Source organism: Paenibacillus ferrarius (assembly GCF_002027705.1).
GTDB lineage: Bacteria > Bacillota > Bacilli > Paenibacillales > NBRC-103111 > Paenibacillus_E > Paenibacillus_E ferrarius.
This window is the reverse complement of sequence record NZ_MBTG01000072.1, coordinates 173014-275798: the sequence shown is the minus strand read 5'-3', so window position 1 is coordinate 275798 and position 102785 is coordinate 173014. Positions and strand designations below refer to the sequence as shown.

The 102785-nt window shown below is 44.8% G+C and carries 81 protein-coding genes (1 of these 81 running past the window's edge); 50 read left to right on the top strand and 31 right to left on the bottom strand.

All coding sequences use genetic code 11. From position 1 onward, the window contains the following. The first annotated feature begins 175 nt into the window (after positions 1 to 175). The 7 genes from BC351_RS40225 to BC351_RS43745 all read left to right on the top strand — a co-directional run bounded on the left by BC351_RS40225 (position 176) and on the right by BC351_RS43745 (position 5587). A complete protein-coding gene (locus tag BC351_RS40225; RefSeq protein ID WP_079409177.1) occupies positions 176 to 505 on the top strand; it encodes a DUF3139 domain-containing protein in 330 nt (109 codons plus the stop codon). Between the two features lie 168 nt (positions 506 to 673). Further along, positions 674 to 955, top strand: coding sequence for a hypothetical protein (locus BC351_RS40220; RefSeq protein WP_079421291.1), 282 nt, complete (start codon positions 674 to 676; stop codon positions 953 to 955). Between the two features lie 513 nt (positions 956 to 1468). Continuing rightward, positions 1469 to 2797 carry an IS3 family transposase gene (locus tag BC351_RS40215; RefSeq protein ID WP_079421290.1) on the top strand — a complete coding sequence of 443 codons (1329 nt, stop codon included), beginning with the start codon at positions 1469 to 1471 and terminating at the stop codon, positions 2795 to 2797. Between the two features lie 463 nt (positions 2798 to 3260). Then, positions 3261 to 4100, top strand: coding sequence for an alpha/beta fold hydrolase (locus BC351_RS40210; RefSeq protein ID WP_079421289.1), 840 nt, complete (start codon positions 3261 to 3263; stop codon positions 4098 to 4100). Between the two features lie 187 nt (positions 4101 to 4287). Next, entirely contained in the window at positions 4288 to 4617 is a 330-nt protein-coding gene (locus tag BC351_RS40205) for a low molecular weight protein tyrosine phosphatase family protein (RefSeq protein WP_208629926.1), read from the top strand. Positions 4618 to 4885: 268 nt separating this feature from the next. Continuing rightward, the gene (locus BC351_RS40200) at positions 4886 to 5287 is read left to right on the top strand and encodes a CDI toxin immunity protein (RefSeq protein WP_079421287.1); all 402 of its coding nucleotides are present in this window, start codon (positions 4886 to 4888) and stop codon (positions 5285 to 5287) included. 84 nt (positions 5288 to 5371) lie between these two features. Beyond that, a complete protein-coding gene (locus BC351_RS43745) occupies positions 5372 to 5587 on the top strand; it encodes an integrase (protein WP_244209344.1) in 216 nt (71 codons plus the stop codon). 763 nt (positions 5588 to 6350) lie between these two features. Here BC351_RS43745 and BC351_RS40185 read toward each other — a convergent pair. Next, positions 6351 to 6677, bottom strand: coding sequence for a hypothetical protein (locus BC351_RS40185; protein WP_079421285.1), 327 nt, complete (start codon positions 6675 to 6677; stop codon positions 6351 to 6353). 121 nt (positions 6678 to 6798) lie between these two features. Next, positions 6799 to 6999, bottom strand: coding sequence for a ribbon-helix-helix protein, CopG family (locus BC351_RS40180; RefSeq protein ID WP_079421284.1), 201 nt, complete (start codon positions 6997 to 6999; stop codon positions 6799 to 6801). A 150-nt stretch (positions 7000 to 7149) separates the two neighbouring features. On the opposite strand from BC351_RS40180, the gene BC351_RS40175 reads away from it, so the two are divergent. Together BC351_RS40175 and BC351_RS40170 are read left to right on the top strand one after the other, a co-directional pair. Next, a complete protein-coding gene (locus tag BC351_RS40175; RefSeq protein WP_079421283.1) occupies positions 7150 to 7758 on the top strand; it encodes a TetR/AcrR family transcriptional regulator in 609 nt (202 codons plus the stop codon). Positions 7759 to 7925: 167 nt separating this feature from the next. Beyond that, positions 7926 to 8573, top strand: a complete 648-nt coding sequence (locus tag BC351_RS40170; protein WP_144028692.1) for a hypothetical protein — start codon at positions 7926 to 7928, stop codon at positions 8571 to 8573. A gap of 20 nt (positions 8574 to 8593) precedes the next feature. Here BC351_RS40170 and BC351_RS40165 read toward each other — a convergent pair whose 3' ends face one another. Beyond that, a complete protein-coding gene (locus BC351_RS40165) occupies positions 8594 to 9283 on the bottom strand; it encodes a hypothetical protein (RefSeq protein WP_079421281.1) in 690 nt (229 codons plus the stop codon). Between the two features lie 67 nt (positions 9284 to 9350). Then, complete coding sequence (locus BC351_RS40160) at positions 9351 to 9947, bottom strand: TniQ family protein (RefSeq protein ID WP_079421280.1); 597 nt, start codon at positions 9945 to 9947, stop codon at positions 9351 to 9353. A gap of 369 nt (positions 9948 to 10316) precedes the next feature. Between BC351_RS40160 and BC351_RS40155 the strand changes: the two genes are divergently transcribed. The 4 genes from BC351_RS40155 (at position 10317) to BC351_RS40140 (ending at position 12533) form a co-directional block, all read left to right on the top strand. Further along, positions 10317 to 11240: an NAD(P)/FAD-dependent oxidoreductase gene (locus BC351_RS40155; RefSeq protein WP_079421279.1), complete on the top strand. Its 924-nt coding sequence runs from the start codon at positions 10317 to 10319 to the stop codon at positions 11238 to 11240. A gap of 26 nt (positions 11241 to 11266) precedes the next feature. Continuing rightward, positions 11267 to 11506, top strand: a complete 240-nt coding sequence (locus BC351_RS40150; RefSeq protein WP_079421278.1) for a glutaredoxin family protein — start codon at positions 11267 to 11269, stop codon at positions 11504 to 11506. 54 nt (positions 11507 to 11560) lie between these two features. Continuing rightward, positions 11561 to 12127 carry a peroxiredoxin gene (locus tag BC351_RS40145; RefSeq protein WP_079421277.1) on the top strand — a complete coding sequence of 189 codons (567 nt, stop codon included), beginning with the start codon at positions 11561 to 11563 and terminating at the stop codon, positions 12125 to 12127. 139 nt (positions 12128 to 12266) lie between these two features. Beyond that, positions 12267 to 12533 carry a hypothetical protein gene (locus BC351_RS40140; protein WP_079421276.1) on the top strand — a complete coding sequence of 89 codons (267 nt, stop codon included), beginning with the start codon at positions 12267 to 12269 and terminating at the stop codon, positions 12531 to 12533. A 76-nt stretch (positions 12534 to 12609) separates the two neighbouring features. On the opposite strand, the gene BC351_RS40135 is transcribed toward BC351_RS40140, so the two are convergent. Beyond that, positions 12610 to 13689 (bottom strand): LacI family DNA-binding transcriptional regulator, encoded by a 1080-nt coding sequence (locus tag BC351_RS40135; RefSeq protein WP_244209343.1) that lies wholly within the window; start codon positions 13687 to 13689, stop codon positions 12610 to 12612. Positions 13690 to 13886: 197 nt separating this feature from the next. On the opposite strand from BC351_RS40135, the gene BC351_RS40130 reads away from it, so the two are divergent. After that, entirely contained in the window at positions 13887 to 17015 is a 3129-nt protein-coding gene (locus BC351_RS40130) for an alpha-amylase family protein (protein ID WP_208629920.1), read from the top strand. An 82-nt stretch (positions 17016 to 17097) separates the two neighbouring features. On the opposite strand, the gene BC351_RS40125 is transcribed toward BC351_RS40130, so the two are convergent. Together BC351_RS40125 and BC351_RS40120 are read right to left on the bottom strand one after the other, a co-directional pair. Further along, complete coding sequence (locus BC351_RS40125; protein ID WP_079421313.1) at positions 17098 to 17337, bottom strand: AbrB/MazE/SpoVT family DNA-binding domain-containing protein; 240 nt, start codon at positions 17335 to 17337, stop codon at positions 17098 to 17100. A 199-nt stretch (positions 17338 to 17536) separates the two neighbouring features. Continuing rightward, positions 17537 to 17842: a hypothetical protein gene (locus BC351_RS40120; protein ID WP_079421273.1), complete on the bottom strand. Its 306-nt coding sequence runs from the start codon at positions 17840 to 17842 to the stop codon at positions 17537 to 17539. A gap of 496 nt (positions 17843 to 18338) precedes the next feature. On the opposite strand from BC351_RS40120, the gene BC351_RS40115 reads away from it, so the two are divergent. Further along, entirely contained in the window at positions 18339 to 21824 is a 3486-nt protein-coding gene (locus BC351_RS40115) for an S-layer homology domain-containing protein (RefSeq protein WP_158082394.1), read from the top strand. A 90-nt stretch (positions 21825 to 21914) separates the two neighbouring features. On the opposite strand, the gene BC351_RS40110 is transcribed toward BC351_RS40115, so the two are convergent. From BC351_RS40110 to BC351_RS40100, 3 genes are read right to left on the bottom strand one after another with little or no spacing between them, the layout of a single operon-like run. Further along, on the bottom strand, positions 21915 to 22778 hold the full coding sequence (locus BC351_RS40110; protein ID WP_079421272.1) for a transglutaminase family protein: 864 nt from the start codon (positions 22776 to 22778) through the stop codon (positions 21915 to 21917). Continuing rightward, positions 22775 to 23734 carry an alpha-E domain-containing protein gene (locus BC351_RS40105; protein ID WP_244209342.1) on the bottom strand — a complete coding sequence of 320 codons (960 nt, stop codon included), beginning with the start codon at positions 23732 to 23734 and terminating at the stop codon, positions 22775 to 22777. The genes BC351_RS40110 and BC351_RS40105 overlap by 4 nt, the downstream gene beginning before the upstream one ends. Before the next feature lie 24 nt (positions 23735 to 23758). After that, positions 23759 to 25216 carry a circularly permuted type 2 ATP-grasp protein gene (locus BC351_RS40100; RefSeq protein WP_079421271.1) on the bottom strand — a complete coding sequence of 486 codons (1458 nt, stop codon included), beginning with the start codon at positions 25214 to 25216 and terminating at the stop codon, positions 23759 to 23761. A 349-nt stretch (positions 25217 to 25565) separates the two neighbouring features. Here BC351_RS40100 and BC351_RS40095 point away from each other — a divergent pair, with 349 nt between their 5' ends. From BC351_RS40095 to BC351_RS40065, 7 genes are all read left to right on the top strand, one after another. Next, a complete protein-coding gene (locus tag BC351_RS40095; protein WP_079421270.1) occupies positions 25566 to 27776 on the top strand; it encodes a methyl-accepting chemotaxis protein in 2211 nt (736 codons plus the stop codon). Positions 27777 to 27873: 97 nt separating this feature from the next. Further along, entirely contained in the window at positions 27874 to 28404 is a 531-nt protein-coding gene (locus BC351_RS40090; protein WP_158082393.1) for a hemerythrin domain-containing protein, read from the top strand. 411 nt (positions 28405 to 28815) lie between these two features. Beyond that, positions 28816 to 31158 (top strand): AraC family transcriptional regulator, encoded by a 2343-nt coding sequence (locus BC351_RS40085; protein ID WP_244209348.1) that lies wholly within the window; start codon positions 28816 to 28818, stop codon positions 31156 to 31158. 224 nt (positions 31159 to 31382) lie between these two features. Further along, entirely contained in the window at positions 31383 to 32303 is a 921-nt protein-coding gene (locus BC351_RS40080; RefSeq protein ID WP_079421267.1) for an ABC transporter permease, read from the top strand. Positions 32304 to 32322: 19 nt separating this feature from the next. After that, positions 32323 to 33210, top strand: coding sequence for a carbohydrate ABC transporter permease (locus BC351_RS40075; RefSeq protein WP_079421266.1), 888 nt, complete (start codon positions 32323 to 32325; stop codon positions 33208 to 33210). 53 nt (positions 33211 to 33263) lie between these two features. Continuing rightward, a complete protein-coding gene (locus tag BC351_RS40070) occupies positions 33264 to 34817 on the top strand; it encodes an ABC transporter substrate-binding protein (protein ID WP_079421265.1) in 1554 nt (517 codons plus the stop codon). 406 nt (positions 34818 to 35223) lie between these two features. Continuing rightward, entirely contained in the window at positions 35224 to 39249 is a 4026-nt protein-coding gene (locus BC351_RS40065; protein ID WP_079421264.1) for a discoidin domain-containing protein, read from the top strand. Positions 39250 to 39350: 101 nt separating this feature from the next. Here the strand turns inward: BC351_RS40065 and trhO are convergent, their stop codons facing one another. Next, positions 39351 to 40256 carry an oxygen-dependent tRNA uridine(34) hydroxylase TrhO gene (gene trhO / locus BC351_RS40060; protein WP_079421263.1) on the bottom strand — a complete coding sequence of 302 codons (906 nt, stop codon included), beginning with the start codon at positions 40254 to 40256 and terminating at the stop codon, positions 39351 to 39353. 81 nt (positions 40257 to 40337) lie between these two features. After that, positions 40338 to 44084, bottom strand: coding sequence for a response regulator (locus tag BC351_RS40055; RefSeq protein ID WP_079421262.1), 3747 nt, complete (start codon positions 44082 to 44084; stop codon positions 40338 to 40340). A gap of 161 nt (positions 44085 to 44245) precedes the next feature. Here BC351_RS40055 and BC351_RS40050 point away from each other — a divergent pair, with 161 nt between their 5' ends. From BC351_RS40050 to BC351_RS40035, 4 genes are all read left to right on the top strand, one after another. Then, positions 44246 to 45952, top strand: a complete 1707-nt coding sequence (locus BC351_RS40050; RefSeq protein ID WP_079421261.1) for a methyl-accepting chemotaxis protein — start codon at positions 44246 to 44248, stop codon at positions 45950 to 45952. Positions 45953 to 46126: 174 nt separating this feature from the next. Then, on the top strand, positions 46127 to 46453 hold the full coding sequence (locus BC351_RS40045; RefSeq protein ID WP_079421260.1) for an SPW repeat protein: 327 nt from the start codon (positions 46127 to 46129) through the stop codon (positions 46451 to 46453). 84 nt (positions 46454 to 46537) lie between these two features. Next, positions 46538 to 47983, top strand: coding sequence for a nicotinate phosphoribosyltransferase (locus BC351_RS40040; RefSeq protein WP_079421259.1), 1446 nt, complete (start codon positions 46538 to 46540; stop codon positions 47981 to 47983). Between the two features lie 86 nt (positions 47984 to 48069). After that, positions 48070 to 48909, top strand: coding sequence for an aldo/keto reductase (locus tag BC351_RS40035; protein ID WP_079421258.1), 840 nt, complete (start codon positions 48070 to 48072; stop codon positions 48907 to 48909). A 50-nt stretch (positions 48910 to 48959) separates the two neighbouring features. On the opposite strand, the gene BC351_RS40030 is transcribed toward BC351_RS40035, so the two are convergent. Both BC351_RS40030 and BC351_RS40025 read right to left on the bottom strand, forming a co-directional pair. Continuing rightward, a complete protein-coding gene (locus BC351_RS40030) occupies positions 48960 to 49754 on the bottom strand; it encodes a hypothetical protein (RefSeq protein ID WP_079421257.1) in 795 nt (264 codons plus the stop codon). Between the two features lie 147 nt (positions 49755 to 49901). After that, complete coding sequence (locus BC351_RS40025; protein ID WP_144028689.1) at positions 49902 to 50114, bottom strand: hypothetical protein; 213 nt, start codon at positions 50112 to 50114, stop codon at positions 49902 to 49904. 500 nt (positions 50115 to 50614) lie between these two features. Here BC351_RS40025 and BC351_RS40020 point away from each other — a divergent pair, with 500 nt between their 5' ends. Next, positions 50615 to 51202 (top strand): Uma2 family endonuclease, encoded by a 588-nt coding sequence (locus BC351_RS40020; RefSeq protein WP_079421256.1) that lies wholly within the window; start codon positions 50615 to 50617, stop codon positions 51200 to 51202. A 79-nt stretch (positions 51203 to 51281) separates the two neighbouring features. Here BC351_RS40020 and BC351_RS40015 read toward each other — a convergent pair whose 3' ends face one another. Both BC351_RS40015 and yhbH read right to left on the bottom strand, forming a co-directional pair. Beyond that, complete coding sequence (locus BC351_RS40015; protein WP_425270969.1) at positions 51282 to 52700, bottom strand: SpoVR family protein; 1419 nt, start codon at positions 52698 to 52700, stop codon at positions 51282 to 51284. A gap of 11 nt (positions 52701 to 52711) precedes the next feature. Continuing rightward, positions 52712 to 53869 (bottom strand): sporulation protein YhbH, encoded by a 1158-nt coding sequence (gene yhbH, locus BC351_RS40010; RefSeq protein ID WP_079421254.1) that lies wholly within the window; start codon positions 53867 to 53869, stop codon positions 52712 to 52714. Positions 53870 to 54896: 1027 nt separating this feature from the next. On the opposite strand from yhbH, the gene BC351_RS40005 reads away from it, so the two are divergent. The 3 genes from BC351_RS40005 (at position 54897) to BC351_RS39995 (ending at position 62170) form a co-directional block, all read left to right on the top strand. Then, positions 54897 to 55472 (top strand): Uma2 family endonuclease, encoded by a 576-nt coding sequence (locus BC351_RS40005; RefSeq protein WP_079421253.1) that lies wholly within the window; start codon positions 54897 to 54899, stop codon positions 55470 to 55472. Between the two features lie 29 nt (positions 55473 to 55501). Continuing rightward, positions 55502 to 56530 (top strand): DUF7309 domain-containing protein, encoded by a 1029-nt coding sequence (locus BC351_RS40000; RefSeq protein WP_079421252.1) that lies wholly within the window; start codon positions 55502 to 55504, stop codon positions 56528 to 56530. A gap of 345 nt (positions 56531 to 56875) precedes the next feature. Continuing rightward, on the top strand, positions 56876 to 62170 hold the full coding sequence (locus tag BC351_RS39995) for an S-layer homology domain-containing protein (protein ID WP_079421251.1): 5295 nt from the start codon (positions 56876 to 56878) through the stop codon (positions 62168 to 62170). A gap of 28 nt (positions 62171 to 62198) precedes the next feature. Here BC351_RS39995 and BC351_RS39990 read toward each other — a convergent pair whose 3' ends face one another. Genes BC351_RS39990 through BC351_RS39980 form a run of 3 tightly spaced genes read right to left on the bottom strand, consistent with a single transcriptional unit; the run spans position 62199 to position 65642 of the window. Further along, positions 62199 to 63494 carry a protoporphyrinogen/coproporphyrinogen oxidase gene (locus BC351_RS39990; protein WP_079421250.1) on the bottom strand — a complete coding sequence of 432 codons (1296 nt, stop codon included), beginning with the start codon at positions 63492 to 63494 and terminating at the stop codon, positions 62199 to 62201. 14 nt (positions 63495 to 63508) lie between these two features. After that, positions 63509 to 64621, bottom strand: coding sequence for a glycosyltransferase family 4 protein (locus BC351_RS39985; RefSeq protein WP_079421249.1), 1113 nt, complete (start codon positions 64619 to 64621; stop codon positions 63509 to 63511). A 10-nt stretch (positions 64622 to 64631) separates the two neighbouring features. Then, positions 64632 to 65642 (bottom strand): glycosyltransferase family 4 protein, encoded by a 1011-nt coding sequence (locus BC351_RS39980; RefSeq protein ID WP_079421248.1) that lies wholly within the window; start codon positions 65640 to 65642, stop codon positions 64632 to 64634. A 175-nt stretch (positions 65643 to 65817) separates the two neighbouring features. Here BC351_RS39980 and BC351_RS39975 point away from each other — a divergent pair, with 175 nt between their 5' ends. The 4 genes from BC351_RS39975 to BC351_RS39960 are packed head-to-tail and all read left to right on the top strand — an operon-like array spanning position 65818 to position 73531. After that, complete coding sequence (locus BC351_RS39975) at positions 65818 to 66858, top strand: Wadjet anti-phage system protein JetD domain-containing protein (protein ID WP_079421247.1); 1041 nt, start codon at positions 65818 to 65820, stop codon at positions 66856 to 66858. Further along, positions 66846 to 68372, top strand: a complete 1527-nt coding sequence (locus BC351_RS39970; RefSeq protein WP_079421246.1) for a replicative DNA helicase — start codon at positions 66846 to 66848, stop codon at positions 68370 to 68372. The genes BC351_RS39975 and BC351_RS39970 overlap by 13 nt, the downstream gene beginning before the upstream one ends. Then, entirely contained in the window at positions 68356 to 69117 is a 762-nt protein-coding gene (locus BC351_RS39965) for a DUF6063 family protein (protein ID WP_079421245.1), read from the top strand. The genes BC351_RS39970 and BC351_RS39965 overlap by 17 nt, the downstream gene beginning before the upstream one ends. Then, positions 69101 to 73531 carry a coiled-coil domain-containing protein gene (locus BC351_RS39960; RefSeq protein WP_079421244.1) on the top strand — a complete coding sequence of 1477 codons (4431 nt, stop codon included), beginning with the start codon at positions 69101 to 69103 and terminating at the stop codon, positions 73529 to 73531. Before BC351_RS39965 ends, BC351_RS39960 begins: the two co-directional genes overlap by 17 nt. 78 nt (positions 73532 to 73609) lie before the next feature. On the opposite strand, the gene BC351_RS39955 is transcribed toward BC351_RS39960, so the two are convergent. The 4 genes from BC351_RS39955 to BC351_RS39940 are packed head-to-tail and all read right to left on the bottom strand — an operon-like array spanning position 73610 to position 78554. After that, positions 73610 to 74368 (bottom strand): PHP-associated domain-containing protein, encoded by a 759-nt coding sequence (locus BC351_RS39955; protein WP_079421243.1) that lies wholly within the window; start codon positions 74366 to 74368, stop codon positions 73610 to 73612. After that, the gene (locus BC351_RS39950) at positions 74365 to 75480 is read right to left on the bottom strand and encodes an ABC transporter ATP-binding protein (RefSeq protein ID WP_079421242.1); all 1116 of its coding nucleotides are present in this window, start codon (positions 75478 to 75480) and stop codon (positions 74365 to 74367) included. The genes BC351_RS39955 and BC351_RS39950 overlap by 4 nt, the downstream gene beginning before the upstream one ends. Before the next feature lies 1 nt (position 75481). Next, positions 75482 to 77317, bottom strand: coding sequence for an ABC transporter permease (locus BC351_RS39945; RefSeq protein ID WP_079421241.1), 1836 nt, complete (start codon positions 77315 to 77317; stop codon positions 75482 to 75484). A 34-nt stretch (positions 77318 to 77351) separates the two neighbouring features. Then, a complete protein-coding gene (locus BC351_RS39940; RefSeq protein WP_079421240.1) occupies positions 77352 to 78554 on the bottom strand; it encodes an ABC transporter substrate-binding protein in 1203 nt (400 codons plus the stop codon). Positions 78555 to 78781: 227 nt separating this feature from the next. On the opposite strand from BC351_RS39940, the gene BC351_RS39935 reads away from it, so the two are divergent. The 6 genes from BC351_RS39935 to BC351_RS39910 all read left to right on the top strand — a co-directional run bounded on the left by BC351_RS39935 (position 78782) and on the right by BC351_RS39910 (position 84597). Continuing rightward, positions 78782 to 79618 (top strand): MurR/RpiR family transcriptional regulator, encoded by an 837-nt coding sequence (locus tag BC351_RS39935; RefSeq protein ID WP_079421239.1) that lies wholly within the window; start codon positions 78782 to 78784, stop codon positions 79616 to 79618. A gap of 105 nt (positions 79619 to 79723) precedes the next feature. Further along, entirely contained in the window at positions 79724 to 80584 is an 861-nt protein-coding gene (locus tag BC351_RS39930; RefSeq protein WP_079421238.1) for a phosphatase domain-containing protein, read from the top strand. 21 nt (positions 80585 to 80605) lie between these two features. Further along, on the top strand, positions 80606 to 81406 hold the full coding sequence (locus tag BC351_RS39925) for an HAD family hydrolase (protein WP_158082391.1): 801 nt from the start codon (positions 80606 to 80608) through the stop codon (positions 81404 to 81406). Positions 81407 to 81658: 252 nt separating this feature from the next. Beyond that, positions 81659 to 82702: a FecCD family ABC transporter permease gene (locus tag BC351_RS39920; RefSeq protein ID WP_079421236.1), complete on the top strand. Its 1044-nt coding sequence runs from the start codon at positions 81659 to 81661 to the stop codon at positions 82700 to 82702. Further along, positions 82702 to 83733: a FecCD family ABC transporter permease gene (locus tag BC351_RS39915; protein WP_079421235.1), complete on the top strand. Its 1032-nt coding sequence runs from the start codon at positions 82702 to 82704 to the stop codon at positions 83731 to 83733. Before BC351_RS39920 ends, BC351_RS39915 begins: the two co-directional genes overlap by 1 nt. 30 nt (positions 83734 to 83763) lie before the next feature. After that, positions 83764 to 84597, top strand: a complete 834-nt coding sequence (locus tag BC351_RS39910; protein WP_079421234.1) for a (2Fe-2S)-binding protein — start codon at positions 83764 to 83766, stop codon at positions 84595 to 84597. A gap of 58 nt (positions 84598 to 84655) precedes the next feature. On the opposite strand, the gene BC351_RS39905 is transcribed toward BC351_RS39910, so the two are convergent. From BC351_RS39905 to BC351_RS39890, 4 genes are all read right to left on the bottom strand, one after another. Next, entirely contained in the window at positions 84656 to 85984 is a 1329-nt protein-coding gene (locus BC351_RS39905; RefSeq protein ID WP_079421233.1) for an LLM class flavin-dependent oxidoreductase, read from the bottom strand. Continuing rightward, positions 85968 to 87119, bottom strand: a complete 1152-nt coding sequence (locus tag BC351_RS39900; protein ID WP_144028687.1) for an NtaA/DmoA family FMN-dependent monooxygenase — start codon at positions 87117 to 87119, stop codon at positions 85968 to 85970. Before BC351_RS39900 ends, BC351_RS39905 begins: the two co-directional genes overlap by 17 nt. Positions 87120 to 87298: 179 nt before the next feature. Continuing rightward, entirely contained in the window at positions 87299 to 88099 is an 801-nt protein-coding gene (locus tag BC351_RS39895) for a WYL domain-containing protein (protein WP_079421232.1), read from the bottom strand. Beyond that, positions 88086 to 89399 carry a helix-turn-helix transcriptional regulator gene (locus tag BC351_RS39890; RefSeq protein WP_079421231.1) on the bottom strand — a complete coding sequence of 438 codons (1314 nt, stop codon included), beginning with the start codon at positions 89397 to 89399 and terminating at the stop codon, positions 88086 to 88088. Before BC351_RS39890 ends, BC351_RS39895 begins: the two co-directional genes overlap by 14 nt. A gap of 157 nt (positions 89400 to 89556) precedes the next feature. Here BC351_RS39890 and BC351_RS39885 point away from each other — a divergent pair, with 157 nt between their 5' ends. After that, positions 89557 to 90975, top strand: coding sequence for an RtcB family protein (locus BC351_RS39885; protein ID WP_079421230.1), 1419 nt, complete (start codon positions 89557 to 89559; stop codon positions 90973 to 90975). 60 nt (positions 90976 to 91035) lie between these two features. On the opposite strand, the gene BC351_RS39880 is transcribed toward BC351_RS39885, so the two are convergent. Next, positions 91036 to 91434, bottom strand: a complete 399-nt coding sequence (locus tag BC351_RS39880; RefSeq protein ID WP_158082390.1) for a PIN domain-containing protein — start codon at positions 91432 to 91434, stop codon at positions 91036 to 91038. Then, a complete protein-coding gene (locus BC351_RS39875; RefSeq protein WP_079421228.1) occupies positions 91424 to 91648 on the bottom strand; it encodes a hypothetical protein in 225 nt (74 codons plus the stop codon). The genes BC351_RS39880 and BC351_RS39875 overlap by 11 nt, the downstream gene beginning before the upstream one ends. Before the next feature lie 414 nt (positions 91649 to 92062). On the opposite strand from BC351_RS39875, the gene BC351_RS39870 reads away from it, so the two are divergent. The 5 genes from BC351_RS39870 to BC351_RS39850 are packed head-to-tail and all read left to right on the top strand — an operon-like array spanning position 92063 to position 97000. Further along, on the top strand, positions 92063 to 92845 hold the full coding sequence (locus BC351_RS39870) for a nucleotidyltransferase domain-containing protein (RefSeq protein WP_079421227.1): 783 nt from the start codon (positions 92063 to 92065) through the stop codon (positions 92843 to 92845). A gap of 15 nt (positions 92846 to 92860) precedes the next feature. Continuing rightward, positions 92861 to 94282, top strand: a complete 1422-nt coding sequence (locus BC351_RS39865; protein ID WP_079421226.1) for an RtcB family protein — start codon at positions 92861 to 92863, stop codon at positions 94280 to 94282. Further along, complete coding sequence (locus tag BC351_RS39860; RefSeq protein WP_079421225.1) at positions 94279 to 95598, top strand: ATP-binding protein; 1320 nt, start codon at positions 94279 to 94281, stop codon at positions 95596 to 95598. Before BC351_RS39865 ends, BC351_RS39860 begins: the two co-directional genes overlap by 4 nt. A 36-nt stretch (positions 95599 to 95634) precedes the next feature. Beyond that, complete coding sequence (locus BC351_RS39855; RefSeq protein ID WP_079421224.1) at positions 95635 to 96225, top strand: RNA 2'-phosphotransferase; 591 nt, start codon at positions 95635 to 95637, stop codon at positions 96223 to 96225. Next, positions 96206 to 97000 (top strand): TatD family hydrolase, encoded by a 795-nt coding sequence (locus BC351_RS39850; protein ID WP_079421223.1) that lies wholly within the window; start codon positions 96206 to 96208, stop codon positions 96998 to 97000. The genes BC351_RS39855 and BC351_RS39850 overlap by 20 nt, the downstream gene beginning before the upstream one ends. Positions 97001 to 97016: 16 nt before the next feature. Here the strand turns inward: BC351_RS39850 and BC351_RS39845 are convergent, their stop codons facing one another. After that, a complete protein-coding gene (locus BC351_RS39845) occupies positions 97017 to 97826 on the bottom strand; it encodes a hypothetical protein (protein ID WP_079421222.1) in 810 nt (269 codons plus the stop codon). Positions 97827 to 97917: 91 nt separating this feature from the next. On the opposite strand from BC351_RS39845, the gene BC351_RS39840 reads away from it, so the two are divergent. After that, positions 97918 to 98874, top strand: a complete 957-nt coding sequence (locus BC351_RS39840; RefSeq protein ID WP_079421221.1) for a 3'-5' exoribonuclease YhaM family protein — start codon at positions 97918 to 97920, stop codon at positions 98872 to 98874. A 392-nt stretch (positions 98875 to 99266) separates the two neighbouring features. Here the strand turns inward: BC351_RS39840 and BC351_RS39835 are convergent, their stop codons facing one another. Continuing rightward, on the bottom strand, positions 99267 to 99728 hold the full coding sequence (locus BC351_RS39835) for an Lrp/AsnC family transcriptional regulator (protein ID WP_079421220.1): 462 nt from the start codon (positions 99726 to 99728) through the stop codon (positions 99267 to 99269). A gap of 280 nt (positions 99729 to 100008) precedes the next feature. Between BC351_RS39835 and BC351_RS39830 the strand changes: the two genes are divergently transcribed. The 3 genes from BC351_RS39830 to BC351_RS39820 all read left to right on the top strand — a co-directional run. Further along, the gene (locus BC351_RS39830; RefSeq protein ID WP_079421219.1) at positions 100009 to 101394 is read left to right on the top strand and encodes an amidohydrolase family protein; all 1386 of its coding nucleotides are present in this window, start codon (positions 100009 to 100011) and stop codon (positions 101392 to 101394) included. 28 nt (positions 101395 to 101422) lie between these two features. Further along, a complete protein-coding gene (locus BC351_RS39825; protein WP_079421218.1) occupies positions 101423 to 102418 on the top strand; it encodes an aromatic ring-hydroxylating dioxygenase subunit alpha in 996 nt (331 codons plus the stop codon). A 199-nt stretch (positions 102419 to 102617) separates the two neighbouring features. Then, positions 102618 to 102785, top strand: partial view of an ABC transporter substrate-binding protein gene (locus BC351_RS39820; RefSeq protein WP_079421217.1) — the 5' portion only. 912 nt of this gene lie beyond the right edge of the window; 168 of the gene's 1080 nt are visible here — the first part of the coding sequence; the start codon lies at positions 102618 to 102620; its stop codon lies beyond the right edge, outside the window.

The window sequence follows — 102785 nt, the reverse complement described above, 5'->3', positions numbered from 1 at the left end:
AGAATACCACAACAGGCTACCGCTGACTTAATATCGGTAGCCTATTCCGTACGGGTAGATTAGTTTAACAAGTAATGGGGCTATTGCTATACCAAAGGAAAAATATAGGTAAGTATCGAATAAGTTAGTGAACAGTAAGTGTTGGGAAGTAGAAAGGGGCTGTTACATTGAAATAATGAAATGGATAGCAGCCTTATTAGTAATTGGAGTTCTCATCACGCCCTTCTTTTACGTACAAGCAAACAAGATAATTTATGCGAACAAAGTGACTAACTACCTTTTGAATGAACAACATTATAAGAAGAATGAAATTAAATCGGTTAAAGGAATCTGGGGGATTAAATTACCGTCATTTTACACGGTTGTTGTATTTGAAAATGAACCGTACGTTGAGTACATATATTTTGCCCATAATAATGTAATGCAGTTTAGCCATAGCGTTACAGAAGAAGGTAAACAATTAGGAATTACTGACTCAGATCTTAAAAATCTTGCCGCAAGGTAAGCAATATTCGTTGATCCAAGATATTAACGGAAACGTTTGTTCAATAAGTAACCAAGACGAGGCTGCCGGTATTAATCGGTAGCCTCGTTGAAGTAAAGGGCAGGATAGTTACAATTCATGGTAAAATAAGTGTATTGGTTTATCGAGCTTAAGGTGGTGGCTGAAAAGGTGGATAAGAAGTGGCTGGCATATCGAATTTATCCAGAGCCATCTGGGACCGAGTATCAGCATTCCAATTTAATGAACAAAGCTGAAGTTGAGTGTTTATTTGATTACTGTCAGATATTAGAAGCGATGATTTCAAGAGACGGTTGGAAAGTATTGATTGAATATCATGGTTTTCAAGTGCTTTATGAAATCAATGAAAAAAGTGGTTGGTTTGACTGCGATAACCTCGAAGAATTTATTTTTGAAGTCGAATCACATATCGATTCATTGCCCGAACTTTAAGCTAACGAAAGAACGTTACTTCAATAGGGATCGTCGGCTGCCGCGCAGTCTGGACGGTCCCTATTTCATTGAAGTAAAGGGCAGAATAGTTCCAATATGTGGTATATTAAAATAAGGGATTTGAACAAGGGAGGGGCAATGTTGAGGGAAATAAAGCATTCAGTTAAGAGCCCTTCAAGGATTGGAACCATTATAGGCATGATTACTACTATTATATTGAGTACATCTAATCTTGTATTGAGATCATGGAATCAGATGGGAGTATTCTACGCTTCGTTAACGGCGGTTCTTCTGTGTTTAGTTGTACTGTTACTCTCATTGTACAGAACATTTAAGAAACCAACCGAGTTATGCCTATCCAATGACCAAATCATATTAAATGGGAATATAATTAATTCGAGGGATATTAAAGTGATAATACACTGGTACCCATAGTCTGGACACTTTGAAAAAGTGTTCAGACTGTGGGTACTTTTTTTGTATACTAGAGTAAGCACCGGAGGGGATTACACCATGTCTAAGAAAGTCTTTAGCGAAAAAGACCAAATGAGCTTATCAAAGAATAAGTACGTGATCAGAATAAGTGATAAAGCAATAACCTATGCGGATGAATTTAAGCAGTTGTTCATCGATCAATATATGGCAGGTAAACTCCCTAGAGAAATCTTTGAAGCTAACGGGTTTGATGTAGACGTAATTGGAATTCAACGTGTAAAAGATTGTGCCAAGCGTTGGAAAAAAGCATATGGAAAAGACGGAATCATTGGATTAACTGACTCTCGTAAGGAAGCTTCTGGACGTCCTCTAAAGCGTGAACTAACGCAAGATGAAGTCATTGCAAGACAGGAAGCAAGAATTAAACTCCTTGAGTCTCAGGTGGAATTGTTAAAAAAGCTAGACACGAAAGAAAGGTTGCTGGTAGCAAAGGGAAAGAACCTAAGTAAGAGTACGTTATTTGAGCTAATTAAAGAAACTATAGGTCAAGGTTTGGGACGTACAACTCGCTACCTCTGCGATTTATTACACGTATCTCGCTCAGGCTATTACAACTACATCCAGGCCGTAGAAACCCGTAAAGAGCGGTCTCTTTCGGATGCCAAAGCTGGAGAACTGATCAAGAAAGCCTTTCATAGAAAGGGTTTTAAAAAGGGTTCTCGTTCTATTAAAATGACGCTTGAGAACGAATTTGGCGTGATCTACAACTTGAAAAGAATCCGCAGACTTATGAAGAAATTTAACCTCGTTTGTCCACATCGAAAACCTAATCCCTACAAACGCATGGCAAAGGTGACTCAAGAACATCGAACGCTTCCCAACAGTTTAGATCGTAATTTTAGAAAAGGTGTTCCTGGGCTTGCGTTGCTCACCGACATCACTTATCTCCCATACGGCCGCTCAGAGACGGCTTATTTGTCGACCATACTAGACGCTTCAACGGGAGAGATCCTTGCTTACAACCTTTCCAACAGCCTTACGTTGGACATTGCTACAGACACGATCGAGGCACTCATGAAGCAAAGAAAATTGAAGTTGCACAAAAAAACATTCATTCATTCGGATCAAGGAAGTCATTATACGAGTCCCACATACCAAAAACTTTTAAAGCAAAAGGGATTAGGGCAATCGATGTCTAGACGAGGAAATTGCTGGGACAATGCGCCACAGGAGTCGTTTTACGGTCATATGAAGGATCATGTTGACCATCGTAGCTGTCCAACCTTAGCAGAGCTACAACGTAAGATTGACAGTTACATCCGCTACTTCAACAATAATCGATACCAATGGGGATTAAAAAAGATGACCCCTGTGCAATACAGGAATCATCTTTTGTTAGCTGCCTAGGTTAAATCGAGTTTTTTAAAGTGTCCTTGACAGAGGGTCCAGATCATAATGACCAGGGGTTACTTTAAACCAGTTATAGGGATATTACCTTACAGGAGGAAGATCGTCCCATTGGATATGGCATTTAGGTATTCAAGGGATGAAGATAGAGGTATCTCGGATTTAAAGAGTTGGGCAATAATGAACAATGTAAAGATGGTCAATAAATCGTTTCAAACCTGGATATAAGATTATTCCCTATAGCACTATTCGGTACGGTCGTTATCTTATTCAGATGATGAGTGAATAGCAAAAGGGTGACATGATTGTCCGTTACGCTAACGGAAACTATAGTTGAGGGGCTTGCTTCGCGGCAGCGCTCCTCTTTTGTTTAGTAAAATAATGAGCAGGATAATGCTGTTTCATTCTGGAATAGGATAAAAAGTAGAATTAAGGGTAGCTTCGAACTAGGGGAGGCTTTAAATTGGAATGCCATGTTAGCAAGGGAACAATTAACTATGAAGTATGTGGAGAGGGAAGTCCAGTTATTGTGTTACATGCGATGGGAACAGACCATCGATCTATGAAGTATTGGCTAGAACCCATTTTTATGAAAAGAAAAGACTGGCAGAGAATCTATTTGGACATTCCCGCCCATGGAAAAAGTGTAATAACTGAGCAAGTAAAAGGTACTGAAGATATGCTTGATATGATCATTGAGTTTATTGATGCAGTTCTTCCTAATCAAATGTTTTCAGTTATTGGAGCTTCATTTGGGGGCTACTTGGCACAAGGTATAGTACACAAAAAAAGAGAGTTAATAACAGGCATTTCCTTGATTGCCTCTGCTCTTCATCTGCCAGGGAGTGAAAGAACACTGCCTGCAAAAGTTGTTTTTGAAGTAGATACAAGCTTGTTTGGTGAACTTGATGATGATGTTTTGAATGCTTTTCAATTGCTTATGGTACATCAAAACAAATCAAACTTATTAACTTTTTTAAAAGAAGTTCAGCCAGGACGATTGCTCGCTAATCGTAATTTTCTATCCTCTGATTGGAAGAAAGAAGGCTATTATTTTAAGTTTGATCCGCTTGGCAATTTTGAACAACTGCAACATCCTACACTTATCGTTTTGGGGAAGCAGGATTCGATATGTGGTTATGAAGATCATATAAAAATTTTCGGAAAATACAATCACGCTTCTTTTGCAATACTCGATCATGCAGGACATATGATTCAAATTGAGGAAAGGGAAGTTCTTACGAGTTTGGTGACGGACTGGCTATTTAGAATTGAAAAACAGCAAGCATTTTCATTTCTTTAAAATATTCTTTCGTTCAGCTAACTGGGAACGATAGTGGAAAGTTAAGGGGGTAGTTTGCCGAGGCCGGCAGCAGCTCCCTTTTTCATTAAACTTAAGGGCAGATTAACGCAAACGTAAATGCCACTTTTAGTGTATTATTATCCGTAGAGTGGTGAAAATCAATGAATTTGATAAGAGGATGATAAACATAAAAATTTTGTTTATATGTAGCAGAAACAAATGGCGAAGCCCAACAGCCGAAAAAATATTTCATAAATATAATGGTTATGATGTGAGGTCTGCTGGGACAGAAGATGGTGCTAGGATTAAGGTAACAAGTGGACACATTGGTTGGGCAGATCTCATATTTGTAATGGAAAAAAAGCATTTGAGCCGACTCAAACATAAATTTGGATCAACACTTAATGAAAAGCAGATCTGCAACTTAGATATACCGGACGATTATGGTTATATGGATGAAGAATTAATTGAAATACTTAAAGCTAGAGTATCAGAATATATAGATGTCCCAGAGTAGTGAGTCTCGATAAAATGGTGTTATTACTATGAAACGTTTTTTCCTCGTATCAGATATTCCTTATTAAAGTAACTGGGAACGTGGAGGAGCTTGCCAGACGGCTACTCCTTTTTTATGGGGTAGCAAAGTTCAATGAATTTAGTGGATCAAAAATAAATCTTGTGTTTCTATAGTGAGGTACAAAATGGATGAAATACAAAGCAGAAAGTGGAGACTTGAATAGTTACTTGAGAAGCAGAAGAAAAAAAATGTTGTTGGATTTGGTGGTTTGTTTGACGAATGTATTGAGGCACTAGGGGCTGAGATGGCCATATTATCTGAAGAAAAAAGCAAAGAAATATTTCAGAACCTTCAGAAATCCTATCCATTTAATTCTTGGTCTCGAATAGATTGGGAACAAATTAGAGCCAATATAAAAATTGTAAACACAATTGATGTTGTACCACAGATTAAGCAGTTACTAGGAGACGTTGATGAAGTATTTATTCTCTGGAGTACTGGAAGTCAACTTGTTTTAAAGTCCCAACTTTGTAAAGTATTAAGTGCTATTGATGATGTGTTGGCGGTTGGTGCTGACACTTTTATATATTCTCCTTCTAGATTTATTATCGAATTTCATCATGAAGGAGAAATAATAATTGGTTTCGAGAATGACAGTGTCTTAAACTAACGATAGTTAAATATTGGAATATAAGATTAAACCCTCCAATTTCTAGCGAAACTAGAATCAACAAAACTTGGGAGGGTTTTTTTTATGAATTTAAAAGATCTATGGTTACTATATGAGGCTGATAAACGTATTCTGGGATTTAGTTCACACACATTGAAGGCATACTCTCTACAATTAAAGATGTTAGTTCTTGAACTCGGTGATCTTGAGCTAGAGGAAATATCTCTAATCATACTTAAAGACTATTTGGCGAGGGTATCTGAGAAATTAAAACCTAGTAGTTTAGGTCATCGAATTTGATTTGTACGGTCCCTTTTTCGTTTTGCATTTGAAGAAGGACATCTTACGCGGAATCCTTCTATTAAGTTGAGAGAACCAAAGATGGACAAAAGAATCCCGAAATTTCTGATTGAGGAGGACGTAATTCATCTTAAGATTTGAAACCATAATAATTTAATATGAGTTGCATTGATCCAGCTTCCTTTATTAGATGTGGAAAATAAAAAAAGTCATTTTTAAACATGTTTCGTGCTAATGGAATGTCAATTTCAAGCCATTTTAACAATAACTCGTCTTTTATGGGTAAGTGGAGCTGCCAATCTGATACTGATTTAATATTCATATCATTAATGAATTCAGAACAATTACACCTAAAACCTTCGAGAATTTTATAATTAACATAATTAAAGGTAATTTGCTGACCACACTTGCTACAATTGTTCCTTAAATCACATAAATGGAATGGGCATTGATGCAATAGACTGAATTGGTGAAAAAGGCTGTGGTGTCCCATACACAAACATTTCTCGCAATATGTAAGGTCGGACCTTATTAGATAGTGATTGTAATCAGTATTTGAAAACATTCCAGTTAGTCTAGTCAAGTTTTGTTTAGATTGCTCCAAGATGTCATATCCAATTACAGAAACGAGATTTTTGAGATCAAACTCACGATGCAAATCTCGGGAACTAATAAGGTTCGCATATTTAATTTTCTCAATAATTGACCATCCGGATTCATAAGGGTTAACCCAGGACACATTCCATGTTAAAGTTTTCATGTGTCACCTCTTTCTTTTTAACAACAGAGGTTTTCGTTTGTTTTTTTCTAACTTCAATTGATTCAATTTCAAATAATATTCTTCTAAATCCGTTTTTGCCAATTTCTTTGAGTCTGAAAGGAGTTGGACTTTTATCAAATCCCCAGTATCTAAAATGATACTTAGGGTATTATTCTCCTCTCTGTAAACAACCGGGATTTTCAACAAATAATAAGGGCTATTTAGTGAAAACCATTGTTCCGAAATAGCTAGAGGGCAAGTGTATTTATTTTCTCTAAAAATGATTCCTTGATTTGTAACCATCGCTAATGAGCTGTTTAGAAAATCCATTGAAATCCCTCCTTAAAAAACAAGACTATACAAGTATGTATTGCCAATATAATCAAATTAGATTCATTTTTGAATACAAAGTGTAATTAAAAAAGATGGCAACAACCATGAATTGGTGTTGTCATCTTTTTTCGCTTGTGCCTTTAATGAATTTTGCATTTTTCATAGCATATTCAAGTGCTAAATTTATTAATTCATTTCTAGAACGGTTGCTTATCTTTGAAAGGTGATCGAATTTTTCCTGTAAAGCTCTATCTACTCTTATGGTGATAGTAACAGATTTATCTTCTTTTGGAGTAATTATAAAATCATCGTCACTCATGAAATCACCTCTATATATCAGTATAGAAGTAATAGAGTAAATAAAAATATAACACAAATTGTAATCATAAATGATTACAAAAATTCATCGTGGTTAGACTGTTAACAGTGTACGATTAAAAATTTTTAACATGAAGGAGATGATCAGTCAATGAATAAAAATGTTAATTCAAAATTGCAATTACTTGAGGCAGCAAAGCGTGTATTTGCAAGAAAAGGTTTTGAGAGAACAACACTTGTAGATATTATTAAAGAGGCCAGACTACAGAACAAACTAGTTGTATATCAATTCAATGGAAAAGATGGTTTGATGTCCGCGGTGTTACAAACATATTTACCTCTGGACAAAATAATTTGGAGAAAGGAGTTTCAAGAGGACCCGATTGTTTGGATAAAACATATTATTTATGAAGTTGTTCTGTTAAGAGAAAGGGATCCAGAAATCCTCTCAATCCTTCAGTCAGAAATAATGTATCCGTCCAATAGAGGAGACCTGGTGAATTTTTATATTTCATCAATATGGAAAGAATTTAGAGACGTTCTTGACTTAGGAAAAACTAGAGGTTATTTTAAATTCGGCTGTTTGGAACTAGCCTTAGCATTCGTAATTAGTTCAACTTTTATGTACAAGCAAGAGTTCCAAACTAGTACCAAAATTATAAGTAGTGACGTTATTATTGAGGAAACAATTACTCTTGTTTTAAATGCATTAGATTGTAAAACAAGGGATAAATCTTTAGATTCACAAAGAGTTGTATGAGTCTTTCCAATTTCGAGAAATTTTTAGAGAATGGGGATTATAGTAGACTCAAACGAATCTCTGAAGAAACTAAGTTAATAAAGGATTGCTTAAGAAACGAACTAATTAAGGAAGAAACCAAACGAATAGAGTGGAGGGAATGCGGAGTAGTCGGGAAATTTCGAAGAGTGAATCGTTATGATTACAATTATACAGCATTAAATGAGTATTTATTTAATTTGGGAATTCTACCAGTACTATCTACTGTAAAGGAAGCATGTTTAACGGAGCAAGAGAAACAAACGTTACTTAAGGTTAATAAGGTCGATCGAGAAGACACAGTATATTTTTTCCCTACAAAATTTAATTTAGGTTTAAAAGTAGCTCGAGACTTTGTTCTGAGAATTAACCAATTGAGCACTGTTGAGAAGGTAATTCTATGGAAAGAAAAAATGGGGTTTAAAGAAAAACTTGAAAAGGAATGGAAAGCCCTACGGAATAGTTTAAATGGGTTACTTAAGCAAGGGGAAAATTCAAAGTTAGAATCAGTGTTTGGTACTCTCATATTGAAGAGTAAGAATGTGTATAATCCAGTTGATGTCTTTGAATTATTTGGTGCAGATGTTCTTATACAATCAACTAGAGCTAGACTCGAGGTATTAGAGGAATATGCCGCAAAAGGCTTTTTGAATATGTCTGAAATAAATAATTATCGAAGAGTTGTTAATGTCGAACAACAATTTGTTTTAATGGAGTTAGATAAAGAAGAACGCTGCAAAGACTGGTTCAGTAAAAGATTGAATAAATTATCGGAGTTAAGTAGGAGACGAGATTAGAGATTAACTGTTTAAGTTATCTAGGTTGATCGTTTAATCTCAGAAATAATATAGAGGACAGAGTTTAAGTCTTCCTTCTCACGCAATTTAATTCTAGGAAATGAAATCCCCTTGAGGATTTGTTTAAACTTAATGTCCATATTAAGAAGGTCAAGTACATCTTGAGATTTAATATCACTCTTCGTATAGGTTTTATAGTTTGGATATGAATGCTTATGAAATAAAATTGGTTCTTTACATTTGGTGCAGCTCTGAGTATTCAAGGGAATCTTGTGAAAATTGTAAGTTAATGACTTATTACATACTCTACAATTGTTTTTCAGTGGTTCCAGATGAAAGGGACATTCTTTAACGTATTTAAATTGAAAAAATAAACTATGATAACCAGTCATAGAACAATGGCTACAGTAGTAAAGATTTTTGTTAAAAAAATCGTCTGGATGATCTTTATAATTTAAAAAATCTTCAGATAACATAGTAATTGTATTAAGGGATTGCGATTTTAATGGATATGAAATCAAGTTTTCTATTTTTGCATGGTCTAGTCCTCTAATTAGTAAAAAGGAGTCGCTACTATCCGATGGCGAACTGAAATGTTTAAAAAATTCATTTTGTGTTATAACATTGGCATAACAAATTTTGTCGTAAACACTAAATGGAGATTCATAAATAGATAGCCAGTCTTTTCTCCAAGTAATTCTCTCCTGCATAACATCATCTCCAATTTATACGAATACAACAAAAACAAGTAGAAGAAAGGTCTCATGCCTTTCTTTTTTATTGATAACATTCCTGCAAGTTTTCAGAAAGAGTGTAATTATCATGTTTAATTGAAATGTTTAGTACTGGTTCAAACGTGGATAAGTTTCTCCATGTTGGTTCATCTATTGTTTGATATAGTTGATAACCACATTTACAGGTGAAAGGGATAGCTTGAGCAATATTGTAGTGATAAATGTCTTTTTTGCAATCTTTGCATTTAGTTTGAAGCTTAGTTACATGAAACGGACAAACATCTATTAATTTGTATTGATGTAAGTAACTATGGTAATTGTGATGAATGCATTTTTCACAGTAGCATAAGTGAGTATGAAAGTAATGCAGCGGATTATTTCTTTCAAGTTTGGAAAGTTTCAGCATAGTGTTTTTAATCGCAAGAAAGTCGATATTTGTAAGTTCCTTTAGTTTATCAAGTGCTTCTTCGGACAGTTTGTTTACATTTCTTACACTGCGAGTTTTATCAGTCTTATTATCGTTTAAGTAGTGAATCAGATCACTACCACTGATTGAGTTGGAAATTTTTATATTCTCAATTACCGACCAAATTGATTCGTAAGGCCTTTTCCATTCCTCGCGCCAAATAATAGTGCCCATATAAATATCCTCCTTAAATGAGATTCTGGATATATTTATTACCAACATATAGCACCAGATATACATACATCTCTTTATTAAAGTGATTTTTATGTCGTGAACATTCTAATTCTGGGGATTTTCTTGTCGTGGAAATTCGAATCTCCTTGATTTCAGGGATTTTCATGTCGTGAAAATTCATCTTTTTTATGATGTCGGGATTTTCATGTCGCTAATGGGGCTATTTTCTTGTCGTTGTACTGAAGCGGCCATTATTTATAATTATTATTAAAAAGGATTGACTTTCATCTACTTTTAATTATAATAATTATTATGTGAGATGGATTATCAATGGACAAGCAATTAACATGATGAAAGGAGTGAAACGCTATGTATGATGTCATCATTATAGGAGCCGGACCGGCGGGAGCCTCCTCGGCCATTTATACAGCAAGAGGTAACTTGAAAACGTTGGTTATCGACAAAGCACCGAACACGGGAGCACTAGCGATCACTCACAAAATTGCCAATTATCCCGGTGTCATAGGCGATCTGTCGGGCAAAGATCTGCTCGATACGATGCGTGAGCAAGCCAAAGGCTTTGGCGCGGAGTTCATTCAGACGACGATTACGGCTGTGGATGTGGAAGACGAGACCAAAGTTGTCTTTACCGCCGATGGCATTTATGAAGGCAAGTCCATCATTATTGCAACAGGTTCTAAAGGACGCAATCGCATGTTGCCAGGCGAAGAAAACCTGCTAGGCCGCGGGGTAAGCACATGCGCCACTTGTGATGGAGCCTTTTTTGAAGGCAAAACGGTTGCAGTCATCGGTGATTCGGAGGAAGCTTTGGAAGAAGCGCAGGCGCTGAGCAAATTTACAGATAAAATCTATTTCGTTGTACCACGTCCAGAGCTGCAAGGGGTACACCATGTTCCAGAGCTGAAGGGAACGGACATTTTATATAAAGCAAAGCCGCTAGAGGTGCTAGGCGAGAAGCAAGTGGAAGGACTTCGCATCCGTACCAGTACGGGTACCGAAGAGGTGCTGAAAGTCGATGGCGTGTTCGTTTTCCTCTCCGGCAGCAAGCCAGGTACCGATTTCTTGCAGGATCAAGTGCCTCTGGATGAGGATGGCTTTATGATTCTGGACAGCTCCATGCAATCCTCAGTTGCCGGCGTATTCGGAGCTGGCGAAGTCAGACGCACACCGGTGAAACAAGCTGTTGTCGCGGCTGCTGACGGAGCGATCGCGGCGATGGCCGTCGATAAATTTATTAACAAACGGGCGCAATTAATCCCGCAATACAAATAAACTCACCCCCTAAGGAGATGTATGTCATGTCTAATGTCATTGTTTATTCCAGTACGAATTGCCCTTATTGCCAACAGTTGAAAAAGTATTTGAACGATCAGCAGGTTGCTTTTGAAGAAAGAAATATCGATCTGAACGATCAATTTGGACAAGAACTGCATGATTTAGGCTTGATGTCCTTGCCTGTAACGGTCATTGGCGAGCACAAAATTCTAGGCCTTAACGTCACTAAACTTAAAAAAGCATTGGCTGAAATCGCTAGCTAACTCAAGTTAGTCCTTGCTAAATCAAATAAATAGATAGAAAGAGGAGATCATACGATGACACAATTAACCTTACAACCGACACAACCATTTGCGAAATTAGGACTGCCGGCTCCTTCCTTTTCACTCTTGTCGACGAAAAATATGGAGACTTTGGATGAGAAAATTACACTGGAGGATTACCGCGGCAAATGGCTTATATTCTTCTTCTGGCCTTTTGACTTCACCTTCGTATGTCCAACTGAAATTACGGCTTTCAGTGACAATTACGCGCAGTTTGCTGAGCTGGATTGCGAAATTGTAGGTGCTTCTGTTGACAGTATTCATACACATAGAGCTTGGACACAAACACCGCGGGAGCAAAATGGGATCGGACCTGTGAATTTCCCATTGGTCAGTGACTTTTCCAAAGAGACAGCACGCAATTATGGTGTTCTGGACGAAGAAACGGGTGCTGCGCACCGTGGACTGTTCATTATCGATCCAGAAGGCGTTCTTCGCTATCAAGTCATAACGGACATGAATGTTGGACGTTCCGTGGATGAAACGTTGCGAGTGCTTCAAGCGCTGCAGGCTGGCGGACTTTGTCCAGTGAACTGGAAACCGGGCGATAAAACGTTATAATAGGTATTGAACGAAGGGGCTGCCGCCAAAGATCTAACCGATCTTGGGGGCAGCTTTTTCCATATGTATTCGAAGCCGGATTTGAAGTATAATAGGAGAACTGGTTAGGAGTATAGGTGGAGACAGAAAGGTTAGATACATGATGCAGTCCATTTCGGACAAATTATTTATGGGATCGCTAATTCTTCTGATGATTTCAGTTGTCGTTAGCGGAATTGGTTTTCAATTCATCAATTGGCGCTCGCAAGTGAATGATGAGCTCGATTCGGAAACGAAGGACAGCAGCTCGCGAAAGAAAGCGGTTATTGATCGGCAGGACAAAAGCCTGTCACGGGTACTGCGCTCTTATTTGTTTTGGATTGCTATAGTGGGTATCCTTGTTTCCATTGTTCTTTCTCGGTTATAGCCGATTGCACATTCGCGAGGCGTATAGAGCTCTTTGAAGAGCTGATCTATACGCCTTATTTGCGTTTGAATGTTATTTAGCCTGAATCTCGGGCAATGAAGCGCGATGACAAAATGATTTTCTCCGACTGCCTCCCAGGGTGATTCCTTCGATAAAGCAGGGTTTCAACGGCGCGAATGCCTAAGGATTCTTTGGCAAGCTCAATTGTGCTTAGCGGCGGTTGTGCGTAGGCTGCAGCTTCAATGTTGTCGAAAGCGACGATTTTGATTTGGCTCGGTATATCAATTCCTTTGCCTTTGAGGATAGGAATCAGATCGAGTGCTAAGTGATCGTTTGCACAGATAATTCCTTCAGGCATGCTGTCAGGGGTCCATGCAGCTACTTTCCGTTCTAGATAGGAGGCGAGCTGCGGCTGGCCATAAGGCACCTGCCATCTCCTTAAGGAGTAAGTTTCCTCAGGACCGGCAATGTCTTCAATTGCCAGGCGGCATCCCCACCAACGCTCCTTAAAGCTGACAGCGAAAGAATCGTCGCCAACGAATATTAATCGCTTCAAGCCCGCCGCAAGCAGCCGCTGACAAGCCATTTTACCAGCATCTAAATTATTGTTCAGGACACAATCAACATCGACCAGCGGTTCAAAGTGATCAATTAAAACTAGCGGAATGCCAGTCTGTTTCAGGGAAATAACGGAAGGCGATGGAAACGTTCCAGCAAGCAAGTGGCCAGCGCAGCAGGCAGGATCCAAGTAGGGAGGAATCTGCAATGAATCCGTATGTCCCTTAAGGACAGGAACAATCAGATGCTCGTACCCCAGCTCACTGCTAGCTGTTGCAATGCCTGCGAGAACTTTGCCCCAGAAAGGGTTGTCCTGCTGATACATAGCTTGAATCCATACCAGTATGTAAGGGCTGACTTCTTTGGAACTAGCTGCTTGATCCATTTCTGCTGAATCTGTCACGGTGCTTTCTTTGTTTGTGCCATGAGCTCTGCCCTGAATAAGGTAGCCCATAGCCCTTGCAGTCTCTTGAATACGCAGCCGATTCTCAACGCTTACGCCCGATTTGCCGGATAACGCTTGGGAGACGGTATATTTGGACATGCCGAGCCGGTCGGCAATTTGCTGCATTGATATTTTTTTGCTCAAATGAGACACCCTCTTACTAGGAATGAAAAAACATAACAAAACTAACAAATTACATTTTTATATATTAATTAACGAATGTCAATGATGGCTGGAATATCTTATTGAAAATGAGTTGACCTACAGAAAGAAATTGATTACAGTATGATCACAATAAATATTGTTAGCCTAACAAAAATAACAAATTAAATCCGTGTTGGAGGATGAATATGAATAATTCGATCATATTTTATGATCCGTCGTTTCCTTATGAAGGGACTCGCCCGAACAACGATCATCTAGAGGAATTAGCACAGTTTGGCCGCATTGCAGCAGCGGATGAATTGGAAGAAGCGCTAGCCCAAGGCGCAGCGAATTTGGTTCATCTCCACGGACGTTATTTCCCTAAAAAGGCATGGCAAGCCATCATGAAGCATGTGAGAGCGGGCAAGGGGCTTATTCATGTGGGGAGTGCGCCTTTCCGAAATCCCGTTTATGCAGGTGCATCTGACTGGGAAATAGAGGCGGAACAAACAGCGTACCATCAGCAGCTTCAAATCCATGAGATTCTGCCTGTTGATCCGTCACCGATTGCTCGTTATGCAGCACATTCAGAGCTTGCTTTGCTTGCTGGCAAAGAATCACTGCTGACTGTTCAGCCTACGGTTGGTCTTGTTCTTCACGTAACACGTGCTGATGATAACCCGGGTCAAATCGGTTCCAGTGGTCCCATGGATGCTCATCTGATCCCGCTTCTCAAAGGGATTTCACGCGAAGAACGAGAGATTGCGGCACCTATCGTACTTTTGGAAAATACGAAGGGGGATTTCGCAGGCGGTCGCTGGATTTTTGCAAATCTGGTTACTGATGATCCGTTCTGGACACAGGGGGGAACAACGCTGCTGAAAGAGCTGTCTGCCTTCACAGCCAGAGGTGTGACTGAAATCTGGTTCAAACCGAACTATGCGTGCTATGACCCAGGTGATCGCGCAGCGCTGACTGTGCAATTGCAAACTCTCGCGAATCGCGCCGGGGATAACTCTGAGAATACAGGTTGGACATTCACTGTTGAAGTGAAAAAAGACGGCGATCCCGTGCCTGTGTGGACAACCGATTTCCAAATGAAGGCGTCTCGGGAGCTTACATATCACAAGGTGAATGTTCCAGTTGATATCGAAGCCGGCTATTATACGGCTGTTTGTACGGCTGTTGCGAATACGGGCGAAACGCGTATTTTTAACCAAGGCTACTGGGGTCATGATGCGGAGCTGCTTCGTGAGGGCACACCGCTGTCTTGTAACCGCGACTATTTTATGAAAGATGGACGTCCGCTGCCGATTGTAGGGATGACTTATATGACGAGCGATGTGGCGCGCAAGTTCTTATTCATGCCAAACGTATCCGTATGGGATCGAGATATTGCGCAAATGGTTAAAGCGGGAATTAATTTGCTGCGTACGGGAATATGGTCGGCTTGGCGTCAAGTTATGTTTGTGGATGGGCATCCTTACGAGGAAGTTCTGCGTGCCATTGATGCTTTCATTCTGACTTGCAAAAGACATAACATTGAAGTGACGTTCAACTTCTTTGCTTTCACACCGGAGCTATGGGAAGGGGTTAACCCTTATCTGGACCCGCGCAGCGTTGAAGCGCAGAAACGATTCATCTCTTCGATCGTTTCCAGGCATCAAAACACGACGAACGTGCACTGGGATCTAATCAATGAACCGTCCATGTTTAATCCGAACAAGCCTTTTGCCGGTCCTCAGTCGGCGCATGACCGCTTCGAACAGGAAGCTTTTGTGAACTGGCTCGAGACTCGGCATCTTGATATCCGCAAGCTGCAAGAGCGATGGAACATGACAACGGAAGAACTGCCGGATTTTGCAAGTGTGCGGTTGCCGGACGTTGCTGATATGAATATGAACACAACCGAAACGCTGGAGAAAAAAGGATCACCGTGGCTGGATTACACATTGTTTACGATGGATATGCACAATCGCTGGGCACATGAATTAATTGCCACAATTCGCAGTATTAATCCGGCGCATTTGGCGACAGTAGGGCAAGATGAAGGCTTAGGAGCTCAGCGTCCTTCTCCATTTTTCTATGCAGATGCGGTTGATTATACGACGGTTCATACATGGTGGCTGATGGATCAACTGGTTTGGGACGGTATTTTCTCCAAAGCACCGGATAAGCCAAGCTTGATTCAAGAAACAGGGATCATGTATGTAGAAACGGCAGATGGCCGCGCAAAACGCTCCGAACACGAGCTGCGCAATATTCTTGAGCGTAAATATGCCTATTCGTTTGCAACGGGTGGAGCGGGAGCCGTTCAATGGATTTGGAATATTAACTTCTACATGAACAATATCAATGAATCCCATATCGGGGCGCTTCGGGCAGATGGGACGGAGAAGCCGGAAGCAGATGTCTCTTATGACTTTGGCGCGTTCATGGGCAGCATTCGTGACTTGTTCGTGGATCGAAAGCTGGAGGAAGTGGTAGCTGTATTCCCTTATTCCAATGATTTCTCTACGCGAAAATTAGCTGGCGATGCCACGTCCAAACTCACGCGTACGCTGGCTTACTCGATGAATGTTCCTTTCCGCGGACTTGGCGAGTATCATTTGGACACATTGGCTCAAGCTCATCCTAAACTGATCATCGTACCTAGTGCGCATAATTTCAGCGATGCTGCATTGGAAAAGCTTGCAGCACATGTGCGTTCCAATGGAGGCACTCTATTATTTACAGGGCCGCTTGGGCTAAATGAATATTGGACACCCGTGGCGCGATTGACCGAGATTGTCGGCGACACCGTGTTAAGCAACGTTCTGCGTGAGGAAGCTATGGTGCTGAACGGCAAGGTGCATCCGGTTTCCTTCGGTGGTGCGCGCATTGCACAGTTGAATAAAGAGGTGGCTTTGTCGGGTGGAAAAGGAAACAGCGGTACATGGAATTCCCAGCATGGGATCGTTGAAACTTATGAGCTGGGCAAAGGGAAACTTATCTGGTGTCCGCTTCCGATTGAGCTGAATGATCGAAGTGAATGCATTGAGGCGTTGTATAATTTCGCATTGGCAGAGGCTGGTGCGCAAGCTGAGCTCACTTGGGTTAAAGGCGGGCAGCTGCCTGGTGTTTATGGGCGGAAGCTCAGCTTTGCGGAAGGCTCCTTGTATATCTTCGTATCGGAGTTTAGCGTAGATACCGAGATTGAGGTGAAAGATCCCGTTACTGGCCGGAGCTATGCCTTCGAACTGGAAGCAGAGCGTACAGTCATGTTCGCGGCAGATACAGAAGGGAAATTGCTGGCAGTCTATCGCCCAGATCAAGTTCATATCGAAGTGAAATAGAATGGGGAAAAGGCACTGAGTCGCATAGCTGATAACGTTCAGCTGTGCGGCGTAGTGCCTTTTTTGGGTAGGGATTTAAGAACTAAACGATTTCATCAACGCAGGAACCACAGACCAGCTTTCCTTTGAAATAAGTCATATTTTCGAAATTACCACAGAATACGCAGGCAGGCATGTACTTTTTAAGCGTTATTCGTTCTGGATCGACATAAACCTCAATGGCGTCGCCAATGTCAATATGAAGTGTGCGTCGGAGTTCAATCGGCAAAACGATGCGTCCCAGCTCATCTACTTTTCTAACGATACCTGTTGATTTCATCAGAAAACCTCCCCTGTTTATCTTTTTCGTTTCGAGCACGTACGTTAATGTAGTTATTCCACATTTACACTTGAATTCCTTTTATTTACTGAGATTTTTTTGAAATTTTTCGTCACAAAAAGACGCATTTCACGTTGTTCATCCGTGTGTGAAATCCGTCTTTTTGTGGTTTGGCTAAAAATTGTGTTCCGTGAGGCCGTTTTTATTTCTCTTGTTGTTGATTTTTGGCGATTTGCTCTTGCAGCGCAGCATGCTTAGCTGTTAATTGTTTAGCTAAAGCAGCTTGAGAAAGGTCAATACGTTTGATTTCTTCTTTCATTTTGTTCATTCTGGACATTTTGCTGTTTAAATCGCTAGCAGAATTGCTTAGTTTTATATCTCTTTGCAGCTGATTCATTTTGGAGATTACTTTTTCTTTCTTCTTCTGTTCGTCGATGCTTTGCTGTTGATCCTCTGCAATCTCTTTTTTTAATCGATTTATGATGGATGAAGTGAAGCTTATAGACATTGGGAACACCTCTTAGTTGTAATATATCTTCGGAATCATTCTACACTAAATATGGGGGCTAAGCGAGGTTATGGAAATCATTTATATCTTAGCGATGCAAATAAATAAAACATATGCAAGTGTCATAATAAGGAGGTTTTTGTAGAAGTATGTCGAATGTTGTTAGGAATCAGTTGACAAATAATAGATGGAAGGAATGGTTTATATTATAGGAAGGTTAAAATTTCGTGAAAAGGTTTTGATAGTGGTCCTTAGTAGTTTGGTGACCTTTTCTGGTTTCTTCAACATACAAGGAGGGGGTGCTGCTTATGCGTTTACTCCTAATCCTTATACTGTGACATTTTCTTCTTTGGAAAGCAGTGCATGGAACAATGGGGTTGCGAAGGATGGTGAAGGCTCTTCGGAGGATGTTCCGAACATTAATTTAGAATTTTATAATATTAGTGATACTTCTGGAACTCAAATGAGCAATAAATTAGTGCATGGAGATTCAAGTTTGCATGATCTTTTTAATGCGCTCACTACCTATGATCCGTTATTTAATGATACTGGTTGGAAAGGGATGGCCATAAAGTCTTCGGATGGTGGCAAATTCCAGATCAATGGTTTCTATTACTCAAATTTCGGAGAAATTAACCCGATTTTGATCGATGTAAAAGGCTATCGTGATGGAGTGGAAGTTGCCAGTACTTCCTTTCTTGCAGATGATTTGGTGGATAACTATCGTTCTAAAAATGTTGTACTGGATTCGACTTTTGACAACGTGGATAAAGTGTTTCTGTACTCAGAGGGCCTGAGTTGGCATGGCATCAACAATATTGTGATTGATCAAGCGCTGACTAATGCAGCAGCGCCAAGCATAACTACGCAACCGACAGATCAAACAGTGAATGAAGGCAGCGTTACGACGCTAAACGTAGCAGCAACGGGTAGTGCATCGTTGAGCTATCAATGGTATAGCAATAGCACTAACAGTACGAGTGGTGGTGTATTGCTTAATGGAAAAACGAACGCAACAATGACAGTCCCAACAGCAGCGACTGGCACAACGTACTATTATGCGGTCGTGACGAACACGGATTCCAATGCAACTGGAAATCAAACAGCAACGGTAACAAGTTCAGCAGCGAAGGTAACGGTGAATGCGCTGACGCATGCGGCGGTACCAAGCATAACAACGCAGCCGATAGACCAAACAGTGAATGAAGGCAGTGTTGCGACGCTAACAGTAGCAGCAAGTGGAAGCCCAGCATTGAGTTATCAATGGTACAGCAATACAACCAACAGCACGAGTGGCGGTTTACTTCTTAACGGTGAGACCAACGCAGCATTAACAGTTCCAACAGCAACCGTTGGCACAACGTACTATTATGCTGTGGTCACGAACACGGATAACAGTGCGACAGGCAACAAAACAGCAACGGCAACGAGTTCAGCAGCAAAGGTAACAGTGAATGCGCTGACGAATGCGGCGTTACCAAGCATAACAACGCAGCCGATAGACCAAACAGTGAATGAAGGCAGTGTTGCGACGCTAGCAGTAGCAGCAAGTGGAAGCCCAGCATTGAGTTATCAATGGTACAGCAATACAACCAACAGCACGAGTGGCGGTTTGCTTCTTAACGGTGAAAGCAACGCAATATTCACAGTCCCAACAGCAACGCCTGGCATTACCTACTACTATGCTAAAGTGACGAACACGGACAGCAATGCGACGGGCAATCAGACGGCAACGGCAACAAGCTCAGTCGTAAAGGTAACTGTGAACGCGCTAACCTATACGATTGACCCGATTTCAGCTAAATCCGCTGCGGCATTGATAAGCGGATATGTTCCTGGGTCACAGGAGACCAAATCGATTACGATTACGCGCGCTGGCACAGGAGACCTGATGCACTTAGCAGTCTCATTAACTGGTGAGGATTTCGTAGTGACAGAACCAGCTTTGACAACGTTGACAACAGGCACGCCAACTACAAATTTCACGATCAAAGCCAAGGACGGTTTGGCGGCAGGCACCTATACAACTACGGTCACTGTATCAGCTGACCATATGGCGAATGTTGCGTTTACGGTGACGCAAGTCGTTAACTTGCCAGGTGTTCCGGCCAATCCGAAAGATCTTGTCGTTATCGGAGGAGATCGTCAAGTTGCATTAAATTGGAGTTCTGTAACAGAAGCGACTTATTACAATGTTTATATGGCGACAGCTGATGGGCAATATAACAGTTCTTCTTTTTCAACTGTGACTACTGCCGCTTATATCGCGGAGAACCTGACAAACGGCACGAATTACTTCTTTGTTGTGAAGGCAGGCAATGTAGGAGGTTTGAGTGCTGCTTCTAATCAAGTAAGCGCAACTCCTGCCAAAGTTGCAGGGGCGCCGACCAGTGTGACTGCTGTCGCAGGCAACGGGCAAGCAACTATAACTTTTGCGGCTCCGACAGACAATGGCGGCAGTGAGATTACTGCATATGAAGTAACCAGTTTGCCTGATGGGATCAAGGTGACTGGAGCAGCAAGTCCAATAACGATTACAGGTTTGACGAATCAGAAGGCTTACACATTTACAGTGAAGGCAATCAATCGTGTTGGCAGCAGCATGTCTTCAGCCGCATCTAGCGAAGTCATTCCTAGCGCACTAACAGAAAATAATAGCGGCGGTAGTGGCAGCAGTGGCAGTAGCAGCAGTGGCAGCAATGGCACTTCGACATCAGTGCCAGCGGCAACAGGTATAGAGGTGTTGGTTAATGGCAAGGTGGAAAATTTGGGAACAGCAACGGCTGCCAAGCGAGATGAGCAAACCGTAACAACCGTATCGCTAGACCAGAACAAAGTGGGAAGCAAGCTTGCTGAGGAAGGTCAGCATGCCCTAATTACCATTCCGATAGTGGGTCAATCCAATGTTGTTATTGGTGAAATGAATGGTCAGCTGATTAAAAATATGCAAAACAAGCAGGCTGTTCTGGCGATCAAAACAGATGGTGCAACCTATACGCTGCCTGCCGAGCAAATTAATATTGATGCGATATCTAAGCAGTTTGGAAAGGCCTTATCTTTGGGAGACATTAAGGTTCAGATCGAAATTGCGACCCTGACTGCTGAAGCGGCTAAAGTTGTTGAGAATGCAGCGGAAAAAGGAACCTTTACGCTTGTTGCACCATCCATTAACTTTACAGTTAGAGGCATATATGGAAATGAATCGATCGAGATGTCGAAGTTCAATGCTTTCGTGGAACGCACGATTGCTATTCCAGAAGGTGTGGATCCGAATAAGATTACTACAGCAATTGTTGTTGATCCAGATGGAACGGTACGTCATGTACCAACCAAGGTTGTTCAGATGGACGGCAAGTACTTTGCGAAAGTGAATAGCATGACGAACAGTACGTATTCCGTCATCTGGCATCCAATTGCATTCGCAGATATGGAAAATCACTGGGCCAAAGATGCGGTTAACAACATGGGATCAAGGATGGTCATAGGAGGAACTGGGGGAAGTCAATTCAGTCCTGACCGAGAAATTACCCGTGCTGAGTTTACGGCTATTGTTGTTCGAGGCATGGGGCTTAAGTTGGAAAAAGGAGCGGCTCCTTTTACCGACGTAAAAGCTTCAGATTGGTACAGCAGCGCGATAAATACGGCTTATGGGATTCAATTGATCAGTGGTTTTGATACTGGCGAGTTCCATCCGAATGACAAAATTACCCGGGAACAAGCTATGGTCATCATCGCAAAAGCAATGAAAATGACTGAATTGAAAGCTAAGCTGCCTGCCCAAGCGGCAGATGCTGCACTTCGTCCTTATCTCGATGCCGATAAGGCAGCGAATTGGGCGCAAAACAGTATTGCTGATTGCTTGCAAGCAGGAATCGTAACGGGCAGAAGCGACAAAGCGTTAGCACCGAAAGCTCTTATTACGAGAGCTGAAGTTGCTGTGATTGTACAAAAGCTGCTCCAAAAGTCTGATTTCATTAAATAATATCTATGAATTAATAAAAGGTTATCTCACAAAATGCTCAAACGAGACATTTTCGAGATAACCTTTTTGGTTTGCTGTTCATATCAAAGATTATCCAATCAGTTTAACGTCCACAATAACTTCCAAATCCTGTTGACCAGCTCCGCGGTAAACGCCTTTGACGGGAACGATATCATTGTAGTCGCGGCCATGCCCCAATTTGATGTAACGCCAGTTTACTTCACAGTTATTGGTAGGATCAAAGCCAAACCAACCAGAGCCTGGGATTAAGCACTCCACCCAAGCGTGGGAGGCTTGCGTGAAATCGGCGCTCCCCCCCTGCAGGTCTCCTACGAAGTGATAGCCGCTCACATACCGGGTAGGAATACCTTTGTCACGGCAAATCGCAATCATGAAATGAGAGTAGTCTTGGCAAACGCCACGTTTGAATTGCAGCATTTCACTTACGGTGGTCTGAACGGATGTTGCCGAAGGATCGTAGGTGAAATCCCGGTTGATCGTTGTGTAGATATTACGCATCAGCTTATAGAGGCTGATATCTTGATCGGGGATAGCATCCGAGTAGGCTTTGATTTCAGGCGTCAATCCCGTAAAGCTTGTAGGCAGCAGGTATTCGGCGTATTCATTTTGGAAAGTATCGCTAAACCGCATCGTCTTCTCCTCATAAGGAGAAGCGACGTCCGAAGGGATATTGTCGTTGTCGTGCGTGACAACCGTAGACATCATTTTGATCGTCAGCTCACGATGAATAGGATTGATTGTAAAAGCATGCACGCGATTATGGAAGTAATCCGAGTAGGTGAAGAAAGCAGAAACCGGTTCGGTGGTAATGCTATGGTGATAGCAGGCTTGACGATTGTCAGTCAGCGGGGTTAACCGTACTTCATTGACACTGTCCTGCGCCGTTTCGGTATAGGAATAGCGTGTGATATGCGTAATCTCCAGCTTCTTCATGCAATGACCTCCTCCCGGGAGGGAAAAAAGACTTTCGACATCCGAATGCCCATGAGGTTGCAGGAATCACGGAGTGCTTGCAGCGTCATTTCCAATTTACCGGATAAAATATCGTCCTCATCCATACAAGCGAGATTTGCTTGGACTTTCCCTGCCAGCTTAGCTAATTTGTGAACGGCATTGCCGAGATCCGGGTCATCTAATTGGATGCCCTTTAAGGAGCGCTCTAATGCTTGAAAGGAGAAGCTGATGGAACGTGGAAAGGTATCGTTGAGCATAAGAAACTTAATGATGCTGCTGAGGGTAACGGTATCGGCATACTCCCTGCGATAGGATTCATACCCGCTGACCGATTTCAAAACGGAAAGCATAAGCGGGTAAGACGAAAGCTCTTCTCTCGCATAATCCTGGCATAAGGATTGAAGCAAGCGAAGCAGATTCTCTGCTCTTTCCAGATAGCGGCCTGCTTCAACGAAATACCATTCATTTTGGCGGGGCATGACCGAGGTGGTAGCCCCTTGGAACATCGACAGTGTATCACGGATAAAACGATAGAAAAGATGGGGCGAATCGGCCGTGATGTCACGCACTTCTTTTTCTTTGAGCCACAAATACAAGCCGTTCATTATATCCCACAGCTCTGCGGGCATTTTCTCGCGGATATTCCGGAGATTGGCACGGGCGTGATTCGTACAAGCGAGCAAAGAATTGGCATTGTTTTTATCCAAAGTAATATATTGCAGGACATGCTGCTCTGTAAAGCTGCCGTATTGTTCGATGAACGCGGCGCGATCACCAATCGTATCGATGAGTCGGCTCCAGGATTGGCCGTTCGTGCTCTCCCGCTCCTCGCGGATATGATAATAGACATCGATTAACCTCGCATGATTCTCTGTTCGTTCTGCATACCTGCCAATCCAGAATAAAGCTTCCGCTGTTCGTCCCATCATGACCATATTCCTCTGGCCTCCAATCTTTCTTTAGGAATGAGTGACCCAAGTATCCTTGCAGCCTCCACCTTGCGAGGAGTTGACGACGAGTGAACCTTCTTTCAGTGCGACACGCGTGAGCCCGCCAGGTATGACTTGAATGTTGTCTCCGGCAATGACGAAGGCTCGAAGATCAATATGTCTAGCTGCCATTTGACCGTCCATCATTACCGGGGCTCGAGATAATTGGATGGTGGGCTGAGCGATATACCGATCAGGATCAGCGAGGATTTTAAGTCTAAAATCAGCAATTTCATGTTCAGTGGCTGACGGCCCGATAAGCATCCCATACCCGCCAGAGAGCGAGGTCTCTTTGACGACCATTTCGTCTAGATGCTTCAGCACATGCTCTCGTTCCTCCGGTCTGGATAAAATGTAAGTAGGTACGTTCTTCAGAATTGGTTGTTCATTTAAATAGTAACGAATCATATCTGGCACGTAGGCATAAATGGCTTTATCGTCAGCTACGCCAGTTCCAGGGGCATTGACAATATTGATGTTGCCAGCGCGATAAGCGTTCATAATACCGGCGACACCCAGCATGGAACTTGGGTCAAAAGCAAGAGGATCCAGGAAATCATCATCAATTCTGCGATACAAAACATCAATTTGGCGAAGTCCTTTGATGCCGCGAATATATACCTTGTGGTCGATGACAACGAGATCGTGTCCTTCTACAAGCTGAATGCCCATTTGCTGTGCTAGGAACGTATGTTCGAAGTAGGCTGAATTGTAACAACCGGGTGTAAGCAGACCAATAACCGGATCGGATTTGCCGGAAGGGCTCAGTCTGCGCAGGGCAGATAGAAAGACGTTTAAGCTGTGTTCAATGTCTTGAATCGAGTGACTGAAAACAAGCTCGGGGAACAAGTGAGTCATGATCGAACGGCTTTTGTATAAATAGGAGAAGCCTGATGGTGAACGCAGGTTATCTTCGAGTACAAAATATTCACCGTGCTCGTCACGGATTAAATCGATGCCTGAAACAGTAACGTACACATCGTTCGGTATAGACAGCCGCATCATCTCAGGGCGGAAATAGCAATTGGACAAGACCATTTTCCTTGGAATTATGCCATCTTTCAGGATGTTCTGATCATGATAAATATCTTTGAGAAACAGATTCAGCGCCTTAACGCGTTGTTGCAGCCCTTTTTCCAGCTTCAGCCATTCGTCTCGAGGAATAATGCGTGGGATCGGATCGAAAGGAATCGTGCGTTCCAAAGGTTCAGCTTGGTCGGGGCTATACAAGGTGAAGGTAATTCCTTCTTCCATCATGCGCTTCATGGTGGCCGATTGGCGCTTGTTTAAACTCCCCGCCTTCATGGACATGAATTGTCGGAAAACCGTTTGATAATGTGATCTTACCGAATAAGCATTCATAAACATTTCATCAAAAAATGGGCGCGGATCATAAGGGGTAGTGACCAGATTCTCAGGTTTAGACATCGCAGCTTCCTGGTTTCTTAACTATGCATTCGGAAGCTATCTGTTGGTGCGGGCCCGAAGCAGAAACCAGGCCTCCTTTCTGATCTGAATTCATTTTGATGTAAGGTAATGTAACTCGAATATAGGATAAAGAAACAGTTATTTCTTCCATTGTAGATTTTTCAGAAAATTATGTCAATATATCTAACACATAAATAAAATGACACGAAATGCCGTGATTTTCGCCTTGGATAATTATTTTGCGAAACATCACTTTTTGTCTTGCTTTACGTCGAAATCAGCTATAGAATGTCGAATAAGAAATGTTAAATAAAGTCACTTGAAATGTGACTATCGGAGGGGATATGGGATGTTTGATTGGCTTGGAATTCGCAAAGGACTGCCATTGTGGTGGTCATATCGTCTGAATCGCGGTATCAAGGAGGATGTAGCTCATATATTTGAGGGCATTGCTCACACGCGAACAGAAATTTTAAGAAGCTGGGTAACGTCTTATTGGGCTAATTTGGATCGTTTGTTGGAACAATTAACGGAATCTCTGCCGGTTTCGTCAGATAAGCTGTCACGAGATGAGGAGCATATAGGAAGATTGCTATTCGCAGCTCAAAAAAACGGTGCAGACTTATCAGAGATTTTTATTTTAAATGAAACAGCGACGGTAATCCATTCGACATACCCTACGCATAAAGGGAGGGAATATGACACGGAAAGTTTGCTTTATAAAGGACTAGAGGAAGCACGCAAAGGTGATAAATGCTTGTTCGGACCCTACTCCGACCCTTTGACCTTGCAAATTGGTCCCAGCACCTCCCCCTTTCATGATGCTATGACGCTGACTTTCATCGTTCCCATCATGGAGAACGGGATTTGGAAGGGAGCTCTTTGCGGGCGTGTACCTAATGATGTGCTTGGGGATTTGATCCAGCGGGAGTCGGGACATGTGTATCCGGATTCTGGCGATAATTATTTGTTCATGGCTAAACCTGTTTTGAATAAGCAGATTGCCCCTGGCACAGCATTGTCCCGCAGCCGGTTTGAAGATCTTACATTTACACATGGTGACAATCTCAAGGATGGCGTACGAACGGATTACGGCATAGTCGCTGTGAAACAGCATACGGAGCTCGAGCTTATCTTCACGGATCCGGCTACTGGACAACTTCACCCGGGGGTTGCAGGAACGATTGCTAAGGGAAATAATCTATTCGTGGAGTTCCCTGGTTATTCCGATTATCGACATATTTCTGTCATTGGCAAGGGAGTTACCTTCCAGCTGCCGCATTGCCCGGATGTATGGGGGATGATGTGCGAGGGAGATCTGGAGGAAGTGTATCGGATTCGCAGTATTGATTGGAAACTGTTCAGCTTGCAGCTTCGCTTTATACTCGGTTTTATCCTTCTTTCAGCAGCAGGCTTCTGGCTGTTAAACGGTCATGTTTCAAATGTAATTGGGGCGGCTTGTCTGGCTGGAGGCAGTTTATTATATGGCATTATCGGGGCAAATCTGTTCAGACAAAAGGGGAGCAAGCCGATTGTCAAGCAGCTCTCGCAGATTAATAAATTTATTCGACTAAACGCTGAAGGCAGCGGCGACCTGACGCAGCGACTCAAGGTACAGGAGTTCGCCGGCGATGAAACGCAGGAATTAGCCAAATGGATCAATAATATGATTGATTCGCTCGAAGGCATTATGCTGCAAGTCAAACAAGCGGCAGCCGAAGTTCAGGTAAGTCAAGAACGTATGAATGAATCGACAGGTTCGACGGAGCAATCGACAGGGCGCATGAGCACTCAAATTCATAATATGATCCGCTCCTTGCGTGGTCAGCTGAAGGATATTGATATCGCTAAGGATGTTACTCAAAATATGAGCGGCACTCTGCGTGAACTGGAAGAAAAGGCTTCAGGGCAAATTGCTGTGGCGCAAGACGAAGTGGGGCGTATCGGGGATAAAATGAATCATATTTCAGCCAAAGTGGCAGAAACGAATCGGGCGATTCAAACGTTTTTGCAAACGACGCAGGAAATTCCGAAGCTGCTTCAGGTGATCGAGGAAATCTCCGCGCAGACGAATCTGCTTTCGCTGAATGCTTCGATCGAAGCAGCCAGAGTGGGGGAACACGGCAAAGGCTTTGCCGTTGTGGCTGGGGAGATTCGCAAGTTGGCTGATCTTACGAAAAAGTCGACGACAGAGATCAATGAGACGATTGAACAAATTGAACGCCATGCCAATGAAGCCTTCATCTCGATGGAAGAAGGCACGCAGGTTGTGCTGGAAGGGACGCAAATTGTTGCGGCGGCTTCAGAAATTCTTAGCAGCGCCAACGCTCACGATACAATGAAGACGCAGGTCGTAGAGGAAGTAGTGGCACTGATGGAAAAGGTCGCAGGCGTGAGCAAGGAGAATCGCCACATCTCTGCTGAGGTGGAGAGCACGGTCCAAGAGCTTCTGCAGGACATGCTTCACGTGCGCCAAACGACGGGGGATGTTGGGGCGATTACCGAATCGCTGCTGCAGCTTGTCAATCAGTTCCATTTGACCGAAAGTCGGGTACGTTAAAGGCTCATCCCGTGTAATTCCTTCGCATGTTAACCGCCCCCTCCTGCATACAATGATAATGCGGAAGTGGGGTAGTTTAATTGAAGGAGGATGTCTAATGATCGACCGTTTGAGCATTCGAACGAATAGGGAGACGACCTTGAATCCCAGCTACTTTCCAATGCTCGTGGAGCGCCTTAAAGAAGAGCATTTGCAGATGCGCGAGCAGCTCACCGAAATCCGTACCATGGCAGCTTCCTTATACTCCTTAGTGGATTGCTCCATAGGAATGTGTAAGCTGATTGAACTCCAGGATCGGATTCTCTACCTTGTGGAGGAGCTGGAGCAGCATTCGGAATGGGAGGAGCAGGAATTATTTCCTCAGCTGCAAGCGTACTTGAATGGAGCGATGGCTCTCTCCTTCTCTCGTTCCATCACGGTTTTAGAGCAGGATCATGACTTGGCCAAAAGAGTCGTGCAGGCATTCGTTGATGGTGTGAATGCGATGAAAGTACCGATAGATATGGAGTTTCTGCATCTAATGGCTTCTGAACTAATGACAGCCTGTCTCATCTTGCTCAAACATTTCACGTTGGAGGAAGAGTTGGTCTACCCGCTCATAGATCCAATCGTAGAACAATTGTCTTAGTACATACCAAGAAGGCCTTTCAGTTAGCTTTGAACTGTGATTCGTTTTTATTGACAATGAAATAGGACACCCAATGCTTATGCGATTAAAAGGTGGCTCCTGATTCAGTATGTATAGGGGTCATCTTTTTTTTGCGGGTAAAAAAGTACAGTGCGTAGATATCTAGAATCAGAGAATGAACAGTATACAATACTTTGATAAGTATGTATATTTTTGATACAGATCAGGGCAACAAGAGGTTAGGATCTACTTATTTTACTTTGGTAATTTACAAAGAGTAGTGCTTAGGCCTACTCTTTTTTTGTTAATTTGATCTGTAAAAGCTTAAAAATAATGTTTAATTATAAATTTATGGATGTTAAAATTTAACTGATTTCATTTTGGATATTATGGGGGGGATGCAAAGTGAAAATGATGATAAAGCTGAGTTCCAAAAAATATTTAGCTCGCATCTACCTATGGTTCGCTTCGTTAATTTTACTGGTGACTGCTATTTTATCTAGTGTCGTTTACTATAACGTACAAGAAAAGGTTCTTGAGAGCGAATACAAGAATAGCCAAAAGCTTCTTGCTCAGACCAAATACAATATGGAAAATTTAAATAGTATGGTTCGAAATTTAATTTTGTCGACGTACAACAATAATGATGTTAAGTCATTAATGTATTTGAATGATAACGAGACTTTTGATTATATGAATATGATGAACAAGCTGAAAAGCTCCGTTGTTTGGAGCAATTCGTTCGTCCACTCGGTATACATTTATAACAATAACAAGCATATAACGTATTCCACGTTCGGCGAATTTATTCATAATGACACAGAGTGGGAGAGACTTTTGCAATTGCATGGGGGATCTTTACCGCCGCTCAAGCCGATTATCCGTGATATGAATGTGAGTCTCGACGCACAGCATGTTCAGAAGGAGAAGGTTCTTACCTACGTGATGTATGAACTGACCGATGAGCAGGGCCGAATGGATGGAGCAGTCATTATTAATATCAAATTAGAGTGGTTGTTCGATAATATCAAAACGATAAACAATTTTGAAGCGGAGCAGCTTAGTCAAATGTTCATTCTCAGTGACAAGCGCGATTTCATTGAAGTGAGTCAGGAATCGTCTGAGGAAGGAGCGAAGCTGGAAGCCTTATTAAAGGAAAAATATGAATCTTCGGGAGAGACAGGAAACTACTTCACAGTAAAATTGAACGGCACTAAGTATTTGGCTGCGTACATCGCTGTTGATAATACCGGATGGGTTTTGTTTAAAACGGTTCCCTACGATGAAGCCTACGTTTATTTGAATAAACTGAGAACCAGCATTATTGTCATAACTGTCATAGTTCTGCTTGTCACATTATTAGTTCTCTTGCAAGTATCCAGAGGGATCTACAAACCTGTTGAACAATTGGTTGCCCAGCTCCGATCGAGCCATTCATTCGGCGAGCAAATTGGACCTTCGAAGGATGAGTTTAGTTTTTTACAGGACGTTTATAGGAATTCCGCAAATCAACTGGGACAGTTCCAATTAGAGAGGACTTCCAATCAACAACATAGGAAGAACCGCTTTTTAAGCAAGTGGGTATTAAACAGCTTATCGGTTTCCCAAGACGAGTTTGAATTATTCAGCAAAGAGTACAAGCTGCCGTTCCGGCAGGAGCAAAACTTTATGATCTGCGTACTAAAATTCGATGATTATAAGAGTCTGACTGAACAAAAGCTGGAAGAGAAAGAGCTGTTCGTTTTCGCGGTAATGAACATCGCTTTGGAATCTTTAAGCAAGGTATGTCTGGCAGAAGCAGTTGACTTGCGCAACGATCATGTTGCCTTGATCCTACAGGCGGATATGCCGGAAGATATGCTGAAGGAGTCCATTTTGCTGCTTATTCAGGAGTGTCAGATCTATTTGCTGCAGCGTTATCAGATGTCAATTACAGCATCGCTAAGTGTCAGTGTCACTGACCATACCTACTTAACAACGGCATATCAACAGGCACTCTACGTATCGATGTATCGATTCATCTCCGGTAAAATGTCGTTGTTGACACAAGACTACATTACACAATTGGGTCAGATTCCCTCGATGGAGCGGGTGCTGGAGCTTGAGAATCAATTGCTCGAGCAAGTGCGCAATGCTAACTATCGAGGGGCAACTGATAAACTAGCTGATCTGTTGGATGAGGTGAAAAAATTGGAATACAGCGATATGATGCTGTCCTTGCTGCATACCGTGAACCAATTTAAGTATCTCGTTTATGATTTGAATAAATCCCGTCAAAAACCCGTCAAAGTAAATGCTATTTTGATGAGCAAAGAATTGCTGGAAATAGAAACGATTACCGAATTTCAAATCAAATTAATGGAAGTCATTTATGAAGTTACGAGTGATACGGAGGCGCAAAGTCAACAAGTCTCTGATGAAACGACCAAAGCGTTCCGTATCGAACAATTAATCAGCGAACGGTATGCAGACATGAATCTGGGGGCTGCAGAGCTCGCGCTAATCGTAGGCGTATCCGCCTCCAAGATCGGCAAGCTTTTCAAGACTTATAAACATATGTCTATTCCTGATTATATCAACCGCGTTCGATTGGAGAAGGCTGTTGAATGGATGGAGAATTCGCAATTAACGATTCAAGAGATTATTCATAAAGTCGGTTTTGAAAATGAAAGCTATTTTTATAAAGTGTTTAAAGCTAAATTTGGAACAACGCCCCGTGAGTTTATAGCCAAACGAGCGAAGGAGCGAATGTAAGGAGCAAGACCGTTTACGTTAGTATAGGCCGCTCAGACCTTGCTGCGTAACGGTTTTTTTTGTGTACTGATAAAAAAATGCAGTCATGGAAAGGGAAAGGTGAAAAAGTACGGTCGCCGAAACAGTTGGAAATAAAATGAGCAGTATACGATTCCTTAACAAATGCTTTACGTTTGAGACATCGATGAAGCCATAACATTAATTTACACCGAAGGAGTGGAACTGTGAGTGCATTAAAGAAAGAGATAACCTATTTGAGAAAAAACAAAAGTTTGTTTCTCATTTCACTTCCGGCACTGCTATTTGTTTTTGCTTTCTCTTACTTGCCGATGTTCGGAACTGTGCTAGCATTCAAGGACTTTAATTATGCCAAAGGGATCTGGGGGAGCGATTGGGCGGGTCTGGATAATTTTAAGTTTTTCTTTACTTCTCAGGATGCGCTCAGAGTAACGCGTAATACGCTGCTGTTGAATGCTTTGTTTATTGTTATTGGATTGGCGGCTTCGGTTGTATGCGGAATTCTGCTGGCTGAGCTGGGAAGAAAAGCAGTGAGAGTGTTTCAAACTGTGCTTTTTTTTCCTTATTTTTTGTCCTGGGTTGTCGTGGGCTATTTAACGTATATTCTGCTAAATCCTACTTATGGCGCCGTCAATAAGCTGCTGGAATGGCTGAAGATCGCGCCAGTAGATTGGTACTCAGATCCCAAATATTGGCCTGTGATCCTGGTGATTACGTATCTCTGGAAAAATGTCGGCTATACGGCAATCATTTTCTATACTGGATTGATGTCAATTGATCCGAGCTATTATGAAGCAGCTTCTATTGATGGGGCCTCCAGGTATCAGCAGATCTTGCGTATTTCGTATCCGCTAATTGTGCCTCTGGTGCTGTTGCTTTTCATGCTGAATGTGGGCAAGATATTCTTTTCGGATTTCGGCTTGTTTTATTTCGTTCCCCGCAATGCTGGAGCCTTATATGCGGCTACCGATGTTATTGACACCTACGTGTATCGTTCGTTAAGAGTCGTAGGCGATATTGGGATGGCATCAGCCGCAGGTCTTTACCAATCGTTTGTCGGTCTTGTGCTTGTCCTTATTACAAATCGGATTGTCAAAAAAATAGACAGCGAGAGCGCATTGTTCTAGGCCGAAAGGAGAGAAAGTTATGCCGATTCGAAATCGGGCGCAGCAATGGTTCCATGGTATCAATATCACGTTTTTCATTTTAATTTCAATAGTGACGGTCATTCCGCTGATTTATGTGGTTTCAGTGTCATTAACCTCTGATTCGGATATCGCACACTATGGATATAGCCTCATTCCTAAGCATATCACTGGCATGGCCTATACCTATCTGGTGCAAACGCCGAAGCAGTTGATCAATGCGTATGTCATTACCATGATCGTTACTGTTCTTGGCACTGTTTTAAGCCTCGTTTTGACAACTACTGTTGCTTACGTAATGACACGTAAAGATTACAGATATCACCGCATTACGACGTTTTATGTATTTTTTACAATGATTTTCAATGGGGGGCTTGTCCCCACTTATATGGTTGTGACCAAGATTCTGCATCTGCAGGACACGATATTCGCCTTATTCTTGCCCTACGGGGTAAGTGCCTGGTTCGCCATGCTCATGCGCGGATTTCTGATGAGTCTGCCATTTGAAATCATAGAATCGGCGAAGATCGACGGAGCAAGCGAGATGCGCATATTCGGCGGAATCATCGTGCCGTTGTCCAAGCCTGCGCTGGCTACTGTTGGGTTATTCTATGCGCTGGGTTATTGGAACGATTGGTGGCTGGCCATGCTGTATATTTCGGATGCTAATCTCATCCCTCTACAATATATGCTGCAAAGCATCATGTCGAATCTGGAGCATTTAACCAGTCATATGCAAGCGGGACTGAATATTAATTTGGATCAAATTCCAGGAGAATCCGCTCGCATGGCCATTGCCGTGCTTGCAATAGGTCCTATGATGTTCGTTTTTCCATTCTTTCAGAAATACATCGTAAAAGGTCTCACTTTAGGCGCAGTTAAAGGATAGGTTGTTACACTCATTTGGGTGTTCAATAATAGAAAATCAGGGAGGCACTAGAAATGAGAACTAGAAAAATGAAATCGATACCGGTTGTATTAACCACGATCCTGTTGAGCTCCATGATGCTTGCAGGGTGCAGCAAAACGGGGGAAACGCCTTCAACAGCTTCACCGACTGCAGCGGCAAAAGAAACTACGGCTTCGAGCCCCGAAGCAAAGAAACTTGATCCAGTAACACTCAAATGGTACTTGCCCCAAGGTGCTTTCCCGGATGCTAAAGCGGTATTCGCCGAGATGAGCAAAATCACGAAAGAAAAAATTAATGCCGAGATTAATATCGAATTCGTAGATTGGGGGAATTACGATCAAAAAATGCAGGCCGTGCTTGCATCCGGTGAAAATGTAGATTTAATGTTCACCTCGAATTGGACGAATGATTATGTTTCAGCCGTGAATAAAGGCGCTTATCTGGATGTTACAGATCTGCTCAAGAAATATGGTGCGAACATTTTGAAGCAAGTGCCTGAAAAAGCCTGGGAAGCTCCCAAGATTAACGGTAAGCTGTATGGCATTATTAATACACAAGTTCTTGCAAGAACACCAGGTATGCTTATCAATAAAACGTATGCGGATAAATACGGTTTCGACCCGTCGAAAGCCAAGAAGTTAGAAGATTTGACTCCCTTTTTAGAAAAAGTTGCTGCCGGTGAGAAGGATAAATACGCATTCCGGGTCAAAGGCAACGATGATCAACTTAGTTATGTTGGGTCTGCTCTTGGCATTGAGTACTTCGCTGACACGAATCCAGGCGTGCTTCTTATCAATGACAACGATACGAAGATCGTCAATCTCTTTGAGACAAAGGAGTATGTGAACTTCCTGAAGCTGATGCATGAGTGGTATCAAAAAGGCATTATCCGTAAAGATGCACCGACGATTACGGATCTTGACGCGGATGAGAAGGCTGGGAAGTATATAACAAGGACTGCCGTTATGAATCCCGATGTACCAGCTAACCAAGCCGATCGTTACGGCAATGGGAAGCCGGAAAATGTCCTAACGGCACAATTTTCTGCCCCTTATATGAGTACTGGTTCCATTATTGGCACTTTGACAGCTATTCCCCGTACATCCAAGAATCCGGAGCGGGCTATGATGTTTTATGATTTAATGTATTCGGACGCTAAGCTATTTAACCTTATGAACTATGGAATTGAAAATAAGCATTACAAAAAAACAGGTGAAGATTTAATCGAAACCATCCCTAATAGCGGCTATAATGTTGCTTCAGGTTGGGAGTACGGCAATATGTTTAACTCTTATCGGACGAGCCCGTTACAACCCAAATGGTTCCCAGCAGGCCCTGATATGAACAAGGCCGCAATTTCATCCAAAGTGCTCGGCTTCAGCTTCGACCCTTCCAAGGTGAAAAGCGAGCTGGCGCAATGCGCCTCCGCTATTAGCGAATTTAAAGCGGGTCTGATAACCGGATCGCTTGATCCTGATACTGCGTTGCCGAAATTAAATGATAAGCTGAAAAAAGCAGGGATGGATAAGCTGCTGGCTGAGATGCAAACGCAAATTGATGCGTGGAAGGCAGCAAATAAAAAGTAAGCTTTAAGAAGTGGCGGGGGTAACCATTACCTTCGTCATTTCTTAATTTAAGAGTTGAAAATTACCACATTTATACTATTATTCAAATGCTTGTTTTTAGCTTGGTGGTTTTCAATAAAAAGTACAGAATATCGACGGTTTTAGATAAAAAATGAGCAGTATACGTGCGCTAGATTACTTGATTATATTGAATTTGTAAACGCTGATTGCTTAGGAAATGAGAATTGGAGGTGAGTGCATATCAGCAGTCAGCAGACCCCCGTGGAGGAGTGATGATACTTCTATTGTGAAAGTAAAGTAACTATAAGCTTAGCTACTACAATGTTTTGAATAGTTAGTGCTTCTTTCTGCAAGTTGTCTATGGGCTAGAAGTCGACTTCAGCATACCCAAAATAGGAGGTTTTTTATGTTCAACAGTCATCGTATTGCGAAACTCGCTTTCAGGAAAATAGTTGCCGGTCTATTGGCAGCAAGCGTGTTCGTATCTCTTCAAACAAATTTCGTCTTAGCAGCGCCAAACGAGCAATCATTGACCAAATTGCCAGGCGTTGTTGTAACCGCGAGCAGCGAATGGAATGGAACGAAAGCCATCAGAACGATAGACGGAAACGTTTCTGGAGATGCCAATACCTGGGCATCCAACCATAATGTAAAGCCGCATTGGTTAAAGATTCAGCTTCCTTCTGAAAAAACCATATCCAAATATGTGCTTCACCATAATGGGGTATTTGGAGACAAGATATTAAACCCGTGGAACTTCAAAGTAAGCGTAAGCACGGACGATATCAACTGGACTCAGGTGGATCAGGTGGATGGCAACATCTACGATGTTACGCAGCGTACGCTGGCAGCGCCTGTTACGGCCCGTTATGTGAAAGTTGAATATGACACCCCGGAGCAACCCCTGTCAGCTTTGGGCGGCATGGAAGCTCGTCTGGCCGAAATTGAGCTGTTCAGCAGCAGCGATGCTGTAAGCAGTCTTTACAACCGGGTTCCGGTTATTACGTTGAGTGATCGAACAGTCGGCTACACAGGCGATCCGGTCAATTGGTATACGAATGGCGCAACTGCTCCAATCGCATACAAGAGCGCAAATGCCGATTACACACAAATTCCTTTTACATATGTGTATAAGAGGCATGGCGTAACAGAAGCTTTTACAGAAACGGCCCCATCCCAAATCGGTCAGTATGATGTTAAGGCTTTATTTGCAGGAAATGACACGTATAGCGGAGCAGAGAGCAATGTTGCCCTCCTTTCCATCACTAAAGCAACCGTTCAACTCTCACTCGAAAGTCAGACCTTTACTTATACAGGAAGAAATGTTCCGATGACGGGGGCTGTAGTGTATCCGGTCAAGGTTCCTTATATTTACAAACATAAAGCTCTTACACCTGGTGCGCTATGGAGAAATTCAGCTCCAATCGATGTAGGAACCTATATGGTCAAAGCGGTATTTGCGGGAAGTGATGTAGCTTTGCCTGCTGAGAGCAATGAAACGACGATGACGATCCTTCCGGTTTCCGCACAAACCAATTGGTCGGAACTGAGCACGCTCCTGTCAGAACTGACGGAAAAACAAACTGTTGAAGATAACAGCATTAACATTAAAGGCGGCAAGTATTTGGCTGCGAGCATGCTGATGGGCAATGGAACGTTCGGCGTCATCTCCGATGCCAGAAAAAATCAACAAAGTTATTTCCTTTCCAGCGGCGATGCTTTCGGAACTTCAAAACTGGTGAATGCCCGGTTGACATTTGACAATGGAGATCCCATTGTGCCAGTTCCAACACCTTCGCCTCAAACGTTGTTTACATTTAATTCTTCAAGCTCTTCGCCTAGTGAGCCACCAGAGGAAATCTATAACCGAGCGGTAGGCAATGCATTTGATTCGAATGAGCGTACGGAATGGCTTTCTACGACACAAAAAGTGTCGCAAACAACCGGGGTGCCGCGTCCTCTGGAGAAGTGGGTCAGTGTTCAAGGAAGCCAGCCGTTTACTTTCAACAAGATCGAAATCAAGCATCATAGTCTGCTTTTTCCTGATGAGGCGAAGTACAATCTCTATAATTATGATATTCAAACTTCCGATAATGGAACAGCTTGGACTACGATTAAAAGTGTCACTGGCAGTGTGTATTCGTCTGTCTATTCAAATACGTTTGATTTTGCTTCGCCGATTACCGCCAAATACCTGAGGGTGTACACAACGACACCTGTGAATCCGCTATATGAAACGCTGCATTTCCCCAAAGATATGACTTCCGCGCGCATTACAGATATTAATTTGTTTAACAACGGCACCAATGTGATTAATCCGCCCAAAGTGAATGACGGAAGCTTCTCACACGAACGCGATATGTTGAATGCCGAAATTCGCAGCAAAATGAAGTATAACAACAATTTGGTCAACTACCAGACCTGGACGGCAGACGACCAGAATGCGATGTTTACGAATGTTACATTGGACAGCTCATCTACCGGTCCACAAAAAGTGAATATCCAATTGACGAGTCCGGTGCTTGCCGGAGTGACCAATACAGCGGGAACCGACGGCAATGCCATATGGTTGACCAGACACGACGAATCCGGATTTGTTTTCCGGGGAGCAACAGCAACCAAAGTGATCCAGGGCAGCTATCAGACGGGAGCGAACAACACCATTGTCTTGACCCTAAATCCAGGCGAGACGGCGAAAATCGCTACCGTGTTATATACGCACAGCGGACTGAAACAACCTGCAGGAGCAGGTTCCATTCTCGTCACCAAAGATATCACGACCGTGAAAAATATCGCTGTACAGAAGTTAAATGCCATAACGGAAGCTTCGATCAATACTGCCCGTTCCTATCACCTGAACTGGTGGAAAAATTATTGGCTGAAATCGTATGTGAAACTAGCCGACCCGGTCATACAGAATTATTATTTCACTAGTCTTTATATTCTGGGCAGCGGTATTCGTCAAACGCCCGATTGGGCCGAGCAGCCGAATGTGGTCGGAGGTTTGACCGGCTTGTTCGTTACGAATGATAATTCAGCAGCCGACGGGAATGCCGTTTTGAACTATAACTATGAAGCGCCGTTCTATGGCGTGCATTCCAGTAACCGCTCGGATATGATGCAGCCTTATTACGCGGATCTCGTGAATACGTTAAGTTTTGAGCAACAGAGAACGGCCGCGAGAGGATATCAGGGCGTTCAGAGCGACAGACAAATTAGACAACTAGGCGCCTTCTATGGGATGGCGGCTCCCATGCCGGTTGCAAGCAAAAGGATCCCCCAATTGTCAAGCGACCAAAAAACAAATGTTCTTCTATATACGCGAGCATTGCTGTGGGATTGGCAGTACAACAGAAATGAGGAAGATCTGAGAAGATTTATTTATCCTGCAATCAAAAAGACCATAGAGTTCTACGTTGATTTTGTGGTTAAAGAGTCTGATGGAAAATACTGGGTTTATAATAGCGCAAATAACGAAGGGGGCTGGAACATCAATGCCTCCATGGACATGGGTTATATCCGAACAACATTCAGAGATTATATTGAAATGGCGCAGCGTTTAAATGCCGATGCGGATCTGGTCGCCAAATGTCAGGAGATACTTGCCAATCTGGCTCCGATTCCGACAAGTACGAACAACCCGACGACCGTTAGCAAATTAGCTGGGCTTGGCTTTAGCCACAACAAGGAGATTTTTGTGGGAGGCGTTGAGAGCACGAACCCGATTCAAGTTCGCGTATATGATTTGCCGTGGGCAGCTTACATCTCGAGCAACAATCAGCCTGTTGTCATGGAAGGCTCCGTTCATCCGAGTGAACTGATCCATATCGGTTCAGATCCTGCCCTTCTTCAAATTGCCAAGGATACCTTCGAGTATGGCGACTATTTAAATCCGCATACGAATGGCGGCGCAGCCAATGGTTTCCCGAAATCATACACCATTGCAGCAAGATTAGGATATAAAGCCGATCAATTAACCGAAATCCTCCATAGGAACCTGAGAATGAATATCTATAGCAATAATTTCTACGAAGGCGAAAATTTTGAAGCTACCGGTACGCTGGAGAGTGTCAACAGCATGCTGCTGCAGAACGAGTTGAATGACATTTCCGGAGGAACGTTCGAAATGCGTCTATTCCCGGCATGGAGTAAGAACGTTGATGCCAAGTTTGTTACCTTGCGTGCGAAAAATGCATTCCGTGTTTCCAGTGAACTGAAAAACGGAAAGGTGCTGTCAGCCGAAATCATCAGCGACGCGGGTAAATCAGTTACCTTGGTATCTCCGTGGGCGAACGGCATCGTTGTCAAAGACCAAAACGGCAATACGGTCGCTGCAACGCAAGGTACGACGAGACATACCAATGAGGTTGCTTATACATTCAACACCGTTGTCAATGGCACATACACAATCACAGAAGCATTTGCGAACTAGTAGATATTAAAATTGCCGCTATCTGGTTTTTCTAGCCAGATAGCGGCAATTTTTGACGTGCAGATGGTCATTTATTTATGAAAGTCTCGATAAGAAAGCCTTTAAGCTTCAAGTGAGCTAAGCGTCTTCTCCTCGCACTCCTTGGAGCAGAAGCTGTTGTGCTCCTCTTCACAGGCTTCGCAGCAAATATGCTTCAAGTGGCACAGATCGTTCGCACAGTTAATGTAGCGGTCTTCCGCAGTTCCACAATGGTAGCACTTGCCCACTACAATATCTTCTTCGGTCCGGTTGATCGGGACGGAAATCCGTTCGTCGAAGACATAGCATTTGCCGTCGAAAAGCCGGCCTTGCACTTCTTCGTCTTTCCCATAGGTGACAATACCGCCATCGAGTTGGTAGACGTCTTTGAAGCCTTCCTGAATAAGGAATCCGGATAGCTTCTCGCAGCGGATGCCGCCTGTGCAGTAAGTCAGAATCGGCTTATCCTTGAAGTCTTTCAGGTTATTGCGGATCCATTCCGGGAATTCTCTCGTCGTTTCAACTTCCGGACGGATGGCGCCGCGGAAATGACCAATGTCGAATTCATAGCGATTGCGGCCATCAAGGACAATAACATCCTCTTGCAACAGTTTTTCGTAGAATTCCTTAGGCTTCAGATGAGTACCGGTTAATTCATTCGGATTGACATCTTCCTCCAAGCGGAAGGTGACGAGCTCCTTTTTCGGGCGAACGAACAGCTTTTTGAAAGCATGGTCTTCACTCTCATCTATTTTATAAACCATATCTCGAAACTGAGGGACTTGCCGCATCATAGCCATGTAAGCATCGGTTTGCTCCACAGTCCCCGAAAGCGTACCATTGATGCCTTCCGGAGCAATCAGGATGCGTCCTTTGATGCCAAGCTTTTTGCAATAAGCCAAATGTTCACGAGCCAACGCCTCGTGGTCCATAATGGTGACGAATTTATAATACAACAAAATGCGGTAAGGAGCGCTTTGTACTGTCATGATTAACCACCTATACGTATAAAATGCATGCTTTGACAAAAGAAAAGCATATGCATATAGTGACATAAATCAGCACATTTTTCAATCAACCAGCAGATTTTGGATGATAGGCAACACCTCTTGCATGGCAATTGCCAGCGAATGCAGTTGATTCTCAATCTGCTGGGCTTGAATAATATCCGGTTCATCCGTTTGTTTGAGCATCTCCTCAAGCAGAGTAGCCGCGGCGAATACGCGAGCGGCCGATAGATTGCTGGACGAACCGCGCAAAGCGTGTAGAAGTGCTATCGCTTCCTCATCATTGCCGAGATGAATGGCTTGGGTTAAATCTTCGATTGCTGAAGCGGTTTGAGCCACAAATTTGCGCAGCATCCCGTTATAGATTTCCGTTTTTCCACCAACTCGGGCTAATGCCTCTTCTGTATGAAGAATAGGTGCAGCCATCCTTCGGCTTTGTTCTAAGGACGCTTCAACGACAGCGAATAAACGATCGGGAATGATCGGTTTAGTGATGATGGCATTCATGCCTGCACGGATACAATCCAGCCGCTTCTCTAGGGTAGAATCCGCCGTGACCGCAATAATCGGGATCTGCCTCCACTTCGGTTGGAGCCGAATCTGTTTCGTTGTTTCAATGCCATCGAAACCGGGCATGTGAATGTCCATTAAAATCAGGTCAAAACGGCTGTTTTCTAAATCTTGCAGGGCTTCGTAGCCGCCAGTGGCTACTTGAACGTTACAATTCATATTCTCCAGCAATGTTCTGGCAACGGTTTGATTGATTTCATTATCTTCAACGAGCAGAACACGGGGTGTTGAGGCGAGCGCTTCCGTTGATATTGGGATCTCCTGCGAACTTGGGTCGGAAGCCGTCAGATTGCCCGCAAGTGTCAGCAGTGTCTGATAAAGCACACTTCTCGAAATCGGTTTAACCAATATCGCATGAGGAACGGCTTGCGCCGGAAGCTGCTCCAAGGCATCACGTCCAGGCAAGGTTGTATAAATAATGGTTTTGATTTGTTTGCGATTGCAGGCAGCCAGCATATCCAGCCACACGTCTTCTCCGTACATGTCAACAGCTTCCATATCCAGAAGAATCAGATCGATGGGAATGACCTCGATGGCTCTCCGGGCTTCCTTCCAAGCATTGACCCCTGCCGCTTCCGTGCACATCGCTTGCAGAGTATGAACGAGGACGCGGTTCAGGTCAGGATGATCTTCAACGACAAAAGCACGGAGCGGGAGCAGCGCCTGTGTCTTCACAGGCTCTGGGCTGAACGCAAACGGAAGGCTGATTCGGAACTGGCTGCCTACGACTTGTTGGCTGGATACGGCAATCGTGCCGCCCATATTTTCAATGATATTTTTGGAGATGACCAGCCCAAGTCCTGTCCCGCCGAATTTGCGGCTTGTTACGTCGTCTGCTTGGACAAAGGGTTGGAACAGCTTGCTAATCTGTTCTTCATTCATCCCAATGCCGGAATCCGTAATCGCGAAGCCGATTTGGACATCTTCTTCGTGGAGCTGTTCGACTTCAACCCGCAGGGTGACTGTTCCTTGATCGGTAAATTTTACGGCATTGGACGTAAGGTTGAGAAGTACTTGATACAGCCGAAGGGAATCCCCGATAAGCCCTAGCGGCACGTCGTCTTGGATGTCACATATGAAGTCAACAGGCTTATGTCCCAGCAGCACGCTTAGCGTCTCGCACACACGGTCAATCGTTTCATCCAATTGAAACGAATGATGCACGATCGCCAGCTTGTCTACCTCCAGCTTCGAGAAGTCCAGGATGTCATTAATAATTTGGGAAAGGGCTAGGGAAGACCTCGTTATTTTACTCATATAGTCGCGCTGAAGCTTGGACATGGTCGTGCGCTCCATTAAGTGTGATAAGCCAACGATGCCATTGAGTGGTGTACGAATTTCGTGGCTCATGCGAGCGAGGAATATTCCTTTGGCCAAATTAGCTTCATCCGCTTCTTGTTTTGCTCGAATGAGCTCTTGTTTGGCTTGAATCCGATCCGTTATATCTCGTGTAATTGCCGAAAAGTAAAGCTCTCCCTTTTCGGCAGGGAAATGGGGCACAATGATAATGGAAACGAAAATTTGCCGCTGCTCCTTCGTCATGACCTCCGCTTCGCATTCCCAGAAGCCTTTTTGGATCGCGGTCGCCAGCCCTTCATCGAAATCGATATTATTCATAATATCAATCAAGTCACTGAAATGCTTATGCGAAGTATCCCCTTCTTCTAAGCCGATAGAGCTTCTGCCAGCCTGATTCATATAGATGATATGCCCGTTTTGATCAAAAGAGATAATGGCATCCCTCGCACTCTCTACGATGGTAAGAAGTCTCTCTTTAGTTTCATTACTTTCTTTGATATCACTAATGTCACGAGCGATAAAAACGTAGCCTTTCAAAGCGCCACTCGGATGTGTAATGCTGCTGACACTCAATTGCACGAAAATACGGCTCCCGTCTTTGTGGCGCCAGATCCATTCGATATCTTCCTTTAAATGACGCAAGGTTCGGATCACAAGAGCTGTGCAGTCTGCCGGCACATGTTCTCCTAATTCCGAGGAGTATTGTGCGGCTCTTTCAATCAGTTGATCTTGATCCAACCACAAGAGCGGAGTAGCCTTATAAACATCGGCCAAAGAATAGCCCAGGAGCTGTGTGGCTCTGCTGTTGATATGATTAATTGTAAATTGAGGGTCCGTGACAATCATGGCATAGTTATTATGTTGAATAAAAGCTTCAAACGGCTCGAACAGCTCTCTTAAATTCTCAATCATGCCATTAACGGAATGGGCAAGAGCGCCCAAGTCATCCTTGCTTTTGATTCTAAGCGGTTTGATGTAGAAATCACCGGCGGCAACGGATTCCGTCACATGCAGAATTTGCTTGATGCGCTTAATAATGAGCGTATTCGCCGTTAAATAAATGAGCAGAAAAATGATCGCTGCAGTCATTATGATCAATCCAATTGTTGACCATAGCAAAGGGCTGGTAGGAGCTTCAAATGCTGAAACAGGCATGGAATAAGCCAAATACCAATCTAATTTGGGTACGCGTGCATAAAACCAACGGGCTTTTTGTCCTCCATCGTAAGATTCATCCATATAGCCAGCATCTTGTCCGAGCGCGGTGTTAAAGACGGCGGTCAAAGAAGGGTACTGAGTGAAGATATTAAGGCCCAATAATAGCTTATTATAGGAATGGAATAAAACGAGTCCCTGGTGATTTACAATTATGATTTCACCCTTTTCCAGAGGCGTTTGGAGATGTTCAAGAAAAGCTTGCTGCGCATCCAGAGAAAAATGGACAAAGCTTGTTACTTTATTATTTTCATCAAAAACAGGTGTTAGGATTGAAATGAGATACTTCCCTGATATTTTACCGAAGTAGGGGTCGGAGAGGCATGTCTTTCCCTGAAGGGCATCTTGAAACCTCTCTTCATTTCTAATATTTAAGGTTTTTCCAGAGGTGAGCACTAATTGGCCGTTAAGATCTACAACGCCGATAGAAAAGTAGCGATTTCCACCTGTTTCTAATTCTTGGGTCAAGTAGCGTAACTGTTCACTTTGCGTTCCGTTTTTCATGACGCTGACACGACTGACAAGCTCCACCTCGGCAACCCGAATGGAGAGGAAATCGTATAGGTTTTGTGCGGAATTGGACACTGAGGATATGGATTGTTCTTTTAATTGATCAATTAATTTGTTCCTAGACAGCACATAATTCGTAATCCCCACAACAGCAATCGAGATGGAAGTGATCAATACCAGGAGTGTGACAAGCTTAAAGCGCAAAGACGATGACATGATGAACCTCCGGAAAATGCTTTAAATGTTAGGAAAACTCATAAATTAATAATGATTTTAGCGTAAGTCCTTTAATGATTCTCGATTAAACTAGAAAAAACGGGATGATTTGAGTATACAACATAGTTCGATCATTCATTCAAATTTGGAGGGATTAACTCATGCGATTTACAGTTCGAACGAAAATGATTCTGGTGTTTTCAATCATCTTTATCCTGATTGGAGGGTTAAGCTTCACGGATATGAGTCGGATGGGAGCCTTGAAAGATAATAACCAAAGACTTACAAATGATTGGATGAAAGGGATTCAAATGATTGATCAGGTTCATTATAATTCCGAGCATATTTTAACGCTCTATTATCAGAAAAAGTTAGAGCCTGATACGAAAAAGCATGAGCCATTGGATGCGGGAATCGATAAAGCAATTGGAGATATCGATAAATTGTTAGCGAAATATAAGGAATCTTTATCTGGGCCAGAAGATGAGAAAGAGGCCAAGCAACTGGATAAGGATTGGGATGAATTTAAAGCGGCTTATGTGACGAACAAACAGCTATCCGCTGATCCAACCAAAGTAAAGGAAGCTGCAGAAAGTTTTCAAACTTTGTCGACATCCTTCGGCAAAGCGCAAAAAACAATGGCAGACATGGTGAAATATAATCAAGATGGCGGCGTGCAGGCAGAACAAGACAGCAAAAATGTATATAATCAAAGCGTAAAAACATCACTTATTGTGTTAAGTATCATTGTTTTATTCATGCTGGCAACGTGTTACTTTTTAGTCAGCAATATCTCCTCTCCTGTTCGTAAAGCTTCTCAAGCCTTGAATCGGATTGCGAACGGTGACCTGACAATTGAGCCTATTCAAATAAAAAATAAGGACGAGATCGGCATGTTAGTCGACTCCGTTAATCTCATGGTGGAGCACTTGCGTCACTCGGTTACCCAAATGCTGCAAGCCTCGAATAGCGTGGCAGCCTCTTCACAGCAATTGTTCGCCAGCTCAGAGCAAAATGCATCAGCCTCGGATCATGTAGCTAAGGCTGTTCAGGAATTCGCAACTGGCGCTGATGCACAAGCTCAAAGCTCGATGGAGTGCGGCAGAGCGATGGAAGAAATGTCATCAGGGATACAGCGGATCGCTGAGACGACTTCCGATGTATCTGATTTATCAATCACCGCAACGCAAATTGCTGAGCAAGGAACTCACTCTATGGAGCGTGTCTTGAACAAGATGCAATCTGTCAGCGGATCTGTGAATGCGGCCAATAAAGTGATTCAAGAGCTTGAAAAGCATTCGCAAAGCATAGGGCAAATCTCCACCCTCATTGGCAACATTGCTTCACAAACGAATTTGCTTGCATTGAATGCGGCAATTGAAGCGGCGCGTGCAGGCGAAAGCGGCAAAGGTTTTGCGGTGGTCGCTGGCGAGGTCCGCAAATTAGCTTCACAGACGGATGATTCTGTCCGTGATATTACCCAGTTGATTTCAAGCATTCAAAGAGATTCCGTACGTGCCGCTCAAGTAATGAACACAGGGCTTTCAGACGTGGAGGATGGCTTGAAGGAAGTAGGCGCCGCAGAGCATGCATTTGGGCAAATTGTAAGCGCCTCTCAAGAAGTAGCGAGCAAAATTCAAGAGACAGCGGCAGCTGCGCAACAAATGGCGGCAAGCACTGAACAAGTTGCAGCTACCGTAGCAAGCGTTGGCTCCGTTGCGCAGCAAACAGCTGAAACGGCACAATCTGTAGCAGCGGCTACTGAAGAACAACTTGCTTCCACGGAGGAAATTACGTCTTCCGCCAAAAATCTGGCTGACATCGCAATGGATTTGCATCAAGTTGTGAATTCTTTTAAAATTTCATAAAAATTTAATTTGATATTTTAAACGAAAGCCTCTATTCGCCTAATTATTTAGGTAAGATAGAGGCTATTCTCATAGCACAAATGTGTAAGCGTTTGCATATACTATAGTAATTCGAAGCTTGCCTATTGACGAAGACATTTTTGAGCTCAGGCAAAACGTTCTGGGAGGTAGAAAATGACCATGTATATGAAAAATTTATTATGCGCCTGTATGGGAATTTGGTTTCTGGTAAGCCCTTGGGTATTCGGTTTTGAGGCAAATGCTAGCGCCCTCTATAGCTGCGTACTGTTTGGGAGTTTACAGTTCGTATTAGCGATTCTGGCATTAGGGAAATCTGGAGGCAAAGTTTGGCCAAATTGGATTTGCTGCGTAATCGGCTTATTGTTTATTGTTGTTCCCAATGTGTATCATCTGGAATTAATGGCATTTTTTTCATTTGTCGTGCTTGGCTTTATGACGATACTGGTGAATTATTCGAATCTTTATCCGGATCAAAGCTAAAGCTTCCACCGATTGTGTGAATAGCTTTGGGTTGGTTTATACTGGGGATATAGAATTGTCGTCAGTGGAAAGGATGAGCAACGGATGAGTGAGAACAACTTAACGCTGCATACGGATAAATACCAAATTAATATGATGTATGCCCACTTTCTCAAGGGGACAGATAAAGCGAAGGCCGTTTTCGAGGTGTATTTTCGAAAGCTTCCGTTCGAAGGGGGTTATGCGGTTTGTGCAGGTCTGGAGCGGGTGATCCAGTATATCCAGAACTTGCATTTCGGTGAGGAAGAGATCGCTTACTTGCGGATGCAGGAAGAAAATTACCGCGAGGATTTCTTGTCCGCGCTGCGTGATTTCAAGTTTCGCGGAGATTTGCAAGCTATACCGGAAGGCACGCTTGTCTTTCCTAATGTGCCGCTCGTTCGCGTTGTGGGGAGTATTTTTGAAGCGCAGCTCGTGGAAACAGCGATTCTCAATTTCGTGAACTACCAGACTTTAATTGCGACGAAAGCATCGCGAATTAAGCAGGTTGCGCCGAACGATATATTGCTGGAGTTCGGGACAAGACGCGCCCAAGAGGCTGATGCCGCGATCTGGGGCGCAAGAGCCTCCTATGTCGCTGGATTCCATGCGACATCGAATCTTCGTGCCGGGATGCTGTTCGGCATCCCGACCAAGGGCACCCATGCCCACGCGTGGGTGCAGGCGCATGACACGGAAGAGGAAGCCTTCCGTGCCTATGCCGACGCGCTGCCGGAGCAGGTGACGCTGCTTGTTGATACTTACGACACGCTGCGCAGCGGCGTGCCGAACGCGATCCGAACGGCGCGGCTGCTGCAGAGCCGCGGCAAGCGCATGAACGCGATTCGCCTCGACAGCGGCGATTTGGCGTACTTATCCCAGCAGGCTCGGCACATGCTGGATGAAGCGGGCTTTCCCGAGGTGAAGATTGTTGCATCCAATGATTTGGATGAGAACATCATCGAGGGGCTGAAAGCCCAGGATGCCAAGATCGATGTGTGGGGCGTCGGAACACAGCTGATTACCGCAGCCGATCAGCCTTCTCTCGGTGGGGTGTACAAGCTTGTGGCACGGGAGAAAGACGGTGTTATCGTGCCCGTCATCAAGATTTCAGGCAACCCGGAGAAGGTGACGAATCCGGGCTTCAAGGATGCTTATCGCATCATGAATAAAAAGACAGGCAAAGCGGAAGCGGATTATTTGGCTCTGCAGCAAGAAGAAGATGTGAAGAATGGCGAACGGATTAAGCTATTCGATCCGATTCACCCCTACATCTTCAAATTCATTGATAATTATGAGGCGATTCCCCTGCTTCAGAACATTTTTGCAGGCGGCGAGCTTGTCTATAAACTGCCGTCCTTGGATGAGATTCGCGCTTATCATGCTGAGCAGATGAAATCGTTCTGGCCCCAGTATCTCCGCAAGCTGAATCCCGAGGGCTACCGAGTGAATCTGAGCACAGCCCTGTGGAAGCTCAAAATGGATTTGATCCACGCGCATACGAGTATGTAAACAGAGCCAAAAGTGGTAAACTAATAGGAAGCGCACTCTTCCTAGAGCCGTCCTATTACTATACTCATATTGGAGGTAATCTGTTTATGACCACTCATGCAAATCAAGCATTCACGGAAGGTGTCATCCTCAATAATGGCGTACATATGCCGTGGCTGGGCCTCGGGGTTTACAAAACCAAAGAAGGTCAGGAAGTCATTCATTCTGTGAAAACAGCCCTTGAACTGGGGTATCGCAGCATTGATACAGCGGCAATTTATCGCAATGAAGAAGGTGTTGGACAAGGTCTACGAGAAAGCGGTGTGCCGCGTGACGACATTTTCGTAACGACGAAAGTGTGGAATGCAGACCAAGGTTATGAATCTACGCTGCAAGCGTTCGATGCCAGTCGGCAGCGGCTCGGTTTGGAAACGATCGATCTGTACTTGGTGCATTGGGCGGTTACCGCCACTTACCGGGAGACTTGGAAAGCCCTCGTTCATTTGCAAAAGGAAGGTTTCGTACGCGCGATCGGCGTCAGCAACTTCCAAATTCATCATCTCCAGCAAATTATTGAAGATACAGGGGTCATCCCTGCTGTGAATCAAGTGGAATACCATCCACAGTTAGCGCAAAAAGAGCTGCTCGCTTATACGCGTGAGCATGGCATTCAGCTGGAAGCTTGGAGTCCGCTGATGCAGGGCAAACTCGATGTGCCAGTACTGCAACAGCTGGCTGACAAATACGGCAAATCTCCGGCACAGATTGTGCTGCGGTGGGATATTCAGCATGGCGTCGTCACCATTCCGAAATCAGTTACGGAGCATCGCATTCGCGAGAACGCGGCTATTTTTGATTTTGAGTTAAGCGCTGAGGACGTAGCTCTTATTGATTCTCTTAATGAGAACAAGCGGATTGGCCCTGACCCTGATCACGTAACCTTCTAAGTGAACCATATGTCCGAATTGTACAGAACCTAGCCGCTGGCTAGGTTTTTTCATTTCAACAAAGCAATCATCTGGAACACTTCGCGATGGTCCCCTGGAAGCGTATAATCGGCGACTCTGAGCTGCGAAGAGCCGTCCCCATCCAGGAACAGTCCGTCGACCAACTGTCCGTTCCCCACCTGTTCCAGCACCGCTGTGCGGAATTGCTCACCGGTACAAGGTGTAGGTGAAACGATAAGATAGACGTTGTTGTTATGATCGTAGACAATGCCTGAACGCATTCGCTTCTCGTCGATGACCGGCATCTCCTCGGATACGGCTTGGGCAGCCCAGCCATCCGGATTTTGGAGTCCCATGCTGACCCCTCCCTGCGCCCAATAATGATTGCGATCCATCACCTTCAGATCTTCTGCATTTTCCACGACTTGAATCGTGAAGGTTTGAGCCTTCTCATCCCAGACGAGCGTCCCGCGTTTGCGGTCGATATTAAACCAGCCAGAGCCATAGTCCCCCTGTTGTCCTTTGACAGGATGATCATTGATGACAGCGATGCTCAGGAGATACCCTTCCCAGAAAAAACCGCCATTGATCCCGTTGATGTTGGTATCCATGACATTCGAGGTAATCGCTTTAAGTCCGATGTTCTCGGGCGGCGTGCGAATGCTATGGATCGTCACACCATTGCTGGCTTGGCTGATGCTGTACGAAGAGTATGGCGGATTCGGGGTTGTTTTCACCCAGAGATGGATGCCTATAATAAGGGTCCATATGAAACTAGCAATCATGATAAGGAGGCAGATCAATAAGTAAGCTGCGGGCTTTTTGGCAAGATGCGTTAAAGGCATGAGGGCAACTCCTAATCTCTTAAATCAGCTTATTTCTATTAGTCTATGAATTCTATTATAGAATATTCTATTTTAACCAAAAAAAACCTTCCGACAAGTGAAAGATCACTTAACGGAAGGGCATTATGCTTATGTAGGAATCATGTGTTAAAAAATCGGGATTCTAGCTTTATTTCCATCTTTCGCATATAAAATCGCTTCCGAACTAAACAAATCAACACGTTCAACGGAGTGAACCAAGTTCATCGTTGTGAATTTGTTATAACGAAGAGCGTTGATCAGAGAGGGAATTAATTTGTGGTCCGTTCCAATGAAATTAACGGAAATTGGCTTTTTGTTGAATAAAATATTCATTCTCACCTACAACTCATCTCCTTCAAGAAAATTAATTCATATGAATTAGATTTTAAGAATATCATCTCTTTGATTGGATGTCCGTCGATTGGCGTTGTCGGAATCACACTACTTTTGTCGTAGTCGGAATTGCCCCACTTCCAGCTATATGAAGAGGGCGACTCATGATATATTTATTAATATCTTTTGCTTTTATTGAATTAACTGGAAAATGATTTGAGGGGGAGTAGTTTCTTAAATGAAAAAAATGATTAGTAATGTAGTCCTATCATTTTTAACAGGATTGTTTGCTTATTACATACTAACTCGAACAATAACGCTAATTGCCGTACTAGTTTGTCTAGCAAGTGCAGGAATAGTTGCCTTAGGGTATCTCATTATGTATTTAGTAAAGAAGAATCGGAGAGTGAATTAGCATTTACAAAACTGTGAGAGATGTGAAACAACTGTTATTATTTTGGTAATACTGATCTTAAACATGTTACACTTGTTAAAGTCATATATGAATGATCAGAAGGAGGTTGAACATCGTGTCAAATCCGGACGAGAAGAAAATCCATACTTTTCAAGACTGGCAAACATGGGATGGAGCATGGGAGTTAATCAATGGCAAACCCTATAATATGTCGCCGGCTCCATCCTCACTACATCAATTTATTGTTGGGGAACTTCATTTTGCCTTGCGGGCATTTTTCCAGAATCAGAGCTGCTACGTGTTCGTGGCTCCATTTGATATATTTTTTAGCGAAAGCGAAAATTACGAGTCCCCAGATCATGTTACACAGCCTGACCTCTCGGTTGTTTGTTCCAAGGATCAGATCACCAAAAATGGCTGTCTAGGTGCTCCGACGTTAATTATTGAAGTGCTTTCCCCATCCACTGCACTTAAGGATTTTAATGAAAAATTCAATTTATATCAGAAGTATGGGGTTCAGGAATACTGGATCGTCGATCCAGGGAACCAAACGGTTCATGTGTATTCACTGCAGGATGGAAGCTATCAGATTCGTCAACTGTATACGGAACAAGAAACCATTCAATCCAACGTCTTCAAAGAATTGCATGTGCCAATGCCTCATTTGTTTGCATTATAATCAACTTAGTGGGCCGAAGTAAGATGCCAAAGAACCTCCAAGATCACGATGATTTCGTGAAATCGGAGGTTTTTTGAGCTTACAGAAAACGCCGATGATGCTTCTTCCCATCAAAGCTGAACAGCACCGGCTTATCCTCCACCATGGTATGCATATGAATGGTTTTGCCCCAAAGCTTGTAAATATAGGGCAAGGTTCTCTCCACATACTTGAGATCAAGCTCTACGCCTTCGAAAGCATGCTTCAAATACAGCTCGCCGCTTCGCTGGTAATCGCCATCCTCAACAACGATATAGGGAAAACCGCCGTTGACACGGGAGTAAATAAGTTGATCGCGCGTATTTTCCCACGTTTTATCCGTGATCTTCCATTCTGGGCCTTTCTTCTCGAACATATATAAATCAAGTTCTTCCACCAACGGTTTATTCAAATAATTGCGGATAAAAGAGGTGTCGGATTCGTACTCGCGGACTTCGAATATTTTGGCGCGGCCCTCTCCGGGCTTGCGGCCTTGGATCCGGATTTCATCCGGTGTCGGATTATCCCAGTGCTTCTCAATATCTTCGAAAATCTTAAGCCCAAGATAATATGGATTCAAGGTATGGCGAGAAGGTACAACAACGGATGAATTGAGCTTGGAGTACTCAATGGTTTCTTCTTCCGTCAGATCCAGCTCACGCAGGATACGTTGGTGCCAGTACGAAGCCCAGCCTTCGTTCATGATTTTCGTTTCCAGCTGCGGCCAGAAATAGAGCATTTCATCGCGGAGCATTGTCAATATATCCCGTTGCCAGTCTTCCATATAGGGCGCGTTTTCCTCAATGAAGAGCAAAATATCTTTCTCTGGCTGGGGCGGAAAACGCTTATTCTCTTCTTTGTCCTGCGGTTCGGAAGGTTTGTTTCTCCCATCAAGACCCCACAAATCTTCATACCCATAAGTGGCCTCAGAAGGGGCGTTGGGTGTGGATGCTTTATGTGTTTCTTGACGCTTGCGACTCTGCCCATACGATAACGTTAATACTGGATCGATATGTTCTTGAATCGCGAGTACGGCATCAATAAATTGTTCGACCTCATCAATACCATGCTCAATCTCATATTGACGAATGCGCTCCGCTGTAGCGGACATGCTTTCAACCATATTGCGATTCGTTTTGGAGAAGCGAACGTTATTTTTGAAAAAGTCGCAGTGCGCCAGAACGTGGGCGACAATGAGTTTATTTTGGATGAGCGAGTTGCCGTCTAGCAAGAAAGCGTAGCAAGGGTCTGAGTTGATGACCAGCTCATAAATTTTACTTAAACCAAGATCATACTGTGTTTTCATCCGGTGGAAATTTTTGCCGAAGCTCCAGTGGCTGTAGCGGGTTGGCATGCCATAAGCGCCAAATGTATAAATAATTTCCGCCGGACATATCTCATATCGCATCGGAAAATAATCCAAGCCAAACCCTTTGGCAATCTCCGTAATTTCATCAATGGCGTATTCGAGCTGCTGCATTTCGGTTTTACTCACTGAACAGCCACCCCTTCCTGCTTGGTAAAAAAGGTTTTTAGCGCTTTGTACACTTCGCCTTTCTCTCGGATGACATAATGCAGAAATTTGGGGTCATGGATATGGCGGAAAGCAGACATCAAGGTACTGCTCCGATTATATTGATTGACCTCCCCGTACCCGAACATATTGGAGCGCTCCATTAATTGCGTGATCAGCTTCACACAGCGTTCATTATCCGACGTCAAATTATCACCATCAGAGAAATGAAACGGATAAATATTGAATTGCGAAGGCGGATACCGCTTGTCGATAATATCAATGGCAGTCTGGTAAGCCGAAGAGCAGATGGTGCCGCCGCTTTCTCCTTTGGTGAAAAATTCTTCCTCCGTAACCTCCTTAGCTTCGGTATGGTGAGCGATGAACACAATCTCCACGTTCTGATACTTGGTACGAAGGAACCGTGTCATCCAGAAGAAGAAGCTGCGTGCTATATACTTTTCAAAAGAGCCCATGGAACCGGACGTATCCATCATCGCGATAATGAGCGCATTCGAGTGGGGTTTCTCGACTTCATCCCATGTCTTGAAGCGAAGGTCATCCGGGCTAATATGATGAATACCGGGCGAATTGGAGCGCGAGTTGCGACGCAGATTCTCAATGATCGTTCGCTTTTTATCGATGTTCGACATGATGCCTTTCTTGCGAATATCGTTGAAAATGACTTCAGTCGTCGTCATGTTGCGCTTCTCTTTTTTCTGCAAATTCGGCAGCTCCAGCTCGGAGAACAACATCGCCTGAAGCTCTTCCATGCTCACTTCCGCTTCATAGTAATCTTCGCCTGCTTGGTCTCCCGCGCCTTCACCCTTGCCCGGACCTTGCGCCGGCTGCGGATCTGTACCGAGCACATCGCCAACTTGTGAGTCGCCGTCTCCTTGGCCGACATGTTTACCTTTGTTGAAATTGTAACGGAAGCGATACTCATCCAGACTTTTGATGGGCACCTTTACAACTTGCTTGCCATTGGACATGACGATACTTTCGTCAGTTACGAGATCGGGTAGATTCTGCTTGATGGCTTCTTTCACTTTCTCTTGATGCCTTGTTTGATCTTGGTATCCTTTGCGGTGCAGCGACCAATCCTCTTTGGATACGACAAATAGGGGTTCTGTCATGTGGGCCCTCCTTGGGGTTGATCTTTGGAATGATATGGCAAGCTTGACGCTGAAACAGACCTTGATGGGAATAAAGCTTGTTACTAAATATATTCAAGTGTGCTGGTGATATGTGGTATAGGATGGGAATTTCTCGTTAGAATAAAAGGGGCGGGAGGCGGATTCGTCATTTTCAATGGAAAACATCCAATAGGAACCCTATTCGAGTCTTGAGTACCGGGGAGATACTGGAGTTTCTCCAATGGTATTCACGCCCGGCTGCCTAAATGGTTCCTTTCGGCTATATTCTATTGGACAAATTCCAGTAGCACGCCTCAACCATTAGCCAGACGGGGAGAAACATTGGATGAAGTCCAATGGAGAGAGACTAGAGAGACAACCAGTGAGAGCCGGCTGTTACAAGTATATAAAGATGTTATAATCAGGGCATGTCAACTGCGGAGCTTATAAAATCATTGTCCCCTAAGGATTTTGCTGAATGACTACTCGCTCGATCAATTGGTTCAAACATTCGATTTCATCACTCAGGTTGTTTTGGAAGTTGAAGATTACTTGAAGAATCCGGTAATTGGTAAGGATTATACGGAGCGGTTTGGTGAATACAAGGGGAATAACCCGTATTTTGGTTAGGGAATTCAGAGTTTATTCTGAGCAAGTAGATGACGTGATCGCCATTGCTGCTGTTTTGTTTCCAGGAGAAAAGTAACTAATTCATTTGCCATTCAAAAGTCTGCTTGATCTCCGCGGCAACATACATCGGAGATCAAGCAGACTTTTTAGTTGCTTTTGAAATCCCCATGAAACTAGACGTATCCATCTTTGGAATAATAAGCGCGCACGATGCGGCTTTACGATCTCATCCCACGGGTGATATTTGTAAAAGAGACATGGTTTGAACGATCACGCTTGGTTATAATGTGAGAGTAGATAAGATTTGAGACGGATGAAGCCCGTGTGTATGCAACTTCGAGTTTTCATCTCATTGTGTTAAAATAAGGAAAATAGTGTCGAGAGCGAGGAACTTTTCATGAAAGTGCCTGAACAGGATCATCGCTATAAATTTCAAGATCTGCTGGAGTGGGAAGGCAGATGGGAGTTAATTAATGGAGTACCATTTAATATGACATCTGCTCCCTCTACAACACATCAACGGATCTTAAGGAGTATGTTTCTTGAGCTTCACACATGCCTGCAAGGTTCATCATGTGAGGTTTTTATCGCTCCATTTGACGTGAGATTAAGTGAAACGGAAGAGTACGATAATCCCGATACGGTCTGTCAGCCAGATCTAACCGTAATCTGTAATCCAACTCAAATAGATGACAAAGGAGGCAAAGGCGCTCCCAAGCTCATCGTTGAAATATTATCTCCATCTACTGCGATTAAAGATAGAAACCAAAAATTTAAAACATATGAAAAGTTTGGAGTTCTGGAATACTGGATTGTTGACCCAGCTCATCAAACGGTTGAGGTGTACGGATTAGAACAAGGTTTATTTCAAAAGCGAGAGGTTTTCGGAAAAGAAGACAATTTGCGTTCATTTGCTTTTTCGGCGTGTGTCTTTGATTTGGGAAGTATATTGTATAACGGAGATATTAAGTAGATTTTTTATGTATGGGAGCCGGATAAATAATGAATCAGTTGAATGCGACGTCAGAGCAGTGGAAAAGTCTTTATGAGGCAGCAGCAGCGTTTAAACAAGCCGAGTGTTGGCGTTATGCAACAAACAGTCATGTTTTTGGTGTTGAGAACCCGTTCAACAAAGAGATAGGATATTGCTGCATTCTAGGCAATGGAGGCGAGATGTATGGCCTGGCTGTTTATTTAGGGACAGAAAGTCTGGAGACTTTGTTAAGCATGCTGAATAGGACACAGGAGACAGATCCGATGTTCTCCCAGCATTGCTTGATGCTGTCATTCGAATCTAGGACGGAGTTGTATCCCGCCGAGTTAAAACAAATAAAAGAGCTTGGTCTGAAGTTCCGGGGAGCAAATGCTTGGCCGACGTTCAGATTATATGAGCCTGGCTTTGTTCCGTGGCCAATGCAGAATGAGGAAGAGGTGCAGTTTCTAAGTTTGGCGCTGGAACAAACGATTGAAGTAGTCGAAGCATTCAAGAATAACCTGGATGCTATTTTTATAAGAGAAGACAATGTTTTCCTCACAAGGGTTTCGGAGGGAGATAGGCAGAATTTGGTTTGGACAGATCAATGGTTAAAACCAAAGATTTTGGAAAAAGCAACTGAATATCAGGCAAATCCTATAGATGAGATCCGTCTAGCCAAAGCAAAAAAAATGCTTAAAGGGTTTGTTGGGATCTGGGAAGTAGATTGTTTTTTTGCGTACATACCGATTGACGAAGGGCAGAGGCCCTACTATCCGATGATGGGCTTGATTGTTGATCAAGAATCTGAACAAATCCTGCAATTCGGTTTAACCGAAAAATCGGGAATCCAGGGTAAGATGGCGGGACTTTTCCTAGAGATAATCGAAAAAGCTCAAGTCGTGCCAAAAGAAATATGGGTTTGTAGGGAAGAGATTTATCATTACTTAAAGCAAATTCTTATCTCATTTGAAATTCAAGTGTGCTTGAAAAGTGAACTTGCGGCTATAGAGGATGCGAGAGTAGAAATGATGGATTACCTAATTGACAGAATATGATAACAGCAGCATAGGAATGACAACTAAAAAGCCCGCTTGATTTCCCACAGCCACGCAGTGGAGATCAGGCAGGGCTTTTTAGTTATTCTGGCAGCGTCCACGAATCAGAAGTCCTCCATATAGGGAAATAGGAGCACCTAAAAATTTGACAACTAAGTATGGGAAAACTTCTATGTCCATTGGTTGAAACATGATATAAAAAAGAGAGCTAATTGTCGAAAGAACGTTGGTTTTCTTTGTCCAGAGAGGGGATGAAAATGAAGCGTCGCATTGTCTGATTAAATTTGTAAGCGTTTTCCAAAGAGGTGGATTCAATTTTATGATGGATCAAAAGGGGTGTTTAGAATGAGGTTACAATTAATTAGCAAAAACATAAGTATTCTTCTCTGTATGACACTGCTGATCATGTTTTTACTACCTGTACCGTTGGTTTCAGCTGCTACGTTAAATACGGCAAATGAATGGTCTGAGGATTTCGAAAATTTTACGACGGCAGCAACATTTGGAACAAGTGGAAATGGGGACACTCAATTCGGCTGGAAATCAAATGCGGGTACGAATCCTTGGGGTATTGTTCAAGATGGGGCTTCCAAAGCATTAAGGGTAACGAATTCAAGCACAGCATCCACAACCGTATTTATTGGGGGAACAGGAAGCTACGTGTTTGATGCAACCGATGTGCTTGTATCTGCTGATGTCAAAGTAGTGACAACAGGATCAATCGCCAGCCCTTCGGGTCAAGTAGGTATTGATGCGAGACAGGCCAGTAACAGCGATTACTACAGTTTGGTTATTAAAAGCGGGAGCTTGCAGCTGATTAAAAGAACCAGCAGTACTACTGCAATTATCGCGCAGCAGCCCATTCCCAATTTTACGGCTAATAAATACTATACCTTAACACTGCTTGTCAAAGGTTCTCGCTTGATCGGTTCCATAACAGGAGGACCAACTCTCACAGTTACGGATACTAGCATTACTACTGCTTCGACTAAGGTTGGCGTTAACGCTACTTCGTCCATCGAAGCATATATAGATAACTTTCATGCTATGAAAGTGTTTCCTAATGCGCCTACTGGCTTAACTGCGGTAGCTGCTGTAGACAATCAGATAAATCTGACTTGGTCTGGAGCGGTTGGAGCGGAACGATATACGGTGAAGCGCAGCACAACGAGCGGTGGTCCGTATACGACAATTGCAACCGTCACTGATGGGGTTTATACAGATAATAGCGTGGTCAATGGCACCCAATACTATTATGTTGTTAGTTCTGTTGCCAAAGCTAACAATGAGGATTACATCGACGGGTTGATTTCTACCGAACTTCCCGTCAAAGCTCTGGCCTCTTCACAAGCTCCACCTGCTGCGCCAACACAATTCCACGGGACGCCTGGTGACGGGCAAGCTTCCTTATCTTGGAATGCCGTAGGCCAAATAACAGGCTATCATATCAAACGCAGTTTAGTAAGCGGTGGTCCATATGGCGCCGAAACGGTTGTTGGCACGGTTTATCCCACTTTAACCAGTTTTATGGATACAGGACTAAGTGCAAGCAGCACCTATTATTATGTGGTTTCAGCTTTTAATTCTAAAGGAGAGAGCCCGAACTCATCAGAGGTTTCTTTATATATAGCACCTGCTTTAGGCGCACCGGAAAACTTAACGGCAATCCCAGGCTATAATTCTGCGAAGCTGCAGTGGCAGCCTGTCGTCGGCGCAGTCAGCTATGTGGTGAAAAGAGCGAGCACCTCTAATGGTGCTTACAGTATTGTTGCATCTAATGTTACGGACACCACGTACACAGATACGAATCTTCAGAACGGGACGACTTATTTCTATGTCGTTCAGGACGTGAATGCAAGCAGCATTCATAGTGCGAACTCCAATGAGGCGGCGGCTACCCCGCAAATGAAATATGAGCTTGGCGATACACAAATTACAGCCAGCAGCTATGATGGCACACGGGATCAAGATCCGGCTTCTGGAAATAAGCAAGTCAACGTGAAGGATGATTTAACGACTCGGTGGGGAGCTGATGGGAAAGGCCAGTGGATTCAATTCGACCTCGGTAAGATTTCATCCATTGGGTCTATAGGTATCGCCTTCTATAAAGGGGATGAAAGATCATATTTCTTTCAAGTTCAAGCCTCGAGCGATGCAGTAACGTGGCATACCCTATTTAACGGAAATAGCAGCGGAGCTTCAGTGGAGATGGAGAATTATGATCTGCCTGATACGGATGCGCGTTATGTCAGAATTATTGGCAACGGGAATTCCGCTACAGACTATAACGGTTATACAGTAGTGCATCTATATTCCCCGAATCCGAACGGTCTGGTCAATGCGCCATATTCGCAAGGAACGCCTGCGACGCCAAGATCAGCGGCACGCCCATCGAAAGCGGGCTTGTATAATCCGGATGGCACCGTACATGTAATGCCTGAACCGAATAAAGTAGTGGGAAGAACCTTGAATGTCAAGGACGCTGCCTATGGCGCAAAGGGAGATGGCGTGAGTGATGACAGAGCAGCGATCCAAAAAGCAGTTGATAATGCCCAGCCTGGTGATGAGGTGTATTTGCCAAATGGCGTTTATAAATTGCTCTCTGCTCATCCTACGGATGCAAATTCCCATATCCGGCTAAAGACTGGGGTGAATGTCAGAGGAGAAAGCCGTGAAGGTGCTGTTCTGCTTTCAGATATGGATAACGGGTTTGGCCCGCCTAATGACACAGGTCATGTTACAAGTACCGGTATTACGGCAGGAAGCGGCAGGGTACTGCTGATCTTCAGCCTCAATAATATTGTCATCTCTAATTTAACGATAACTTCTACTTGGAACAATACGTATTCGACAGACCCAGGTATTTTAAGTGCAACGAGTGGCGGTCCTAAGACTGGCATTTATATCGATCAAGCGAATGCAGCTTCTCCCGGGCCCAATAATATTGTGATCGATCATGTGATTTTTGAGAAATTTCAACAAATGGGTATACGGCTCAGCAAAGCTAGCGATGTTACGGTGAGAAATTCCATCTTCCGCAAGGCTACGGATATAGGTCCAAGCGGATCGGGCTATGGCATTTCCATCCAAGGAAAGCCGAAGGACGATCATTACGGCATGAATGATGATTCGCTGAACGCCTTGGTGGAAAACAACTTCTTTGATGGAACAGTTGCTTTGCGGCATGGGGTCATTATTGAGTACTATTCGCATAATAACGTTGTGAGAAACAATCAATTCTCCAGCACGACACTCGACTCTATCGACCTTCATGGAGAAAATGAGTACCTGAATGAAGTGTACGGAAACACGATTGACGGGGTGCGCAGAGGAGCCGGTGTTGGCTTGGGCAATACAGGCGGCGGATTTCCGAGCAATCATAGTGAATCAGGTCCGTACAACTATATCCACGATAATACGATTAGAAATTCAGCTGAAGGCATTTCCTTAACGATGAATTCGCCGGATACCATTATTGAGAATAACACGATTGAGCTTGATGATACCTTAATTCGTACAAGCTACAATCAAGATATCAACGGTATTAGCATTTTGAATGCACCTAGAAGCATTGTCAGAGGAAATATTATACGAAACTTTGCCAAAACAGATCATCCGATTGCAGCTGACTATGATATCGGTGATACGAATGCCAATTTCGTCGGAGCTGGAGATCCGAGAGATATTCAACTGATTGGCAATACGATTGTTGGTAATGCCAATGGTATTAAGATTGTCAAAGGGTCTGGCATCGTCATGCAAGATAACCATTTGAATAACACGCTTTATAACGTGGATAACTCTTCAGGAAATGTCGTCTATGACTCGCTGATTCATGCCTCTGAAGATGCATGGGTGGAGGCAGCGAATCCACAGCAGAATTATGGCACAGGTTCTTCTGACAAAGTAAGGAATCTTACAGTGAAAAGCAATGGTAGTGTCAACGGCATCGCTTATTTCAAGTACGATTTGAGCGGTGTGAAGGGGAAAGTGAATGCCGCGCTGCAGTTAAGCGGCAAGCTAACAGACAGCAATCCAGGTGATGAAACAGTCACCCTAAGCGTGTATGGATTGAACGATAACAGTTGGAGTGAAAATACGATAAATTGGAGCAATTCACCTAATCATAGCCTGGGCAGCGCGGATGTCGTAGGCGAAGGTCAGAGTGCTTTTTATCTTGGCAGCTTAACAATGAAAGGCTATAAAGTAGATTCTTATGATATAGCTACCAAGGAATTATCTGATTTTGTCCTGACCAAGCAAGGTGGTCTGGCGACATTTATGGTCGTAGACTCGAAGAAACAAGGAGTAAACCTAGAAATTTACGCAAAGGAAAAAGAATTTGAATCGCTCAGACCAGCGTTGAAATTAGCTTCTTCTGTGTCAATGAACCCAGATTCAAGGGACACTCCAGCTGCTATGCCTAGTACTAAAACGGATCAAGTCCGTACAATCCAATCAGAAGTTAAGATTGTTGACGGGAAGCAGGTAGCATTAGCTCAAGTGAACGATCTAATTATTGATGCTGCGCTGAAAAACAGCAGCAGCGGCAAGCTTATTCTAACAGTGGATACTAGTGTGAACGTAGATCAAACTAGGGTGACCTTAACGAACAACGCGCTGCAAAAAGTCGCAGCGGAGGCAGCGATCAAATCCATAAGAGTGCAAACCAAGATAGGGAGCTATGAGCTGCCGGCCAAGCAGATCCATGTTCAAGATTTGGCAGCCAAGCTTGGGGGATCGAAGGACCAAATCACTGTAGAAGTGACCATTGGCAGAAATGCGGCTGCAGCTGAGAAGGCGAGTGCTTCCGGTCAAGAGGTGCTTGGAGCAGTCGAGTTTACCGTTAAGGTCATGTCTACGGACGGAAAGATGGTAGAGATTTCTAGCTTCTCGCAATATGTGCCGCGTTCCATGAACACGGAGGCGGTTTTAGCCGGACGACCTATTGCAGCGGTTCGCGTGGAGACGGATAGCAAAGGGAATGTCATATACCAACCGGTTCCGTTCACTGTTTCTGGAACAGAAGCTACGATCTACAGCAGAACGAACAGTACGTACTTGCTGCTGCTAAACAATGTCACCTTTGCTGATGCGAATCATCATTGGGCCAAAGATGACATTGAACGCGTGGCGAGCAAAATGATTGTGCAAGGCGTAGCCAAGGAAAAATTTTTACCGGACCAAGCAGTAACCCGTGCGGAATTCGCTGCATTGATCGCTCGGGCAATCGGACTGAATGCTGTCGCTTCGCCGAAAAACCGATTTGCCGATGTTCGATCTGGCGACTGGTTTGAGGGCCAAGTGTACGCTGCGGCGGAAGCAGGCATCATAACTGGTTATGAAGATCAGACATTCCATCCGAATCAGTTTATATCTCGCCAAGAGATGGCAGTAATGATCTATCGTGCAATGAACTTTGCCGGATACACCAGCAGCAGCCATGCAGGCGAGAAAATAACGTTTGCAGATGAGCATTTGTTTGGGAATTGGGCTAAGGAATCCATTTATATAATCGCTAACAACCAAATTGTAGAAGGTGTTGCTTCTGGGAAATTCGATCCGGCGGCTATGGCGACTAGGGCTCAAAGCTCAGTCATTTTAAGTAGAATGCTGTCCAAGCTACAGTTCACCAATTAATAAACACAAAAGTCATCCTGAGCTTTTATCATAAGCTCAAGATGACTTTTGTTCTCATTTTTTGGGAATTCGATAAGTCACGCAAAGCTAGTTTATTCGCCAAGTCCCATGCCTGCTGCATATCCTCATGCTGGCTTGACCAATGCCAACTTCCATATCTTCCAATACTATAGATGCCAGCACTTTCCAAATAGTGATGAATGACTTTCGTTTTTGATGTATCTGGGAGACAATAATTGTGATCAAGATAAATGGCTTTCGTAGTGACGATCTCATCTGCATGATGAATAAACCCAATTTCAATAAGTTCCTTAATGATTGTCGGCACAAGGGCTAGTGCTTCCTCTTTATTGCCAAAAAATAGTGGAGAGCACTCAACATACATCGAACAGTATCCCAAGGGTGCTAGACTTGATTCAACATTGCTGTAGAAACCCACCCGATAAAAGTGCAAATGGGGGTCAGGAAAGTAAACCCAACTCATGTCGCCTTGCAGTCGAGTTTTTTTCACTCCGAGATTCAAAATCATCCCTTTGCTGAATTTTAATTGTTTGGACAACGCTAAGATATGGTCATCCACATCCTTAACCATGCCAACTAATGAATTCAATGGCATCGTTGACACAATTGTATCCCATGATACGGTTGCATTATTAATGATCATGGTCTTGTTTTTAATGTTGATAGACGTGACCTTTTTGTTGTAGTTAATTTGTAAATGATCAGCTAAAAAAAGGGGAATGCCGCCCGCACCTGTATCGCCTTGTGGATATAGAAAATCGCCGTTATACCCAGTGACATTTGTATTCGTCCGAACATTACGGATGGTTTCGAATCTTCCGACACCAATCTCAGACAGGTCATGTATACCGTACATCTTTGAATTATAATCTTTAAAAAATGACTCATATAAGGTTAAACCATAAGATTGCTGCAACATATCTTCATAGTTCGTGTATTCATGATCAGAATTAGCCAATTGCAGCTCTTTTTTTACATTGCCTACAAATTTCTCATCGGGGTGCCAGATATAACTCTGCTGAATAGGGAACTTGAAAAATCGTTCGTGCAAATAAACAAATGCCTTGCGAGTATGTGCTTTTAGATCAAGACCTTGCAGGATATCCAAAACTGCAGGTGTACTTTGATAATGGAACCAATGACCACCTACATCAAATCCAAAAGTTCCAACGCTAGTCTCTACTTTATAAGATAAAGCCTTCCCGCCGATACGCTCACAGGATTCAAGTATAGTGACTTCATCTTTGGAAGCCTTTGCAAATGATAGGCCTGTCACTCCTGCTCCAATTACATGAATAGTCATTGTGTTCCCTCACTTTACTCTAAGCCTAAGCTTTGTATAATAAAATGATTAACTTTCTGAACATCGTATTTTCTCTCGGCAATTTCTCGACTCTTCTTTCCCATAATTGGAATAAGACCAGGATTAATTATGAATTTCTCCATTGCCGCAGCAAGCGATCGATAATCTTTTACAGGAATTAAAAAGCCATTCTCATTGTTTTCAACTGTTTCCCTGCATCCAGGGCAATCCGTGGTGACAACTGGCAATCCCATGGCCATAGCTTCTAGTGTGGATTTAGGTGTGCCTTCTCGATAAGAGGGTAGAACAAATACACTGGCATCGGCCAAAAATGGACGAACATCTGTTGTCTCGCCCAGATAATCTATGATTCCTTGATGTACCCATTCATCTATAAAGTCTCGTTTTATTGCACTAGGGTTATTAACAAAAGGACCAAGAAGTTTAAATTTAATATGGGGGTACTTTTGCTTTAGTATCTTCGCTGCTTCAATAAACTCAAAAATACCTTTATCAGCTATAATTCTTGAAATAACCAGGAAGGAAATAGGATTCATTGCAGGAGAAGAATATGTGAATGTATGTAGGTTTACACCTGAGCCATTTACAATTACCGTTTCATTGTTTGGACTGATCAAGCGAAGGGATTTAAATAAACATAAATCATCGGGATTCTCGAAAAAAATGGTATGACTAAATTTTAATGAAAACTTGTATAGTATTTTCACGATAAGGAGAAGAATTTTATGCATCATTGTGTTCCCGATAAAAACGTACCCTATTCCTGTTACGAATGAGCATGTACTTTTTATTTTGGCCAGCCGAGCGGCATATGCCCCATAAAGGATAGGCTTTAGAGAGTAACAGATAACCATGTCTGGCTGCAGGCTCTTTAGTCTTTTGACCAGCATGTATAAGGTGTAAATATCATACAATACATTTAAGCCAGTGTTATTGAGTGGAGTTTTGATGAATTTGACGCCAATCGAAGCAAGTTCGTGCTGAAAGCTATCATCAGGTGCTAGAGCGATGATTTCATTCCCAGTATTCATTAAGTGCTTCAACAGGTCCCAGCTGAAATGGATATAGTATTTAGAATAGGGAACAATACACACAATTTTGGCCATAGTCCCTCCATTAAAAATGACGTGGTTCGCTAATATCAACTGTACTTAAAAGCCATCCGATCACGGTTAGAAGGATTGTGAATAGAAGAAAGCTATAGAGCGCGGGGCTGCCTGAATAAAAGAATATCAATGAAAGGGAGCCTAGTAATATACCAAATAAGTAGGTTAATATGACCGTTCGCTTGACCGAAAAGCCGAGTTTAACTAACCGCAGCGCGAAATGATCTTTCGTACCCTTCCATGGCGGAATGCCCGATTTAATTCGTAAAAAAGAAATAAATATCGTTTCGAAGATGGGGATTCCGAGTATAATAACTGGCACTACGACCTGACTATTTGCTTGATATTGGAACATAGTTGTTGTTGAACAGGCAATTAGAAATCCCAAAAATAAACTTCCCGTATCCCCCATGAAAATCTGCGCAGGATTAAAATTAAAGAATAGGAATCCGAAACATGCCCCCGTTATAGATAAAAGCAGCAATGCACTCATGATTTCTCCGAGTTCTAGACAAATGATGGATAGGAAAATAGATGAAATAGCAGCCACACCAGAGGACAAGCCATCCATAATATCAATCAGATTAAAAGCATTAGACATGCCTACTATCCATAGAATCGTTACAATAATGTCTAGTTGTTCCAGCCCAGTTAAGTTGATTCTAATGCCAATTAACCATGCCAAAGATGCCGCTATGATCTGCAAGGAAATTTTAGTTAAAGGGCGAAGATTGTACATATCATCCGTTAAACCTGTCGCAATTATCATAAAACACGCAATAAGCAAGCCGATTAGCACCAAAGAAATCATCATTTTGTACAGTAAAATCATGAGGACAGATGTAACCAAAACGGAAATAAAAATCGATATCCCACCTAAATATGGCGTGTTTATTGTATGTGTTTTTAGCGTTGCATTCGATACATCTAGTATCCGATATCTTAAAGCAATGCTTTTGACGAATGGCGTTAATAATATGCTCAATAGAAAAGAAGTCAATAAAGTGAAGCCTATAAACATATTTAATTGTTCCTTTCCTACTATTCGTAATTAATTCTAGATACATATCGTATCATTTTGAAGGTGAATAGTAAATTCATTTTCAAAATTTCCCATTTCCCAAAACGTTTCGAATCCTTCTGCCATTGATATTTTGCTATAATAGGCATATATTCTCAAGCAGGAGCATTTGGACATGGAACTTAATTCGAAACTACGATCGCATTTACAATCTTTAAAGAAAATGAAAGTGTCTCTTGAAGAATTAGAAGATATAGCTCAACCCTGTACTTACGAAGAATTTTCGAGGTCGGTACTGGAGCTTGAAACTGCAGGAATTCTCCAGATGGTTCAGCGTTCAGGGAGAACGGCTAAGCCGCCATTTCTTGCCTATCAATATAGCGTGCAGAAGAATCATTTCTTGCAAGATATGCATAAGGACATCCATCGAGCTAGACTGCAGCTGCATCCCTTCATAAACCTCGATGCTTACTATTCATTGAAATCTAGCATCTGGGAAGAAGATAAGCCTTTTATTGAACGAATAGATGCTTATTTGAAGAAGAATATGCTTCCAAGCACTCCCGCTCCGGAACCGGAGCGAAGCTTTGAGCTTGCAGCTGATGAGAAATGGATAACGGAGAAGCAAGGGAAAGAACTGCTGACCCGAATCGGTTTGTGGGACAAGCTTCTTATTCTTCCTGTGGATGATCCCTTGATGTTTGCCGTGAATCCATACGTCCTAACCCATGCAGTTCATAAGCATCTTATTGTTGAAAATAAAACGACTTATCAAGCACTGCTGCAAGTTTTGCCGGAAGTCCCGTTCGCGACGCTAATTTTCGGCGGCGGTTATCGTGTGACCAAAAGCATTGAGCTGCTGCCGATGCAGCTTCCGCTCAGAGACGCTGCTCATGAATTCTACTATTTTGGCGATATCGATAAAGAAGGAATCCATATTTGGCATCTACTCAACGAGCGTGTACTTGCTCTATTTGGCAAGCCGGCTAGACCGGCCCTTCCCTTCTATAGAGCATGTCTGAGCAGGGAGTCTGCTTCCGGCAAAGAAAATCAACGTGATAATGAGCAGGCTTTACAGGCATTTTCGTCTCATTTTACAGAGGAAGAACAAATGATAATCAGCCGCTGTTTATCAGCAGGCGGTTATTTCCCGCAAGAAATATTGCCTACACACGAGCTTTGTACGATTTGGAGGAAGACAGCATGGATTACGTAGAAATTGGTCAGGTTGTTTCCGGGTTTCGGGAGCGCATGACCAAGCTGGCACTTTTTGATCCTCTGTATGAGCTGCAGAGAAAGCGCCAAACAGATCGGCAAAACAAACCAATCGATTTCATGGAACTTGGGTTATTGACGCTGCTTTACTTCTTTGAGCAGAAGCTGATGCGCAACAATAAGGCGAGCGTCAAAGATTTAGCTGAGTTTCTTGTGAAGGTGACGGGGATTTTCATCGATTTGGACGATGTCGGATTCGAGGATCTCGCCAGACAGATCACGCAAGTGTTTCGCCCGACGACGGGGAAAAAACGGGATTTTACCTTTATGAATTGGGAATCCGGTCAGGCGGAGCATATTTATATATCCATTCTAAAAGCCAATGCCTTCGATTTAAAAACGAATACACAGTATTACACGCTTGACGAGGATGGGCTGGAGCTTATTTTCGCGACCAAGGAATTTTATACGGAATTCCAACTGTCGATTCATCAGCTGGTGCTGCGCAAGCAATTGGAAAAAGGTGAGTTCGAAGGCGCTCTGCGGCAAATTAATGAGATGCGGATTGATGTAGAAGCTCTGCAGGAGCGGATGGTCAAGCTGGAGCACGAGCTGAAAAGAAATATCGTGTCGGAAGAAACGTTCGGACGGTATAAAGGTTTGCTCGAAGATATTTATTTGCGCCTGCAGATGGAGAATGAAGAATTTGAAGAGCTGCGGCAATTTGTGAAGGAAACCAAGGATCGCGTACAAGCACAAACCGTCAGACAAGCGGATCAGCGGCCTTATGAGTTAATTTTACGCATATCCAATGAGCTGGAGAAGGTGCATGGCGAGCATTCGGCTCTATTTCATCAGAGTATGGCGCTGAAATCCCATGCTCTGGGCGCAGCGCAAGAATCTTTGTATTATACTGGGCTAGATTCCTTTAATTTTGATCAGGACATTGCCTCGCTTATCTTCAGTACGCCACTGCCTTTGGAGACGATGAAAGGTGTGCTGGCTCCGTTCTTGCCGGTTCAAGAGACGAAGATGTGGTCGCTGTTGACTGTATGGGCGGAGCAAAATATGCTCGAAGACGGCAGCGGACAGGAGCGGGATGACAAGTTCCTGGAGCTTGGCGGAGACAGTGAGGAATATCGGTATCAGACGATGCAGAAAAAGTTGTATAAGCTTCTTATGGAGTTGCTGCTGCACAAAATGGAAGAACGGGACCAGGTGGAGCTGCATTCGTTGATTCAGCTCTTCCAAACGAGCGAGCATGCCAATCTGCTGGGTGAGAGAGCTTTTTATGATTTTTGGATTTATTTGCATCAAAGAAGCCCCCTTCGAGCGGATGACGAAGCTAATCAGCATAATGAACAGCAGGGGACGCTGCTGGAAGACATGTATATGCTTCTGGGAAGCCGCTGTTTGGTCGTAACAGAACTTAAGGAAATTAGGAAGGTCAACGATAGATTTAGCATACAGAATATGTTGATTTCGTGGGGAGAACAGGATGACAATCGGACTTGAGAACGGAACAGTAATGAGGGCTTTTCGCATCTATACCTTGCTCGCTCGCGATAACGCGGTCGGCAAAGAATGGCTCCAAGCCTACATGGCGGACGACGTGGTACGTGGACTTGTAGATCAATTTGCGCGAGAAGTCGATTGTGTAACGATCATTGCCGGCGAACAGCTGTATATGATACCGGAGACACGGCTATCGCCTTTTCATATGAACAACGAAGTGATTAAACGCTCCTATCTGCGGGCGAATGCCGTGAATGCGGATCTTTATCTGATGTATGTCAGCATCATTGTGTTGGTTGGCGCCTTCTATGACAGCTACCAAACGATGGAGCCTACGAGAAGTTTTATCGGAATCGAAGAGTGGACAGCGCTTGTGAATGAGCGAATTGCGTTATTGAAGACGCATCCTGAAGCAGAATTAAGAGAGATGGAGCAGGAGTTTTCCTACAATTGGACGGCCTTGATTGAAAAATGGAGCGCCATGGACGATATCAAAGAGACAGCGGCGAGGCAAAGCGGGAATACGATTAGCCGGGTCAGCTTTATGGACTCTGTCCGCAAGTTTCTGATCGCGCAAGAGCTGGTCATCGATATTGGCAATCAGGAAATTACATTGACCGAAAAAGCCAAAGTTGTGGTTCAGCGCTATTTTATGGAGCTGGAATATAACCGCGGCATTTTAGAGTTTTTATATCAAAGCACTGCGTTTGAGGGGGAGGGAAGCGAACATGCCAGCGATCTCTAAAATACGGTTTACGAATGTGGTCTATGAGGATGGAAATAAGCGCTATAATGACGAATTGTTTCATTTCGATGGGCATAATGGTGCGATTTTGCTGGAAAATGGCGGGGGCAAGACGGTTTTTATCCAGTCTGCCATACAAGCTATACTCCCGCATGCGGAGCTTGCCGGACGTAAAATGAAGGATACGTTAAGTCTCGAAAACGGGCCAGCGCATATCGCAATCGAGTGGATTCTAAGCGAGCGGCCGCGTCGCTATGTGGTAACGTGTGTCAGCTTATTTTTGACCGCAACAGGAATAGACTCCTATCGGTATGTGTATGATTATCCGGAGCTTGATGCAGATGCCATTGACCGGATTCCTTTTGTGAAGGAAAGTGCGGGCAGTCTGCGATCAGCCGATAAGGGCGAAATTCATGATTATTACCACCAAATGACGTCGAAAAGAATGAACGCGAACATGCCGTCTACGGTGAAGGAATACAAGAGATTATTGGAGAATGATTACCACATTATCGCTTCAGAGTGGGATCGCATTGCCAAAATCAATAGCTCTGAGGGCGGTGTTGAAAGCTTTTTTGATGAATGCAAAACGACGAGCCAATTGTTCGATCGCTTGCTGATCCCGACGGTCGAAGACGCGATGGCTGGTTATGAGCAGGGCGAGTTTGCCAATAATTTTGAAATGCACAGAGACAGCTTCAGAAAATATAAAGAATTAAAAGAAAAAATCGAAGAAAATAAAAAAATTCTTGTTGAGCTGGATAGCTATGTGCTGCATTTTGCCAAAATGGATACCAAGCAGTTGGCCTATGCAGCCGCTCAAGCTGAAACAAAGGCATATTGGCTGCTCGTGAGTGGGCAGAAGAATGAGGAAAGCGCCAAGCTATCGCAATGGCATAATCAAATGTCAGAATGCGACCAGCAGCTGCTGGTGTTGGCACGGAAGAAAGAATCCCTCCATATTGCGAAGCAAAAGCAAGAGCTGGCTGCCTTGGAAACCAAGCTTAGATTGGTTGAAGAGGATGTTGAGCAGAAAGAAGTGCAAGTACGAGGTGCTAAGCAGCACTACTACTCTTTGCGTTTGGCCGATTACAAGCAGCAATGGACCTCTGCGGAAGAGCGGATGAACTATTTGCAGCGCGAGCTTGACCAGTTCGGCAATACCCGGGAAGAAGAGGAACTTCGCGAAGCATGGTTGAGCAATAGCGCGCAAATTCGCAGTATTTACATGAAGCTGGAGCAAGAGTGGCAGGTTGAAGAAGAGAAACTGAAGCAAGAATTAGATGCTCATCAGAATAGAATGGCCTTAGAAGAAACCATTTTGACAGATTTATCAAACGAACTGGAGCAGTTGAATAAACAGCTCATTGAACACAGATCTATCGTGCAGGCACGTGAGCAGGATAAAGAGGCGCTAAGAGCCAATGTTTTGGCCAATCCTGCTGTTGAGAGCATGGAAGGCAGTATGACGGACTGGATTCAGCGTTATCAGAAGTTGGATGACAGCAATGTGCTGCTTGTGCAGAAGAACAAAGATTTGGCATTTGGCAAAGAAGAAGGGCAGCGAGAACTGGAAAGCGTAACTGAGAACCTCAAGACCGCCTATGTGGAACGTGCCAGTTCAGAGCAAAATCTTGAAGCTTTTAAAAAAGAGCAGCATGCCATCCTGTCTGAAATTGCTGCGTACAGGGCTTCATGGGGAAGAATGTCAACCGTTTATGAGAAGCAAAGTTCAATTGAAGAACGGCTTCGGGAGGATCTGGAAAAGCTGCACTTGCAGAAGGAAGCCTACTTGCTCAAAGAGCGTCTGGCTTTTCGTTATATTGATGATTACAGTGACCAAATTACCTTTTTTGCAGATACTTATGTGGCTGGCTTGGCAGACAAGTGGAGAAACCAGTTCGCGCTATTGGAGACAGGTATCCAATACTTGCAGGGCTTGGAGCTAACCGAGCGGGCGATGACTCATCCTCTCTGGTCCGTAACGCTAATAACGACGGAAAATGAGGTTGAACGATTAGTTAGCAAGCTGCGGATGCATGCGGAAGATATGCAGTTTCCGATTCAAGTGATTTCCTCGCTGGAAGCATCGCAAATTGCCAATAGGGAAATACCGGCAGCTGGAGAAGCTAGAGCTTGGGTTGAACCGCAGCATTGGCGTGATAATGCGGATGAAACGGAATTCGCAAGCTGGAAGCACATGATCGTCCAAAAAGGGGAAGAGGTCCGAACGACGCGCAAAGAAAAGGAACGCGACTTGCAGCGTACATCAGATCTTCAAGCCTCTTTCAGCCGATTCATCCTGGTATACCCCCTAGAGGCAGTGCAGGAAATGGAAAGACTGGCAGGGCTTAAACGTGAACGCGTGCGTGAACTAGAGAACCATGGAGATGCTGTCAGAAAATCTATACATCAGGCTGACCAGACGATTCAGCAGCACAATGCCATTATGGATGAGCAAAAAGGTGAAATGGTTCAGCTGCAGCAGTGGATTGAAAAAGGACGGAAATATGTCGAGCTGGGCAAAGAAATCGACGGCTTGAACGAGGCGATTGATCAACTGGCTGCGCAGGCAGAAGATCAGCAAAGCAAATGGAAAAGCAGACAGCGCTCTATGGAGCAAGTGAAGCTGCAGAGCGAATCCGTGAAAAGCAGAATGAACGCTGTGAGAACCGAGAAATCGAGTCTGCAAAGTCAAGATCTGTATCTCGAAACTGTCGATGTACAACCGATTGAAGCAATTCATAGCTTGGATTGGTTGAAAACAGAAAGAAAAGATTTGCATCTCAAGTTAAATCGCATATCCCAAGGGCGCCAGCAATTGGAAACGGAGTGGAACCATGCCAAAACCAGCCGAATATCGCTGGAGAAGGAGATGAACAAGCTCCGATTGGAACAAGCGGACTTGCATTTGAATGAGGATCTTGTTTACTCAATTACCGGCGAAGAGCAGATGTCGCAGCTGCTGTCGGAGCTTAAGGAGCATGAAGCGCGGTTGTCTCGCAACAAAGAAGAATTCGCGCGAGTTGAGAAGCAATATGATGCGCTGGCAACGAGGATTAAGCTGCTCATTGAACAGTTCGGTGCTGCCCATTCTGGCGGGCTGCCCGTAGTCTTCACAGAGTCGCTGACTGTGGTGGACGAGCAGGTTCAGCGCGAGGATACACGTCTGCAGCAGCAGAAGACAGGTTTGCAGCAGCAGCATCTGCAAATACAAACTCAATTAGGTAAAATCGAAGATGTTATCCAATATCTCAACCAATATAAAATTATGCACGGGTTTGAAAACCCGCTCATTCAGGCAGCGTTAATCACGCAGGAGCAGAAAGCCGAATTCCCTTATGACCGAATGAACATCGTCAAAAAGTCAGTACATCTATTGTCTGGCGTGATGAAAGAACTGGAAGCCGAAGAATCGTCCGTGAAAAAGGCCAGACTTTATTTTATTGATTTTTGCCGGAAACAAATCAAAGATGTCAAAATGAGAGATATGGCCGAGCAAGGTGTCGAGAAAAGAGACAACTATCAGGAGCTGACGCAATTCCAGCACAAAATGCACAGCAGGATTGAACGTGTCAATCATGTTGCTGAAGAAACGATGCGTACCCATAATCAACAGCTCGAGCAGTATATCATTCATGTACACAGCCATATGAAACTGATCGCTTCGGAACTGCGAGACATTCCTAATAAAACCAGAGTCAAGGTTGAGGATCAGTGGAAACACATCTTCGCATTCCAAATTCCCGAATGGGATGAGCTGGAGGCTAAGGACCATCTGCGCAAGCATTTGGAATGGATTTTGGCCGAGCTGGAGAAAGGGCATTACCGCGATGACAACGGGCAGGAAGTGAAATCGACGGTTCGCAAGGAGATAGAGAAGTGGCTGGATACGAAGCAGCTGCTTCAGATTGTTCTGCAAGATCAAGCGATGAAAGTATCGTGCCGCAAAGTGACCAACGAGAACAACGTGACGAAAGCTTCCTTTTCGTGGGAACAGTCGAACAACTGGTCTGGCGGGGAAAAATGGAGTAAGAATATGACTTTATTCTTAGGTCTGCTCAACTATGTCGCAGAGAAACGTCAGCATATTCAAGCGAATATGAAGCGGCATCGTACCGTGATTCTGGACAACCCCTTCGGCAAGGCTTCTAGCGACCATGTACTCAGTCCGGTATTTTTCATTGCCGAGCAGCTTGGTTTCCAAATCATCGCGCTAACCGCGCATGCGGAAGGCAAATTTCTCAAAGACTATTTCCCTGTTGTCTTCAGCTGCAGGCTTAGACAAGCGGCGAATGGCAGCAAGCTGGTCATGACCAAAGAAAAGGAAATTAATCAGGCTTATTTCCGCGACCATGCGCCGATTGCGTTGGAACGGCTTGGGGATATCAAGCAGATGGAATTATTTATTTAGCCTATACACAAGAAAAAAAGTCTGCATGATCCTCAGCTTTAAGCTGGAGATTAGGCAGACTTTTTCTATGAATCCGTCCTACGGATGTCCTCCTGCAGCTTTCAGCAGCCGCTTGACGGTTTCGGCAGCTTTCACCTTGGTATCCAGACACGGAGATATCTCTAAGCGATACGTTCCTGCTTGCAAACAGCTTTTCAAGTCATCGATGGAGCTGCAGTCTGCCTGCATCACGTTCCATACACTGCCGAATTGCAGAGGATGATGTGTGTCGCTTCCGGCAACGACGGGGAGTCCGAGTGTTTGACCTAGGGCATTAACTTTATTTTGCATGACGTCAATGCCGTATTTGTATAAATCCTTGGCATTCAAATCCAAGGCATCGAGCTGCTGGAGCCAAGTATGCGGAATGCCTGTTAGCGGATTATCCGTACGATAGGGATGCGCCCCGATTTTGAGTATGTTGTAAGAAGAGGCGATGTCGAGCAGGGCTTCCATGCCAATGAATTGACCTTCGGCTTCATGGCCGTCCAGCTGCTGACGAAGTTCACGGATGGTATCACGGCAAGCGATGAACAGGATGTGCCCGCCTTCTTTCACATCGATTTCCATGCCGGGAAAAAGCTTAAAGCCGTCGATATCATAATAATGCTGCTTGTACGCAAAATGCTGATCCAGTGCATCATAGATATCATTGAAACGAAGGGTGTTGAAGTGCTCGGTTAAAGCTGTGGCGCTTAATCCTGCCTGACGTGCTTCTTGAATGCTTTCCAGGAAATAAGAATAAGAAAACATCACGCTTTTGGTTAGTTTTACGTGCGTATGCAAATCAATCTTCATCGTTGCAGAGCTCCTCCTTGCGGGATCAAACTTCCTGACTTTCGGTTGTAGACATTTACTTTTTCACTCGGAAAGGTAACCCATACGGTGCTGTCGGTTTCGAAATCAGCCTCGCCAATGGTCTTAGCCATAAGAGTGACCTCGCCATGCTGAAGCTGAATCAATGTTTCTGAGCCAGCAGGAAATACGGAATAAATTTGGCAGGGAATGCCGCCTGGAATCGGCACTTCAGACAGATGAAGGTCCTCTGGCTTCAGCGCCAGGACAACCTCATCGCCAGAGGGCTCATCTTGAAGCGGTAGGTCCAGTAATCCAAGCTCGGACTGGATCTGCCACAGTTCCCCGGCCTTGGCAATTGAGGCAGGGACGAAATTAATGCTCGGATTGCCAATGAAATCGGCGACTTCGAGTGTAGCGGGATTGCGATATAAGCCTCGCGGAGTATCGACCTGCACCAGCTGCCCTTTGAAGAATACGGCAATTTTCGTGGAAAGCGTCAGCGCTTCGACCTGATCATGGGTGACGTAGATAATCGTTGTTTTCAAATCCCGATGCAATCGTTTTAGCTCGGTTCTCATTTCGATCCGCAGCTTCGCATCGAGATTGGAAAGCGGCTCATCCAGCAGCAAAATTGTGGGTTCGGTCACGATGGCACGCGCAATCGCTACCCGCTGCTGTTGACCGCCTGACAATTCAGAGGGATAACGGTCTCTCAACTCCCGAATCCGCATCTTCTCCAGCGATTCCTCCACCTTGCGCTTGATATCGGGCTTGCCCAGCTTTTTGATGCTGAGTCCGAACGCGATATTTTCATAAACGGTCATGTGCGGCCACAAGGCATAACTCTGAAACACTAGGCTAAGTCCTCTGTCTCCGGGAGCCGTATGCTGATGGAGGGCGGCGTTATCGACGACATTGCCGCTGATGGTAACTATTCCGACATTGGGCTGCTCAAGCCCGGCGATAATCCGGAGCGTCGTTGTTTTACCGCAGCCGGACGGGCCAAGAAACGTCATGAAGTCGCCTTCCTGTATCGTTAGGTTCACATTGTTCAATACATGATTTCCGTCAAAAGTTTTGCCTACTTGCTGCAGTTGAATCATCGTCCCCATGTTATCCTCCAATACCTTTGGTCAGGTCCGCTTTTCCAATCTTCGTTGCCACGGCATATACCACCATAATAATGATGATGATGATCACGATGATCGCATTCGTCAGTTGAAAGAAGCCTTTTTCTGCATACCAAAAAGTGAGCGTAGTCAGCGTCCCGGTCTTAGGTGTAATTAATAAAATAATGGAATCCATTTCTTTCATGGCGCCAATAAAAACAATTAGAAAGCTGCTGATCAGACTATTGCGGCTTAACGGCAGCAGGATGCGGTAGAAACGTTTGAACCAGGAAGCTCCCTGCATGCGTGCCGCTTCTTCCAATTCCCCGCCGATTTGCAGCATGGCGCTGCTGCCGGCTCGTGTCGCGAACGGTAAATCCTTGACGACCGTAATCAGGATAATAAGCGATAAAGTCCCATACAGCGCTGGGAGCAGCAAGGTTGGTTTGGCGAACATCGAAATGTATATCGCGGCAAGTGAAATGCCTGGAATCAAGTAAGGCAGGAAGGATACTTGTTCTACCGTGCGGGCAAGCCGCAGCTTGCGTCCCCGTGACACGACATAGCCGAGAATAAGTCCGGCAACAGCTGCGCAAGCGGAAGAGACAAGCGCGATATGTACCGAATTTTTGAGCGCCAGCAGCAGTTCGTTATTGCGCAGAACACCAACTTCACCGGAGGCGATTTTGAAATTGGATTCACCGATCCACCAGTGCAAGGTTAAATTGCTCAGGCTATAATTGCCATCCTTCAGCATGAACGTTTGCCATACAAGCAGTAGGAGCGGAGCAATGCCGATGAGCAGCATGAACAGCAGGATACCGATGGCCAGAGGCATTCTCCATTTGCCCAGCGGCGTAAGCGTTCTGCGTCCCCCTTTGCCGCCGATGGTCACGAAGCTTTTGCGTTTGCCGATCATTCTTTGATTCAAATAGATGGTCAGCATCGAGATCAGCATGAGAATGAGGCTCAGAATATACGCTTCCGTCACCATTCTGTTCCTCATCGCGCTATAGAGCATAGTAGAAATCGTGTAGTATTTAACGGGTAATCCGAGAAGCGCTGGCACGCCGAAGGAGCCCATTGCTTTGGTGAACGTCAATATAAAGGCGGACAAAATAGCAGGGAGTACCAAAGGAAGCGTAATTTTTCGCAAAATCGTAAGGCGGCCCGCTCCTAGCAGGCTTGCGGTTTCTTCAAGCTGACTGTTCATTGAGCTTAAAGCTACAGCGACAAGGAGATAGAAGAAAACACTGTCATGAATCGTAAGCGTTGTGACAATCGGGACATAACCATAGGACAGCCAATCGGGCGGCTGCACATGGAAGATGGCCTGGAAAATACCTTCACTGCCGCCGATTTTTTGATTTTTGAACACCATCATCCAAGCGATCGACAGGATCCAAGATGGCAGCATATGCGGCACGACCGCTAGGAAAGCGATCGTTTTCTTAAAAGGCACGTCAGTGCGCGTGACAAACCAGGCAAGAGCCGTACCTAACGCCATAGAGGCGAAAGATACGACTACACTGGTGCTAATGGAGTTGAGCATGGGCTTATAGAATAAAGATTTGCTTAAATCGCTCGTTAGAATGCGACTCCAATGATACCAGGTGAAGTAGCCAGGTTTGGCATCCGGCGAGACGCGGACATCATGCTGCTGCCACAAAAAGGTGGTTTTCACGATTTCCCATAAGGGGAGAATGATCGTATAAGTAAGAAAGCAGAGTGCCAGTAAGCCGATGAGATATACCGGGTTCGTGAGTAGGCTTTTTGCCATATTGAGTGTGCGTCTCAGGTATAGGCTCGAAGTGCGGCCCCGGTCTTTGCTTAATTCCATGGATGTAATCTCCTTAGCAGGATCAGCTTGACCCTTATTTCAATTTGATGACAAAATCTCTGACTTTCGTGGCATTGTCGTAGAAGCCCTTATGATCATAAGCCCACATATTTAATTGCTCGTAAGGTATGGCATTTTTCGTTTTGACATCGGACCGAGGAACCCATGCGCCTAATTCGTTGAAAGGCTCCACACCCGCGCCTTGTCCGTCGGTTTCACCCATCATCCAGCGAATGAACAGCTTGCCGGCATTTTCGTGCGGCGCATTTTTGACCATATAGAGATAGCCGGCATCCGGTACAGAGGTTTTGGGCTTAAGGTCATAAATAGGCGCTACCTTGAGACCATCGTCTTCAATTTTGCGCTCGTCGCCGGAAACTGCAATGCCTACTGCCGGGCTTTTTGTGCCTGCTTTGCCGATGGCATCGAGCACGTCGCTGCTGCCTTTGAGAATGACGGGATTGTTGGCATACAGCTGTTTGATAAATTCATATCCGGCATTGGGTGTTCCGGTTAATTCAATATCCTTGCCGAATTTATCTTTATAGGCTTTCTTCATATCCTCACTGTTGACGACCATGGCGGTGAACAAATCCATAAAGGCAGGGGAGATTAACGGATCGACCAGGTACGATTTGCCTTTCCACTCCGGCGTAGTCAAGTCCCACCAATTGGAGACGGGCGCTTTGCTGTAAGCTTCAGTATTGTAGTACAAGGTGCGCATTTCCAAATAGTTGGCATACCCGTCTTTGGTTCGAAACGGCTCATCCACCTTAGGGGCAATATCCTCAGGCAAGTAGGTATACACGCGGCCAGGCTTCACCATTTCTTCGCCAACAGCACCGCTGACTTCTTTGGTAATAATAACATCGGCATTGTTAAGTCCTGCATCTTGCTCACGCATCAGCTTGTCCATCAATTCATTGGACTTAAGCTTGAATACTTCCACGGAAATGCCGGGATATTTGGCTTCAAACGTTTTCTTTGCATCGTTAGCGCGTGCGGAAGGCGAATAGACAACAAGCTTGCCTTCTTTTTTAGCTTTTTCATAGAGCTCTTCCGATGTCTCTGTTTTCATTTTGACTGCCGCTGTGGCTTGTGTGGTGGCCGCTGCTGTGGGCTTCACGCTGCCGTCGGCAGCCTGATCCTTCGGGGCAGCAGTTGTTCCGCAGGCAGAGAGAACGGATAGAGCCATGAAGCTGGCAAGCAGTGCAGTTGGTTTCATGAATGTATGCATAGTTTGGTAAACCCTCCTGGTTCGTTGATAGCTTCATTGTAGTTGACGTTTATTAAATGGGTGTAAAATACATGTGTTAAATATGTAAATTAAATTACAAAAATATAAATATGTAAATTATTTATCCATGCCCTTGATTTACAATGAAATAAAACTTACATTTTCTCTGTTTTGTGGGTGTAATACGGTATAATGTAAGTATTATCGCTATAAGGAGCCCTGCAACCATGACGAAGAAGTTTAATTGGGATTTGGAAACATTGACCAAGAATCAGCAGAAGATCGCTGACTATATAGAAAAAAATGTGAGCCGGCTTCCTTATCTGACTGAGCTCGATATGGCGGAGGAGCTGAAGATCAGCATCGCTTCGGTGTCCCGCTTTTGGAAGGCAGTCGGCTACAAAAATTTGAAGGATTTTAAGCTGTCGCTTATTAGAAGCAACCCTATTTCCCCAGCTAATAAAATGAAGCATACGATCGACGAGGTTGAGACCGAGGATTTGCCCGGCAGCATGCTGGAGCGCGGCATCCAATATTTGCGAGAGACGGGCTCGGAGCTGTCGCGTGTGGATTTTCACAAAGCGGTGGAGGCCGTTTACCAAGCCCGCAGGGTCTATATTTTTGCGCCTGGCCCTTCCGAAGGCCTCGGGAATTTGCTGCAATTCAGGTTGAGCCGATTCGGATTCGCTGTCCATATGATGGCCAAAAGCGGTCATGAGCTCTATGAAGCGTTGATGCACCTGAGCGAACGGGACACTGTACTAATCTTCGGCTTCGTCAATATGCTGCCTGAGACGGATGTTCTGCTCCAGCATGCCAAAGAAGCAGGCTACAAGACGATTCTGATCACAGATTGTCTGGTTTCGGAGATGAATGCGAATGCGGATATTGTCTTGTATGCGCTGCGGGGGCAAGTGTGGGAATTCCATTCCATGGTCGCGCCAACGATGCTTGTCGAGAGTCTGGTCATTGGAGTCGGCATGCGCAGCAAAGAATCGGCTTTAGGCAAATTGGAGAAGCTCAACAAGCTTCGCAAGCGATATGCGGCACATATTCCAAAATAATTCCTTTACATGTCAAAGGGTTGTTTATGTAAATAAAATATAATAGTATGAATAATGTAATTTATTTTTCATTTCTATTGGAATGATAGTGAAAGAGGGTACCCCGTGATAAAGCAGGATCATTTGAAACTCATTGTAGACACAGCTCATAGCGAAGAGCTGCCGGCACGATTTCGCACATCAAGGTCACCTGTCTTAGAGGTAGAGAGCCAGACGAATTTGAACGGTTTGGCACAGCTGCAAGCATCGGCAGGCGGCAGATTTTCCTTGCAAGGCTTGAAATATATGAAGCAGGCTATTGGCAATCAGCCTATAACCATTGTTGATTTACGCCAAGAAAGCCATGGTTTCTTGAATGGCATGGCGATTAGCTGGTTCTCCGAGCATAATGCAGGCAATAAAGGCTTGCTGCCGCAGGAAGCGGCCGAACAGGAGAGGGAGTTGCTGAACGGTCTCAAGCAGCTGGATTCGATTCCGTTCGCTCATGTGGAAGGCAAGTCGGTCGAGATTGGAATCGTACAACGAACCGATGAATGGCTTGTTCAATCCGAAGAAGAGCTGGCACATGCTGAGGAATGCTCCTATATGCGTTTCTATGTTACGGATCATCACAAGCCTTCGAATAGCGAAATTGATCGGTTTGTTGCGTTCGCTTTGGCACAGTCAGAGGCAAATTGGCTGCATTTCCACTGTCGCGGAGGCTCCGGTCGCGCCACTACGTTTATCATTTTGTACGATATGATTCGCAATGCGCGTGCACATGGCATTTCCCTTGAGGATTTCTTCAGAAGGCATGCTCTCATCGGGGGCAAAGATTTCGTGAAATCCCTGCCTAAGCCGGATTCTTACAAATATGAACCAGCGATGGAGCGGATTCAATTCATAGGCACCTTCTACCAATACTGTTTGCAACAAGGTGAATTGGACTACAAGCTTTCTTGGTCCGAATGGCTTGACGGACAATAGATGTAAAGAAGGAGCATGAGCATGCATCGCATTTTGTTGGTTTCGGATATGGATGGGACGCTGCTGGATCGGGAGCAGCGCATCAGTGCAGAGAACGCGGAGGCAATCCGGCGATTTCAAGCACAAGGCGGCTTGTTTACACTAGCTACGGGAAGAACGGAAGCGGCTGTCGCGCCGTATGTGCGCGAGTTAGGTATTCGCGTGCCGCTTATTTTATATAACGGAGCCAAGCTCTATTGTCCGGCTGCGGACAAAGTGCTCGAGGAGAAATATTTGGAGCTTGATCCATCCTTATGGGGGGAAATCGTTGACCTTGCGGGAACCGATGCCGCCGTCCTCGTGTATCACTGTGGCAGCGTGTACTCTGCGAACCGCAACAGCTGGCTAGAAGCTCATGAACGGAAGGATGGCGTCGCCAGTCAGCCGATATCCGAGCTGGCTGGGTGGCCTTGCCCGATCACCAAGGTGCTCATCGTTGCGGCAACGCCGCAAAAGGCGCTTCAGTTCGAGGAGCTTGTGCATAGCAGCGGATTGCCTTGCGAGCTGGTCTATTCCGAAGAGACCTATTTGGAGATTCTTCCGTTCAAGGCATCCAAGGGGGAGGCGCTTCAGGAGCTGATTCGCCATCTTGGCGTAGAAGGTCTTCGCACAATTGGGATTGGCAATCATCTGAACGATATTTCCCTCATCCAGCAAGCGGATCTTGGGTATGCTGTGGATAATGCGCACCCTAAACTGAAAGAGGTAGCGGATGCCCATACGGTGCATTATGAAGAGCATGCGCTTGCCGATATTATTCAGCGGTTATTGGATTCCAATTAAAATAGAAGCAAAACACAGGTCTGTTTAATCTCCCAAGGTCGCGCAAACGGAGATTAGGCAGACTTTTTAATTTTTTGAAATCCAATAATGATAATCATTATCACCTATGCTATAATAGTCAAAGAAATTCGAATAGCTTTGATGTTTTGGTAATAAGCAAGGCGTAGATTTGCTGTAAAAGGACAAAGGAAGCAAGCCTGAATCTAGCTTTCTTACCTTTTTACGCCTACATAGTGGAAGGGGATTATGTGCATGAGTTTACCCAGCGGAGTAGCCGATACTCCACGGCCCAAGCTTCGGACGCGGCCGTTCGTGGCTTCGATTATACTAATTGGCGGTCTTGCTGCTTTATTTCTCGGGCTTGCTGTGTCCGTATCGGTAGGAGCGGCAGATATTAAACTTTCTATGGTTTGGGAAGCCATTTTCAATTTCAATCAAGAGCTTACACAACATCAAATTATTCGCGAGCTGAGGCTCCCTCGTGCATTGGCTGGTGCTCTTGTAGGTATCGGTTTTGCGATATCCGGGGCAATCATGCAGGGGATGACGCGCAATCCGCTCGCAGATCCTGGCTTGCTTGGGATTAATGCCGGCTCAGGCTTTGTATTGGCCATTTGCTTCGCTTTTTTTCCAGGTCTGCCTTTTCAGTATTTGATCTTATTCTCATTTGCAGGCGCAGCAGTTGGTTCAGGACTTGTATACGGCATCAGCTCTCTGGCCAAAGGCGGTCTCTCACCCGTGCGTCTAGCCTTGGCAGGCGCAGCGGTTAGTGCCTTGCTGCTTGCGCTTAGCGAAGGCGTTGCGATTTATTTTCATATTTCGCAGGATTTGGCTTTCTGGTATGCCGGTGGTGTTGCCGGAACGAAGTGGCTGCAAATCAAAATTATTTGGCCGTGGATTCTGGCTGGTATCATTGGGGCTATCTGGCTGTCGCGTTCCATAACCTTGCTTAGTCTTGGGGATGAAATTGCCGCTGGACTGGGTCAACGAACACGCTGGGTCAAAGCTGCTGGAATGCTGCTGTCGCTTATCCTAGCCGGTACGTCGGTATCAGCGGTTGGTGCGGTCGGTTTCGTGGGGCTGGTCATCCCGCATATGGCACGATCGCTCGTAGGCGTGGATTATCGCTGGATCATCCCTTGCTCGGCTGTGTTGGGTGCGCTCCTTATGGTTGTCGCTGACATTGGCGCCCGTATGATAAATCCGCCATTTGAAACTCCCATTGGCGCTTTGATTGCGCTGATCGGCGTTCCGTTTTTTCTCTATTTGGCGCGTAAGGAAAGGAGGGAGATGTAATGTCTTCTCTCATCGATGTAGCCAACCGCAAACGCTCGGTAAGAGCCTATACCATGATCTCCATCTTAGCCGCGGCGATTCTCATTGCTTTTCTCCTCAGTATGAATACAGGGCATATTCGGTTATCGCCAAGCGATGTCATTCATACCTTCTTTGGGCAAGGGACGAGCAAGCAAGAGCTGATTTTATTCGAGTTTCGCTTGCCGCGGATTATTATTTCTGTGCTGGTTGGCGCAGGACTCGCTTTATCTGGGGCTATTCTGCAAGGACTTTCGCGCAATGCGCTGGCCGATCCAGGTATTCTAGGCATTAATGCCGGAGCTGGACTTGCAGTAGTCTTGTTTGTTTCATTTTATCCTACCAATCTGGCTGCTCCTGTGTTTATGATGCCGCTTCTGGCAATGGTTGGGGCAGGGCTTGCTGCCGGTTTGATCTATAGTCTCTCTTACAAAAAAGGCATAGGCATTTCGCCAACCAGACTTATTCTGGTCGGTATTGCCGTAGCGGCAGGAATCAGCGCCGCGATGATTGTCCTAACGATCCGGATGAATCCGCAAAATTATCAATTTGTAGCTGTGTGGCTCGCGGGCAGTATCTGGGGAACGAATTGGAAATTCGTCTTTGCCCTGCTGCCGTGGATTGTCGTGTGTATCCCTTTCGTTCTATACAAAGCTCGAACGTTGAATGTGCTCCATCTGGGCGATCAGATTGCAAGCGCACTTGGGACACGTATCGAAAAAGAACGTCTCAGCCTGCTGGTCGCCGCTGTTGCTCTTGCGGGAGCTTGCGTCGCTGTCGGCGGAGGCATCGGCTTTGTCGGATTGATCGGTCCGCATCTAGCCAAGCAGCTTGTGGGACCGAAGCATCAATATTTGCTGCCGGCCTCTATGCTAACGGGAGGGCTGCTGCTCATTGTTGCAGATACGCTTGCACGCTGGATTCTCCAGCCAACCGAGATTCCTACAGGGATTGTTGTAGCGGTCATCGGAGCTCCATATTTCTTATATTTGCTGGCAAAATCCAAAGCTTGATGCAAGCTAACCCGAAATGGAGGCAGGATTATGAGTTCGTCCCTTGTACACGTAATCGCTGAAAAGTTTAGTGTTGTGACGGAATTTCATCCGGAACCGCTGTTTTCAATAGCAGGAAGTCGTCTCTCAACAGAAGCGGGCATAAAGGAATTGGTCAATGCCTACTCGCCGCTTATGCTCGCATTGGAACCCGCGGCGGCTGGTGTGTATTTTATTAGCCGAATTGCCATGTTGAATGGCGCTATGCAGTATATGGTCTCGCATGCCGAACTAATTGATCTGGCTCCAGAGCGTTGGACCTTGCAAATTTATCGGCATGAGAAGGGGCATGTCGAGTTCCGCTATGTGCTGAGTGAAATTCGGTGGATGGAAGGTCCGCAGCCTGATCAGCGCAGTCTATGGCGTGAAGAAAGGTTAAGCCACTGGTACGAAGCTCATATTCGTCCAATTGTGGAAGCGACTTCCCGTGCGGTGAAGGTGGATTTAACGCATCTCTGGAGATTGTTTCCCATGCGGCTTCGGTATATGTTTGACCAATTGGAGGAAGCGGCTGGCTCTGAAGAGCTGTTAAAGCGTTACGAAGAGGACTGGACGTTCCTTACCAAAGGGCTGAAGGGCGATCCGTTCGGGCGCAGCCGTAATCCCCTGGATGTGAAAATTAACTTTGTGGATTATCCAGGTGCTCCTGGCGAACCAGATAAGCAGCTGCGGATGAAGATGGCATGTTGTATGTATTACCGCACGGAAGGCGGCAATTACTGCTATACGTGTCCGCGCATGAAGCCCGAAGAACGAGCGGGGCGGAAAGAGCAATTGCGCGTAAAACTGGCGGAAGAAGCCGCCGCTAAGATAGCAGTGAACTAAATAAGCGCCGATTCCCTGAGTTCAATAGGGGATCGGCGCTTTTCTCTATCGGTTTTTCTTACCTAGGCTTTTCTAAACCAAGATGATCACGCAGTGTTGTACCTTCATACTCGGTACGGAATAAACCACGCCGCTGGAGCTCAGGAATAACGAGATCAACGAACGCATCCAGTCCGCCTGGGAGGTAGGGAGGCATAATATTAAAGCCGTCACAGGCTTCGTTAACGAACCACTCTTCCATCAGATCAGCAATTTGTTTCGGTGTTCCTGCAATAGTCCGATGCCCTCTAGCGCCTGTGACACGGTGAATTAACTGGCGGACAGTCAGATTTTCTCTGCGCGTCATATCGAGCAAAAGCTGATATCGGCTTTTCCCGCCGTTGATTTCCGCGGCATCTGGCAATGTTGGCAGAGGTGAATCTAGCGGATAAGAGGAGAGATCAACTTTTAACATATTTTGCAGCATGCCATATCCGACTGTGGGGAGAACGAGGTCTTGGAATGCGGCTTCTTTTTCTTGCGCTTCTTCTTCCGTTGAGCCTATGAAGGGGAGGATGCCGGGCAGAATCTTCAGCTCCTCGGAGGATCGACCGTAAGCTGGCAGCTGGCTTTTCAATTGGGTATAGAAGCTTCGCGCCTCCTCCAAGGTCTGCCATGCTGTAAAAACAACTTCGGCGGCTTGAGCGGCAAAAGCTTGGCCGGTCGCGGAAGAACCGGCTTGAACAATCACAGGCTGCCCTTGTGGGGGGCGGTGTATATTCAGCGGACCCCGAACGGAAAAGTGAGTTCCCTGATGATTAATTTCATGTACTTTGTCCAGGTTTACCAAGTAGGCGCCGGCTTCGTCCATGAGAAGGGCATCCTCTTCCCAGCTATCCCACAGCGCTTTGACTACATCGACGAATTCTTTGGCACGTTCATAACGGAGGGAATGTTCGAGATGCTGGTCGCGCCCAAAGTTCTTGGCTGTGTGATCCAAGCTCGTAGTGACGGCGTTCCAACCCGCACGACCTTGGCTTAAGTGATCCAGTGAAGCGAATTTGCGCGCGACATGAAAGGGTTCGTTATAGGTTGTAGAAACGGTGCCTACAAGGCCAATGTGCTTCGTTGCGGAAGCCAAAGCTGACAGAAGTGTCATGGTTTCTGCCCTGACAGGAAGCGTGTAGTTGACAGCTCTTTCCCACTGCTCCGGAAGAACGGGAATATCTTCAACGAATATCAAATCAAATTTGCCGCGTTCCGCTGTTTGGGCGAATTGACGGTAGAAATCCAGCTTTAACAGTCCGTTCGTATCGGACTCGGGGTAGCGCCATGCCGCTACGTGGTGGCCAACGCCAAATACAAATGCTCCTAAGTGCAGCTGTCGCTGTTTACTTGATTTTCCCATCATGGACCTCCTCAGCATGCAGGACTTCGCTGCTTGCGTGAGCCGCTTGGAAACGGCTTTGCGGCCTGCTCAGACCAAGGTGCTCGCGCAGCGTTGTGCCTTCATATTCATATCGAAACAAGCCTCGGATTTGGAGCTCAGGAATCACCTTTTGCACGAAATCCGTCAGGCCGCCAGCCGAGTTCGGGGGAGTGATGACAAACCCGTCGCAGGCTTCTTTGACAAACCATTCTTCGAGTTGATCGGCAATTTGTGAAGGGCTGCCACATACAAGTCTAGAAGCATTTGTTAACTGTAAATGGGCAATTGTTTGCAGCGCTTCTTCTTCGGAAATACCGACAGCTGGATAGATGCAAGCCATCACTTTAATGTGGTCGGCGGACCTCCCGTGTGCGGTGGCCAAGCTTTTTATCTCCTGATAAAAACGCTGCGCATCTTCCAACGTCTGTGATGTCGTGAAGACGACTTCTGCCGTTTCAGCTGCAAAAAGTGTTCCTGTATCCGAATTGGCATCCTGCAGAATCACGGGTCTGCCTTGCGGAGATCGCGGCAAGTTCAAGGGGCCGCGAACAGCGAAAAATTCACCGCGATGATTAAGCTCATGAACCTTAGTGGGATCAGCGAATATCCCGCTTACTTTATTAGCCGAGATGGCGTTGTCCTCCCAGCTGTCCCAGAGTGAATATGCAACATCCAAGAACTCCTGAGCTTGGTTTTGACGCTGCTGAAGGGCAGGCGGTTGATCTTGATTGAAGTGATGCGCCTCAGCTTCGCTGCCGGAGGTGATAACCTTCCAAGCTGCGCGCCCTCCGCTCAAATGGTCCAGGCAAGAGAATTCACGAGCTAAGTTGAAAGGCTCGTAATACGTAGTTGAAACGGCAGCAGCCAAGCCAATTCGCGTCGTAATTCCCGCTAAATAGGAAAGGAAAGTAAGGGGTTCCGGGCTTGGAGCCTGAGAATCGGCTAAATAAATGAAATCCAATTTTCCTTGCTCGGCCGTGCGAGCGAGATGCTCATAAAACTTAAATGGCTCTATATGCTGAGCATTCGTATCGGTGCAACCCGATGGTTTTATGTGAGCGCGCGGATGAACGAGAAACGCGCCCAAATGCATAGACTGCTTGGTTGTACGCATTCTTCAACCCTCCCATAGTCGTCGTTTAGCTCCCGGTCCATACAGCAAAGGCTCTCGCAAGCATGCCGTATCATAACGGTTGCTGGGAGAGCCTTTGGTGGACCAATGGGCTGTTAGTTATTGTGTAGTTAATCTAGCATATTAAATCCTATTAAACAAGTGGGAATTAAGTTTATTCGCTACTTTTCCTCATATCTAGCCAGCGCACGTTTAACGGTATCCGCCATTCTTTTCTGCAAATGCTCGCCTTCTGTGACGCGGACCCGCAAACCGAGAAAGCGGATTTTGGTTAGCACGTACTCGGCCTCATTATTCATAAAAGTAAGCTGGATCGTATAGGTGTCAGTGGCTTCCTCATAGTTAACTTGTTTCTCGAAGCAAGAAAAGGCATAAAGAATCCTCGATAACTCCCGATTATACGTATTGACGACCTCGATTTTGGCGTGAGCCTGGCGCTTTTGCAGCAATTTATCAATGTTCGCACCCATCTGCGCGATTCGTTCCGGATCAATGATCAGTGCTTGGAGCGATTCGATATTATCGAGCTTGCTGCTCATCATGGCACGGTTTCTGATATGGTACCACAGCAGATACCATTCCTTTTTGACCAGCGAATATTCCAACTTATACGGAAAAGCCATTTCATCTGTGAAAACCCGCTCATCCTTTACTCGATAGGTAAGCTGAACAGCCGTTTGGCTGGCAATGAATCGGCGCAGCTCGCGCAGATGGGGATGATAAATGTGTTTCTCACGACTGCGGGCTTTCTCCAGGAAAGCCTCCGTTAAATCGAAGGCAGGATCTGTGGCCAGCACGGACTGCAGCTTCTCGCGTGTGAGCGGAGTGAAAGCATGGGCCGCAGTAGGGTGGTTTAGCATCGTTTTCAGCCAAGATCGCTCCTGCGATGTAATCATGAAAGTGCCTGAATCCTCTAGCTTAGCTATCATCTGGTAGTTAAATATCTTCTCAAACAGATTCATAATAAGCGCGAAGCGCCTCCCATTCTGCCATCATTTCCTTCCGAAAGAAGGGGGGCTCTAACACCTCACAGCTCGAACCGAAGCTGCGGATCCAAGGCTTTATTTCTGTCGTGCCATTGACCTGAATCTCAAAAATAAAGGCATCTTTCGTTTCTTCCGTAATGATTCCCCACTGCCCCTGAAGCTGGACGCGCTGCTTGATGAAATTGGAGGGGGTATCCACCGGATTGAAGAATTTGACTTTCACAGTGAGTGTTCGTCCGGTATCTATGACCCAGCTATGGGTAATCCGCTTTTCCAATTCGCTGCACTTTTCTGTAAAAAAGTCCGAAGGGACAGGCTCGCCCAGCTCAATCTGTGTCATCCCTTCCATGCGATATTTCTTAATCCCGTGTCTGGCATCATACGAAAGCATATACCACCTGCCATATTGGTGATCATAGACGATTTTGAGCGGCAGCGTGGTTTCAAGCTTTCCTTCCATTTCCCGCTCGAATAATGGATTCGTATTTTTGGAGGAATATGATTGGGTATTTTTGGGCGAAAAATAAAAAAATGCGACCTTGCGGCGGCTCTTTATGGCGGAAAGCAGAATGTATAAGTGAGCTTCATCCAAAATCCTCGAATGATAATGATATTTATAGAGAAATGGCTCCACTTGCGTTGGATTGGATGAGGTCCGATTCAACTGCTTTTTGAGTCCATCTCGCAGCAAATAGCCTTGAACCGAGGGGACTTGCGTATTCGACATCACATCAACAAAGTCATAGAGATCAACCAGCTCATCTTGGCTTAATTCTTGAATTAAATCATTATGGATGCGATAGCGATTGGGGCGCGGGCCTGGCACTTTTCTGATCACACCGACGTCTTCTAAATATTTCAAATCGTTTCGGATGGTCTTCTCGTCAGGAAGGGCAGCCTCCGCAAGCAGATCTGCGCAGCATATATCCAACAGCTCCATCGCCGTAAGTGCTTGATCCTTCAAAGCAGCAAGAAGTTTGGAAATCCGCTGACTTTCCGATTCTTTCAATGACTTGGCGCGGAACAAGAACAGCAGCATGGGATCTGTGGAGTCGAAATAGCTGTAGCGCAGCATCTCCGTGAATTCTTTCCTCTGTTCGTCAGGCACCTGTTGGTACATCGCGGCCACAATTTCTTTTAATCGGCGCAGTGTTTTATCAAAGGTATGAACCGATATCCCGAGTCTTTCCGCAAATTGCTGCCGGCTGTACGCCCCGCTGGTAAGGACCAGCATTCGCAGAAACTGAATTTCTTTATCAAAGCTTTCTTTAGCCAAAATCAATCCCCCGCTCTGCCTAACAACCTGCTCTTATTGTAACAGGAGCATCATTTGGAGAAAATGGAAACTTTTTAGGTGTCGTCATACTTTCGCCATGTTCGAGCAGTTAGAAATAAGCGAAGATAAGTGCATAAGAACAACGGAGGTTAGTGCAATGGACTTAAAACCAATCACACATGGAAACAATCATTATGAAATGCCGCTGGAGCACGGCAACCTGCATGTATTTGCAAATGCTGAAGTGTTCCAATCTTTTGAGGACAAAGTATTTGAAATGGCTGACAACAATCTGCGAATTCCGCGTAACAAGCATATGAGCTACACGCCGGATGCCCATGTGGGGATCGGGACTTGTATCGGAACGACTGCGGTATGGGGGATGATCGATGGCTTCGTATCTCCTTCCATTGTTGGTGTTGATATCGGCTGCGGCATGCGGGTGCATACGACACCTTTGCATAAAAAGGACATTCAAGACAAAGAAATCCGCAGAACATTGATTAAGGCTATCGAAAAATATGTTCCTACGAATGAACGAACCAATACGAACTATGCGGATATTGATATTATACAAGTGGTCAAACATGGGCTGAAGGGGCTTCCTGAGCTCTATAGATCGAACGAGCAATGGTTGACCCATGTTGAAGAGTCGACATTTAAGTTTGATCATGCGTACCTCGAAAATTTGCCGCCCAAAATTCAAAAATACGCACATGGACAACTCGGGTCACTGGGTGGTGGGAACCATTTTATAGAAATTCAATATCTGGAGATCGCGGAAGCGCATAAGGATTTGGCGGCAAAATGGGGCTTGTTCGACGGTCAAGTTGTCGTCATGATTCATTCCGGCTCTCGTGCTTGGGGCGCTCGTTTAGGCCAAGAATTTACGAAGGTTTTCAGAGCAGTGATGCAAAGCTGGGGTGTGGAAAATCCGGACAGAAATTTGCTGTATGCTCCAATTGAGAGCCGAGAAGGGCAAACCTATTTGCATTTAATGTACTCGGCATTGAACTTTGCGGTAAGCAATCGACACATGATTGCCTATGGGGTGCAGGAAGCTTTCCGCGAAGTGTTCGGCGGAGAGACTGAACTGCCCGTGCTGTATGACCTGATGCATAACTATGCATTAAAAGAATTTCACCGTAATCAAACGATGTTGGTTCATCGGAAGGGTGCGACAAGAGCGCTGCCGCCAGGCCATTTCCTGAATACGGCTGCATACAAAGAAACCGGTCATCCGGCGCTCATCCCCGGCTCGATGGGAACCTCGTCCTACATTATGGTCGGGAAAGAGGAAGGTGCGAAGAACTTCTATTCCATCTGTCATGGCGCAGGCAGAGCTAGATCCCGTAAGGCAACGAAAGCCTTAGTTACTGTTGATCAATTCGCCCAATCGCTCAAAGTGGGAACGGATGAAGAAATTCTGGTGAATCATCGTTCTTTGCAAACGATTCTGGATGAATGCCCACAAGCGTACAAAGATGTGGATCAGATTATTGATAGTGTAGTAGGTGCATCGCTGGCGGATGTGGTGGCTGCTTGTAAGCCGATGGTTGCGATTAAGGGTGTTTAGAGGAGCGTGAGGGACAAAATTGGGTGTCATGTGAGGTAAAGGTTTTTTTAGATGATAGAATTATTTGATTAAAGTTACACCATATTCTTCAACAAAATGCATGCCTCTATCTTTCGTGTAAAGTGATAATTCATAAATTCTAGCCGTAGCTATTATTAAGGCATCCGGTGTTTTAATAACTCTGCCGTATCGTTGTTTTTGCTCGCGACGTATCTCTCCGGCGATTTGTGCGATTTCATTTGAAACCTCAATAAAGTTGTCATTTCCTAAATTAATTATTTGTTCAATTTCTTTTATATCTTTGGCTCCGCTGAGCAATTCACATTTAGAAATGACTGACATACAGAATATGACGCCCTCATCGTGTAAAAACTGTAGTTTTTGAGAAATTTCAGGATCGGAAAGAATGAGCCCTATTGCAATATTTGTATCAAGAATAGCTCGAACCTTACCAGTCATTTCTTGCCTCCTCAACATCTCTTGCCCAAGCTTGAGCTCTTTCTTTGCTGAGTCCTTTTCCAAGTTCTAATAAGTTTTGTATATTCATGCTAGTAAGTTCTTCGGAAATATGTCCATTCTCTAAATCGATGTTAACTTTTTTATAAGTGACATCCAATTTAGCAAGAGCTTCTTTAATTAGATTTAATGTATAAGCATCTAGTTTTTTGGCCAATTTCAACACCCTCTTTCCGTAATTATGTTCTAAGATTAGAATAACAGCAATTCACGAACTGAACAAATAGGGCTTCGCATTGGCCAAAGAAGCTTTGATAACTTTTATTAATAAGTATGATCGCTATAATTAATCTTTCCGCCTGGAGCGGATTGACAGTTCCTGGCTTTGACTCGTATGATGTTTGTAAATGAATGGAAAGGAGGCCGACGATATGATTCGCAATCAAATTTCTATGAATAACCTGACAATTGAAGAGCAAATTTTACCCTCGGTCTCGACCGGACTTTTGACAAATACGTAGATAGGCATCGCATGGTGCATATTTCGTGTATAGAAGCCGTAGACGCTGTTTGGTCTATGGCTTTTTGACGTTTTTCTAACACAAAGAAACATAAAGAAAGGGTGAGTCCCATGACATTTGATATAAATAAAATCGATCGTGAGCTGCAACGGATTGAGCAAGAGGAGGGGGTGCGGATCCTTTATGCCTGTGAATCCGGCAGCAGAGCATGGGGATTTCCCTCGAAGGACAGTGATTATGATGTAAGGTTCATCTATGTAAGGCCAACAGACTGGTATTTATCCCTATTCGAGAAACGAGATGTCATTGAGTGTCCGATTAGCGACCAGCTCGATATCAATGGGTGGGATTTGAAAAAGGCGCTCAATTTGTTCCGCAAATCGAACCCGCCGCTGCTCGAATGGCTGCAATCGCCGATTCAGTATATGGAGCAGTACTTGATAACGGAGCGAATCCGTGCGTTATCGCCGCTCACTTTTTCCCCGAGATCCAGTATGTATCACTATTTGCATATGGCTAAGGGGAACTTCCGGGAATATTTGCAAGGCGATTATGTGAAAATCAAAAAGTATTTTTATGTGCTTCGCCCAGTGCTTGCCTGTGGGTGGATCGAGGCGTATGGCAGTATGCCGCCGATGGATTTTGAAGAGTTGGTTCAGCGCATGGTGCCGGAATCAACATTAAAACAAGAAATGATGACGTTGTTGACACGGAAAAAGGCTGGGGTTGAATTCGACCTAGAGCCGAAAATTACGGTCATCAACGATTTTCTAGAACGACAAATCGCGTATTTTGAAGAAACCGCCAAACACATCGTTGTCTCTGAAGAAAAGCAGGATGCGGCATTAGATGCCTTATTCCGAGAGGCGCTGAAGGAGGTTTGGGGTTCATAGAGAGGAATAAACCGAATGAAAGAACATTATATTCAGCAGGTCCAGCTCCCATCGGGGGTTGTACATGTGTATGCAGGGCCGGAGCTGTTCAAAGCTTTGGATTATCAAGTGTTTCAAATGGCTAACAATAATTTGCAGATTCCGAATCAAGTATATATGAGCTATACGCCTGATGTGCATGTCGGTGTAGGCACTTGTATTGGCACAACGGCTGTATGGCGAACTGAAGATGGCTATGTGTCGCCTTCTATCGTTGGCAGCGACATTGGCTGCGGCATGCGGGTGCATATGACGAATCTGCATAAGGATGAGCTGAAAGACGTGAAGCTTCGCCGCAAGCTGGTGAAGACGATTGAGAGGTACCTGCCGGTAGAGGATCATGCGCGCGGGCATTTCTCTGACATCCGATTAGAACATGTCGTTACGAAGGGCTTGCATGGCTTGCCCAAAAAGTACATCCCCGATGGCTATACGCCTCGAAAAGCAACTTCGCTGACGCATGTAGAGAGCAGTAAATTTAGTTTAGACGAAAATGCGTTGAATCGCTTTCCAGACTCGGTTTGGCATCGCTCGCATCGTCAGCTTGGGACACTGGGAAATGGCAATCATTTTGCGGAAATTCAATCGATTGAGATTGCGGAGGAGAACCGGGAGATCGCAGAAGCCTGGGGGCTTTTCGATGGTCAAGTTATTGTTATGATCCATTCAGGATCACGTGCCTGGGGCGGCTCGGTCAATCAGTACTGCAGCAGCGATATGCAGAAAGTGATGCGAATGAATGGGCTAGGTACGGCAGACCCGAAGCTGCTGTTCGCGCCTCTCGAACATCCGGCTGCTCAAAACTACGTCAATCTGATGTATGCTGCGCTTAACTACGCCGTAGTCAATCGGCATCTCATTGCTTATGCGATTCGTGAAGCGGGCAAGGAACTGTTTGGTTCCAAGTTTGAAATGACGACCTTGTATGATCTCATGCATAACTATGCATGGAATGAGGAGCACAAGGAGCAGTCGTATTTTGTTCATCGCAAAGGGGCGACGCGAGCGCTTCCCGCCGGACATCCAGGCAATCCAGAGCCTTATGCCGCGACAGGTCACCCTGCGCTGATTCCAGGTTCGATGGGAACGGCTTCCTATATCATGGTAGGAGCTCCGGACGGTGAGGCGAACTTCCACTCGATCTGTCATGGAGCAGGGCGCATCCGCTCGCGCAGCGCGACGAAAAGAGTGGTGACCCTTCAAGAATTCGCTGCCGCCATGCACGTAGGAACGGATGATGAAATTGTTGTGAACCAAAGGTCATTAGAGTCAATTCTCGATGAATCGCCTCAGGCTTATAAAGATGTCGATCAAATCATTGAAAGTGTTGTTGGGGCTGGCTTGGCAAGCGTTGTTGCCAAATGTAAGCCTATGGCGACAGTAAAAGGTGCAAAATGAATCAGTTGAATATGAAGACTAAGGTAAATGAAGCAGGCGCCGCCGCCGTATCCGCTCATGTGAGGTCTGACGGAGGCTCGCTAACCGCATATCGAGATTATGCTTACGTGCTCGAACGCATTCAAACGGTTCTGGGTGAACGATACGGGAAACATTTCGAGCCTTATATGAGCGATGACGGGAAAGAAGAGTATTGGGAAATGCTTGAGCAGGATGTGAAGAGCGGAAGTGGTGATGTCCATTTTGTCACCCGAATCTTTGATCATATGGAATCACGTGCTTTTGGCATGAGTGGAGAAAATGAGGCTTCAAGCTATTGCATCTATCCGACGCTGCGCAACAATGTGTTTGCTTATCCGGGATGGGGAATTGCATTAGCCAGAGTGCCAACCTTTCGCCTGCATGGAATTGGCGTGGAGGATTTCGTCTTTGCGGAAAATGATGCCAGTTTGCATCGGTTTCTGGAACATGCCAGACAGCGGCGGCGGGATTTGGACCGCAGGCAAGTGACCGTTTTCACCGATGGACCTCATGGGATGGAGAAAGAGCTTACACCTATTACCCGCATGGTGGACCGTTCGGAGGTTATCATGAAAGAGGATGTAAAGACCGATATCTATCGTTCCATCGATCAATTTTTTACGGAGGATCGAGCTTTTTTCAAGGAATATCAGCTTCCATACAAAAGAGGGATTCTGCTGTACGGCAAGCCAGGCAATGGGAAGACGACGCTCGTTAAGTCGATCGCGGGCAGTGTGAAAGCGCCAGTCGCGTATTGGCAAATTACGGAGAACACCTGCAGCGATTCGATTCAAGAGGTGTTTCAGGCTGCGGCCAATATGGCGCCTATGATTCTGGTGATTGAAGATATAGACGCTATGCCGCAGAGAGCGAGATCCTATTTCTTGAACATTTTGGATGGCGCGACCTCCAAGGAAGGGATTTTCCTCATTGGCACAACGAATTATCCGGAGCAAATAGATCCTGCGCTTATGAATCGTGCCGGCCGCTTCGATCGAGCTTATGAAATCAAGCTTCCGGACATGGTGCTGCGAGAAACGTATTTAAAGCAAAAAGGGATGAACAAACTTCTAACGGAGGCACTCCTTCACATAACGGTAAAGCAAACAGACGGCTTTACGTTTGCGCAGCTTAACGAATTATATGTATCGGCCGCACTTCAGTGGCATTATGAACAATGCGTGGACATCGAGATGCTGGTGAAATCCATGAAAACGGAGCTGCACAAAGGGCAGACGATGTCGTGGATGAAAGAAGAATCGGAAATTCGAGTAGGATTTCTGGTGAATGAATGAGAAAAATAAACAATTAATTAGCAGGGTGTGAATGATATGTTAGATAAAGAAAAATATACGAAATTAAGCAAGTTTATGAGCAAAATGCTGCGGCATTCGCCTGAAGAATTTGGCCTGAGCCTTGACCCTGTCGATGGCTCTTGTCCGACAAGCGAGCTGCTGGGTGCCCTTCATAAGCAAACGAAGTGGTCGGATATCGGTGTCGGAGATATCGAAGAGGTTGTGGAACGTTGTGAGAAGCAGCGTTTTGAGATTAAGGGAGAGCGCATTCGCGCCCGCTATGGGCATAGCCACGATAAGGTCGGATATCCAGCAGCTGCTCCTCCAACTGTGCTGTACCATGGAACGAATGTGCAAGCAGCGCCCTCAATTCTGAAACAGGGCCTGCGCTCCATGCAGCGTCATTATGTGCACTTATCAGAAGGGCTTCACTTTGCCGCGCTTGCTGGCAAGCGAAGAGGGGAATTAGTGATTTTGGCTGTAGAGGCTGAGAAGGCTTCGCATGCCGGAGTTGTTTTCTATTATGCAGGTAATGAAGTATGGCTTGCAGATCGTGTGCCGGCTCAGTTCTGTTATGTGTATGAACACGCCAAGGAGGTAGGAACCAATGAATCCATCCCTCATTGATATTGGTGTTAATCTGATGCATCGCTCGTTTGACACGGATCGGGATGCCGTGGTCGCCAGCGCGTTGGAAGCGGGAGTTTCGCCGCTGATCCTCACGGGAACGAGCTTGAGGAATAGTGAAGGAGCGGCGCGATACGCCGAACAATTTCCGGGGAAATTATTTGCGACGGCAGGGGTTCATCCCCATGACACGCGGCATTGCACAGCTGTAACTCTAGGCAAACTGCGGCAATTGGCAAAGCTTCCGCAAGTTGTGGCCATTGGGGAATGCGGTTTGGACTTTAATCGGGATTTCTCGCCTCGCGACGTGCAGAAGAAATGGTTTGAAGAGCAGATTAAGCTTGCTTGCGAGCTGCAAATGCCGCTGTTTCTGCATGAACGAGAAGCGCATGTTGATTTCGTTCGACTTTTGAAGCCTTACATCGGTTCTATGAACAAAGCGGTTGTTCACTGTTTTACAGGCACAATGCAAGAGCTTCAGACCTACCTGCAGCTAGGTTTTTACATCGGAATTACGGGTTGGATCTGCGATGAACGGAGAGGCAAGCATCTGCGTGAGCTTGTGAAAAGGGTGCCGCTTGATCGCCTTATGCTGGAGACGGATGCCCCTTTTCTAACGCCTCGTGATTTGCCTGTGAAGCCTCGGGATGGCCGTAATGAGCCGCAATTTCTTCCCCACATTGCTGCGGCAGTGGCTGGTTGTTTGGGGAAGACGGCAGAAGAAGTGGTTGATGCCACGACGCGGACTTCACGAGAATTTTTTGGATTGGAGTAAAAGATAGCTTAAAGCGCTAACTCAGTCTTACGATAAGACCTTCAAGCGCAGAACTGCCCCATTCCGCATCGGTAGCAAAAGTGGGCTTCTGATGCCATGAAGTATCCAATTGATTTGCGGCCAGCGCATAAGCCATCGTGACACAGGCGGCCACGGCGTCGCAGGCATCCATCTGCATGCTTGGTTTCAGCCCGGCAATACATGTATAGACCGTATCCTTTACCTCAATGTGTAGAGGATATTTGTCATTGAAAGAAGCGATAAACGTGGAGAGCGGCATTCCCCTTTTGAGCCCCAACATACGCCATGTGTGGGAGGGATAAACTTCATAAACACAGGAACGCGCTGTATACTGCTCGGAAAAAGGGTACACATTCACGCCGCTGCGCACTAAATGGGCAAGCAGCTTGAACCCGCCATAGGTGAGACCCAACATATTGATAGGCGTCTTGGAGAGTGGGCTTTTGGCGTTCAAGGCGGCGTCCGTGCGTCGCGTTGGTGTCTGGGCTAGCGAGGATATGGCATGCTCAATCTGCTCTTTGAACTGTACTCTTGAGGTTTGGACGGCCAAGTCATAGAGCGATGACCAATCCGATAATGTTTCCAAGTGCTCATAGATGAACGCAGGATAAGCGAATGGCATGTCCATGCCCCAATAGGCTTGCTGAGCTGTAATATGGTAGTAAAGATCCAGCCGTTCTTCACAATGGATGATGTCTTGGATGTGCAGAGTTCCAGCGGTTAGCTCTGCGCGTGCGAGGAAGATTTTCTCAGAGGGATTAATCGCTCCGCTAAAATCACAACCATAAACGATTTTTGTCTGCATAAAACGTCTCCTGAAATTTCTATTGGGTTCCATTCATCCATTTTATCATTTTCGTAGTATAATGTTTCTAATGACAAGTGGAGGATATCAAATGACTTTAATTAAGCAAATGCAAGCACCTGACGAGTTTGTCGGATTTTATCTTATCAAAGAGCTTGAAGTGAAACAAACGAATACGACGCCTGCCAAGGATTTCATGGACATTATTCTGTGTGATGCTAGCGGCCAAATTTCAGCGAAGATGTGGGATGTCAGCGCGACGGATAAAGAAACGTTCTTTCCCATGACCTTGGTGAAGGTCCAAGGCGTCATCCAAACGTACCGCGATAAGCTGCAAGTGAAGATTGGCCGCTTGCGCAAAGCGCTGCCTGAGGATGGCATTCAAATGACGGATTTCATCCGTTCGGCGCCTATTAGTCCAGTTGATCTTATTCATACGATAAATCAAGTTCAGGAGAGCATCACGAATCCGACGATCAAGTCGATCGTTTCGTTCTGTGTTACCAAAGTCGCAGATAAACTGAATCATTATCCGGCAGCCAAAACGCATCATCATGCCTATTTTGCCGGTCTAGCTTATCACATCGTGCGCATGCTTGAGATTGGTGAATTTATTTGCAAGCAGCGTCCATTCCTCAATGCGGATTTAATTAAAGCAGGCATTATTCTGCATGACATCGCGAAGCCGGAAGAAATGATTGCACAGATGGGAATCGTTAGTGATTACAGCGTGCAGGGGAAGCTGCTCGGACATATCTCGATGGCCTCGAACTGGATAACCGAAGCGGCGCTTAACCTCGGGATTGATCTTCAATCCGATGTGGTTATCGGCCTGCAGCATATTGTGCTGTCCCATCATAATCTACCTGAGTGGGGAAGTCCGGTACTGCCTCAAATTCCAGAGGCGGTTGCTCTTCATTATATTGATTCCATGGATGCGAAGCTGCAAATGGTGGAGGATACGCTGCTAACGACACCGGAAACAGAAGCATGGACACCGATGATTCGCGGTCTAGAGAATAAAGCGATGTATCGGTTGAACTTATAAGTTGATACTGAATATACCCTGTTTATTTTGCTAAATTCCTGCAAATGTGCATCCTTTTTGGTCATGGAAGGGTCCGAATCCATAGATTCCTGCGATTATGCAGGCTTTTGGGGCTTTTTCGTGATTAGAGGATGGAAATGCTGAAGAAGCCTGCATAATCGCAGGCTTTTCTGTTTTTCAGCCGATTCCGCCAGAAATACCTGTATTTTTGCAGGCATTCTCGTATTTGAACCTTACGCCCTGAGCAAATGAAGGCGCAAAATCCTCAGAAATTCATTTTATCAACTCGCGTTCGTCATTTATGTAAACAGCAGCAAATTTCGGTTAAAAACAAAAGCCTATAAGTCCCTTTTTCAGGGACTTATAGGCTTTTTGTTTTTCAGTGTGCGATCCTACAACTCCAGTCCAGTGCCTTGTTTGAATCGTTTGATGACAACTTGGGTGTTGACCCGCACTACGCCTTTTAGCTTATAGATGTTTTGATAAAGGAAGTCCTCCAGTGAAGCGTCATCTTTGAGCAGGGCGTGCATATGGAGTGAGCTGGACCCCGTCATTTGATAAATACTGATGACATTGGCGTCGTCTGCCAGTAAATTCCCGACCTCTTCGACATACCGCGGCTCCACTTCAACCTCAAAAAAGGCACTGACCACTTTCCCAAGCTTCGTCACATTCAAACGAACTGTGAAGTTCTCGATGACATCTTGTTCAATCAGATTTTCCACGCGCTTCTGAATGGCAACACGAGATAGATTAAGGGTTTCACCGATTTTGGCAAAAGACATTCGTCCATTGTCATGCAGTAATTTGATGATATCCTGATCCACTTGATCAAGGTGAGGCAGATCTAACATACGCTCATCTCCTTTGAAATCTAAAATATATACAATTGTTGCTAGAAAAGAAGTTTTTGTATACAAAAAGCAAAATCATAGCGAAAACGAAGCTATTGTTAACCGAAATACCGAAAATGAACACCAAAACGTAACTATTCAGGATGTTCTTATTTACAAAGTTAGTTGACTGAATATTCGATCACACATATAATCGTGTCAATAAACATAACACAAAACAAAGATTCTTTAAATTAGTGGTAGATAAATTAACATTTTAGAATTATTAGGGGGTGGTCACATGTCAAATAAACTGATTTATAACGGCACCGTATTAACGATGAATGCCGCCAATCAGATATTTAAACCTGGCTATGTGTATATGGAGCATGATGTCATCAAGGAAGTAGGTGAGTGGAAAACAGACGGAAGTATGGATTATCTGCTTGCGAAGTCATCATACAGCTACAATGCAGCAGGTAAAGTGGTTATTCCCGGGATCATTAACGGACACACCCACTTGTTCCAAACCTTCATGAGAGGGGTATCCGACCATTCGCCTTTAGCCCAGTGGCTTAAGGAAATTATATGGCCTATGAGCCTTGCCATGGAACCGGAAGATTTCTATTTGGCCGCATTAATTGGATGTATCGAAAATTTAAAATCAGGCGCTACGTATATGATGGACCATCATTATATTCACACGTATCCGGAGAACGACGCGAGTGTGCTGCGGGCGATGGTCGATTCGGGGATTCGAGGGCATTTGGCTCGAGGGGGCTCAGATTTGGCTGGGGAAATACGCTTGCGGGAAACGGAGGAGATGATCTTTGGCAGCACAGATCGCTTGCTTGATGAATGGGATGGCGCTGCGTCCGGCCGTATTCGAATCGCTCTCGGACCGCTGAACCTGTACGGCTGCTCCAGGGGATATCTCGAGAAAGCGGCGGTTTTCAGTCAAGAACGCAAGCTAATCTCACACGTTCATGTCGCTGAAACGAGAGAACAGATCGATACTACGATGGCTCGCTATGGCCTGCGCAATTTGGAGCTGCTGAATGAAGTAGGCCTGTTGGGTGAGCGAACGCAAGTCGTTCATGGGGTGTGGCTGGATGATGGCGAATTGGAGCTGATCAAAGCTAAGCAAGCTTCTGTCATTCATTGCCCAGTCTCCAATATGTATTTAGCTTCTGGTGTAGCCCGAGTGCCGGAAATGCTGAAAATGGGCATTAATGTTGCTTTAGGCACGGATGGACCGGGCAGCAACAACTGCCAAGACAATTTGGAGGTGTTGAAGTTCACGGCATGTCTGCACAAAGTGAATGAGCTGGACGCGACGTTGCTGCCTCCGATGGATGTTCTGCGAATGGCAACGGTGAATGGTGCCAAGGCCGTAGGACGTAGTGCGGATTTGGGCAGTCTTGAGCCGGGGAAGAAAGCGGATATCGTAACCGTCGATATGTTGAAGGCGCATATAAGTCCTGTACATCGTGCCTCCTCATCTTTGGTGTATAACGCCAATGGCAATGATGTTGATCTTGTCATGGTCGGCGGGCAGGTTGTCGTTGAACATGGGAGAAGCACGTGGATCGACGAGCGGGAGGTTTTGCAAAGAGCTCAGGCAAGAGTTGATATTCTGCGCAGCAAGCTGGCTGGGCAGTACCCTATTTTCGCCACTATCGAGTGAAAAATAAGACTAACGGAGGATGATTGTTATGGCATTAGAGCGACTGCAGGATCCTGTTCTTGAAAATGATTGGCACGCGGTTTATCTGGCATCTGAACTGAAAGACCAACCGGTGGGAGTTATTGTGCTCGGGGAGAGAGTAGCTATTTACCGCTCAAGCAAGGGCGTGCATGCGCTGCAGGATCTCTGTATTCATCGTGGAGCGATGCTGTCCAAGGGCTGGGTGCAGGATGACATTCTCGTCTGCCCTTATCATGGCTGGCAGTATGATTCCTCTGGTCAATGTGTTTGTATTCCTGCGCAATCCAAAGGCGAGAAAATCCCGGCCAGAGCCAAAGCGCAGGTCTATGCCTGTGAGGAAAAATACGGCTTCATTTGGGTATGTATTGGCGAAGTTGCTGCGCCATTGCCTCATTTTGAAGAGTTTGCCAATCCGGAGTATCGTCCATTGCCCTGCGGTCCTTACAAGGTAGCAGCAGCGGGAACACGCGTAATTGAAAATTTCACGGACTTTGCTCACTTGATGTTCGTGCATCAGAATCTGCTGGGTCACCCAGATTATGCGGAGCTGCCTGACTTTCAGGTGGTGAAGGAGAAGGAACGTATTTATATCGAAAATATTCCGATTTTCCAGCCGGTGGCTCATTCGGGTTCGGACAAAAAGGAAGGCACGACTTACGTTTATAGGAAGGAAGTCTATCGTCCGCTGTCGGCGCGACTGTCCAAAGCGGATCCGAGCAACGGTCAGACCTTGTGGATTATGCTCACCGTATTGCCGGTTGCAGCCGAAGAATGCGTCGTGTTCATGATGGTTTCGCGCAATTATGCCTATGACGTGGATGATGCTAACTTTATCCATTTCCAGGATATTGTTTTTGATCAGGATGCCAAGGTAATTGAGAGTCAGAAGCCGGAATTGCTGCCGCTCGATCTTCAAGTTGAACTGAACCATAAGGTGGATCGGTTCTCCATTGCGTATCGTCGCTGGCTGAAGGAATTAGGAGTTAAAGTTGGAGTGATTTAATGGAATGTTCGTCTTTCGTGTAAATATATTGTAAAAAATAAACATATATCTTGGAATTGGAATGAAAAGACGTACTATTTATTGTAATTAAAAACAAAACGTAAGTAATTGCGTTGACGCGCATGTGCTGTGAATCTATATTTGACTAAAGGTTGATACCTGATTTGTAGAGAAAACCAAATATGGAGGGGAAGTTCAAATGAAACGAATTCAATTTACGAACGTGCTTGTTGCCAAACGTCCAGTGGTCGTATCGCTCAGCTTAGTGATGATCTCGAGTATGCTTGCCGCATGCGGCAGCTCAAGCACATCGGTTTCAACAACACCAGCACCGTCTACTGCTGCTGCGGCTTCCGTATCTCCGGCT

Coding starts and splice junctions, on each gene's coding strand:
- BC351_RS39950 (WP_079421242.1), bottom strand. CDS start 75,480: ATGGGGACGATGATTCAACTGCAGCAAGTAGGCAAAACTTTTGACGGA.
- BC351_RS40070 (WP_079421265.1), top strand. CDS start 33,264: ATGAGAACTAGAAAAATGAAATCGATACCGGTTGTATTAACCACGATC.
- BC351_RS40020 (WP_079421256.1), top strand. CDS start 50,615: ATGATCAGAAGGAGGTTGAACATCGTGTCAAATCCGGACGAGAAGAAA.
- BC351_RS40145 (WP_079421277.1), top strand. CDS start 11,561: ATGACACAATTAACCTTACAACCGACACAACCATTTGCGAAATTAGGA.
- BC351_RS39985 (WP_079421249.1), bottom strand. CDS start 64,621: ATGGCCAAAATTGTGTGTATTGTTCCCTATTCTAAATACTATATCCAT.
- trhO (WP_079421263.1), bottom strand. CDS start 40,256: ATGACAGTACAAAGCGCTCCTTACCGCATTTTGTTGTATTATAAATTC.
- BC351_RS40175 (WP_079421283.1), top strand. CDS start 7,150: ATGAATAAAAATGTTAATTCAAAATTGCAATTACTTGAGGCAGCAAAG.
- BC351_RS39835 (WP_079421220.1), bottom strand. CDS start 99,728: ATGTTAGATCTGCCTCACCTTGATCAAGTGGATCAGGATATCATCAAA.
- BC351_RS40140 (WP_079421276.1), top strand. CDS start 12,267: ATGATGCAGTCCATTTCGGACAAATTATTTATGGGATCGCTAATTCTT.
- BC351_RS40065 (WP_079421264.1), top strand. CDS start 35,224: ATGTTCAACAGTCATCGTATTGCGAAACTCGCTTTCAGGAAAATAGTT.
- BC351_RS40005 (WP_079421253.1), top strand. CDS start 54,897: ATGAAAGTGCCTGAACAGGATCATCGCTATAAATTTCAAGATCTGCTG.
- BC351_RS39850 (WP_079421223.1), top strand. CDS start 96,206: ATGAATCCATCCCTCATTGATATTGGTGTTAATCTGATGCATCGCTCG.
- BC351_RS40085 (WP_244209348.1), top strand. CDS start 28,816: ATGATGATAAAGCTGAGTTCCAAAAAATATTTAGCTCGCATCTACCTA.
- BC351_RS40110 (WP_079421272.1), bottom strand. CDS start 22,778: ATGAAGAAGCTGGAGATTACGCATATCACACGCTATTCCTATACCGAA.
- BC351_RS40015 (WP_425270969.1), bottom strand. CDS start 52,700: ATGCAGCAGCTCGAATACGCCATTGATGAAATTACGGAGATTGCCAAA.
- BC351_RS39935 (WP_079421239.1), top strand. CDS start 78,782: ATGACGAAGAAGTTTAATTGGGATTTGGAAACATTGACCAAGAATCAG.
- BC351_RS39940 (WP_079421240.1), bottom strand. CDS start 78,554: ATGCATACATTCATGAAACCAACTGCACTGCTTGCCAGCTTCATGGCT.
- BC351_RS39910 (WP_079421234.1), top strand. CDS start 83,764: ATGAGTTCGTCCCTTGTACACGTAATCGCTGAAAAGTTTAGTGTTGTG.
- BC351_RS39955 (WP_079421243.1), bottom strand. CDS start 74,368: ATGAAGATTGATTTGCATACGCACGTAAAACTAACCAAAAGCGTGATG.
- BC351_RS40090 (WP_158082393.1), top strand. CDS start 27,874: ATGATCGACCGTTTGAGCATTCGAACGAATAGGGAGACGACCTTGAAT.
- BC351_RS39845 (WP_079421222.1), bottom strand. CDS start 97,826: ATGCAGACAAAAATCGTTTATGGTTGTGATTTTAGCGGAGCGATTAAT.
- BC351_RS39855 (WP_079421224.1), top strand. CDS start 95,635: ATGTTAGATAAAGAAAAATATACGAAATTAAGCAAGTTTATGAGCAAA.
- BC351_RS39860 (WP_079421225.1), top strand. CDS start 94,279: ATGAATCAGTTGAATATGAAGACTAAGGTAAATGAAGCAGGCGCCGCC.
- BC351_RS40225 (WP_079409177.1), top strand. CDS start 176: ATGAAATGGATAGCAGCCTTATTAGTAATTGGAGTTCTCATCACGCCC.
- BC351_RS39885 (WP_079421230.1), top strand. CDS start 89,557: ATGGACTTAAAACCAATCACACATGGAAACAATCATTATGAAATGCCG.
- BC351_RS39825 (WP_079421218.1), top strand. CDS start 101,423: ATGGCATTAGAGCGACTGCAGGATCCTGTTCTTGAAAATGATTGGCAC.
- BC351_RS40075 (WP_079421266.1), top strand. CDS start 32,323: ATGCCGATTCGAAATCGGGCGCAGCAATGGTTCCATGGTATCAATATC.
- BC351_RS40030 (WP_079421257.1), bottom strand. CDS start 49,754: ATGCCTTTAACGCATCTTGCCAAAAAGCCCGCAGCTTACTTATTGATC.
- BC351_RS40160 (WP_079421280.1), bottom strand. CDS start 9,947: ATGGGCACTATTATTTGGCGCGAGGAATGGAAAAGGCCTTACGAATCA.
- BC351_RS39990 (WP_079421250.1), bottom strand. CDS start 63,494: ATGACTATTCATGTAATTGGAGCAGGAGTGACAGGCCTATCATTTGCA.
- BC351_RS39960 (WP_079421244.1), top strand. CDS start 69,101: ATGCCAGCGATCTCTAAAATACGGTTTACGAATGTGGTCTATGAGGAT.
- BC351_RS40105 (WP_244209342.1), bottom strand. CDS start 23,734: ATGGTCATGATGGGACGAACAGCGGAAGCTTTATTCTGGATTGGCAGG.
- BC351_RS40120 (WP_079421273.1), bottom strand. CDS start 17,842: ATGTCTATAAGCTTCACTTCATCCATCATAAATCGATTAAAAAAAGAG.
- BC351_RS40100 (WP_079421271.1), bottom strand. CDS start 25,216: ATGTCTAAACCTGAGAATCTGGTCACTACCCCTTATGATCCGCGCCCA.
- BC351_RS39880 (WP_158082390.1), bottom strand. CDS start 91,434: ATGACTGGTAAGGTTCGAGCTATTCTTGATACAAATATTGCAATAGGG.
- BC351_RS39945 (WP_079421241.1), bottom strand. CDS start 77,317: ATGGAATTAAGCAAAGACCGGGGCCGCACTTCGAGCCTATACCTGAGA.
- BC351_RS40045 (WP_079421260.1), top strand. CDS start 46,127: ATGACCATGTATATGAAAAATTTATTATGCGCCTGTATGGGAATTTGG.
- BC351_RS39920 (WP_079421236.1), top strand. CDS start 81,659: ATGAGTTTACCCAGCGGAGTAGCCGATACTCCACGGCCCAAGCTTCGG.
- BC351_RS39900 (WP_144028687.1), bottom strand. CDS start 87,119: ATGCGTACAACCAAGCAGTCTATGCATTTGGGCGCGTTTCTCGTTCAT.
- BC351_RS39865 (WP_079421226.1), top strand. CDS start 92,861: ATGAAAGAACATTATATTCAGCAGGTCCAGCTCCCATCGGGGGTTGTA.
- BC351_RS40150 (WP_079421278.1), top strand. CDS start 11,267: ATGTCTAATGTCATTGTTTATTCCAGTACGAATTGCCCTTATTGCCAA.
- BC351_RS39925 (WP_158082391.1), top strand. CDS start 80,606: ATGCATCGCATTTTGTTGGTTTCGGATATGGATGGGACGCTGCTGGAT.
- BC351_RS40180 (WP_079421284.1), bottom strand. CDS start 6,999: ATGAGTGACGATGATTTTATAATTACTCCAAAAGAAGATAAATCTGTT.
- BC351_RS40155 (WP_079421279.1), top strand. CDS start 10,317: ATGTATGATGTCATCATTATAGGAGCCGGACCGGCGGGAGCCTCCTCG.
- BC351_RS39995 (WP_079421251.1), top strand. CDS start 56,876: ATGAGGTTACAATTAATTAGCAAAAACATAAGTATTCTTCTCTGTATG.
- BC351_RS39970 (WP_079421246.1), top strand. CDS start 66,846: ATGGATTACGTAGAAATTGGTCAGGTTGTTTCCGGGTTTCGGGAGCGC.
- BC351_RS40165 (WP_079421281.1), bottom strand. CDS start 9,283: ATGCAGGAGAGAATTACTTGGAGAAAAGACTGGCTATCTATTTATGAA.
- BC351_RS40050 (WP_079421261.1), top strand. CDS start 44,246: ATGCGATTTACAGTTCGAACGAAAATGATTCTGGTGTTTTCAATCATC.
- BC351_RS40130 (WP_208629920.1), top strand. CDS start 13,887: ATGAATAATTCGATCATATTTTATGATCCGTCGTTTCCTTATGAAGGG.
- BC351_RS39895 (WP_079421232.1), bottom strand. CDS start 88,099: ATGAATCTGTTTGAGAAGATATTTAACTACCAGATGATAGCTAAGCTA.
- BC351_RS39975 (WP_079421247.1), top strand. CDS start 65,818: ATGGAACTTAATTCGAAACTACGATCGCATTTACAATCTTTAAAGAAA.
- BC351_RS39840 (WP_079421221.1), top strand. CDS start 97,918: ATGACTTTAATTAAGCAAATGCAAGCACCTGACGAGTTTGTCGGATTT.
- BC351_RS40055 (WP_079421262.1), bottom strand. CDS start 44,084: ATGTCATCGTCTTTGCGCTTTAAGCTTGTCACACTCCTGGTATTGATC.
- BC351_RS39830 (WP_079421219.1), top strand. CDS start 100,009: ATGTCAAATAAACTGATTTATAACGGCACCGTATTAACGATGAATGCC.
- BC351_RS40095 (WP_079421270.1), top strand. CDS start 25,566: ATGTTTGATTGGCTTGGAATTCGCAAAGGACTGCCATTGTGGTGGTCA.
- BC351_RS39915 (WP_079421235.1), top strand. CDS start 82,702: ATGTCTTCTCTCATCGATGTAGCCAACCGCAAACGCTCGGTAAGAGCC.
- BC351_RS40035 (WP_079421258.1), top strand. CDS start 48,070: ATGACCACTCATGCAAATCAAGCATTCACGGAAGGTGTCATCCTCAAT.
- BC351_RS40185 (WP_079421285.1), bottom strand. CDS start 6,677: ATGGATTTTCTAAACAGCTCATTAGCGATGGTTACAAATCAAGGAATC.
- BC351_RS39965 (WP_079421245.1), top strand. CDS start 68,356: ATGACAATCGGACTTGAGAACGGAACAGTAATGAGGGCTTTTCGCATC.
- BC351_RS39980 (WP_079421248.1), bottom strand. CDS start 65,642: ATGTTTATAGGCTTCACTTTATTGACTTCTTTTCTATTGAGCATATTA.
- yhbH (WP_079421254.1), bottom strand. CDS start 53,869: ATGACAGAACCCCTATTTGTCGTATCCAAAGAGGATTGGTCGCTGCAC.
- BC351_RS40000 (WP_079421252.1), top strand. CDS start 55,502: ATGAATCAGTTGAATGCGACGTCAGAGCAGTGGAAAAGTCTTTATGAG.
- BC351_RS40215 (WP_079421290.1), top strand. CDS start 1,469: ATGTCTAAGAAAGTCTTTAGCGAAAAAGACCAAATGAGCTTATCAAAG.
- BC351_RS43745 (WP_244209344.1), top strand. CDS start 5,372: ATGAATTTAAAAGATCTATGGTTACTATATGAGGCTGATAAACGTATT.
- BC351_RS39870 (WP_079421227.1), top strand. CDS start 92,063: ATGACATTTGATATAAATAAAATCGATCGTGAGCTGCAACGGATTGAG.
- BC351_RS39905 (WP_079421233.1), bottom strand. CDS start 85,984: ATGGGAAAATCAAGTAAACAGCGACAGCTGCACTTAGGAGCATTTGTA.
- BC351_RS40040 (WP_079421259.1), top strand. CDS start 46,538: ATGAGTGAGAACAACTTAACGCTGCATACGGATAAATACCAAATTAAT.